The following is a 115,343-nucleotide window of genomic DNA, read 5'->3' as shown; positions in this document are numbered from 1 at the left end:
TGTGAACTTTTTTGATACAGCTGATGTGTACGGGGATGGTCATAGTGAGGAGCTTCTTGCGCAAGCGACGAAGGGGAAAGAAGATGAAGTCTATATTGCTACAAAATTTTGTAGAGCAGGGGATATCTTTTCTCCTGATACGTATTCCGCTGAGCAAGTGCGTTCATATTGCGAAAATAGCCTGAGGCGTTTAAAAAGGGAGCGCTTAGATTTATACCAGATTCATTGCCCGCCTCTTGACATACTTAAGAGTGGACAAGTGTTTACTGTACTTGATCAGCTTCAAGCTGAAGGGAAGATAAGAAATTATGGTGTGAGTGTTGAAACAATAGAGGAAGGTCTAGTATGTTTAGAAAATCCGAATGTGAAGGCATTACAGGTTATCTTTAATCTTCTTAGACAAAAGCCCCTTGAGACATTATTGCCAAAAGCAAAGGAACAAGGGGTGGGAATTATTGCAAGAGTTCCTTTAGCAAGTGGACTCTTAACAGGAAAATTCACAAGTGCGCACACGTTTGAAACAGATGACCACCGAAATTTTAATCGCGATGGAGATTCATTTAATGTTGGCGAAACGTTTGGCGGGATTGAATTCGAGAAGGGGGTCGAACTGGCTCAAAAGCTATCTTGGATTAAAGATGGTCGTAAGCATCTTTCGAGTGCTGCGCTTCGCTGGATACTAGATCAAGAAGAGGTAACAACTGTTATACCTGGATTTAAAACTGTTGAGCAAGTAGAAAAAAATGTAGAGGCTGTACATGAGCCTAAATTCACAGCCGAAGAATTGAAAAACTTGGCTGCGTTTTATAAGTCAGAAGTCGAGCAGCATATTAGGGGTCCTTACTAAGTAACGATAATAGGTTGAGTATAACAAAGAAAAAGGATCAAATTCGATTCTAGCCTGAAAATGGGTGCATGTTACAAAAACAGCCGAATGATTATCGGTTGTTTTTGTGTATCACAGCACAGAAAAAGAGCCGTTAGATACGGCTCAAATTAAGCGTTAGACCATTCGTTGCGCGAAAAATTACTTTAGAAGTTGTTTGATGACAAGATCAGCCAACAAATCTCTTGATGCTTTGATAAATAAAGATAATACAACGTTATGTTGTTTAGTCGTTAGTCCTCTAGTGACACTTTAATCGTATATGACATCTTTTCCTTCTTCTTTTAATTGTCTCAAAGAGGCAAGCATATGGTTTATTTCTTCATCGGAATGTCGTATCCATGAACCTAATTCCGCTATTACTTTTAATGGAGATTTCGATCGATAAGAGCGTGTTGGATTTCCGGGAAATCTTTTATCAGTTAAGTTAGGATCATTTTCAAAGTTCCCTAATGGTTCAACAATATAAATTCTTTCTTTGGAGTCGGATTTTGCTAATTCCGCTCCCCATTTGGCAGCATCTAAGGTCGCAGTAAAGTAGATATGGTTAGAGGTTTTATCCTGATAATTGGATACGTTATATTCTGCAAAAAATTCGTTATGATTCATAATGATTCCCGCCTTTTCGCTTGTTAGATATGTATTCTCTTCTCAGTGTATATCATAATTATAATTTTAGGAATAATTTTAACTGTATTCTTATTCCGATTTTTGTTTTCTGTAAATGTTATGCTATTTTTGGACAGTTTGAGAGTAAAAGCAGCAACAAATTGTTCGTTGGAGCGGGTAGTTTGAAGGTTAAAAAGACGTAGTCTGTTCTGCTAGTGCGAAGAACACTCAGAAGGAAGGGATACTTTTATTTTTGAACTAAAAAAATCTATTGAAATAAGGGGTCGAGTGAATCAGTTGATTGAATTAAAATAAAAGAATAGGTACTATGTACTTGATAGCAAAGCTATTGCGAATGTATAAAAATGATTAATGATGGTGTAAGAGCCCCCTTTAATGAAAAGAAAGAGAGTGATGTATAAAGGGGGAAAGATAATCATGACTTACTTATTATGGAGGAGAATATGGATCATTTCAAAGATTACTTAGCAAGTGTCGATCATCCTGAGCATCGTAATCGAACAGAAGAAATGTTGACGTGGATAGCTGTTGAGTTTCCTGAGCTAGTACCACACATTAAGTGGAACACGCCGATGTTTTCAAATCAAGACACTTTTATAATTGGTGTTTCTACTGCAAAACACCATTTAAGCGTCTCACCAGAAGAAGCAGGTATATCACGTTTTGCTGATGAAATTGCTCAGGCCGGTTACAGTGCAACTAAGGGATTGTTTAGAATTCCTTGGAATAAACCTGTAGATTACAAGTTATTAGAGAGAATGATTTGGTTTAATATTGAGGATAAAAAAGGGTATACGAAATTTTGGCGGTAAAAAGAAATTATTTGTTCAGCAACATACTTTAAAAATGAAGGTATATGAAAAAGAAGCGGTGGACAATAGTGGTTCACCGCTTTTTGTTGTTAATTAAACGATTGATTAAACCGTGTGTAACACAATATTTTCTTCTTGAAAGAAGGTTTTATACGACTCATCTAAAGGGGCAGATGTGATAATGTGGTCCACTCGAGACAAAGGGGCATACGTAAGCATAGTTGACTGACCGAATTTTGAAGCATCGGCTAGTAGAAAAAGCTCATTTTCTTTCTGAACAATGCTCTTTTTTACTTCATATTCGTGAAGATCGGCATTGGTTAATCCTTTAGAAATGCTAGCTCCAGTACAAGCCATAAACGCTTTATCTACATTATACTTATTAAGTGAAAAGCTGCTTATGTTGACGAATGAACGTGTTTTTGCTTGGTAATGATTCCCTAATACAAACAGTTCAATATTTTCTTTGTCCGACACAGCATTGATAACGTCTAAATTATTCGTCAAAACCGTAATAAACTTATCTTCAGGGAAATGATCGAACATCCATTTTGTTGTGGTACCTGAGTCAATATAAACAAAATCTTGATCTTCTATAAAAGATGCTGCATGTAGAGCGATCCGAACTTTTTCATCATTGTAGACGTGGTGACGATTTTCAAACGGAATTAACTGTTTTTCCGTTGCAGTAACTCCTCCGTATACTTTTTCAATCACCCCTTTTTCGGTTAAACGGTTAAGATCCCGTCGAACAGTATTTTTGGATACATCGAAGCGCTCACATAAATCATCAATGGAGACGGTTCCGTTTGCAAGAATGTAGTTTTCCATTTCTTGAATCCTAACTAGCTTCATTCTATTACTCCCAACGTCAAAAATTCTTATCTCATACTATACCATTATACTCAAAATATAATCAACATATATATATATTTAATCGTGATTAAAGAAAATATTCCGATAAATCGTTGACATATATCCAAGATGTTATTAATATATAACCAATAAGTAACCAATAGTTTTATTTTTATTGTAAGCGATTACTAGTAATGTTAATTGATGGAGGGATTGTGGTGGTCGAAACAGCGAGTAAAGTTCGTACATTAAAAAACTACATAAATGGAAAGTGGGTCGTCAGTAAGACTTCAGAGTATGAGGAAGTGGTCAATCCAGCGACGAAAGACGTTCTCTGTCGAGTGCCGCTTTCAACAAAGCAAGAACTTCATTATGCAGCCGAGATTGCAAAGGAAGCTTTCCACGTTTGGTCAACTGTTGCAGTCCCACGTCGTGCACGTATACTTTTTAGTTTTCAACAGCTATTGCAACAACATAAAGAAGAATTAGCCCAACTGATTACAATGGAAAATGGCAAGAATTTAACGGAAGCCCGTGGTGAAGTACAGCGGGGGATTGAGAACGTTGAATTTGCTGCTAGTGCTCCTTCCCTTATGATGGGTGATGCGTTGCCTGCTATTGCTACAAACGTAGAGGCAAGTAATTACCGCTATCCAATTGGTGTTGTTGGCGGTATTACACCGTTTAACTTTCCGATGATGGTGCCTTGCTGGATGTTTCCGATGGCTATCGCACTTGGGAATACATTTATTCTTAAGCCGTCAGAGCGTACACCTTTGCTTGTCGAAAAATTTGCAGACTTGCTAAAAGAAGCTGGACTCCCTGATGGTGTGTTTAATATTGTCTATGGTGCCCACGACGTAGTAAACGGTATTTTAGATCATCCAGAAATTAAAGCGGTTTCTTTTGTTGGTTCTAAACCAGTTGGTGAATATGTATTTAAGCGTGGTAGCGAAAATTTAAAGCGTGTCCAAGCGCTTACTGGTGCAAATAACCATACAGTTGTCTTACGAGATGCCGATTTAGATACGGCGGTTAATGATATTGTCGGTGCTGCCTTCGGCTCTGCTGGAGAACGTTGTATGGCATGTGCGGTTGTAACAGTAGAAGATGCTATTGCGGATGCGTTTATCGCAAAGCTTACGGAAAAAGCGGAGAGCTTAAAAATGGGAAAGGGTATTGACGACGGGGTATTCTTAGGGCCAGTTATTCGTGAAGACAATAAAAAACGTACGTTTTCATATATAGAGTCCGGTATAGAAGAAGGCGCAACGCTTTTATTAGACGGTAGAGAACGTGCAAGTGATGATGGTTACTTTGTTGGGCCAACAATCTTTGACAACGTTACAACGGAAATGAAGATTTGGAAAGATGAAATCTTTGCACCTGTACTATCAATCGTCCGTGTAAAGCATTTGAAAGAAGCAATTGCTACGGCAAACCAATCAGAATTTGCGAATGGCGCTTGTATTTTCACGAAAGACGCGCAAGCAATTCGCTACTTTCGCGAAAACATTGATGCAGGTATGTTAGGGGTTAATCTTGGTGTACCAGCACCTATGGCATTCTTCCCATTCTCTGGCTGGAAGTCTTCTTTCTTCGGCACACTTCATGCAAATGGAAAAGATAGTGTCGATTTCTATACACGTAAAAAAGTGGTGACAGCTCGCTTAGTAGATCCAGTATTTGAAGATTAATTTAGATGCACAGGAGGATTATATGCCTAAGTTATTACGCAAACCGGAAAAGAAGCCATTATCTAAAGGTGTGACGTTGATACATGAAGTGAAAGACGGTCGAACGCCTCTTGAATACGTTGGATTTTCCGTCATTGACCTCACAGAAGGCGCACTGTATGAAGAAACATTAACAAACCAAGAGTGCTGTGCCGTCATTGTGACAGGGAAAGCATCTGTCACGGCAGGAGAGGATACATTTTCATCCATTGGGACTAGAAAAAGTGTATTTGAAAAAGTTCCGACAGATAGTGTGTATATAACAAAAGAGACAACTTTTCGTATTCAAGCTGATACGAATGCTAGAGTAGCGCTTTGTTATGCACCTGGGATGACAAAACGTCCTAACCGCTTACTTCCCGCTAAAGATATCCAACCAGAGCATCGTGGCATAAAAATGAATCAGCGGTCTGTCCATAATATTTTACCAGATTCACTGGATGTGGCTGATTCTTTACTAGTTGTAGAAGTGTATACGGAGAGCGGGAATTTCTCTAGTTACCCACCTCATAAGCACGATCAAGATAATTTGCCGCACGAATCATTTTTGGAAGAGACGTATTACCATGAACAAGATCCGCCACAAGGGTTTGTTTTTCAACGTGTTTACACAGATGACCGTAGCTTAGATGAAACGATGACTGTTGAAAATGAAGATGTTGTTTTAGTGCCAGCTGGTTATCATCCAGTTGGCGTGCCTGATGGCTATACATCATACTATTTAAATGTAATGGCAGGTCCAAAGCGGACTTGGAAATTTTATAATGATCCAGCTCATGAGTGGATCTTAGATCGTGAGGATTCGTAAAATGACAGTTACGTTTGCAAAAGATAAACGGTTTGATTTAGTTGCGATTGGGCGCGCGTGTATCGATTTAAATGCAACGGAATACAATCGTCCGATGGAAGAAACGATGACATTTTCTAAATATGTAGGTGGATCACCAGCAAACGTTGCGATTGGTTCATCAAAATTAGGCTTAAAAACAGGATTTATTGGTAAATTGGCTGATGATCAGCATGGCAGATTTATTCGCTCATATATGGATGGCGTTGGCGTAGATACGTCAGAAATGATAACGGATACAGAAGGTCATAAGACAGGTTTAACATTTACAGAGATTAAGAGTCCTGAAGAGTGCAGTATTTTAATGTATCGCACAGAGGTAGCAGATTTATTCTTGCGTCCGGAAGAAGTATCAGAGGCATATATTGCCGAAGCAAAAATGTTGTTAGTTTCAGGGACGGCACTTGCCCAAAGCCCTTCTCGTGAAGCGGTATTTCAAGCAGTGGGTTATGCAAAAAAGAACAACGTGACGATCGTATTTGAATTAGATTATCGACCATATACATGGCAATCAGCAGAAGAGACGTCTGTTTATTATAAGTGGGCAGCAGAACAAGCGAATCTTGTCATTGGAACACGTGATGAATATGACATTCTTGAAAATCAAGAAAATGGTGATGATGAACAAACAGCAAAAGCGTTACTTGCACATCGAGCTGAACTTGTTGTCATTAAGCATGGTGTGGACGGTTCTATTGCATTCGAAGAAGATGGGACCATTACCCGGGCTAAAGCCTATCCATCTAACGTTTTGAAAACGTTCGGTGCAGGCGATTCGTATGCATCTGCTTTTCTATATGCACTTGTAAACGGAAAATCAACGCAGGAAGCGTTACAGTTCGGCGGTGCTTCAGCGGCAATTGTGGTCAGTAAGCATAGCTCATCAGAAGCAATGCCGACGGTTGGAGAAATCGAAGATCTCTTAAAGCAACACGAACAGCGTGTTTAAAAGGAGGCTGTGAGATCATGGCAGAAACAATTCGTTTGACAACAGGTCAAGCCCTTGTGAAATTTTTAAACAACCAGTTTATTTCAGTAGATGGAAAAGAGGAGCACTTTGTTGAAGGGATGTTCAACATCTTTGGTCATGGCAATGTGCTCGGAATTGGTCAAGCACTTGAACAAGATGCTGGTCATCTTAAAGTCATTCAAGGAAAAAACGAACAAGGGATGGCACATGCAGCCATCGCGTATTCAAAACAAATGCTTAGAAAGAAGATTTATGCTGTTACCACTTCTGTTGGTCCAGGAGCGGCTAACTTAGTGCCTGCCGCTGGAACAGCTTTAGCGAATAACATCCCAGTCCTACTTCTTCCAGCTGATACGTTTGCCACGCGACAGCCTGATCCGGTTTTACAACAGTTCGAACAAGAATATAGTGCAGCAATTACTACAAATGATGCATTAAAACCAGTATCCCGTTACTGGGATCGTGTGGTTCGACCAGAACAATTGATGAGTAGCTTGCTTCGAGCATTTGAAGTGATGACTGACCCGGCGAAAGCAGGTCCTGTAACGATTTGTATCGCTCAAGATGTCGAGGGGGAAGCGTACGATTACCCAATGTCTTTTTTTGAAAAAAGAGTCCATTATGTGGATCGAAGTGAACCTACTAGTCGTGAAATAGATCAGGCCATTCAAGCAATACGCAAAAGTAAAAAACCTCTTATTATTGTTGGTGGTGGGGCAAAATACTCCGAAGCTCGAGATGAATTAGTCACTTTTTCTGAGACATATCGTGTTCCTATGGTTGAAACACAAGCCGGTAAATCAACCGTTGAAAGCCATCATCCGCTTAATTTAGGGGGGGTTGGTGTGACAGGTACAAAAGCAGCGAACCTTGCAGCAAAAGAGGCTGATTTAGTCATTGGAGTAGGAACACGCTACACAGATTTTACATCTTCCTCCAAAACGGCATTCTCTTTTGACAAAGCTTCCTTTGTAAATATCAATGCTAGCCGGATGCACGCGTATAAGATGGACGCTGTGCAGGTTGTAGCAGATGCGAGGGTAACGTTATCTATTCTTTTTGAGAAATTAAAGGGCTATAGAAGTAATCATGGTTCTATTGATTCGTGGAAAAAAGAGTGGATTCAGGAAAGAGAACGGTTGTCTTCTATTTCATTTGATCGTAATCGGTTTAAACCTGAAATCGAGGGACAGTTTTCGCAACAAGTATTAAATGAGTATGCAGATACATTAAACACCGAATTCCCACAAACAACTGCTTTAATAGCACTTAATAAAGCGATAGCTAAAGATGCAGTAATCGTTTGTGCAGCTGGATCTCTCCCAGGAGATCTACAACGTTTATGGGATACAGAAACACCAAATACATACCACCTAGAGTATGGCTACTCTTGTATGGGCTACGAAATTGCAGGTGGTTTCGGTGCGAAGCTAGCTGAACCTGAAAAAGAAGTCTATTCTCTTGTAGGAGATGGCAGTTTTCTTATGATGCACTCCGAGCTGGTCACAGCCATTCAGTATGGGTATAAATTGAATGTTGTCTTATTTGATAACGCTGGATTCGGTTGTATAAGTAATTTACAAATGGATCATGGAAGCGGTAGTCATGGTTGTGAATTTCGCACACATACAGGCGACATTATGAACATTGATTACGCCAAAATTGCAGAAGCATATGGTGCAAAAGTCTACCGGGTATCGTCAGTGGAACAACTTCAAAAAGCAGTGAAGGATGCAATGTGTCAAGAGGTTTCCACGCTTATTGAAATTAAAGTTCTCCCGAAAACAATGACAGATGGGTACGAGAGCTGGTGGAATGTTGGTGTTGCAGAAACATCAAACGTAACGTCGGTTCAGCGGGCACATCAGCAACACCAAACGAAATTAAATACAGCAAAGCTCTATTAAGGGGAGATTATTCTGACCAGTAAGCAGATTAGATGGGGCATTGCGCCTATTGGCTGGCGTAATGACGATTTGCCAGAAATAGGGGCAGGTAACACACTTGCCCATCTTCTTAGTGATGTAGTTGTCGCAAAGTTCGAAGGAACAGAAGTTGGAGGGTTTTTTCCTGAAGCTTCTATTTTAAATAAGGAAATACAACTTCGGCAGTTAAGAATTGTAGGTCAATGGTTTTCAAGCTATCTCATTCGTGATGGTGTAAGTGCAACTGCAGCTTTGTTTCACGAGCATTGTGCGTATCTAAAGGAAGTGAATGCTGAAGTCGCTGTAGTATCGGAACAAACGTACAGTGTACAAAATGAAGAGCAAAACGTCTTTGCATTAAACCGTAAACCAACCCTAACAGATGAAGAATGGGAAATCGTGTGTCAAGGGTTAGACAGATTAGGTGGAATTGCTAAATCCTATGGTTTGAAACTTGCTTATCATTCTCATATGGGGACGGTTGTACAGACGAAAGAAGAAGTGAAGCGGTTGATGGAGGGGACGAATCTGAATCTTGTTGGGTTACTATACGATACGGGTCATACGTTTATCGCTGACGGTGAGTACCTATCAGTGTTAGATACATACTGTCATCGAATAAACCACGTTCATTTTAAAGATGTTCGCAAAGATGTACTGACAACATGTGAACAAGATGGTTTAACGTTCAGACAGTCATTTTTAAGAGGAATGTTTACGGTTCCGGGAGATGGTTGCATTGATTTTGAACCTGTGTTTTTACGTTTAGTAAAGAAGGGATATCAAGGCTGGATCGTTGTTGAAGCGGAGCAAGACCCAGAAATTGCTCATCCATTGGAATACGCTTTAAAAGCAAGAGAGTACATTGATAGTAAATTATTAAAGAAGAGTATCGGAACAGTCGATAGTTAAAGACCAAAGGTGGGGATACGAATGACGTTAAAAATAGGCGTTATTGGGACGGGCGCAATCGGTAGAGACCATATTCGTCGCGTAACAAAGAGTCTAGCTGGTGCAGAAATTATTGCGGTAACAGATGTTAACCAACAAGCGGCAGAAGCCGTCATTAAAGAATTTAAATTAAATGCCACGTTGTATAAAGATGATGTGGACTTAATTCAGGATTCAAGAATTGAAGCTGTCTTTATTACAAGCTGGGGTCAAGCTCACGAGAGCAGTGTGTTAAAAGCAATTGAAGCAAAGAAGTTTGTTTTTTGTGAAAAGCCGTTAGCAACAACTGCAGAAGGGTGTATGCGAATTGTGGAAGCGGAAATGGCTTATGGGAATCCACTTGTTCAAGTAGGTTTTATGCGTCGTTATGATAGCGGTTACAAAAAGTTGAAAGAAGCGATTGATCAAAACACAATTGGAGAACCTTTACTGATGCATTGTGCTCACAGAAACGCTAATGTGGCTGAGCGTTACTCCACTGATATGGCAATTCACGATACATTGATTCATGAAATTGATGTGTTGCGCTGGTTAATAAATGACGACTATGTTTCAGCTCAAGTATTTTATCCTAGAAAAACGAAGCATGCATTGCCACACCTGAAGGATCCACAAATGGTAATGTTACAAACCGAGAGTGGTGTCATGATTAACGTTGAAATTTTTGTGAACTGTACGTACGGATACGATATTCAATGTGAAATTGTTGGTGAAGAAGGACTTCTCCGCCTACCTGATGAAGCGCACGTTCAAGTAAGAAAGGGTGGTCAAATTGGAAAAGAAATAGGAATGGATTGGCAGGAGCGTTTTGCTCACGCTTATGATGTTGAAGTGCAAGATTTTATCGATAACGTTCTTGATAAGGGTACCGTTTCTGGTCCTACAGCATGGGATGGGTACATTGCGGCAGTGACTGCAGATGCATGTGTGAAAGCACAAATTTCGGGTGTGAAAGAGACTATTGAACTTGCTCAATGCCCTGATTTTTATAAAAAAGAGAAGCCAGCAGCTAAAGTCGTGTACTAGAGAGGGGTGGGTAACATGGCGTTTGCTTTCATGAAAGAGCTACTCGTAGAAGCAAAGAAAAATCGCTATGCAATCGGTCAATTTAATATAAATGGATTGCAATGGACTAAAGCAATTCTTCTTGCTGCTGAGGAAGAACAATCACCTGTTATCGCAGCAGCATCAGAGAGAATGATTGATTACTTAGGTGGATATCGTACAGTCGTTTCTTTTGTCGACTCCTTAATCAATGAATTGAATATAAACGTTCCTGTTGTTTTGCATCTTGATCATGGTAGAAATGTTCAATCGTGCTTTCAAGCCATTGACGCTGGATTTAGTTCGGTCATGATTGATGGATCGCACCTATCGATTGAAGAGAATATTGCGATGACAAAAGAAGTTTCAGATTATGCTGTAAAGTTTGGTGTTAGTGTTGAAGCAGAAGTTGGGACGGTTGGTGGAACGGAAGATGGTGTGATTGGTGGCGTATCATATGCGAATGTCGATGAATGTGAGCGTTTAGTTACAGAGGCGAATATTGATGCATTAGCAGCAGCATTAGGCTCGGTTCATGGTCGTTATCATGGAGAACCTAAGCTAGGGTTTAAGGAAATGGAACAAATCTCAAAGGTGACGGATATTCCACTTGTGCTTCATGGTGCTTCAGGCATTCCAAGTCATGATTTAGAGCGAGCCATTCAGTTAGGGCATGCCAAGGTGAATATTAATACAGAATGTATGATTGCTTGGTCTGATCAACTAAGGAAACAGTTGATTAAGCAACCGGATGCGTTTGAGCCTGCAACTTTATTAACCCCGGCCATTCATGCTGTTCAAGAAGCAGTACAGCAAAAGCTGAAGGAGTTCGGCTCAACTCACAAAGCCAATCTGGTTAGGCCGAAGTTTTAGAAAGGATGTTTGAAATGAAAAAGCGCATAAATATAGCAGTACTAGGACTCGGTCGTCTCGGTTATTCCCATACGAAAAATCTTTTAACCGAAGTACATGGGGCAAATTTATATATGGTGGTGGACCCACTACCAGGCAGGGCGAAGGAAGTAGCGGGTGAATTCGGAATTGAGTTTCACTCTACCAACATTGAGGATGCTCTTACTCACCCAGTAGTAGATGCTGTTGTCATCGTAACGCCAACGAGCACTCATGCTGAAATTATAAAAAAAGCTGCTTATTATCAAAAACATATATTTGTTGAAAAACCATTAACGTTAAATCTAGAAGAATCGGAAAAAGTCTCAGTGGCAGTGAAAAAAGCTGGTATTATCTGTCAGGTTGGCTTTATGCGTCGATTTGATCCGGGTTACGTTGATGCCAAACGTCGAATTGATAACGGCGAAATTGGGCGACCGCTCTATTTTAAAGCGTTTACAAGGGATCCGGGATCACCTCCACCGGAATTTATAAAGAGTAGTGGAGGTATTTTCGTTGATTGTTCCATTCATGATTATGACATTGCTCGTTACTTGTTTAATACAGAGATTACCTCGGTTGCCGCTCATGGAAACGTATTAAAATATGAATTTATGAAAGAATTCAATGATCTCGATCATGGGTTGACTTACGTTGAGTTTGCAAATGGTGCCATTGGCGACATGGAAGTGTCTAGGAATTCTCCTTATGGCTATGATATTCGTGCTGAAGTCATTGGGACAGAAGGTGCTTTGTTTATAGGCGACTTGAGAGAACAGCAGGTAACCGTATTGAACCAAGATGGAAGTAATTTTAAGGTGTTTCCTGATTTCCAAACAAGATTCCGTGTGGCATACATTGAAGAACTGAAGCATTTTATCCACTGTATACAGACTGGTGAAAAGCCGATTGTGGATGATAAAGATGCTACTCAAGATTTGCGAGTGGCTTTAGCAGCAACACACGCTTATCAAACAGGAAAAAAAGTTATTGTAGAAGAGTTTGCACCGGAAAAAACGCACCTATAAAAAGGAAGCGTATACATGCGCGCTCACCCTATTAGGTTGAAAAAGGGGGAAAATAATTTTGAACGCTTTTGCGATAGCCACGTTTCTTTTTATTGTTGTGGCGATATGGATTTTTGCTTATCGAAAAAGTAGGACGATTAATAATTCGAGCTCAGAAGGGTACTTCTTAGGTGGTCGTAGCTTAACTGGTATTGTAATCGCTGGTACTGTAATTGGTACGAATCTCTCAACAGAACAGATTGTTGGTCAGAACGGACAAAGCTATGTTGCTGGAATGGAGGTAATGGCTTGGGAAGTAACATCGGCAATTGCGATTGTCGCCCTGGCATTAATTTTTCTTCCAAAATATTTAAAGCATGGTGTAGATACAGTTACGGACTTTATAGAGGTACGCTTTGACAAAACCACAAAGAAGATTGCATCTGCCTTATTCATATTTACATACGTTGTATCTTTCTTACCAGTCGTTCTTTATTCGGGCTCCTTAGTGTTTAACCAAATCTTCTCAGTTGATGAAATGCTTGGAGTCGAACCACTTGTTGCGATTGCATTCATTGCTGGTGGAATAGGGGTTGTTGGTCTTGCATACTTAATGTTAGGTGGATTAAGGTTAGCTGCATTTAGTGACACTATCTACGGAATTGGCTTACTTATAGCTGGTTTATCTGTACCAATTTTTGGTTTAATGATGTTAGGGAATGGAAATATGTTGTCAGGTTTTGAGACGATACGTCAAAATACGCCTGAAATGCTTAATGCGATTGGAGCAGTTGATTCTGCTTATGTACCATGGCCAACGTTATTTTTAGGGATGTTTTTTAATAACTTATTTTTTTGGTGTACAAACCAAATGATTGTGCAAAAAGTCTTGGCAGGAAGAGATCTTCGAGAGGGGCAAAAAGGTGCATTATATGTAGGTTTTTTCAAGATTTTCGGCGCTCTTTTTCTTGTTTTTCCAGGCATCATTGCGTTAAATATGTTCGGGGACGGCATCTCGAATTCTGATAATGCTTACCCAATGTTGGTATCTGCTGTTTTACCTGAATGGATGTTTGGTGTGTTTGCTGCCGTCATCTTTGGAGCCATTTTAAGTTCATTTATTGGCGCACTAAACGCTGCTTCGACACTACTCACACTTGACTTTTATAAGCCCATAGGAAAAGAGAAAACAGATAAGCAAATTACCCGTGTTGGCAAGATCTTCACAATCGGTGTCGGTTTAACGGCAATCATTATTGCTCCACTCATTTCATTTGCACCTGCTGGTTTATATCATGTGGTCCAACAATTCAACGGTTTGTATAGCATGCCACTTCTTGTTATCGTGCTATTAGGATTTTATTCAAAATATGCTACGCCTTTCGCGGCTAAATTTACATTTATCTTTCATGTCATTGTTTATGGAGCATCGCAGTTATTCTTAGATGTCCATTACTTATACGTTTTTAGTGTTATGTTCTTTGTTGACTTGTTTATTTTATGGGGTGTTAGCCGATTGCAAAAAACCACAACGCCGTTTGTATTCGAGACAGGCAAGCAAAAAGTGGATCTCACCCCTTGGAAGCATCGGTACTGGGTTAGTGCAGTTGTTGTCATCACTGTTCTTGGTACATACCTAATCTTTTCACCTTGGGGAATTGCACAATAGCGTTAAACCAGTAGTCTGATAGACTGCTGGTTTTTTTACGTAATAGATTGATAGCGGTTAAGGAGATCAATATAGTGTTTTAGCGCATGCAAATCTATAGTGAGTCCAATGTACGTTCATTAATGGACCAACGAATAAACAAACGATCTTATATTCCGATCACATTAGGTTTTGCTATTACAGATTTACTGTTCTACCTCATTTTATGAATGGTATTGATTTAATGACGTTACTCTTCATTTATTTTTTCGTGCGTTAATCTAAATGAAAGGCCCAATCAAAAACGGCTTTAAGACATAAAATACTTAGAAAGAATGGGTTTATGGGGATACAGCGGGAGGATACGACTAATTAAAGGCCTTAAGAAGTTACATTCTAAAGTAAAAACCGTTCTTAAATTTGAAAGAAGGAAAGGGGAAATCTTAATGAATAACCATTTTGAGCGGTTCTTTTATTGTACCCCTTCCAAGATCTCTCACATCTCTTTTTAAACCGGTTTATAAGTGAAAATCGTTATGTATAAATTTATTATGTTGGAAAAACTTCAATCCATTCGAATGCCCTTGCTCGTTAGTTATACAAACAGATTACCATTGCTAACAACCGTATCATTGAATTGTAGAAAGTTTATTTAGTAAGCAACATTTATCTTGTATTGTCACTGTATTTTCATATGATGATATAAAAATTAAAAATGAATGGAGGTAATAAAAACGCAATGGAAAAGGATGAGCAGCTATTTACCTTACTATTTGAATTTGAAGAAAAGCTTCAAAGAAATTTAGAATCGAGAGAAATTGATTTACTTCGTGATCTCGTGGTTAATAGTAAGTCTCCTCTCTAGCTCATCTTTTAATAGTTGAATGAAGTCGTTGTTTAAGTTATCTAGAATAGACTTTTCAATTAAATCGTTTAACAAAGTATCGCTAATATCTGTAATTTTCAATTAATTCACCACCTCTATAATTAACATTTTTCATTACCCTTTATAAATGGTATGTAAACCTATTTAGGATAAAAAGTTTATAAATTTTAAATTCGTACGTATTCAAATTAAACGTGCATGAATTATGGGTTCGGCTGTGAAAGCTTCTTGCTGAGTAACAGTTTTACAAAAAATGTTATGGTTTCTTAAGCACAATGTTTGCAGTATCCAACGATTGTGCTTTTTTGTTCATTTTTAAAGAGGATTTAGTTTAACAAAAGCTAAAGAATCAGGACTTAAGTTTTAATTATATATTCTGTGCGTTTTAGGAACTGCTCAAGTTCAACCGGTCAGGGCTAGTCGGACAAGTAGGACCCGTTATCCCTAAACAAGACAATGCTTAGTTTTTTGATTTAACATCGTATTTTATTTGTTGAAAAAGCTTGTCATTTAGTAATCTTTCTAACGGCAGGATTCGTAAAACATGGGTAGATTTATTCTAAACGGATCGCAATTGCCTCTTATTGGTCTCAATCACCCCTTGGTCATCAGCAAAGCTTCCTGTGGCCTCTTTTTTCCTGTTTTCTACATACAGGGTATCGCGTATAATTGGTGGTTGGAATGGAGAGAGAACATGAAGCCAACTATACCATTGGGTTTATTTGAACTAAAAGAAGAGATGAAGCAACGGAAGCATCAGCGAATGACGATCAAAATGCGCTCGTTTATGAAGCGGATTGGTCAAAAAAGACGTACGGAGCTAATGGTTGCTACTGTGAACAAGCATTTGAAGCGTTTGAAGGTACGTGCGTATTCGTCTACAGGCACACAGTGGCATCGTCTGAAAATGGAAGAATGGGTGACTTTTTCTTTTCAAGAGGTGGAGCATTCTCCTCATCTCATACAGGTGAGGACCAGTGATCTTCCTTTTCAACTCTATGTTCATCAAGAAGAAGCCCTACGGCGGTTAGATGAGACCCCTATGCCGTTCTCGGGTATCTTGTCTATACCAACAGGCGGCGGAAAGACAGTCGTTGCTGTGCATTGGCTTCTGAAAGAAGGAGTCAATAAAGGGCGTAAAGTGCTGTGGTTGACACACCGTCATGATTTACTTGACCAAGCTTTTTCTGCAATTCGCACCCTTGCAACAAATGATTTAGTGAAGAAGGGAAAAGCCATTTCGTGCCGACTTATATCGAGTGACGAAACCCATGAGTCGGTAAAGGCTATCCAGTCAACCGATCAAATTGTTATTGGTACGAATCAAAGTATTGTAGGACAATTATCCTTGCTGCAAGAAAATTGGTTAAAGGCTAATGAGGACATATTGATTGTTGTTGATGAAGCTCATCATGCAGTGTCTGAAACGTACGAGCACATTTTAACGACAGTATCAAAAAAATCAAATTCTACTATTTTAGGTTTAACTGCCACCCCTTTTCGGACCTTAGAAGAAGAGAGAGGATTGTTAAAGAAACGGTTTTCAGATGATATTGTCTATAAGCTAGATGTGGCAACGTTAATTGCAAGAGGTATTTTAGCAGAACCGTTTTTTAAAGAGCTCAAAACCGGTGTGAAAAAACTGCCGACTTTATCGGTAGCGGATATTCAGCACATTCATACAGCTGATCGTTTGCCTCCAAAGGTGGAGCACTATTTGACGATTCACCAAGCGCGCAATGCGCTTATTGTAAAAGAGTATCGTTCTCATAAACACGTGTATGGTAAGACGCTTGTGTTCGCGATGAATCGTAAGCATGCCATTTTATTGACAAGACAGTTTATAGAGGCGGGCATCTCAGCTGATTATTTTATTTCAGGAGAAGAGAAGAAAGAAGAAGTGCTAAAACGGTTTAAAGACAATGAACTGGATGTATTAATAAACGTGAATATGTTAACCGAAGGAACGGACTTACCGGATGTTCAAACTGTATTTCTAGCTCGGCCCACATCGTCCGCTATTTTAATGACACAAATGATTGGAAGGGCGATGCGAGGTGTTGAAGCAGGAGGAACGGCATCAGCACAGATCGTGCATTTTCATGATGAATGGCCAGAGACGATTTCTTGGATTACGCCAAATGAACTCTATCAAGATGAGGCAGCCGAAATGAAGCAACGGTTTGTTGAGAATCAAAGAGTGCCATTGACGATTTCAATTGTTGATAAATGGTATAAGAGTTTACCTAAAGAAGAAGCAGAAGCCCATCGTTTTGTTGAAACGATCCCTGTTGGTGTGTATTCATTTATAGACCCTTCCCAACGCCAGTCAATTGACATTCTTGTCTATGAACATTTGGTTACTGCTTATGAATCGTGGCTTGCCAACATGGTAGTAGTAGAAAAACACGAAGTGGCTGCCATGCTAAATAGAACAGCCAAGTCTTATTTTCGAGAAAAACGACATACATTTGGTTTTCATGAACAAGATCTCGCAGCGCTGTACCACTATTTTAGTCAGACGAAAACTAAACCAACGCTACGCTGGTTGAAAGACCGGGATAAAGTGGATATCACAAGACTGGCGGAAGAGATTACGCAAAGAAGGCTTTACGGTGAAAAGAAAAAACACTTCATTGATACTCATTGGAATGAAGAGCAATCGTTTATCGCGGTTTATTTTGGTTTTAATAAGCTTGAATTTCGTAAGCGTTTAGAGCTTGAACTTATTCGATTAGAAGAGCCTGAGTTATTTAGCCGAGTCGAATGAGTCAGTGTAAGTATGTTCTAGCCTTCTATTACAAAAATACCAAGAGAGCAACGGAGGCTCTCTTTTTTGCGTGGACAACAATAAGTGAGGTAATTGATTTTTCTAAAAATAGGTTTAGAATGACAAGTACTGGTAAATAGAGTAGCAAGAAGGAACGATTGGTTCTTTGGAAAGAGGTGACACGAAACGATGTAGCAAGGACTTGGGATGGCAAAAAATGAACACTATAGGAGGGATTACGTGGCAAATAATCGCGGTGTTGTATACATGGGTAAAAAAGGTGTACAAGTACAAGATATTGAGTATCCAGAATTGGTGTTAAAAGATGGCCCGGGAGTTCCTAAAGCGAATGTCGGTCGGAAATGTGAGCATGGTGTGATTCTAAAAGTCATCGTTACGAATATTTGTGGTAGCGACCAGCATATGGTACGTGGGCGGACTACAGCTCCAGAGGGTCTCGTATTAGGTCATGAAATTACTGGTGAAGTGATCGAAGTTGGTAGAGATGTTGAGTTTATTGAGAAAGGGGATATTGTTTCAGTCCCGTTCAATATTGCGTGTGGTCGCTGTGTAATGTGTCAGGAGCGAAAAACGCATATTTGTTTAAACGTTAATCCAGAACGTCCAGGTTCGGCCTATGGCTATGTTGATATGGGCGGATGGGTTGGAGGTCAATCAGAATACGTCATGGTTCCCTATGCTGATTTTCAATTACTTACGTTTCCAAACAAAGAGAAAGCGATGGAAAAAATCCTTGATTTGACCATGTTAACAGATATTTTTCCAACTGGATTCCATGGGGCTTATACAGCTGGTGTTAGTATTGGATCAACCGTTTATGTAGCAGGTGCAGGGCCGGTAGGTTTAGCGGCGGCACATTCCGCTCAACTTCTAGGTGCGTCAAGTGTCATTGTCGGTGATCTTAACGAAGAGAGATTGGCACAAGCACGTAGCTTTGGTTGTGAAACAGTTGACCTTTCTAAGCATGATCGACTCGGGGAACAAATAGAAGCGATTTTAGGTGTGCCAGAGGTGGATGCAGCAGTAGATGCTGTAGGATTTGAAGCATCGGGTCATGGAGAGCATGGAGGTGAACAGCCGGCAGCGGTACTCAATGCAATCATGGATGTGACTCAAGCTGGTGGGAAACTAGGGATCCCGGGGCTTTATGTTACTGAAGATCCAGGGGCAACAGATGAAGATGCAAAGACAGGCTCGTTAAAAGTGCGGTTTGGACAAGGTTGGGCAAAGGCACATACGTTTGTGACTGGGCAGACACCGGCCATGCAATATAACCGACAATTAATGAAGCTTATATTATCTGGCAAAGCTTCTATTGCAAAAGCTGTTAATGCCACCGTTATTTCTCTAGATGAAGCACCGGGTGGCTATGCTGATTTTGATGGTGGTGCAGCGAAAAAATTTGTCATCGACCCGCATGGTACGCTTAACTAAAAGATTAAGGCTACAGCACCTGTCTTTTGTTTGTTGCTTTAGAATGAAATCCGAGTAGGGAGATCTTCCTTGCTTGGTTTTTTTTTGGCATAATAAGAAGACGTAAAGGATAAAGGAGCGTTTTTAAATGAATCAACATGAGGCAAAACAGATAATAGAGCAGTTGCGTAGTGGCGAGATAAAAGAAGTGGTTGTTACAAAAGAGCAATTTACTAGTTTTCGTGAGGCGTTAATGGAGCAAGAGGATAAAAAAGATTTTCGTGGAAATGCACAGCATCGCGGCGCTGTCATTTATACGTATCAACCTGGTTGGACGGCTTAAGAAATGATTCCGAACAAGGATTCAGTAAAGGGAAGTGATTCTCTTTCCGCTGTTATCGTGTCAATGGTTAAGGGGGATCATATTTCAATTGAAGTCGTTCATCATGACGGCGCGGTATTAGGTACATTATTTCTTTCCGATGTGCGCAACGCCATTCAATCAGGTCGTGAAGACGATACAGCTGCATCTCTTCTCGACCACCGTCCAGAATTAGTCGCACCCCATCAGTTTGAATCGTTACTTAAAAGTGAGATGTTTGCCATCTTAATGAATTCTCTCTATGACGGTGTCTATGTAACTGATGGGAAGGGCGTAACGTTAAAAGTAAACAAAGCATACGAACGAATAACAGGTATTCCGGCGCAAGCCATTATCGGCATGCATATGCGGGATATGGAGAAAGCCGGCTATATTTCCCGTTCCATCTCTCTTGAAGTGATCAAGCAAAAGAAAGTAGTAACTCGTATGCAGCGTTTAGCAAGTGGTCGAAACGCTATGGTGTCTGGTACGCCGTCTTTTAACGTTCATGGGGAGATTGAATATGTCGTTAGCGTAGTTCGTGACATGACGGACCTTTTGAACATACAGGCTGAATTAGAAGGCTTAAAGGAACAGCAAGCTGAGCTTGAGCGCTTTGTTGGAAAAGTGGACGGAACACCGATTGTTGCTGAAGATGAAAAGACCGTTGCGTTTTTAGCTACGGCGAAACGTGTCGCGCAAACGACAGCGACTGTCTGCCTCCTTGGTGAAAGTGGTGTCGGAAAAACAAAAGCAGCCGCTTATATTCATGAACATTCGCAACGCAAAGACAAGCCCTTTGTCGTTGTAAATTGTGGAGCTATTAGTGAAACCCTTATTGAAGCTGAATTATTCGGTTATGGACCTGGTGCTTTTACAGGAGCTCTAGCAAAAGGGAAAAAAGGTCTAATTGAAGCTGCCCATGGTGGGACGCTTTTTCTAGACGAGGTAGGGGAGTTACCACAAGGAACACAAGTAAAGCTGTTGAAAGTGCTGGATGAGCATCGATTTACACCAGTTGGTTCAACGACGGAAAAACGGGTAGACGTCCGTCTACTATCGGCAACCCACCAGAATCTTGCTAGTCTAGTGAAAGAAGGGATTATGCGTGAAGATTTCTATTATCGAATAGCGGTCGTACCTCTTGTCATTGAGCCGTTACGTGAACGACCGAAAGAAATTGATCGTTTGGCCCGCTTCTTTTTACAAGAATTAAACAGTCGCTATGGAAGAAAGGTTGTATTAGAGTCAGATGCCTTCAAAGCGTTACAAAAAAGACAATGGCCGGGAAATATTCGTGAATTAAAGAATGTCATCGATTTTGTTGTCGCTACGAGCCCTACTCCTGTCATTCGTGCAAGTGATTTACCACAACCATTTATTCAAAATGAGAAACAGATGCCGGCGCTTACGCTAAAGGAAGCCGTTGTTCAACTGGAGCAAGCGATGATTACGAAAGCATTGGCTGACCATAGAACGACTCGAAAAGCAGCTGAAGCATTAGGGATAAGCCAAGCGGCGCTAGTAACAAAGCGAAAAAACTATTCATTTGATTAAATTTATAATCGTTTGATTCATATTGTAATCAACATCCCTGTGTAAACCCCTTCATGCACTAAATGATACGTTGGCACGATTTTTGCTTCTATCTATAAAAAGATAGGGGGAAGAACTATGAATCAGCAACAATTTAAAAGCGCTTACAAAATTTGGACAGGGTCAGGTTCTACCAAGCAAGTGAAACATGAAGTTGAGCGATTAAAGATGAAGAAGCCGTTAATCGTTAGTGATCGTATTATTGCAGATGCAGGCTTGTTAGAAGAAGTCTGTGACCATTTGGATACGGTGTCGTATGGTACATTTTTAGAGGTACAACCAGAACCAGCTTTTGCTGTTATTGAAGCATGTAAACGTGTGTTTCTGGAAGGCGATCACGATGGTTTTATTGCAATTGGTGGAGGGAGCGCTATTGATACGGCTAAAGCGGCATCTGTCTATGCAACATATGATGGTGACCTAAGTGATTTTGTTGGAACCGATCTCGTTCCGAAGAAAGGTGCACCACTTATCGCTATTCCTACAACAGCAGGTACAGGCTCAGAGGTCACGAATATTGCGATTTTATCGGACAAAGAAGCACAATTGAAAAAGGGGATTGCGAGTGATTTCTTACTGCCAGATGTAGCCATTGTGTCACCTGAGATGACCCGTACTGCACCACAGCATGTCACAGCGGCAAGTGGCATTGATGCCATGGTTCATGGAATTGAAGCTTACTTATCTGTCAATGCCTCACCACTTACAGATGCGCTCGCCCTTCAATCGATTACCATGATCGCTCGGAGTTTACCGAAAGCATATACAAATGCTCATTTTTTAGAGGCGAGAGAAGAAATGGCAACAGCAAGCTTAATGGCTGGAATGGCGTTCGGAAATGCCGGTGTAGGAGCGGTGCACGCACTAGCCTATCCGTTAGGAGGCCGTTTTAATATGGCGCATGGTGTGAGTAATGCGTTGCTATTACCGTTTGTAATGGAAATGAACAAACCAGCTTGTTTAGAGCGTCTGGGTGATATTGCAACAGCATTAGGCGAGAAAACGACAGGGTTAAGTCTAAATGAAGCTGCGGATCGTGCCATTCTTGCGATGACCCGGTTATGCGCGCAGGTGAATATCCCTGCTAGCTTGAAAGCATTTGATATTGAGAGAAGTGATTTAGAAGCAATGGCAGACGATGCGTCGAAAATTGATCGCCTCTTAAAGAATAACCCACGTCAATTAACGAAAAAGGAAATCTATGAAATTTATCAAGCGGCATATGAAGGACGGATAGCGCGATGAAATGGAGACAACGGCAGTTTGGTCAGGAAACACCGTATCAGCCATTAGGTCCGTTTAAGCTAAGAGTACCTTTCTACCACTACCGTTTTGAATGGCCAGATTATGTGCAGGGACTGCTGATGTGTGCAGTGGATTTGGCCGCCATTCCGTTACTAATGGAACTGCTTGGTATGCCATTTGAAGCAGCCCTTGCTATCGTCATTTTGAATGGACTGTTTTATTTAACCCATCATTTACTTGGCGATCCGGTTGTGCCAGGTTGGATTACACCAGCTATTCCACTTATTATGATTTACGTTTCATCGTTTCCAGAAGATGAACGAGTGCATGCATTAATTGCGTTTCAATTAACGTTAGGGCTCATTTCCATTTTCTTTGGAGCGACAGGGTTAGCAAGTAAGGTGGTTCGTTTTGTCCCTAGTGCAATTAAATCAGGTGTTATTTTAGGAGCAGGAATTATTGCGGTGATGACGATCTTTGAAGTTGGAGGACGTTTTGAATCGTTTCCATGGACCATTTCCATTGCAATCGGGATAGGCTTTTATCTAATGTTTTCAAAGCATTTTCAACGTCTGAAAACACGTGGGGGTGTTTACGGTTTAGTAGGGAAACTAGGAATTTTGCCTATCATTCTTTTAGCCGTTGTGGTAGCACCATTATTCGGTGAGGCTCCTTGGCCATCAATTGAGTGGGGGTTCTCGAAGCCTGACTTTATTACCCTTTGGAATGAATACACGTTGTTTGGCGTTGGCTTTCCTCCGCTTATGATGTTTTTAACCAGTTTGCCTACTGTATTTGCTGCGTATCTCGTTTTATTTGGCGATATTCTCCAAGCGAAAGCCATTATCAAAGAGGCAGATGAAGTGCGCGAAGATGAAAAAGTAGAGTACAATCCAAACCGTGCTCACCTTATATTTGGTGGGAGAAATAGTTTTATGAGCATTATTGGTCCTGATGTAACGATGGCAGGACCAACGTGGGCGGCAATGCAGGTTGTTATTACAGAGCGATTTAAAGAAGGAAAGAAATCAATGCATTCTATCTTTGGTGGAATGGGTTCATTCCGGTTAGGGACGAATACAGGCCTATTATTATTACCAATTGTAAGCTTAGTTGAGCCCATTCTTGGAGTAGCAATGGCGTTAACTTTATTAATTCAGGGGTACGTAAGCGTTCGAATTGGGATTTTAGAAGCGAAAAGCCAGCGCGATTTAGGTATTGCTGGCGTGATAGCAGCCATTTTAGCAGTAAAAGGTGCGGCTTGGGCCTTTGCTGCAGGTGTGATCTTATGTTTACTGATTTACGGAAAGCAGTTCTTTAATGGAGAGAATGATGAAACCTTTGTAAAAGATCAAAAAGAAAAAAGGAGTGCGTAACATGAATCGTGCTTTATTTATTAACAATGGAGACGTTTGGACGAATCAAACCATTGAAGTAGAAAATCCAGCCACAAAAGAAATCATTGGTACAATTGCTAAAGCAGGTCGGGAAGAAGCAAAGCAAGCCGTAGACGCGGCAGCTTCTGCACTAAAAGCTTGGAAAAGTAAAACTGCTGCTGAGCGAAGCGAATATTTACTGAAATGGCACGAATTAATAAAACGAGATGAAAAGATTCTCGGCGAAGGGATGACCATTGAGCAAGGGAAGCCTTTAACAGAAGCCGTGGGTGAAATTCGGTACGCCAATAGTTTTCTTTCATGGTATGCGGAAGAAGGAAAGCGTATATATGGAGAAACGGTACCTGCAAGCGCACCAAATAAACGAATACTCGTTCAGAAACAGGCTATTGGTGTAATTGCAGCAATCACTCCATGGAATTTTCCTGCGGCGATGCTCACTCGTAAGTTAGGGCCGGCATTAGCAGCTGGCTGTACCGCTGTCGTCAAGCCTTCAGAATTGACGCCGTTTACTGCTTATCGCCTTGCCGATCTTGCTTTAGAAGCAGGGGTTCCAAAAGGTGTGATTAATGTCATTACAGGAGATGCGGCGGCGATAGGTGAAGTGTGGATGAACGATGATCGGGTTCGTAAAGTGTCGTTTACCGGTTCAACGGCAGTCGGGAAATTATTAATGAGACAGGCTGCGGATACAGTAAAAAAGTTATCCCTTGAGCTTGGAGGACATGCGCCATTTATTGTCACCCAACATGCTGATATTGAAAAAGCAGTAGATGGATTAATGGGTTCCAAATATCGAAACGGTGGCCAAACGTGTGTATGCGCAAATCGCGTGTACGTACATGAATCCATTAAAGACCTATTTTCAGAGTCATTTATTCAGGCAGTCAAACAGTTGAAGACAGGTAACGGCTTAGCAGACCATTCCATCATCGGTCCCCTTGTCAATCAAAGCGCGGTAGATAAGGTTCAGAATCATCTAAGAGATGCGCAAGAAAAAGGCGCAACCCTTATCTATGGACAGGAACCGGAAGAGACAAATGGTTATTATCAAACGCCAGTTGTCGTTATGGATGCAACTGACGATATGCTCTGTATGAATGAAGAAACGTTTGGCCCGCTTGCGCCAATTACGACGTACCAATCCGTTGATGAAGTTATTCAAAGGGCAAACGCTACCCCTTTTGGTTTAGCCGCATACGTCTACTCAACGAATTTAAGCGAAGCCTTTACTATTTCAGAAGCATTGGAATATGGAATTATCGGCTTAAACGACGGGTTACCATCTGTTGCGCAAGCGCCTTTTGGTGGTGTAAAAGAAAGTGGCCTTGGTCGGGAAGGTGGTCATTGGGGGATTGAAGAGTATCTCGAAGTAAAATATATTTCTATGGAGTTGTAACGATAGCATTTATAATCATGATTCAACATGATAGAAAAGGAATGTCGCTAGGAAGGTTTTCCTGGCGTCTTTTTTTAGGTTAATCACTTGTATTTCTTACACCGTACGTAACCTAACAAAGTGAACGGAGGAAGGAATTGATTCTTTTCTTATAGAATTTAGTGAAAAGGGAACCTGTGTCCAACAGCTGATTTGGATAGAGTAGTGGAATTGTAAGAAAATGAATGATCGTATCTTTCTTGAAATGAAGGAGTTTAAAAATGGAGAAATGGGATTTAGTTGACAGAAATCGAACGAAATTAGAGAAACAAATTATGCGTGGAGATCCAATGGAAGCCGATGAATTTCATTTAGTTGTACACGTATGTATTTTCAATTCAAAAGGAGACATGCTTATTCAACAGCGGCAACCTTTCAAATATGGATGGCCAAACTTATGGGATATCACATGTGGTGGCAGTGCAGTTGCCGGTGATACTAGTCAGCAGGCTGCTTCGAGAGAGTTATTTGAGGAGTTAGGTATTTCATATGATTTTAAGACTATTCGTCCGCACATTACAATTAATTTTGACCGTGGCTTTGACGATTATTATCTCATTGAACAGGACATTGATTTAACGAAATTGGTGTTACAGAGTGAAGAGGTGAAAGCGGCGAAATGGGCTTCAAAGGAGGAGATTTTAACCCTTATTCAGCAAGGCGAGTTTGTGCCTTATTATAAGGGACTCCTGTCGTTTCTTTTTGAAGGCCGACATCATTATGGCTCCATTCGTTTATAAAAAAGGGGGTCTTACTATAAATAACAGTATGTACTTAACTCATTATGCCAACGTCATTGTAAATGTTGGGGTGTCTGTTGAGAAGGGAGACTTGATCAAAATCAATTTCTCCTCAGAACACCTGCCGTTAGTACGAGAATTGACAAAAGAAGCCTACAAGAATGGTGCCCACTATGTCTCCCTTGATTTACAGGACCCGGAAATTGAAAGGAATCGAGTGAACTATTTGGCAGAGGATTTCCTTGATGAATTTCCTAACACAGAAGTGCAAAATCAACTCAATTATGCAAAGTCCGGTTATTCTATGATTACGATAAAGGCGCCAACGTTTTCGAATCAGAGAGATGAGTCAATTGAAAGAGCTTCAATACTAACGAAAACAAAATCCATGGCTATGAGACCTTGCCAAACGTATGGTATGGAAAATCATAATAAATGGTACAGAAAGAAGTTCTCCTGATGGAAAACGGAGAATGGCGCATTTGAGAAGTTTCGTTAAAACATTTCGAAGAGTGGGGGACAGAGTGTGGATATAAGTACAAATAGAGTAACCATTCGTACGTTTCAAGACGATGATTGGGAAGCGGTTTATCGTTACACCTCTGATGCTGCTACGATGTATTACATGCCTGGAGGTGTACTTTCTAAAGACGAAACAAAACAATTGATTCTAAATAATAGTGGTGACCATGCAAAGAATTTTCCAGTACTCTTAAAGAAAGATCAGACCCTAATTGGTCATGTCGTGTTCCATGATTATTTTGGTTCTCATACCTTCGAAATAGGATGGGTGTTTCATCCGAACTATCGAAACAAAGGTTATGCATCCGAAGCGGCATATGCCCTTCTGAAATATGGGTTTGAAAACGTGGGTTTACATAGAGTTATAGCTACTTGTCAACCTGAAAACGTGCCGTCCTGGAGAGTGATGGAAAAAGTAGGTATGAGAAGAGAAGGTTATTTTAAGAAATGCATCCCGCATGAAAGTGGATGGTGGGATGAATATTACTATGCCATTTTAAAAGAAGAATTTGGTCGGTGCTCACATTCCTAAAAAAGAATAAGATAGTAGAGTTCAAGGAACGAAAGAAACCAATTAAAAATTACAGTAGACAGCTACCTTACGTCACACTCTATTCTTTGAGATAGGAGGTGTGAAAGAATGAAAAATCCATTTGTATTCGGTCGATTAAAAGAAGAAGATCCTAGACGTGAAGCGTTGGAAGCTACTATTAAAACAGTTTTTGATGAATTGGAAGAGGTGACTGCTGATGTGAATGTGACAATTGAACGATTGTAGAGGAAGTTTACCTGCGTAAGGTGGTTAGACAGTTCTGGCATTTTTGTAGTTTTCGTCGCTAAAAAAACAAGAATTTGTATCTAACTGATACAAATTCTTGTTTTGATGTGATTGATTGTTCATTTAAAGCCTTTTAACAGATGCAGTTCCCATAATACTCTAACAAACGAGGTTGAACCATTCGTGATCATATACACTTTAGTTGTTTAGTTTATTTGTCACCATCGGTTTCCGGGCTTTTTTGTTTTAAAAGCTGAAAGAAGTGAAATAAAACGTCTCTCGATTAGGAAGCTTAAATTGATCTATCTACCCTCGTTGCACAGCACGGGACTCGGCTGATGAATGTGTTACTGATGACGAGCCGTTCGTTCTATACCATCAATGATTACTTTATAGAGTTGTGGCGGCAGGTCATGTCCCATGCCATTAACCAACAGTAGCTCAGCTCCGGGGATGGCAGAAGCCGTGTCCTTGCCACACGCCGGGTCGATTAAGGGATCATCCATTCCGTGAATGACGAGCACCGGTACTTTTATGGTCGCAAGACGCGGACGACGGTCACCAGCAATAGCCATAGCAGCAATTTGTCGACCGACACTGCCTGGATCGTAGTTACGCTGGACTTCCGCCAGAATAGAGTCACGATATGCATTCTTTTCAAACGGATAGCCGGTGCCGGCGATGCGTTTGGCAAAAGAGAGCTTGTGCGCCAAAAATCCTACTTCATCCTCAAATGGATTCGGCGCTGGTTTAGTCATCATCGCCATGATTTCTGGGGAAGTTTGAGGAAGAGCGGGATTACCGGTACTGGACATAATGGAAGTAAGTGATAAAACTCGTTCAGGGTACTCACTGGCGACAATTTGAGCGATCATCCCGCCCATGGATCTGCCAACGAAATGGGCTCGGTCAATGGATAGGCCGTCGAGCAGTCCAATGGCATCTTTGGCCATGTCATTGAGAGTGTAAGGGATGTTTGGTCGCTCCCCCGACATGAGAGAAGTCGCCAAGGTGGTAAAGTCCAGTGCTGGATAATGGCTAAAGTGCGTTGAACAGCCTACGTCACGATTATCAAAACGAATAACGCGGAAGCCGCGCTCTGTTAGCATCTGACAGAACGAATCCGTCCAACGAATCATTTGGACTCCAAGACCGGAAATTAAGATAATAGCTTCGTCGTTTTCGTTACCGAAACTGTCATAAGCCAATTCGATAGTGTTTAGTTTTAGAACGTTCATTCTTATATCTCCTTATTTTTATTTGGTTCAGGGAATGCATTAGCAGCTAGTCTTTTAATGTAGTGAACGATGTCAGGTGCCCAATCATCAATGAAGTGATAAAAACAGTCTGAATTTCCAGCATATAGCTCTCGCAAAGCTTCTTCGTATTGATGAGAGTTACCTGCCATAGCTGTCATAAAATGATATGTTGCTTCTTGTGCCTCTCGTATCTTGCTCTGTTCTCCTCCAGCGCGACGAGCTTCATCAACGAGTTTCCGTAATGTTACTGACGCTCCTCCAGGTTGGTTCTTTAACCATTCCCAATGCCGCGGCAATAACGTAACCTCACGGGATACAACTCCTAGCTTCGGTCGACCTACTTGCCGGGTAGGTTGATGATTCACTTCCTTATCGGGCAAGTCACTAAACCGTTCTTCTAATCGTTTGTGTACGCTATCAATCTCTCCACGAAAATCAATATCTATCTGCTTTCCGGTGTTGTCGTCAAATATAAGCAACCGCGAAACGTCTATGTCATCTAGAGAATCTTTTACTGTAACAGCAACGTGATGTAATGAGCCACTGGCGAAAAGATTCATATCCAAAAATGCCGTGCAGTAAACAGACGTTAGGTCTTTCTTCATGCTCTACCTCCTCTATTGAATGTCAACACTAATAATACCCGGGTAAAATAAGAAAGTCAATATTACCCGGGTGAAATCTATTTAACTGTTGTTTATAGGGAATAAAACGGTATAAGAGGAGGGTTATCAATCTGATAGTTTTTAATAAACTACTGTTTTTGTTAGATGCAATGACTTACATTTTCGATTGAGTTAAGCAACGGGTTTTGTTGAAGACAAGACTACTGTACAAGCTAGATGATGGTAAAAATACAAGTTTAAAGACGATTGAATCTGATCATCATTTATTTGTACCCATCGAAAAGGATGTTTTACTACTTGAGGGATGGGGTTACGTCATTGGTTCTCGTGAATTGTCGTATAAGGATGATCTATTAGAAATAACCATACTTTGTTATCGTGAATCGAAGAAAAGAATGAAGTAGACATCTGATTTAGAAAGCGTTCAATTCGAACGCCTTTTTTTATCTAAATAAAAGTTGCCTATAGGTCTTAAAACAAGTAGCCCAATAACAGCTAAATAGAACCAATCCCCTTCTTTATTAAAGACAAATCGTACAATAAGTAGACAAACCAAAAGGACGATTACAGCTGAATGGAATAGTACCTTACTCATAGTATGTTCTCCTAAATGATCATTATTTTTCCTTTCATTATAATACCTTTTTCATAAGAGAGAGAGTCATTGATAAATGAAACTCCTCTGCTAATCCTGTATAATGTGGAAAAAAGGGGAGGGTCTTTATGGTAGTAAAGGAAGCAACATTAGAAGATTTAGAAGGAATTGCGCAATTATTTAATGAGTATAGAAAATTTTATCATCAAGAAGATCACTTGGACGGGGCCCGAGAGTACGTGCATGCTCGATTAGATAAAGGTGATTCGGTCCTTTTTATGGTGAAGGAGGATAACGCTTACTTAGGATTCACCCAGCTTTATCCGACATTTTCATCTATTTCAATGGCGAAAGCGTGGATTTTAAATGATTTATATGTACATAAGAATGCAAGAGGAAAAGGTGTAGCAGAAGCTCTTCTTGAAGAGGCAAAAGCCTATGCATTAGAAACAGGTGCAGTGAGTATCGCGCTTAGCACGGCACCTGACAATTTCCCTGCACAACGGTTGTATGAAAAACATGGCTATAAACGGGATGAGCAGTTTTATCATTATGAGTTAGGACTAGTGTGAGGGGGAGAACATGGCAGACCTTATTATCCTGTTTGGGCCTCAAGCTGTTGGGAAAATGACGGTTGGCGAAGCATTAGCAGAGAAAACGGGCATGAAGTTGTTTCACAATCACATGACAATTGATGCCGTTGCTCCTGTTTTTGGTTTTACAGATGAAACGTGGCGAATCGTGAATCAATTTCGGAGGGAAATCTTTCAAGCCGCTGCTAAAAGCGATCTGAAGGGTGTAATCTTCACCTATGTATGGGCGTTTGATTTGCAGAAAGATTGGGATTATGTTGCAGGCATCTCTGCTATCTTTGAGGAGCAGGGAGGGCGTGTGTACTTTGTTGAGCTGGAAGCATCGTTAGAGGAGCGCTTAGTACGAAATAAAAGTGAACACCGTCTTGAAAAGAAACCAACAAAGCGAGACATCGTCTTTTCGGAGAATGAACTAAAAGAAACAGCCGAAAGCCATCGCTTAAACTCAAAAGAGGGCGAGTTAAACAAAAAGCAGTACGTACGGATTAATAATACATCATTATATCCAAATGAAGTGGCTCAACACATACAAGATGTCTTTCATTTTCACTAAAAAGGAGAACGTATTATGGCATTTACAGACATTATAACCACTCAAAATGAATTTGAGGCTTTTTGTGAAGAAGTTGGAAAGCCAAGCGAGATGGCAGCAAATAAAGTGATTTCCTATTTAGATGAACAATGTGTAGCGTTTATCCAAGCCTCTCCATTTCTAACGATGGCATCCTCTAATAAAAAGGGTGAATGCGATGTGACACCTAGAGGAGATGAAAGGGGCTTTGTTCATGTGATCGATGCGCATCATTTGTTCATTCCTGAAAGGCCTGGAAATAAGCGCATGGATTCTGCTCACAATATAATTGAAAACCCTCATGTTGGTTTAATTTTCTTCATTCCTGGATTAGGAGAAACGTTGCGTGTGAATGGGGAAGCTTTCATTTGCCGTGACCCGAGCCTGCTTAAAGCATGCGTGGCAAAAGGAAAAACACCACACTTTGGTGTGCTCGTTCGTGTGAACGAGTGCTATGTTCATTGTGCAAAAGCGTTTCTTCGTTCCGGTCTATGGAAGCCTGAGACGTGGGCTGAGAAAGGGGAGCGTCCTTCACCTGCAAGGATGTTACAGGCTCATGTGAGCGTCGGTCAAAAATCGGAGCAGGACATTGAACGATCGTTAGAAGAAAGCTACACAAAACGTCTTTATTAATGGGTGAATAGAAATGAGGGAATACAATGATTCGCCAAGCAGTTGGAGCCATCATTCATCAAGGCGATTCTTACATTGTCGTGTGTAAGTCGTGGCAGCATACGATAAATGGGGAAGTGAAGATTGACGATGAGTGGGATATCGTAAAAGGTGGGGTTGAAAAAAGCGATCCATCGTTGGAAGCGGCTATTTTGCGAGAGCTTTATGAAGAGACAGGGTCAACTGCTTTTACGATCTGTAACAAGTTTGATGCCCAGCTACACTTTTCATTTCCTCCTGAGATGCAAGAAAAAATTGGCTACAGTGCGCAAGAAACAACGATTTTTCAAGTTGAGTTTACAGGGAATGTAGACCACCTTAAGCCGGTAGATGGGGAAATTAGTGGGATCCAGCTCGTTCATAAAAGTGAATTTTTAACGTGCCTTAGTCATGAAGAAATGAGGCAATATGTAAAAGAAAACATCGCTAATCTCGTTTAAGAAAATAGCGTTTTCTGATGAAAATAAAGAGTAAAATGAAAGCAACAGTGAGACTTCCATATAATAAGACGTTAAGAACAGCATCAACCCAGTATGATCAAGTTTGCTTAAAAACAACGGTTCTTACGATAGTGGTACAAAATAATGGGGAACACCCGTTATTTTTAATGAGGGAATGTGAATGAGCACTCATATTAATGCTTGTCCACTTTCTATTTGCTAAAGCTGGTTCATTAGCTATCACATGTTAGGTAAATCGAATGGTGTTAAAACCCCATTAATGTAAAAACTGCTTGGCTAATGGACCCTTGCTAGTTCTTTTTCATCGTACCACGCAGTTCTCTTAAGAGAAGTCTCCTCAATCCCCGCTACGCCATCGTTATTTTGACATTAAAAAGGGTGTCACTTTCCGTCTCCTTCTTATATCGTTAAGGCGACTCGAAACCCTCGCGCACTATAATAGGATGATGCACCATTATGGTAGACAAAGACATGTCCGAAGCGATAATCACAAAATAGCGCTCCGCCTCGCTTTCTTATATCCGCTGGTGTTTGAACCCAACTCGACGTTTTAGCATCAAATTCACCAAGCTCTTGTAGAGCACGGTATTGGGCTTCTGTAAGTAAAGAAGTGCCCATTGCCTTCACCGTGTCAATAACATTGAGGGCTGGTTTGTTTGCCTTTCTAGCATCGAGGGCGGCTTGATCGTAACAGGCGCTTCTTCTTCCTGTAGGGCTTTCTTTTGAACAGTCAACAAAAGTGTAGAGGTCTTGCTTGGCGTCATAAAAAACAACGTCCGGTTCTCCACCGGTCATCTCCATTTCATTTAGTGACCAAAGCGCTTCAGGATGATTCTTTAATCTCTCTTTAACCGTTGTCCATTCAATCGATGGATGACGTTGTTGATTCGCTTTAAAGCGATTTTCTAGTGTACTTAGTAATGCTTGACCATCTTTATCAGAAAGAAAATGGTTTTCCATGTAGGTCACCTCATTTTGGGAAGTCCTTTTTTTATTAGTATAGTAAACTTTAATCCCTTTTAAAAGCTCAAGGAGTACATGGAATCATTTGTGTTTTTGTATTTATGTACGGTATGCTTGATGAAGCGAGGTGATCGTATGAAGAGCGTTTATAACGGTGTAATCGTAATGGGGTTGGCTATTGCCATTTTTTTCTCGTATCAATGGTGGCAAAGCACTCAATCTGTCCAGCCAATGGCAAGTGAGAGTTTACTGGAGGAGGCTCATAGTACCTCACTTAATCATAGAAGTGCCGTTCAAGAAGTTGAAGGCGAACGTCGGGCTTCATCATCAGAACCACAATCCAATGATCAACTCACATACTATTCGACTGGTGAAAACATTGGCCAGTTATCCATTCCTGAGCTAAATAAAACCTATGATACGTTCTGGGGCACAGACGATGCCACGCTCCATCAAGGAGTTGGCATGTATGTTAGTGAATGGACAACAACACCTGATGAAAAAGGACATACGGTGTTAAGTGGCCATCGGGACACCGTGTTTTCTGAATTGGGTGAATTGGTTATAGGGGATCAACTAATAGTGGAATTTGACGGGATTCAATATGTTTATGAAATTAATGACACGTGGATTACAGATGCAGAGGATCGAACAGTGATTGTGAAAAAAGACGAAGCCACGTTAACGGTTACAACCTGTTATCCATTCCAATACTTAGGTGCAGCGCCGGACCGCTATATTATTCAGTCCCACTTGGTTGCAACCTATGAGATGTAGCACGCCGCAGACGTTTTTCTAAACAAAAAAGCTAAAGCAGCTCCAGCATACTTTAGCTTTTAGGTAACGAAAACCCTTTTCCAATAATTTCAGATGCGCTTAAGAAGACAACAAACGAATTGGAATCATGGGTTTGAATGAGTTCTTTTAAATAAACGGCTTCAGATTGGTCAACTACACTAAATAATAATGATTTTCTTGCTTTGGAGTAGCCGCCTTCAGACCAGACTTTTGTTACACCGCGGTCGATTTCATTATAAATGAGATCTGTCACTACTTGATCATGCTCCGTGATAATAAGAACAAGCTTTGAATTGGTCGAACGTAAAAGCACGAAGTCAATAACCTTGCTTCCAATAAACAATGCGACCATTGCATAAAGAGCGAGTTCTAAATTAAAGACAATCATTGCAGCAACGACGATGATCCCATCAATAATGAGTTGAGCAAATCCGCTGGAAATATTAAAATACTTCCGCATAATTTGACTAATAATAGTTGTTCCACCGGTTGATCCATTTCCTTTAAAAACAAGGCCAAGCCCTACGCCGAAAAGAATGCCTCCATAAACAGAGGCTAGAAATGGATCAGTAACAGAAAATGTCTTAAAGGATGTAAGCCATATAAAGACAGGTAATATGAAGGTACCGACAAGTGTTTTTGCACTAAAGCTTTTACCGAGTATCAAGTAACCGACAAAGAAAAGAGGTACATTAATAATCAGCTGCACCACCGCAGGTGTAAAGCCATATAAGTCGTTTAAAATAATGCTAATACCACTTACTCCTCCAGCGGCCAAACTGGCTGGAAGCATAAAAAGATTAAATGCTAAGGCAACAATAAATGTACCGAGAATAATTAACGAATAGGATCGCAGTTCCGAAACTTGTTTCATAAAAACAAACCTCAATTCTATTTACTCATAAATAATGAGTGCATTCACCAATTTCTAAATATATAGGAATGAAGGAGATCATTCAATATCCTTTTTAGATTTCGTACGTTTTGTTACGATTATCCGTCAATTTACTGCAAAATTGATAAGAAATGTGGTTTTCAACTGTTGCAACCTATCATTTTTATAATGAGTGTGGTTCAATGATAGTAAAAAAATGATACAGATGAAGGAGCAGATAATTTTGGTACGCATTCACATTGTCGCACCTTATTCTGCGATGGTTTCCGTTTTGAGCGAGTGTATTCCGCTTTTTCCATCTGCTGACATTACGTATTCTGTTGGAGATTTACAAAGAGGGCTAGAGATTGCGTTGGAGAAACAAGAAGATGGAATTGATCTTATTATTAGTCGAGGAGGCACAGCCAAGCTAATTAAAAAAGCAGTGTCTATTCCGGTTATTGATATTCAACTTTCTGGATATGATTTAACAAGATCGTTAACGCTGGCAAGTAAATTAAATGAAAAAACAGCTGTTGTAGGCTTTCAGAACATTACAGCAGGAGCGGCGGCAATTATTAAACTGTTGCATTTGCCAATCAATGTCTATACAATTCATTCAGCAAATGAAGTTACTTCGCTCTTACTTAAACTGAAGCAGGCAGGTTATAGCCATATATTAGGGGATGTCATTACTATTAATACATCTCATGAGGTTGGATTGAAAGGGATGTTGCTTCAATCAGGAAGAGAATCAGTAGCTCGAGCGATTGAAGAAGCAATTTACTTAATACAAACCTTGAAGAAGCAAACAATTATTAATCATGTAATGAAATCGTTGCTTATTGAGGAACATCGCAACATTGTTATGTTTGATGAAGACGAGACTTTGTTGTACAAGCATTTTCAAGATTTTCGTGACCCACTAGAAGAATCGGAATGGTCACTGTTACACAAAAGTCTTGCTATTAATGAATCCATTAAAGAGTTTTATACAAAAGACCAAGGACGTCTTCAAGTAAGAGGGATGTTACTAGATAAACGGTATAAAGTGTATGTGTTAAGTCGCTTGCATCCTGTTTTAAACTTAAAAGGTGTAACAGAAAAAACGATTATGAAAAAGGAACCTGTTGCAATGTCATCAATTCCATCTGCCAATCGGTTTAGGCTATTACAGCATCTATTTAAGAAAAATGAAGCGGTTGTCATTTCAGGTGAACGAGGTACAGGGAAAACGTTCCTCACGAGACAGCTTCATATACTTGAAAATAGAGAAGAGCCATACGTGGAAATTGATGCCGATGTGTTTTCTTTACACGATTTAGAGCACTTGCTTACAAAGAAACCAAGAACCATCGTGTTAAATCAATTTTCGATTGATGAACATCAGGATCTTTTGTCTGCATGTTTACAGAAAAGAAAAGCTACTTCCTTTCGTTTGATAATGCACACTTCTGTGAGATGGGATGAGGAACAGCTTGAAACATGGGGGTTAAAACATGTCCATCTGCCGATTTTAACTGATCGGAAAGAGGATATTGGGGATTTAGCAACGTTTTTCTTAGCAGATTTCCATCAAATTTATGGAACAAGGCCAGTTGGTATCTCTGAAGAGGCTATCTCTTATTTGGAACATCTGTCTTACAAGCATCACATCAGAACATTACGAGAAGTGATTAAGAATGCAACGATGGATGAAAAAGAGTACCTATTAAGTAAAGAAGTGATTAAATCGGTCGTTGAAACAACCGAGCAAAAACAAACGTTTCCAATAAATGGAACGTTAAAAGAAATGGAAAAAGCGATTATTGCTCAAGTACTACAGGAAGAAAACCAAAATCAAACCCAAGCAGCAAAGCGATTAGGTATCAACCGAGCAACGCTGTGGAGAAAGCTTAAAGATTAAATTCTTTAGGCTTTTTTTTATTCATATAACTGTTGCATTATTAAACGCTTTTTATTTTATGGAATTAATTTTACAAAAATGTGTTGCAATATTGTTCAATATCTTTTATGATGCAAGTAACTTATAAGTGAAAGCGTTTTTAAATAGAGGAGGAGTAACGATATGAAGATTAAAGCTTTTTTGGACCGAGTCCCAGGAGGCATGATGGTTGTCCCGCTATTACTAGCTGCGACAATTAATACATTCTTTCCAAATGCATTAAGAATTGGTGGTTTTACAGAAGCTCTATTCGTTAATAGTTCAGGCGCACTAATTGCTTTGTTTTTATTAATTGCTGGAACACAGATTACATTTAAAACAGCAGGAACATCGGTGAAAAAAGGATTAACACTTCTCTCGTTTAAATGGGGAATTGGAGCAGGTGTCGGCTTACTCGCACTAATCTTAGCGGATTCAAATGGCTTGTTCTTAGGATTAGCGCCAATTGCGATCATCGCAGCAATGACGAATTCAAATGGTGGTTTATATATTGCTCTAGCTGGACAGTACGGAAAAGAAGATGATAAAGCAGCTTATCCATTTTTAGCTTTAAGTGACGGTCCATTCTTAACAATGGTAGCGTTAGCAATCTTCGGAACAATGGGCTTTGCTCAAGGGATGTTTTCTCCACTTGACTTTGTAGCTGTATTGCTCCCGCTTTTAATTGGTATTGCAATCGGTAATATCGATAAAGACATGGGTGAATTTCTTTACAAAGGCAGCGACAAACTCGTTCCATTCTTTGCTTTTTCACTAGGAATGGGGATTAACTTCACAGCGATTATTCAAGGTGGTATTAGTGGAATCTTACTAGGTGTACTAACCGTCTTGCTTACTGGTGGAATTGGTTACTTTATCTTCAAATGGATTGGGTGGAACCCGATTGTTGGAACAGCAGAAGGCTCAACAGCTGGAAACGCAGTAGGTACACCAATGGCAATCGCCACAGCAAACGCATCATTCATGCCGATGGCGGAAATTGCAACGGTACAAGTAGCGGCAAGTGTTGTAACAACCGCGATATTATTACCTGTCTTTATAGGAATACTAGCGCGGCGACTAGAGAAAAAAACCGGTAAGCCTATAAATGAGATAAATGCAACGATGTAGTGGATGATTAAAGGAGAGGAATTATGAATTTAGCAATTATCGCAGACGACTTAACAGGTGCTAATGATAGTGGTGTCCAATTAGCGAAATATGGATTGAAAACATCTGTTTTCTTTAAAGAAGATAAGCGCTATCTTGGTGATAACGATGCCGTTGTTTTTGATACAGATAGTCGTGCCATTCGTGCTGATAAAGCCGAAGACATGGTATCAAGTGTAACAAGGTTTTTACTCAAACAAGGTGTCACCAATATTTATAAAAAGATAGATTCGACTATGCGCGGAAATATTGGGGCGGAGCTGTTAGGTTTTCAAGGAGAGTATCGACAGGACTTTATCTTTATTGCACCAGGTTATCCGACGAATGGTCGAACGGTCATAGAGGGATATCATTATTTAAATGGGCGCAAACTAGGGGAAACGGAAATTGCGAATGATCCGGTTACGCCTGTAGTAGAATCCCATCTCCCAACATTAATAGGTGATCAACTTGATACAAAAGTAGGGCTTGTGACAGTATCCGAATTACGAGATACAAGTTTATTTCATGACAAACTTAATCAGTTAAAGGAAGATCAAATTGTTTATGTTGTTATTGATTCGGAAATAGATGAAGACTTAAAGCTTCTTTTAAAAGAGATGAAGCGCACGCCATTCAAAATAGGTCTTGTTGGTTCTGCTGGCTTAGCCAACCATCTTCCTGAACATTATGGTTTGGAAAAGACGGAAAATACGTTTGAAATTCCAAATCGGAAGAAATCTGTATTGACGGTTGTTGGAAGTGTAAATGTGCAGTCACGAAAGCAGTTAAAGCAACTACTGAACAACAAATCGGTAGAAGCGATTGAAGTGGCTTCCCATAAAGCTGTTTCAGACGATGAAACGAGAAGAGCTGAAGTAGAAAGAGTCTATTGTACAGCAAAAAAACTTGCTTTTGAGGGACATGATGTTGTTCTATATTCTGCTGGTGAAAAGAATGACATTGAGCACGCACGCCGGGTAGGTAATTTGAATGGCTATACGTATTCAGAAACAAGCAGCGAAATTGTTCATATGATGGGCGAAATTTCTGCAAGGCTGTTAAGAGCCAAGCTCTTCCAAGGTGTCGTTATGACTGGCGGAGACACAGCGAAGAAAATTTGTGAACATTGGCGTGTAACAGGATTCCAATTGTACGATGAACTTGAAGTAGGGGTACCAATTTCAACTTTCATTGGTGTAAAAGGACTTTTTGCAATAACAAAAGCAGGTGGATTTGGTCAAGAGGATGTCTTGATTCATTCCATCGAAAAGTTAAAGGGTGAGAAAAAATGAGTAAGACGAAACCAATCGTTGGGATTACAATGGGGGATGCAGCTGGGATTGGACCAGAAATCATTGTAAAGGCATTAAGCCATTCCACTGTTTACGAAGAATGCCGTCCGCTCGTTATCGGTGATGCTAAAATCATTGAGAAAGCAGTACGTATCACGGAAGCTTCGGTTAAGGTCAATGTTGTGAGTGAACCAGCACAGGCGCAGTTTAGCCACGGCACGATTGATATGATTGATTTAGATCTGTTGCCAGGAGACACGGCTTTTGGAGAAGTAGCAGCCGTTGTAGGAGATGCAGCTTATCAATATTTAGCGAAAGCCGTATCATTAGCTCAAGCGCATGAAATTAATTCAATTTGTACAGCGCCATTAAATAAAGAGGCTCTTCATAAAGGAGGTCATCTTTATCCAGGTCACACGGAAATTCTCGCAACATTAACAGATACAGAAGACTATTCCATGATGTTGACAACACCTAATCTGCGTGTAATTCACTTAACGACGCATGTTGGCTTAATTAAAGCCATTGAAAGTATTACACCAGAACGAACGTATAAAGTTGTGAAACTTGCACATGAAACATTGAAAAATGCCGGTATTGAGAGTCCGAGAGTAGCGGTATGTGGCATCAATCCTCACGCAGGTGAAAACGGATTGTTTGGTTACGGAGAAGAGGAAGAGAAATTGCTTCCGGGTATCCAACAAGCACAAAAAGAGGGTATTCATGTAGAAGGTCCTTACCCAGCAGACACGCTTTTCTTTAGAGCGGGACGCGGTGACTTTGATATTGTTGTAGCGTGTTATCATGATCAAGGACATGCGCCGATTAAAGTAATGGGAATTGAAGAAGGTGTCAACATTACAGTTGGCTTAAAAGGTGGTATCATTCGTACTTCAGTTGACCACGGAACTGCCTTTGATATTGCTGGCAAAAACATAGCTGATGAAAAAAGCATGATTGTTGCCATCCAATCTGCTAGTGAGCTAGCGCCTATTTGGGAAGAACAGAATTAATGAAAAAAACCTCCATCATTTTGGAGGTTTTTTTCGTAGATGTTAAGCAAACAATATGATTGTAATGGCAGATACCGTAATTAACACAATGGTGATTCGTTTAACGATTGTCGCATTTACTTTTTCAAATAACCGCAATCCCAAGTTGGTGCCAAGGATAACCGCTACTAGACCAATAAGAAAGTATGTAAAGAAAGACGGATAAAAATCTCCATTTACTGCATGAATGGATATCGAAAAGAGGCTTGCTACGGTTGTGACAGCTTGAACACTAACGATATAGGAAAACTTCTTTTGGGGATAAAAAAGTAAAAAATAAAGCACGATAAATGGCCCACCTAATCCAAAGACTCCACCAATTAATCCGGCTGTAAAGCCGAGTCCAATTTGTGATACGTTTTTTCTTCTTGGTGAAAGCTCGACAATTGTATCCATTTTCTTGGCACTTAGTAGTTGATAAATGACAATAAGTAATAACACGACACCAAGCCATATTTTTAAGAAGTCCATATCACCATATGCCGACAGAATGAAGAAGGCGACAAAGCGACCTACGAGGACTACGACGAGAAAGCCGAGAATCTCTTTCCATACCAAATGCTTGTAGTACTTACATGTAACCGTGAGCCCAGAAATAATAAGAAGTGAAATAACGAGTAAAGTCGTTTCCTTAACCGTTAGAAAGAAAGGGAGAATAGCGGTAATAACAAGCCCTAATCCGAGTCCAGTTGCACCCTGTATAAACGCCCCAATAAAAACTGCAAAAAAGATAATAAGAAGTAACATGGTTCCATCACTCATTCCAACATAAGGTGTCTTGATAAAGTAGCTCTTCTCGCATTATAACAAATCTTATTTGTGAAAAGGTAAGCACTGCCGCAAATTGAGTCATGGACATGTTGCTACTAACAAGCAAGTGTCTAAAAGAATAGAGCATGAAAAAAGAGCGACCTCCCAATTTAATGAGGTGTCGCTCTTTGTGTTAATTTCTAATCATATAGTCAAACGCGCCGAGGGAAGCTGTAGCACCTGAGCCCATAGAAATAATAATTTGGTTGTACGCACTGTCTGTACAATCTCCTGCGGCAAACAGTCCAGGTACATTGGTAGAACCGTGCTTATCAACAACAATTTCGCCCATGCGATTACGTTCAACGGTTTCGTCTAACCATTCTGTGTTTGGTACGAGACCAATTTGAACGAAAACCCCTTGCAAGGCAACATGATGAATTTCTCCCGTTTCACGATCTTTGTATGAGATGCCATTTACGTGAGAATCACCTGTAATTTCCGTTGTTTGAGCATTTGGAATGATGGTTACGTTTGGTAGGCTGTGTGCACGATCTTGGAGAACACGATCAGCTTTAAGTTCGGCTGCAAACTCAAGAACTGTAACGTGATTCACAATTCCTGCAAGATCAATGGCCGCTTCAATTCCAGAGTTTCCACCACCAATAACAGCAACGTCCTTACCTTCAAATAACGGGCCATCACAGTGTGGGCAGTAAGCCACACCTTTGTTTTTAAATTCTTGTTCACCAGGAACATTGACATTTCGCCAACGAGCACCTGTTGACAAGATCACTGTCTTGGCTTTAAGAACAGCATCATTCTCAAGGGTCACTTCAAACAAGTCTTTCTTTTCTAAGCGCTTTGCCGCTTGAAGATTCATAACGTCTACATTATACGTTTTTACATGTTCTTCTAAACTAGCCGCAAGCTTAGGACCATCTGTTGACGGTACACTAATAAAATTTTCAATGCTTAGTGTGTCAAGAACTTGTCCACCAAAGCGTTCTGCTACGATACCAGTACGTATTCCTTTACGAGCCGCATAAATAGCTGCGCTGGAACCAGCTGGACCGCCACCGACTACTAGAACATCAAATGGGTCTTTGCTCGTTAGCTCATCTGCGTCAACGGTAACACCCATTTTTGCGATCATTTCTTCGATAGTCATACGACCGCTACCGAATGGTTGACCGTTCATGAAAACAGTAGGAACAGCCATAATTTCTTTTTCTTCCACTTCTTGCTTGAAGGCAGCACCGTCAATCATCGTGTGAGTGATGTTTGGATTTACGACACTCATCATATTCAGCGCTTGAACAACGTCTGGACAGTTGTGACAAGATAAGCTGATATAGGATTCAAAATGGTGCTCGCCTTCAATGCCTTTCACTTGTTCAATAATAGCTTGGTCGACCTTAGGTGGTCGTCCACTCACCTGAAGCAACGCCAAAACAAGCGATGTAAACTCATGACCTAAAGGAACACCGGCGAATACAACGCCGGTGTCCTCTCCAACACGATTTACACTAAAGCTTGGCGTTCTTGGCAGAGCTGCTTTTTCAAGCGTAATTTTCGTAGACATGGCTGACAGTTCGTCGAGTAATTCAACCATTTCTCTTGAAACGTCATCGTCGCCAGCATGTACTTTAATAACAATGTCATTTTCCAGTAACGCCATGTACTGGTTTAATTGTGTTTTAATCTCTGCTGCAAGAGCCATCTTTATAACACTCCTTAGATTTTACCTACTAGATCAAGGCTTGGTGTAAGTGTTTCAGTGCCTTCTTCCCATTTAGCAGGGCATACTTCACCTGGGTTGTTACGTACATATTGTGCTGCTTTGATTTTGTTTACAAGCGTGCTTGCATCACGACCGATACCATCAGCGTTGATTTCTACTGCTTGAATAACACCTTCTGGATCTAAAATAAATGTTCCGCGATCAGCTAAGCCAGAAGCTTCGTTTAATACTTGGAAGTCACGAGAAATTGCTTGTGACGGATCTCCAATCATTGTGTACGTAATTTTACCAATTTTTTCAGAGCTATCGTGCCAGCCTTTGTGTACGAAGTGCGTGTCTGTAGAAACAGAGTAAACTTCTGCACCTAGAGATTTAAGCTCTTCATATTGATTTTGAAGATCCTCTAATTCTGTTGGGCATACGAAGCTGAAATCAGCAGGGTAGAAGCATACAACACTCCACTGACCTTTCATTGATTCGTCTGTAACCTCAACGAATTCACCATTTCTATATGCTTGTGCTGAGAATGGTTGTACTTGTTTACCGATAAGTGACATGAACAATTCCTCCTAATGTTAAATCTAAGCATGTGCGCTTAAATTGTATTAATTCTAATTATGTACTAATTATCGAATAAAGATCTTCGTTTGTCAATGCCTTTCTCGAAAGTTTGACAAACGACACAGAATGTTTCTATTTAGCAATATGAAAGGGGTAGTTGACTGAATTTTTTATTAATAAAATAAATTCCTTCTATGACAGCGTGGTAAGCGTTTACTTTTTAAATGAGAAAAAGCTTATGTAAATGAGAGGAAGTAATAGAAAGAAATCACTGTTTTTTAAATTTAAAACCTTGTTTGTTCTCGTTCGTGACGAAGTTGCACCATCTTTTAAAATGGTTGACTGCCTTAGGAGAAGAGAAATCAGAAGAATGTTTTTTTCAAATGTGTATCGATTTTCTCAATAGGCTTAAATAAGGTAAAACGAATGGAATATAAAAAATGAGGCTAGGACAAAAGTAGATAGACAGAGCAAAATGACGAACATTCCTGAAAATAGGAACGTTCGTCGTTTGTTTTATATGAACATTAGCGGAAGGATTCTCCTGTAGCGGTGCTACTCAGCATATTTTAGACTATTCGTCTTTTCAAATACGACTTTTCGTTATGTCCTAGCCTCGTTTTTAATGGAGGTTGCTTTAAACTTACACATTAAATATGTTGCTTTCGATTTGCTTTAGCTTGATGACGATTAAATGGAAGTGGATTTGGATGATTTATGACTCTTTGTAAGCCTCCTCGAAAAAGGGTATCCTTCCATTTATCAGGTTGAAAAGGAAGAAAAGGATACAAATAAGGTGTACCGATGGAATGAAGTTTAGCCATTAGGATCAATAGAACCGTCGTTCCTAAAAACAGTCCGGCAAATCCAAAAAAGTGAGCAAGAATGATGAACGATAAGCGCATAAAGAAAATGGGTGAAAGCAGCCCTCTATGGAGAACTGGAAAACTTGATATGTAGCAAATTCCGATAATGACGATGGTGACCGGATGAAATAAATTAACATCAGTTGCCACATCACTAATTAACATCGTCCCGATAAATGTAACGGCAAAGATAACATTACCCGGCAATCGATAGGAACCATCCATGATAACTTGCATGAGTAAAATGACGAATAGCAATTCAATCGTAAAAGGAGCAAGAGTATCATGGGTCTTAATTAATTGTTCATGTAAATCTCTTGGAATGAGATCTAAATGAAACCGTTCAATAGCCACAATAATAGCTGGAGTAAACGTAGCAATAAAAAAGTACGAATAACGTAATGGTCTTGACCCAAATTTGCCAAAGTCTGATAAATAGTCATCTTGATTTTGGAAAAAATGATAAAAAATACTTGGTGCAAGTAAAGCAAGAGGGGAACCTTCTACTAAAATAACAACTCGACCGGCAGCTAGAGCCATTGCGCACGCATCAGGCCGGTCTATCGACATCGTCCGCGGAAATAATAAACCATCGCCTTCTAACGCATCTGTAGCGAGTTGATTGAGAATGGCCTGACTAACATTGATATTGTTTAATCGTGCTTTAACTTCTTCAACGATAGCTGGGTTTGATACACCATGAACTGATAGGATGGAGATTTCTTTTTTTGCTTCAGAACCAATAGAAAGGGTTTCTATGACAAGATTAGGGCTTCGATAATAATTTCTTAACAAATTTAGATTCACTGAAATGTCTTCTGTCAAACCGGAAGCTGGACCTTCGTAAACGCTGCTGCTGAGCGGAACGTCTACACTTCTAACACGCCAATTTGAACAGTTAAATAAATAGCCTTCCTCTTTATTGAACATAAGAAGGGCTCTTCCGTTAACGAGACCATCTACACATTCTTCAACGGCATAAGCAACCGATGGTTCTCCATCTTTAAAGATACTTCCTAATTGATCATATGTAACCGACTGCTTAACGAGCTGTTGAATCGGAGCTAGTAAAAAAGAGTGAATTTTTTGCTCATCCACTGTATTAGGAAGATAGAGGAGCTCAGCATGAATATCTAATCCGATGGTTACAGACAGTGATCGGATCGCATCCTTAGTGTGAAAACGTTGTTGAATAAGGTGCACATTTTGTTTTAAGTGAGCCGTTAATGTCCTCATGCGAATTCGCCCTTTTTGACTAAGATACATGTAGTTTGCATCAAGTTAGTTGATTTATACAGTTCACCGACATAAGGCAAAATCGATGCACCATTTATAGGCAAATGCGTAGAATGTATCAATGTTAATAGGGAGGTTTTAAGTATGCAAGATCATCGCTTCATTTCGTCTTTCTTCCCACCTGGTGGTGGAGGTGGATCGATTGGCCCCTTTCCTGGGCAAGGTGGTCCAGGATATCCCCCGGGACCTCCAGGGAGTGGATCATTCCCTGGGTTTCCAACGCCAGGAGGTGGTTCTTCTCAAGGACCTCAACCTGGTCAAGGTGGAGGAGAGCCGCCGGGGCCGCCTCCAGGAAATCCACCTCAGCTTCAATCGGTTAGCACATTTGCTGTAGATCCAGGTGCAATTAGAGGATGTTTGTTCCGGTACACGTATTTGCGCTTAAATAATGGCGAACAATTTTGGTTTTATCCAACCTTTGTAGGAAGACAATCAGTCGCTGGTTACCGGTGGTTTATTTTCAGGTGGGTTTACTTTGGAATCGATACACGACGAATTAGTGCTTTTCAATGTGTGTAAAAAGGAAAGAAAGAAGAGAAATCATTTTCTCTTCTTTTTATTTTGAAAATAGGAGGGATTGAGACAAAGGAGGAGGATATGGAAGAAAATCTCTCTTAGCTTACTCTTAACGTCGATCACTCCTTTTATTGATACATAATCTCTACTAATCCTGTTTGCGAAAATGTGACCAGCATCCTATCATTAAAAAGGATTGAAAATGTTGATCATTTACAATTTGTGGTTTTGATTAAAGAGAAGCGGGTAAAAGAAAGACGAACACCGCTGTGAAAAAAATAGAGGAGGCGCATATGGCACAGACACCAGTATTAACCCTCGAAAAACCGACTGTTGAAGATGGAGCTTCGATGTGGCAATTAGCGGAAACATCAACGCTTGATTCCAACTCAGTGTATAAGTATATCATGATGTGTGAATATTTTGACGAAACGTGTATTGTAGCCCGTGAAAACGATGAAGTAGTTGGCTTTATTACTGGTTTTATTCCGCCTAAACAAGCAGACACCCTCTTTATTTGGCAAGTTGGTGTTGCTGAATCACAACGAGGCAAAGGGCTTGCTTTAGATTTATTAGAACGACTAATCGAACGAGACGCTTGTAAAAATGTAAGATATGTTGAGGCAACTGTAACGCCTTCAAACAAAGCATCTCAATCTCTTTTTAAAAAGCTAGCACGTAGTCAAGGAACTGAATGTAATGTGTTTGATTGTTTTGGTGAGGAGCTATTCCCGGATGATCAACATGAAGAAGAGAAAACGTTTCGCATTGGACCAATTAAGGGTTAAGAATACAAGGAGGAAAACCGTGAATAAAACAGACATGAAGATTTTTGAAGAAAAAGAATCTGAAGTAAGAAGCTATTGCAGAAGTTTCCCAGCTGTATTTACAAAAGCCAAAGGATCAACCATGTGGGATGAAGAGGGAAATGAGTATATTGATTTTTTTGCAGGCGCTGGTGCATTAAACTATGGTCATAATGATGAAAAAATGAAACAGGCCCTCGTTGACTATATCATGAGTGACGGAATTACCCATTCACTAGATATGGCAACATCACCGAAAGCAAGCTTTTTAACGGCCTTTAATAAAATCATATTAGAACCTAGAGGGTTAAACTATAAAGTAATGTTTCCTGGACCAACAGGGACAAATACTGTGGAAGCAGCTCTTAAGTTGGCTCGTAAAGTAACAGGACGAACAGATATTATTAGCTTCACAAATGGATTTCACGGAATGACAATTGGTTCACTCTCGGTGACTGGTAATGCGTTTAAGCGTAAAGGTGCTGGAATACCATTGACTAATGTTGTAACGATGCCGTATGACAATTTTCTAACGGATGAATTAGATACACTTGATTATCTCGAGCAATTTTTGACTGAAGGTGGATCAGGAGTTGACATACCTGCAGCAGTAATTCTTGAAACGGTACAAGGCGAAGGTGGTATTAATGCCGCACGTACGGAATGGTTACAGCGATTAGAACGTTTATGTAAGGAACACGAGATACTCATGATTATTGATGATGTGCAAGCTGGTATTGGTCGAACAGGGACATTTTTTAGCTTTGAAGAAGCCGGATTGACACCTGATATTGTATGTCTGTCCAAATCAATTGGTGGGTATGGTCTTCCTTTTGCTTTAACATTGTTTAAACCGGAATTAGATATTTGGGAGCCGGGTGAGCATAACGGGACTTTTAGAGGAAACAATCATGCCTTTATCACAGCAACAGTATCTTTAGATTATTGGAAAACATCAGACTTTCAAGATTCAATTCAGAGAAAAGCTGAACTCGTGCATCATTTCTTAACAACCATTGTGGAAAAGTATCCGGAATTAAAAGGTACTGTAAAAGGTAGAGGTCTTATGAAAGGAATTCGTTGTGAAGACTGTTCATTGGCCGGATCGATTGCTGCAGAAGCGTTTAAAAGAGGCTTAATCATGGAAACAGCAGGGTTTGACGATGAAGTGTTCAAACTGTTTCCGGCAGTGACAATTCCTGAAGAGACGTTAAAAGCAGGATTAGAGATTATTGAAGAGAGTGTGCGAGCAGCTTTAGGGATTAAAGAACCTATTTTAAATTAACAGCTAGGAGGTCCTACAAATGAAAGTAATCAAACTTGAAGATGTTTTAAATACAGAGCGAGACGTAGACGGTGGAAACTGGCGCAGTCAACGGCTCGTCGTAGAGAAAGATGGCGTGGGCTATTCTGTGCATGATACACAAATTCGTGCTGGCACGGAAACACACTTATGGTATAAGCATCACCTTGAATCAGTTTATATTATAGAAGGTGAAGGCGAAGTTGAAACCGTTAAAGATGGTAAGGTATGGCCAGTAAAGCAATTCGAATGCTATGTGTTAGATGAACATGACGAACATTACTTACGAGCAAAGACAGATATGAGAATGGTTTGTGTATTTAATCCACCAACTACAGGCGAAGAAATACACGATGAAGACGGGGCTTATCAATTACCAGAGCATATGAAGAAGTAAATGAAACGAGGAATTTTCCTCGTTTCTTTTTTCTTTTTTCTATTTCAATGTCCACATCGTTTATCGTTATGGTCCACGTGTCTGTTTCATCGTGGTAAGTACAGAAGTGAATAACTGGAAATGCAACTGGGTCCGATTCAGGTTGACGGTTCTGTTTATTATAATAGAGGAGTGCTTGCTGAATGGCTTCTTTTTCAGAATAGGTGGCACCATCCGGCTTTGGTGGAGAGACGACTTTAGATGAAACAGCGGTAGCAGAAGCTGGGTAACTTTCTTTTACGTCCGTATATTCAACGGATACGCGATCGCCAATTTCAGCTGAACGTATGAGGTTAGTAAATGTAATTAAATCATTTTCAGTACTGATAAGCCGGTTTTCGATTACATAACCAGTAAAACAGGCAGGGGAATAGTCCGTTAATGAAGAATGCTCGCAATGATCCATGGGAACTCCATTGCTACCGATTTCGATTAAATGTTCTTCCTCTCCATAAATTTGAATGGTTATTTCCCAAACATCTGCTTCTTTTACATAGTGTGTGTATGTAACAAACGGATAAGTGATCATTGCATCACTTGATGGAAACGCTCTTGCTAATTCAAGCGCTTGCTGAATGGCTTCTTTTTCAGAATAGGTGGCGCCATCTGGCTTTGGTGAAGAGACGACTGTCGCTTGTGAGCCATCTGCTTGAGAGGGAAATGAGTCTAAAACGTCGCGATAATGGATTCGTACGCGATCACCAACCTCATGGGCGACAGGAATGTTCGAAAACATCGTCAACCCTCCTTCATTAGAAACGAGTGAACCATTATCGGTTCTGTCGATAACAAATCCAGTAAAGGGTTCATCGTTAACAGAGGTAAGCGTATCGCCACCGGTATCGGCTGGAATAGTACAACCAGTTATGCACAAGCATAAACTAAATAGAAATAGAAATCGTTGCACCTTTTGCCTCCTTTTTCTCTTATGTGAACAAATGGTTGCACACACAACAGAAATGAATATTCTAAATACTAGTGTAAAGTATAATTCCAATGCGTGAAAGCGATGTTGCAGACGTTAGTCATTTGTAAAGCTTTACTTAAAAGTGAACACATAGTGTGAAAGTGAAAGTATCAAACGGTATAATAGGAGTGAGAGGTTTTTGTTAGAAAGGAATGATTCCCTTTGACAGCTATTTACGGACATAGAGGGGCGATGGGTGTTTTTCCAGAAAATACATTGCCAAGTTTTGAAGAAGCGTTATCAAATGGTGTAGACGGTATTGAATTAGATGTTCAGCTGACAAAAGATCATCATTTCGTCGTCATGCATGACCCGACTGTAGACAGAACTACGAATGGAACTGGTCATGTAAAGGATAAGACCGTTAAGGAATTAAAAGAACTCAGTGCAGGTATACCCTTTACTCATTTAGACAATTATTGTGAAGCAGATTGGAAAGGCATAACCGTTCCAACTCTTGCAGAGGCGCTAGAATTAATGGCTCCCTATCAAGTAGAAGTGAACATTGAGTTAAAGCCGAATTTGTCAGAAACAGAGGGAATTGAGAAATTATTGCTTGATAGCGTGAGGCCGTTCCAACATGCATTAACACTTAATTATTCGTCGTTCCATTTGCCTCTTATTCAACGTCTCCGTCAATTGGATAAGAATATTGAAGTGGCGTGGCTTGTAAAGCATGAGATCCCTTATCCAGCTGACTATTTAGCAACCAATCGCATTAACTTATACCACTTGTCTAAGAAATTGGCATTAAAAGAGCGTTCTACTTTTGATGAGGAAGGGTTAGTGCAACAGTCACGTATTTGGACAGTAAATGAGCCTGAAGAAGTGAAAGGGTTGCTTAAAAAAAAGGTGAAAGCCATTATGACAGATTTTCCAGAGATGGCGTTACGAATCAGAGAGCAGCAGGGCAATATCTAGCTGTTTTCTTTCTTATGATTAGGAGTTAGACTTTTTGACTATGTCTATAAGCTATTGAAACAGGTTTCATAAAACGCTATGCTTTTCTGTGTGAGAAAAAGGGATTGTCGTAAGGGGAGTATAAGTGAAAGCGATCAAGTGGGTAGTAAGCAAACGGAAGACATACAAAAAACGTCAGCAGTTGAAGAGAAGGACGAGAAATTTAATCAAGAACAATCGAATTAAGAGAACCATCTGAACACCAAGGTCATCTAACGTAGAGCAAACTCGGTTTGCGATGGAAACTGTAGATGGCGATAAGTTTTATAATCGTTTCATGCCTTCTGACTTACAGTTCTATGACGTTTGTTTAGCATGTAACGTCGATTCAGACGCAATCACTGTAAATAATAGAAAAAGATTCGTGCATCAGCACGAATCTTTTTCTTATTTATAGTGGTCAAACCAATAGGCTAAATACTTATAGTCGCCCCATTTGTCATAGAAGCTCTCAAGCTCGCTTTTAGAGGGGGCGATTCCGTTAAAATACGTTCCTATCACGTGCTTTTTGTACTCAGAATCAACAGGTACACCGTCATAACGACCGACGATCATAGCGAGTGTATTCATGGCATAAGGGCCGATTCCTTTTATCTCTTGAAAGTGAGTGAGAGCGGATGGTTGCAAATAGCGGGCGGGATTGTTTACTGCTTTATGAGCAGCATCCAGAATATAGTGACTTCGATAACCTGTACGTACGTGCTCCATTAAAAAAGCTTCTCCTGCTGAAAGAATGGTTTGAGGTGTTGGAAAAGAATAAAATTCTCGGCCAAATCCATGCACTTTCTCTCCTAAATGATAAGTAAGTTTTTCTGCCATTTGGATTGTTTGGTTCCAGCGAGTGTTTGTTGTTAAAAGTACTTTCACGATGTCTTCAAATAGAGTAGGCGAGCGTAGCAATCGACCTTTTCCTTTCATAGGTAAATCGGTTAGCTCATTATGCGTTTGACATAATGTATAAAAAGGCTCAAACCGTTCATTCACTCGGAACATCCATGAAACATAATGGAGTATGTCGTCTTGGTCGGTTTCAGTTAATTCTACTTCTGTTACAATTTGTAAACAAGAAGCCTCCATATAGATGCAACCAACGATTGTATCATTGTTTCTTGTAGGAAAGGTACGATAAAACCGTGCTTTCTTTGAATCCCATACATTCGGAGCTAGCATCCACCATCCGTGGGAAGTAATCGCATCATTAAAGTTAAAGGGTTCTGCTAAAGGAATGGAGAATGTAAACACGATTATCGAACTCCTAATTCAGTAGGCCAAGTTCCTTGTTGTTTTCGGATGGTTACAATTTGGCCGATGTGATAGGCATTGTGTAGAGTGAGAAGTGTTAAATATTCAGTAACAGCTTCGCTAAAATCTTCTAATTCGGATTTCTGAACAGCTTCCCGCCATTCTGAAAGCAATTGGTCAATATGGTTCCTTGTTTCAGCCCAGGACGTGGTTTCTCTTTCAAATGTATGAGCAATGGAGTCAACAGGTTCAAATGTCGTATGACTGTTTTTGAAGCGTTCTAAATAACGGAAGTTATAAAAAATGAGATGGTTTACAATTCCCCAAATGCTGTTTGATTCATCATTAGGTGTCCACTTGGCTTCATGTTCAGATACATTTTCTAACGCATGGGTCAACGGGACAAACCAACTTTTTTGATTATGAATGACACCTAATTGCAAGAGAATTAACTCTTTTACACTCATACAAATAACCTCCTCTTGAGTGGATGTTAAAGCGTTTCCAAAAGTTTTTTGCTATTATAGCATGGATAGAAAGATATTGAACAGGATGAAAGGTTCGATTCGAGCTTGAAAAAGATGTAAACGATGAAGAAGGAGGAATGCAATTTGGATTTACATTTAAAAGGAAAAGTGGTCATTGTACTCGCTGCCAGTAAAGGTCTAGGAAGAGGGATTGCGCGCCAGTTTGCAGAAGAAGGAGCGAAAGTGGTGTTGTCGAGTAGACGACAGAACGAACTGATTCAAGTAGTAGATGATATAAAAAAAGAAACAAATAATGCTCATATCGTGCCTCATGTATGCGATATAACAAAAGCAGAAGACATTCAAGAGCTAGTCAATTTTACCATTAAAAAGTGGGGGAGAATTGATGTATTAATTAACAATTCAGGTGGACCTCCTCCAGGAGGCATTGATCAATTTACTGATGAAGAGTGGCAACGTGCATACGAGTTGAATCTATTAAGCTATGTTCGATCGATTCGTGCAGTAGTGCCGCAAATGCGCATTCAAGGAGGGGGACATATAGCCAATGTAGCGTCCTCTTCGATTAAACAAACCCTCGATGGATTGTTGCTCTCGAATACGTTCCGAGCAGGGGTTGCAGGACTGTCAAAAAGCTTGGCACAAGAGTTAGGGAAAGATGGCATTCTTATTAATACTATCGGTCCTGGGCGTATAGCAACAGACCGTTTGCTTGAACTAGATGAAACGAAAGCTGCCAAAGGAAATCTATCTCTTGATGAAGTAAAGAAAAAGGAAGAACAAGCTATTCCTCTCGGTCGCTATGGAACGCCACAAGAATTTGCTAATCATGTTGTTTTCCTATGTTCAGGTGCGAATACGTATGTAACAGGTCAAGCGTTTGTCATTGATGGAGGACTAGTTAAAGCACTATAGTCAGCACGCCAATAGGTTATAACGTAACGGTAGATGGTGCTGGTCAAATGATAATAGGAATTGAATACTTTTATCGAGATTGACCCTTAAGCCTGCTTTGCTTAAGGGTCTTTTAAGAGCATCAATGATTTTGTTTGAGAAAATTGTAGACAGATTCTGGTAAAGGGATACCATGCATTAAACGTTCTCTCTCATTTATCTTCTCAAGTTCACCAGGAACATATATGCGTTCTTCTGCTGTAACAGCGGGAACTTGACGTAATTCTCTAATCATGCCATCCAAACGAGTAGTAAAAGCGTCTACTGCGATAAATTTACTAGGATCAATTGCCATGAAGAAATGCCCTAATTCTCTATTTTTGTGATAGTCATCATACATTTTAGAAACATGAGGGCCAAAAGCAGCTCCAGTAAGAAGCGCAGAGAAGATTTCAACAACCATTGCCAGTCCGTACCCTTTTGGTCCACCAAATGGTGTTAAAGAAACGACCTCTTCTGGTATCGTCGTTGACTGTCCTGTATCATTAACACCCCACCCATGCGGAATAGAGTGCTGTTTTTCCTTTGCATCTAAAATCTTTCCAAGTGCAACTGTACTTGTGGCAAAGTCAAGAATGACAGGGTCTTCTTCGTTGGTAGGAAACCCAAATGCAAGTGGGTTTGTCCCAAAATAAGGCTCAGCCCCTCCGTATGGGACGACTATGGCATCTGTATGGGACATGGCAATGCCAATAAGCTTTTCTTCTGCTGCTTGTTGAACAAAAAAGGATAAAGCCCCACAATGACTACTATTCTTCACTGCAACACTGCCGATACCGTGCTGTTTGGCTTGGTGGATGGCTCGACTCATCCCTTCCTTTGCAATCGAGTGACCAAATCCATGATGGCCATCCATTATGCCAGTTGATGGGGATGTTTCGTTATAGTCAGGCGTAGCATCAGCTCGAATGCCACCTTTAATAAGGCGGTTTATATAGTGTTCTACTCGCATAACACCGTGGGAATCAACCCCTCTTAAATTGGCGTGAACGAGAATGGTGGAAATGTCTTGAGCGACAGGCTCTGGGACGTGATAATGGGTGAACACATCTTTTGTTAGAGATAAAAGGTGATCTGCTGGTACGGTAATCATATGGCATCCTCCTAATTGAAAGCGTTTAAATAAATGGTAGCATACTTGTATGGTAGTGTGGTAGTATCTGATTGAGGAGGTGAAGAAACGAATGCTGAATCGTACAGATTTTAAAATGTCGACAAGAGATTTCGTTTATGAAACGATTCGGGAGTCCATTATGACGTTGGATTTGCCCCCAGGTTCTGCTATTTCTGAAAAAGAAATTGCGGAGGAACTAGAAGTGAGCCGAACTCCTGTTAGAGAAGCTTTTTTACGATTAACCGAAGACGAACTGCTAATAGTATTGCCACAAAGAGGCTCATTTGTAACCTTAATAGATTTAGATCATGTGGAAGAGGCTCGTTTTCTTAGAGAACAAGCAGAAGTCGGAATCATAAGGCTTGCATGTGACAGCTTTAACGAGTATTGCTTGCAGCAGTTAGAAATAAACGTTGAGAAACAGAAACAGGCAAAAATGATTGAGGATGAGAAGACGTTATTCGTTCTCGACAAAGAATTTCACCGCTTATTAGCTGAAGGAACAAAGAAAGTAAGAGTGTGGAGAGTTATTCAGAAAATGGATACCCATTCAAATCGATTAAGAAAGCTTAGTATGGAATTGAAATTAAACTGGGATCAACTTGTTGAGCACCACGGTGAGATGGTGAGCGCGATTAAAGCGAAAGATTGTCAACGAGCGGAAGCATTAATTCGTACCCATTTAGGATTGTTGCAATACGATCAACAGGCGCTAAAACTAGAGCATCCAGAGTACTTTAGTAAGTAATAGAGGGGTTAAAAAGGAGAGGGTGAACTTGTTGAAAAAACTTTTACCAGCAAGCTTAGTGGCGACCCTCCTTTTAAGCGGTTGCCTAAGTGAAGAGGCAATCACAGAAGGAGAAAATGAACCTACATATTGGAAAATGACGCATATATCCGATTCTAGCCACCTATGGCATCGTACTGCTGTTGAGTTTTCTCGTCTTGTAGAAGACAAAACAGATGGTCAGGTAATGATTGATATTTTCCCAAATAGTCAATTAGGAAGTGAAATTGATAATATCAATTCAATTCGCTACGGGGCTACCGATTTAACAATAACAGGAGAAACGCTAGAAGTATGGACACCCAACGCAGTGATGTTAGCTGTACCGTATGCTTTCGAGAGCGAGGCCCATATGCGCAAAGTCATTGAAGGGGATCTTGGAAAAATTATTGAACGCGATATAGAACGTGATATTGGGTTGACACCGTTGTTCTATATGGAACGATCGCCACGAAATGTGACAGCCAATTACCCGATATCTACACCTGAAGATTTAAAGGGTTTTAGCATGCGTGTACCGAATGTGCCATTGTTCTTAGACGCATGGTCTGAAGCAGGGGCTGAGCCCCAAGTCATTAGCTTAAATGAAGTGTTTACTGGATTACAGCAAGGTGTGATTGATGGACAAGAGAACCCGAACGATTTAATTGAAAGCAATGGGTTCTATGAAGTGCAGCAATACCTTAATCTGACAGAACATGTTCGATCTTGGATTTATGTTGTAGTAGGGACCGAACAAATGAGAGCGTTACCGGATCAGCAGCAAGAGGCAGTGAGAGAAGCTGCTGCAGAAGCAGAACAATATGCACAAGAACTTCAAGAGGCAGAAACGGAAGAGGTGTTGAAACGTTTAGTGGAGAGTGGCATTCAAGTGAACGAGGATGTTGATCGCGATGCCTTTCGTGATGCGATGTTACCTGCATTGGAACACTATTTACAGGAAGAGCAGTATGAATTATACCTTAATATACTTGACGAAGCAGAGGAGGTAGACGATTCGGAATGAAGATGATGAAGAAAGTAGATACTCTTCTAGCGTATGTGTCGATCGCTTTGTTTTTATCATTATTGTTGATTGTTGTCATTCAGATAGTCAGTCGGTACTTTCCAATTGATTTTATTTGGACGGAAGAACTATCCCGCTATCTATTTGTCTATTCAATGGTAACCGCCGCGCCACTTGCACTACGGAAACAAGAGTTTATTCGGATCGACATGCTCATCCTTGCATTACCTGAAAAAGTACAAAAGATCTATGAAGGAATGATTGCATTGGTCATCCTAGTTTTCTCGATTGTTTTGTTTATATATGGTATTCATCTGACGCAACTAGGCGCAGATTTTTATGCACCTACTTTAGGGATACCTATGACCTATGCCTATTCAGCTGTACCATTACTTGGACTTTTATTAATGATTTATTCGGTCGTATACGTAATAGATCGTTACCAAGCAACGGTGGATGAGAAAGGAGATGACTAGCAAAAATGGCCATATTAGTAGTCGTGCTATTTCTTTTATTTATTGCGTTTGGAATACCAATTGCTTTTAGTTTAGGCTTAGCTTCTCTTATTTATTTACTTGTTGCAGGTGTTCCATTAACGGTTATTCCACAGACGATGTTTGCTGGTATGAATTCGTTCGTCATGCTCGCAATCCCTGCCTTCATATTAGCTGGGAATTTGATGAACGCAGGTGGAATTACAAATCGAATTATTGATTTTGCTAATGCGATTGTTGGGCATATACGAGGTGGCTTGGCGTTAACCAATGTTGCATCTTCTTTAGGGTTTGCGGGTATTTCCGGTACCGCTTTATCGGATACAGCAAGCATTGGTTCTGTTATGATACCTGCTATGAAAAAGCAAGGGTATGGAGCCGGTTTTTCTGCGGCGGTTACGTCCATTTCGTCAACGGTTGGTCCGATGTTACCTCCTTCATTACCAATGATTATTATTGGTACATTAGCAAGTGTTTCAATTGGTGATTTGTTTTTAGCAGGAGCCATTCCAGGGATACTACTCGCAATCGGATTTTTAATTGTTACATATATCATCTCAGTAAAAAGACAGTATCCAAAAGGGGAGAAGCAGCCCCTCTCATTTGTCGGAAAAAGTTTTTTAGGTGCGTTCTGGGCATTGTTAATGGTTGTTATCATTATGTGGGGTATTTTAGGCGGTTACTTTACACCAACAGAAGCAGCGGTTGTTTGTGTACTTTACGCATTTGTGATTGGGAAGTTTGTTTATAAAGAGCTTCAAATGAAAGAGTTACCTCAACTACTTGGGAATACATTAAGTTCGACAGCCTCTATACTGCTGTTAGTTGGTTTTGCCAATACATTTGGGTGGATTTTAGTTAGCGAAGGCGTACCGTTATTAATTGCAGACGGCATTTTATCTATTACAGAAAATCCAATTCTTGTTATTTTACTTATCATCCTATTATTGCTTATTTTAGGAATGTTTATGGAGACCATTGCTGCACTGGTTATACTATTCCCAGTATTATTACCTGTTGCAACGAGCGTAGGTATGGATCCTGTTCACTTCGGTGTTGTTATGGTACTTGCGCTTATGATTGGGTTATCTACACCGCCAGTAGGTGTCTGTTTATTCGTTGCTTCTTCCTTTGCAAAAGTGCCGATTACGAAAACAGTAAAAGAATTACTACCATATTTTGCAGTAGCGGTCGTTGTGTTAATTATCGTCGCGTACGTACCGTCGCTTTCGTTGTTTTTACCAAGTTTATTTGAATAAAAAGGATGTGAGACATACATGCGAGCAATACAAGTTCAAGAACCTGGGAAGTTATCTATTGTTGAAATAGAAAAGCCAAAAATTTCTTCACCTTACGATGTGTTGGTACAGGTACAATGCGTAGGAATATGTGGTTCCGATGTCCATATTTATCATGGAAGTAACCCATTCACAGTCTATCCGCGTGTCATTGGTCATGAAGTGTCAGGTGTAGTCGCCGAAATGGGAGAGGGGGTAGAATCTCTTCAAGTAGGTGATCGTGTCTCGTTAGAACCAATTGAATTCTGCGGTACGTGCTACGCTTGTCGGAAAGGCCAGCAGAATGTATGTGAATCTCTTCAAGTATTCGGTGTCCATAAAGATGGCGGTATGAGTGAATTTGTAAAAGCCCATGAACAAAAATGGCATAAAGTAAACAAATCGATTTCAGCAGAAGCTGCGGCGTTGATTGAACCATTAACCATTGGTGCTCAGGCAACGTTTAGAGGGGGCATTCAACCAGGTGACACCGTCTTTATTATGGGGGCTGGTCCAACTGGAATTGCGTGTCTGTTAATGGCGAAGGTAGCAGGCGCTTACGTAATGATTTCAGACTTCAATACAGTAAGGCTGGAGTACGCAACCTCGATTGGAGCAGACGCCGTTTTTCAGCCGGATAAAGAGGACATTGAAGAAGCCATCTATAAAGAAACAAAGGGGGAGCTTGCCAACGTCGTCATTGACGCTGTTGGAACAGCAGGAACGTTTGAGCAAGCGGTTCGACTGGCGTCAGTCGCTGGAACCGTTGTGACGTTAGGATTTAATGAAACACCTTCGCAAATCCCATCTTTATTATTAACAAAGAAAGAGCTGAAGGTTGTAGGTTCACGACTGCAAACAAATCAATTCCAAGGTGTTGTAAAGAAAGTAAATAAGGGAATGATTTCTCCAGATGAATTAATCTCGCATCGTTTTCACTATGAAAAGGTGGATGAGGCGTTTAAAAAACTAGAAGAGCACCCTGAAGAGGTAAGAAAAATTGTGCTTACATTTTAATGAGTAAAGGAGTGGCCAACATATGAAAATGACGTTTAGATGGTACGGACAAGAGGATGATTCTGTTACCCTCGATCAGATTAAGCAGATCCCAGGCGTTGAGGGGCTTGTTTGGGCGCTACATCATCGTCTCGCTGGTGAAGTATGGACGGAAGAAGAAGTGCTACAAGTGAAGGAGCAAGCCGATGAGTATGGCTTTCACCTAGAAGTAGTCGAAAGCATCAATGTTCATGAAGACATTAAATTAGGACTACCGTCTAGAGATCGTTATATCGAAAATTACAAAACAAGTTTGCGTAACGTAGCAAAAGTAGGGGCAAAAGTGGTGTGTTTCAACTTTATGCCGGTGTTTGACTGGACGCGTACCGATTTGTTTAAACCATTAGAGGATGGCTCAACAGCACTCTTTTATGAAAAAGCAAAAGTAGACAATATGGACCCCTACGAATTGATTCAAGAAGTAACGAAGTCGGCTTATACAATGCCTGGTTGGGAACCAGAGCGGTTAAAAACCATTGAGCAGTCGTTTAAAGCTTATGAAGAAGTAGATGAAGAGCAGCTTTGGAAAAATCTCGCTTATTTTCTCGGAGAAGTATTGCCGGTAGCGGAAGAGGAAGGCATAAAAATGGCCATACATCCAGATGATCCGCCTTGGTCTGTGTTCCACTTGCCGCGTATTATTAAGAATGAAGAGGCAATTGAGCGTTACTTAGGGATTTCAAATAGTCCTTCTCATTGTTTAACCCTTTGCAGCGGGTCATTAGGTGCAAACCCAGCTAACGATGTTCCGAATATCATTAGACGGTTTCACGATCGAATTGCGTTTGCACATATTCGAAATGTACGAATCTATGAAAATGGAGATTTTATTGAAACCTCTCACCGAACGCAAGACGGTTCTGTACCGATAGATGATGTTGTGAAAGCTTATCATGAGAATGGCTTTACTGGCTATGCGCGGCCTGATCATGGACGGCATTTATGGGGCGAGGAATGCAGACCTGGTTACGGTTTATATGATCGCGCTCTAGGCATTATGCATTTATGGGGCTTATGGGATGCTTACGAACTCATTAAACGAAAGGAAGAGAGTGAAAATGCTACCACTACATGAAGGATTAAAAGGTAAAACCGCTGTTATTACAGGTGGAAGCGGGGTTTTATGTCAAGAGATGGCTAAAGAATTGTCGCGTCAAGGAATGAACGTTGCTATCTTAAATCGGACAGTTGAAAACGGTCAAAAGGTTGTTGATGAGATTAAAGAGAACGGTGGAACGGCGATCGCTGTTTCATGTGATGTATTGAATGAAGAAAGTGTCTTGCAAGCATACGATCACGTGAAAGAAGTTTTCGGTGAGTGCGATCTATTAATTAACGGAGCAGGTGGAAATCACCCTGACGCCATTACTGATAAAGAACACTTTCATGAAGGAGATCTTACCGATTCAACCATAACATCCTTTTTTGACTTAGAAATAGCTGGTTTCGATCATGTCTTTCGTTTGAATTTGCTCGGTACATTAATTCCGACACAAGTATTTGCAAAAACGATGACAACAAGAGGCGGTACGGTTATTAATGTGTCTTCTATGGCAGCAGCGACACCAATGACAAAGGTGCCAGCTTATAGTGCAGCAAAGTCTGGAATTGACAATTTAACGAAATGGCTATCCGTACACTTTGCCGAAGCAGGCATACGTATAAACGCAATTGCACCTGGGTTCTTTTTAACTGAGCAAAACCGTCACTTATTACGCACGGAAGAAGGAGAATGGACGAGTCGAGCGGAAAAAATTATTGCCCATACGCCGCAGAATCGGTTTGGGCAGCCAGAAGACTTATTAGGGACTTTACTGTGGTTAGCAGATGATGACACATCCCGCTTTGTTACAGGTATTACGGTTCCAGTAGACGGCGGATTTATGGCATATTCAGGCGTATAAAAGGAGGCGGTCGTAATGAGTAAATTCGTGACATTTGGAGAAACAATGGTGTTATTTGAAGCTGCTACTCAAGGACGATTACGATATGTACCGTCATTTCTAAAGAAGATTGGTGGCGCCGAATCAAATGTAGCCATTGCATTAACAAAGCTTGGTCATAGTGCTACGTGGTTTGGTAAAGTTAGCGATGATGAAATGGGGCACTATGTGGTCCGAGAAGTAAAGGCAGAAGGTGTGGACACAGAGTGTGTGACCTATACAACAGACGCGCCAACCGCTCTATACATTAAGGAGCACCGAAGGGAAGAAGAGCTTGCTGTTTATTATTACCGTCATGATTCCGCTGGCAGCACATTGACAAAGGAAGACCTAGCGTATGAAAAAATTGCCGATGCATCGATTCTACATGTAACAGGCATTACGCCATTATTAAGTGATAGCTGCTATGAAGCAGTTCTAGCAGGTATACAGTGTGCAAAAGAACATGGAACGTTCGTTTCGTTTGATCCTAATCTTCGTTTTGCTCTTATTCATAAGCTAGGAGAAGAGGTAGCACGTCAGCGATTAGTCACAATAGCAGCACAAGCAGATCTCATTCTACCTGGTTTAGATGAAGCAAAGTGGTTATTCGGTGACATGGAAGAGCAGGATTATCTCACAAAGGGTATTGAATTAGGGGCGAGAAAAGTCGTCATTAAAAATGGTGGTGACTATAGTCTCTTTAAAGACGAACAGGGTACAGGGAAAGTGAACAGCTTCCGTGTTAAACAAGTAGTCGATCCAGTTGGTGCCGGAGACGGATTTGCTGCCGGAGTTCTAGCTGGTTTGCTAGAAAACAAGTCACTTGAGGAATCTGTTCGTATGGGTGCCGCTGTTGGGGCTCTAGTCATTGGAGTAAAAGGTGACATTGAAGGGCTACCAACAAGAAAGGAAGTTGACGCTTTCTTATGTGATGATAACAAAGTGTATGGAGGCGTTTCTCGATGAATGATGGATTATCAACGGTACTTGAATCAGGTGTATGTGCAGTGTTGCGTAAATTACCTCCAGAAAAGATAGAATCGATTGCAGATGCCCTTGTTGCCGGTGGCGTTAAAGGGCTTGAGGTAACCCTTGATTCCGAGCTAGCGCTAGAAACCATCAGCGCGTTAAGCAAGCGTTATGACGAAGATGTTGTTGTTGGTGCTGGAACGGTCCTACATGCAGATGATGCGATAGCGGCGATTGATGCCGGAGCGCGATTTATTTTTGCGCCGATTCTGTCACAGGAAACCATTGAAGCAGTTAAAAGCAGAGACATTCCAGTCATCCCAGGAATCTTTACACCAACAGAAGCGTTTCAAGCCGTTCAATTAGGTGCCGACTTAGTAAAGGTTTTCCCTGCTGAATGTGTTGGACCTCAGTTTATTAAATCTGTAAGTGGGCCGCTCCCTCAAGTGAAGATGATGCCGACTGGTGGCGTGAACTTAGAGACAATTCCTGACTTTATTAAAGCTGGAGCAGTAGCAGTTGGAGCAGGTAGCTCTTTACTATCAAAAGAAATAATTGAAAATAATGATTGGGAGCAGCTTACCGAGACAGCTCGTGCATATGTAGAGAAAGTAAAAGAAAGTCGATAGTTGTTTAAAGAACTACCAGCAACGTAAACACGTAGCTGGTAGTTTTTTTCTGGACAAGTTGCAAATTAGCATGGGCTTTGTACTTGACTTAAAGTAGACTCGAAGGAGTAGGATACGTTTAATCAAAGAAAAAGGGGGAATCGGAGAAATAGTAAAAACTTGAAATCGAAAGGTGTATGCGCAAAACGATAGGAGGATTAAAGAATGAACGTAAAGGCGAGAGCGGTTAATGGGCCATCAGACACATTTAAACATACCGAGATTTCACGCAGAGGTCTTGATAAGCATGATGTATTAATTGATATTAAATATGCTGGAATTTGTCACTCCGATATTCATACGGCGCGAGGGGAGTGGGGTGAAGTTCAGTATCCGCTAGTACCTGGACACGAAATAGCTGGGGTTGTGGCTGAGGTTGGCGATGAGGTAAGTTTATTCAAAGTAGGAGACCGTGTTGGTGTTGGCTGTATGATTTATTCGTGTGGGAAGTGCACAAGCTGTCGGGAAGGAGAAGAGCAATATTGTGAGGAAGGAAATGTTCCAACTTATGCAGGATATGATCAGTATGGAGACTACACACAAGGTGGGTATTCCACACATATCGTTGTAACGGAAGGCTTCGTTGTTCGCATTCCTGATAACATTCCTTTCGATGCAGCGGCACCGTTGCTATGTGCTGGTATTACAACCTATTCACCATTAAAGAGGTGGCGAGCCGGAAAAGGTAAAAAGGTAGCGGTAATTGGCTTAGGTGGTCTTGGGCATTTAGGAGTAAAGATTGCACATGCAATGGGTGCTGAAGTAACGGTTCTATCACAAACGTTAAAAAAGAAAGAAGACGGACTAGCGTTTGGGGCAAAAGAGTATTATGCAACAAATGATGAGGAAACATTAACGAAGCTAGCAGGTTCGTTTGATTTTATTCTGAATACAGTCAGTGCCAAGCTGGATATGAGTGCTTATTTAAACTTATTAGCATTAAATGGTATTCTCGTCAATGTGGGTGCACCGAGTGAGCCGTTAGATGTCAATGTGTTTTCTCTTATCAGCAAAAGACGATCATTTGCCGGTTCAATGATTGGTGGTATTCGCGAAACGCAAGAGATGCTAGACTTCTGTTCGGAGCACTCAATTCTTCCAGAAATAGAAGTCATTTCAGCAGACAAAATTGATGATGCATACGAACGGGTATTACATTCCGATGTCCGCTATCGCTTCGTTATCGATACGAGCACAATCTAGCAACATACAGAAGAGACGAAAGGCAATGCAACTGCCTTGCGTCTCTTTTTTACCCGTTAAGAATGAACGCCTGTTTCTGTTTTCGAATGTCTTCTAAATCAGAGTGTAGCTCGTTTTCTATATCACATAATTGAGATAAAGTGGTTTCAACTTCTGCTAATAGAGTAGCGGCCTGTTCGTAAGACTCTTTAATCTTTCCATGGACCATCCAATCAACAATGAATCCATCAAAGAAGTAGTCTGCAAAGGTAAGAAATCCTGTAATTTCAATTTGGAAAGAAGTAAATTGATTGACGTCTTTTAATTCTTCTTCAAATTGCCTTAAATGACGTTGAACTTGATGAATAAGTGCTTTCGCATCATCGATATGGCTATGTTTCATAGCCGTGGTTAAAAAACCTCCACCAAAAAGGTCAAATGTAGACCAGTCGTTTGCTTTATTAAGAGAAAATAAGGTATTTTCTAGTGCTTGTTTTGCTTTTTTTCCTACCTCTATTGCTTCTTTTATTTCATTCATATAGAGCGTAGTTGTTGAAGATGCTTCCACTAAAGTGAGTAAAGCAGAATTTTTCTCTCTTAATAGTACGTCTTTCTTTAAATCTAGTAATCGTTGAAAATCTGCTTTAGGATTTCCCAATCCGTGCAGGTGAGCGCCAATTTCTTCAATTTCATGATGTAAATCCGTCATGGTTTCTTCAGCCTCCTCGTATTTCAGTTGAGCTTTTAATACGAGTGCTGTAGCTTCATCCATTTTTTCGGCTTTTCTTCCTGTTACGGTATGGAGAAGACTTGAAAAGGATAGGCCGCTCAATCGGTCAACGTCTTGTTGTTTATCTTGCAAGATCGTTTTTAACTGTTTTGATTTCTGTTTTTGTTCGTCCAGGTCGGGTCTAATTCGCTCTAAATGTGCTTGCCATTTTTCATATTGACGGATGCGTTCTTTTACATCTGTAAATTCTTTTTCATAATCCAATGTTGAACACCCCCTTTTCTATATAACGTTCAAAAGAAGAAAAGGTTTCGCTTTTAACATAAATGTTGCAGGAATCGAATAACTTGTTATAATGTTATAATAATATGAAAAATTCGAAAGGTGGATGGGTCCACCAGTCGCACAGCTTATTCTAACACTATTTCTTATCCGTACATTCTATTTTTAAAAGATTAAAATTGAAGGAAATGTAAACGTTTTAGCGAACGTTTATGTATAAACAAACGTGTCAAGGAGGGGGAGGGTAAAGCATGAAGGTTGGTTTAAGTTCATACAGTTTAGTCCAAGCACTAAGAGACGGTAGATTGACAATTCTAGAGGCAATTGATTGGGTAAAAGAACAAGGTGGTTCACATATGGAGCTCGTTCCGTACGGGTATACAGTAGTAGATAACTATGATTTAGCCAATCAAATTAAAGAGAGGGCCGCACAGGTTGGAATCGAACTATCGGCTTATTGCATGCCAGCTAATTTCATCCAACCGACCGAAACGGCTTTTAATGAAGAAGTAGAACGAATTAAAGCACATGTTGACGTTGTTCATCATATGGGTATTACACTCTTGAGACATGATGTGACGGCTTTTTCATTAGAGCCAGAAGAAATGTCTATTCATTATTTTGACGATCATTTTGAGGAAATGGTACTAGGAAGTCAATTGATTGCTGACTATGCTAAGAGCCTTGGCATGACAACAACGATTGAGAATCATGGTTTTAACGTGCAATCAAGTGATCGTGTTCAGCGAGTGTTACGAGCAGTAAATCGAGACAATTTTAAAACGACGCTCGATATAGGGAATTTTTTATGCGCCGATGAAGATCCATTAGTTGGAGTACGAAAAAATCTCCCAGACGCTGCTACGGTTCATTTTAAAGATTTCTATATTCGTCCTTACTATGAAAATCCTGGTGAAGGAGCTTGGTTTAGAACATCAAATGGCAACTATTTACGCGGGGCCATTCTTGGTCACGGTGAACTGCCTGTACGCGAAATCATTCGACAATTAAAAGTGGCGAAGTACGATGGTTATCTTGTAGTGGAGTTTGAAGGAATGGAAGATTGTTTCCTAGGATCACGCATTAGTATGAATAATTTAAGCCGACTTTGGGATGAAGTAACAGTAGACGGATGGAAGTCGATAGAAGGGGCGAGAGCATAATGATGAAAGTAGTTGTTATCGGATTAGGTTCAATATCTGAAATGCATATAAAATCATACATACAGAATGAGCAAGTGGAGTTGTATGGTTTATGTGATCAAAATGAAAGTCGTGCCCAAGAAAAAGCGACTCATTATCGTGTGAAGCATGTATTTACAGATCCTGAAGAAGTGTTTAATCATCCAGAAGTGGACGGCGTAAGCATTTGTACGTGGAATCGAACTCATGCGGATTTAGCAATACGGGCCTTGCGAGCAGGTAAGCATGTACTCGTTGAAAAGCCAATTTCAATAACTGTACAAGAAGCAGAAAAGGTTCAAGAAGCTGTAAAAGAAACCGGAAAAACGTTACAAGTCGGTTATGTGAGGCGATTTGGAACGAATGCGCAAGTGCTTAAAACCTTTATTGATGACGGCAAGCTTGGCGATATTTATTATGCGAAAGCTTCATTGCTAAGAAGGCTTGGTAATCCTGGTGGCTGGTTTGCTGATAAAGAACGTTCTGGAGGTGGACCAATTATTGATTTAGGGGTTCATATTATTGATAGTTGTTGGTACTTAATGGGACGCCCAAAAGTAAAATCCATAACAGGACATGTTTATGATCAGCTAGGTAATCGAAGTAATGTAAAAAATCTATCGTTTTATAAAACAGCGGATTATGATGCGTCCCTAAATACAGTTGAAGACTTAGCCAATGCATTAATTACGTTTGAGAATGGTAGCTCATTAATGGTGGATGTATCGTATTCATTGCACACAAAAAAGGATCAGCTTGGTATGCAAATCTTTGGAACAAAAGGTGGAGCAGAGCTTGAGCCGGAGCTTTTGCTTGTCATGGAAGAAAACGACACGATTTTAAATGTCGAGCCACAAATTGATCACCGCAGCTTTGATTTTGACAATGCCTTTCAAAAGCAAATTGATGCTTTCGTAGAAGCTTGCATAACTGGGGGACCGTCTCCTGCACCAGTAGAGGATGGTTTAGAGATTATGAAAATACTAGAAGGCATCTATCAAGCCTCAGCACAAAAGAAGCCTGTCGAACTATAATGCAAAGAAAACCTAGTTGCTTCACAGAAGCAACTAGGTTTTTATTAAGTGAGTTGAAAGGCTTACAGCGTCCCAGTATGGCTTCGATAGAGTCCCTTAATGGTAATTGATTGTCCTTTGGTATGAGTGATTGAAATGAACTGTACTCCTTTTCGTACGTCAGAATCAAAACGCCATAATGGAATGACTGTGTATTCTTCAAGGGTATACGTTATAAAGCTCGATTCATCTTCGTCCCCGTGCAAATGGATGGTAACAGGATCAGATTGTGAAAAATGGCTGACATGAACGATTAAATAGTTGGCACTGGTCAGATCTTCTTTTTCCTGCAATCGTAATGTTTGTTGTACGTCATTCGTTTGTTCAATGGTGATAGGTAGTGGTTTTGAAGGAATCCCTTCTTTAGAGGCAAAGCCATTCGTTTGCTGCAATAACCGTTGATGATCATGTACAAAATGATCATAAAGGGGCTTTTTAGCTAATCGATCCATATGGAAGATTCCCATCGTTTGGTAGAATTGATTATGGTTCACGTACCAGTCAAAAGCAGTCCAGTAGTCGATTGTGGCAACATATCCGTTGGGATTGTGCTCACCACCTGGCGTAACCGTTGCCTTTTCTAATAAAGCGAGCTGAACATCTTGATAGATTTCCACTTGTTTTTCAATATAACTTCGATCCGCATTGCTCCAGATCCCATATTCCGTATTCATAATAGGCTTATCGGGCCACGCTTGGTGTGCCTGCTCAATGAAATGCTTTGTTCCTTCATAAGGTGTACTTCCGTGAAAAATACCAAAATACATCGTCCATCCCGCTACATCTAGAGGCTCCATAGTAGGATCATGAAATCCAGGCTGATCTGCTGCTGAGCTTTGTGTCAACAATCTTCCATCAGGGTAATTGGTTTTCGTTTCATGAACCAATGCTTCATTATATTGTTTTCGAAGCGTAACATCTTTTGATTCGTTTTGAGTACTCCACATGGCAATAGAAGGACGGTTATAGCTGGAAAAGATCATTTCTCTCCACATCTGATAGGAAATGCCCCTTCTTTCTTGCGCTTCGTAATGGGCGGTTTCAAATTGCCATAAAGGAATTTCCGCCATACTTGGTAAACCAAATCGATCCAAAGCAATAAAGGTTTCAATGTGGTTTGGGTAGTGAGCGGTCCGAACTAAATTAACGTGTAAAGAAGAAAGAATCGTTACATCGTCCACAATTCGTTCCCATGAGGCTGTTCGCCCGTATTCTGGCCACTCTTCATGTCGAGCCACACCAGCAAAAAAAACAGATTGGTCATTTAACTTGATACGAGGCCCATCGGTTGCCAGTGTACGAAAGCCAAACTGAGTGTAAAACGAATCAATGAGAGCATCATCGTGGTAAAGCTGAAGACCTAACACATATAAATGGGGTTCACGAATGCTCCAAAGCTGTGGGTGTGGGATTGTGGCCATCTCTTTTATTTTTTTGCTTTCCCCGGAAGCAAGGGTGACTGTTGTCCCTTGGGCAGTTGGCACATGTACTTCCTCTTCGCATATACTTTTTGCTTTTGGACTCTTCAACCAGTTAGGTGATTGAAAATCTGTTGTGAAAAACCGTGGTTTTATGAATGCTGTTACCGATTCACTTGAGCGATTTTCTAGTACATAGTCCATTTGCAGTTTCCCTTGCAAAGTAAGAGGAACCACATCAACCCTTGAAATGTATAAACTTGGAACAACCTCTAAATAAAGATCTTGAATAATGCCGGTGTAATTGAAAAAATCGTTGTTTACAGCTGGAACGGTATCAAGTCTTGTTGTCCATGGTGGATTATCAATGCGCACAGCAATGAGATTTTCTCCTGGTTTTAATAAGGCAGACACATCAAATGCAAATGGCGTGAATCCACCTTCATGATAGCCAACGTATGATTCATTGATCCAAAAATCACTAATATACGAAACACCTAAACATTTTAAGGTAACGACTTGTTCTGCATAAGCCTCTGGCCAGTGAATGGTTTTACGATACCACACGCCATCTTCATAGGTCTCTGCAGCATGTACCTCCTCTTTGCCGGTTAAATGATTTTCAGGTGCTGGCAAAGTTTTCGCTTCCCATGATTCATCATTGTACGAACATGAAGTAAATCCGTCTTGTTCGGTTTTCGCAATCCAGTCTTTGGTGCGAGCATGCATGGACCAGTTATGATCCGCACGAAAACGCAGTTTTTTCCATTCACCAGCAAGTGAGAACGTTACCCGATCTTGAGGATCGAAAGACGGATAAACCATATTCGATTGATAAGGAATTTGATCTTTAAATGAAAGCGTACTTGTTACAGTGCCTTCTATGTACTGTTGATTCATCGTGAAACACTCCTTCGTTGTGAAAAAAGCGGGCAGGATAGCCCGCTTTTAAGGTTATAAACCGAGTTTCTCTCGATTCTCATTCATTTTTTCATTACGAATGGCTTCGACAGCAGCGAAATTATTTGTTTCGAGAAATGTTTCATACTCATCAATGAGGCGGTCGAACTCACGATCGTCTTTTGCCCGAATCATACTTGCTAAAGTAGTCGCCCAAGTAGAATCAATATTCACTAACGAGCGTGCCTCAGCAGTTCCTTGGTCTGGATTGATGTTTTCAATAAGAAATTGTGGCTTAAGCTTTCCTTTTGTCCATTTCTGAATTTGATCAACTGCGACAGACGCTTCGTTCTCACCATGCTCTAGCGCGAATCCATCATGTCCGAAAAACCAAAACTCACCTAAGCGATAGGACTTTTTGTATTCTTCGGGATTGTCATTTCTCATTTGCAACACATCCTCATGCAACACCGCTTTTCCATTCTCATTAAAGTCAAACGTTTCGCCTTCAACACCAAATGTTGTTAAGTATTGTCCTTCATCACTTAAAAGGTACGTAAATAACTGAATCGCTTTTTGGGGGTCCGACACTTTGTTTGTAATATAGGTTACTGTCCAACCTGAAAGACCAGCTTGATTTAAAGTTGGTTCATTCCCATTTGAATTCTTCGGGCCATCAACCGCTATATATCTTTGGTCAGGATCTCGAGCTACATTGGTTTGCAAGGAGCCGGATAATTGAGCAATGCCGCTTGCGAAAACAGAGCCGTATTGACCACGCTCCACTTTTTCTTCAAAAATAGTATTGTCATCAGAGAAATTATCATCGCTAATTAAACCGAGTTGATAGGCTTCGTTAAATGTGCGAATCCATTCTAGGTAGCTATCGTCTAAGTTTCGGTTATACCAATCACTGTTTTCATCTGCAATGGGAACACCGAGATGATTTTGAAACGTGTCACCGATTGAGCCGACATCACCATCGGAACCGAATCCTCTGAAAGCAAAAGGAACAACATCAGGAAATGCTTCTTTCATTTGCTGTAAGCTGTTTATAAACTGTTCCGGTGTGGACAAGTCTGGTTCTCCTAGCGCCTCATAAATATCTTCTCGAATAATGAACGCATCTGATCCAGGAATAATGTCTGCTTGATAATCGTCAATTGTATTAGAGTAACTCGGATAACCATACGTAAATCCGTCTTCAAGTTGATACCAATCAAGAGTTTGCTCTTGTGCTACTTGATGGAAATAAGGGTCATATTGATCAGCAAGCTCTCTTAGTGGTAATGCCCATGTGGGAGCACGTAATGCCGCTTGTGACTGACCATCAAAAATGGTAATCAAGTCAGGCAAGTCGCCACCAGAAAAGAGTGTATTTAAGTTTGAGTCATCACCAGTTACAAAGGTAATATCGAGATTCAAATCTTCCTTCAGCTTTTTTGTGATGACATCCTCTCCGAAACCACGATCAAACCATTCAGCATTCACATACCACGTTAATGCAACATTTTCTTCATCATCGACTTGCCAGGCTGGTGTATTCGGATCAATCTTGTAACGAGCCTCTTCTAAGTCTTCGATTGACACTTCCGCACCTGAGCTACTACAACCAGCGATCATAACGACACCAACGATTGACATGAATCCTAGTACCTTTTTTTTCAACAAAAACGCCTCCTTTAGTAATGAAACATGACTATTCTTTTACTGCTCCAATCATCATTCCAGATATTAAAAACCGTTGTAAAAACGGATAAACCAACACAATTGGGACGGTAGCGACAACAATTGTTGCAAGTTGAATGGTCTGGGAGGATGTCGGGATAATGACTGATCCGACAACATTTTGCATATTAGCTGCTTGTTGCTGGACAATAATTTCGTATAGCTTCATTTGAATCGGATACAGCGCTTCATTCGTAATGTACAATCGAGCGGTCATAAAGTCATTCCATTGGTAAACACCATTAAAAAGAGCAATAACAGCTAGCACTGGTGTTGATAGCGGTAAGATGATTTGCAAGAAAATGCGCCACACACCCGCACCATCGATTCGCGCTGATTCCTCTAATGAAGTCGGAATCTCTCTGAAAAAGTTCATAAGGATCAGCATATTGTAAAAACTAAAAAGCGCAGGAATAATGTAGACTAAAAAGTTGTCAAGTAACCCCAACGAACGCATAAGTAAATAGATTGGAATCATGCCGCCACTGAAAAACATCGTCCCTACACCAAGAGCAATAAAGATCTTTCGTCCAATGAGGTCTTGTTTACTCATAGCATAGGCGACCATCGCTGTAAAAAAGACTGAGGTGGTCACACCGATAACGGTTTTTAGTACAGAGATAAGGAAAGCGTTCCAAATGCTTGGGTCATTAAAGACAACCCGATAAGCATCTAGAGAAAACTGCTCTGGCCATAAACGAATCCCTGGCGTTGCGACGGAGGCAGAGCTGCTAAAAGAGCCAACAATAACATCCCAAATTGGGAAGATAATAATTGTTGTAAAGACGATCATAAAAAGAACGTTCAGTGTATTAAACAGACGGTTCTCTTTAATTCCGGCTGGTTTGTTACGGTTAGTCGGTACGTTAGATTTAGGTTGTAAAACAGCCATAGCGCATGCCTCCTTTTAAAAAATAGAACGGTTGTTAAGCTTTTTCGTGATCTTATGTGTAATGATAACGAGGATGAGAGAGATAATGGAAATCGCTAAACCAACTGCTGTGGCATAAGAGAAATCACCTTGTACAAGACCAATCTTGTAGACATAGGAATCAATCACCTCTGCACGAGAAGCATTTAACGGATTAATTAACACAAGTGTTTGATCTAAGTTGGAGCCAAGCAAGCCACCAACAGCTAAAACGAACATAAGCGCGATAATAAAGGACATCAGTGGAAGGGTAATGTGCCGAATTTGCTGGAGCTTTGTGGCGCCGTCAATTTTTGCAGCTTCATAATAGGTTGGATCAATGCTTGCCATTGTAGCAAGGTAAATGATCGTCCCCCAGCCAACGCTTTTCCATACATCGGACAAAACAGCAATCATCCAGTAGCTTTGGGCTTCAACAAGAAAGTTCCGCGGTTCATCAAGGATGCCAATGGTCATTAAAAAACTGTTTAACAGACCTGTTGTAGAAAGCCAGCTTGTTAACATACCTCCAACAACGATCCATGATAAAAAATGAGGGAGATACGAGATTGTCTGAACCGATCGCTTAAATAAGCCAGCTTTTAATTCAAAGATTAATATGGCCAAAAGAATAGGTGCCGTAAATCCAATAAGCAGCTTAAGAAAGCTGATGGCTAACGTATTACGAACAGCACTCCAAAAAAACGGATCACTGAAGGCAATTTTAAAATTGTTTAAGCCTACCCATGGTGCAGAAGAGATCGTGTCTGTAACCGAGAAGCTTTTAAACGCGACGACAATTCCATAGATGGGAATGTACGTAAAAATAATCATAAAAATAACACCAGGTATAACCATAAGTTGGAGCGGTAGTTGCTGTTTGTATCGTTTGAAAAAATTAGGTTTCGCTTTCAATGTAAGTCAGTCCTCCCCCTCTTTATAAAAGCGCTTTCAACATAATGTTAACGTTATCATTTTGAACAAAAATCTGCTTTCAAGAATGAATGGCTTGAAATACAGAGTTATTCACACGTAGAACAGGGCTAAGCATTTTTTGTGTAAGTGCTACATCAGGTGAATCAATACGTTGCAAAAGGATAGTGGCAAGTTCTTTCCCGACTTCGTATACAGGCTGATGGATCGTTGTAATTTTTGGATCTGTTAAAAGCTCATAGCCTAATCCGTCAAAGCCTGCGATAGACAAATCATGGGGTACGTTTTTCTTTAATAAGCGTGCGGCTCGAATGGCTCCAAGAGCTAGCTCATCGCTCATACAAAATAAAGCAGTCATGTGAGTACGCTCAAACAACTCAATGGTTTTTAGATAACCGATATCTTCTTTGTTTTCAGCAAACTCTATTTTATCTGAAGAAAACGAAATACCATTGTCAAGTAATGCTTGCTTATAGCCGTTAATTCGATCAGATACGAATTGTCTGTTTTCGTTAATAACGATTAAACCAATGTCTTTATGACCGAGCTTAATTAAATACGTAACCATTTCGTATGCGCCTTGGTAGTTATCGACATCCACCCAATCATAAGTAGGTAATGAATGTCCAAATAAGACAGTTGGCACATCGAACTTTTCGTCTAGCAGTGCTTCTTGATCGGCTGTTACACTCATTGCAATGATCCCATCACACTTGTATGGATAATCCCATTCTCGTCGAACTAAAAAAGAATAATGTTGCTTGCTTAATTCGTCACTAACGCCGGCTAAAAAGTTCATTGCAAAAGGATTGGTCAATTGTATGTCCTGTGAAATAAAGATATGTATGACTCGGGTTTTCTTTGTAACAAGCGCTTTAGCTGCTTGATTTCCTTGATAGTGTAGTTCTCCTATTACTTTTAGAACTTTTTCTCTCGTTTTTTCTTTTACAAGTTCTGGTGTGTTAATCACTCTTGATACAGTGATTGTGGAGACACCTGCTGCCTTTGCGACTTCTTTCATGTTTGCCATTCCTTCACCAATCCTGACTCAAAATGATAACGTTAACATTTTGAATTATATAGACAGTGCGAAGAAGCGTCAACTCTTTTTTAGAAAAGAAAGATAAAAAGGACTGATTAAAGGAAAACAGCGCTTCATCACGAAAAGTAACTGTATAGAGTACGGTTAGGAAGACTACAGGTTGTTGTAAAGGAGGGGAAGATGATGAATTCGAATCGAATGGTTATACGACACGCACGGCAGCTCGTAACAAACGAAGCGAGTCGTCCGTTAAAGGGACGTGAAATGGAAGAGAATCTGAAAGTCATAGAAGATGGTGGCATATGGATTGAAAATGGGTTAATTAAAAAAATAGGAACGGATAAAGAGGTGTGGAAAGCGGTATGTGACCATGGACAAACGAAGCTTGTCACACTTATTGATGCAAGTCAGCATCTTGTTACACCTGGTCTTGTTGATCCCCATACTCATTTAGTGTTTGCAGGTAGTCGTGAAGATGAATTTGAAATGCGTTTAAAAGGTGCGGCTTACATGGACATTATGAATGCCGGTGGAGGCATTCATCGTACAACGTCAGCAACAGCAGCAGCGTCTGAAGAGGAATTGATGGCTGTTGCCAAAGAGAGACTGGATCTCTTCTTGCGTCATGGTGTGACGACTATTGAAGCAAAGAGTGGGTATGGACTGTCATTAGAAAATGAACGCAAGCAACTGGTAGTAGCAAGACGTTTGAATGCCATTCACCCTGTCACAATTGTTTCAACCTTTATGGGTGCACATGCTGTTCCAAAAGAATACAAAACGAATCGTGAGACGTTTGTAGACATGGTTGTAGAGAACATGATTCCTGCCATAGCGAGGGAAGGGTTGGCCCGGTTCAATGATGTTTTTTGTGAAGAGGGCGTGTTTACACCTGAACAATCTAAGCGCATTTTAGAAGCTGGAAAAGCACACGGTCTCATTCCGAAAATTCATGCTGATGAAATCGTTTCGTATGGAGGAGCAGAACTAGCAGCAGACGTTGGTGCCATCTCTGCAGATCATTTGTTAAAGGTGTCTGATAAAGGAATCGAAAAAATGGCGGCTAAAGGTGTTATTGGTGTATTGCTCCCAGCAACTGCATTTTTTTTAATGGAAAAGCCAGCAAATGCCCGAAAAATGATTGAAGGCAATGTTGCTGTGGCCTTATCAACAGATCGAAATCCAGGATCAAGCCCAACTGAGTCAATGCCATTTGTCATGAACTTAGCTTGCTTAACCATGGGGATGACACCGAAAGAAGTTCTTACTGCAGCAACAATAAATGCTGCTAGTGCTATCGGGGAAGAACAGGTGGTTGGAAGCTTGGAACCAGGAAAAAAAGCTGATCTTGTCTTTTGGAATGCACCAAATTATACGTATTTACACTATCATGTTGGCGTCAATATGGTAGACAAAGTATTTAAAGACGGCAAGCTTGTTGTGACAAACGGAGTAGTCATTTAACTCGTTAAGGAGGCTAATTTGATGGAAAAACAAACCGGACAGCGCACAGTACGTGCACCAAGGGGAAACCAGTTGCATTGCAAAGGGTGGGCCCAAGAGGCCGCCATGCGAATGTTGCTTAACAATCTTGATCCAGAAGTTGCTGAGGACCCTGACCATTTAATTGTTTATGGTGGAATTGGTAAGGCGGCTCGGGATTGGAGAAGTTTTGACCAGCTTATTGCTTCATTAAAAGAGCTAGATAATGATGAAACCCTCCTCGTTCAGTCTGGCAAACCAGTTGGGCTGTTCCGCACGCACGAGGCTGCTCCAAGAGTGTTGATTGCTAACTCTAATCTAGTTCCATCGTGGGCAACTTGGAATCATTTTTATGAACTTGAGGATAAGGGGTTAATGATGTACGGTCAAATGACGGCTGGAAGCTGGATTTACATTGGCGCTCAGGGTATTTTGCAAGGGACTTATTTAAGTTTTGTTGAAGCAGGAAAAAAAGCGTTCGGCACACCTGATTTAACAGGTCGTTTTATTGTTACTGGCGGGATGGGTGGAATGAGCGGTGCCCAACCATTAGCAGGAAAGATGGCAAACGCAGTCATTCTTGTTGTTGAAGTTGATCGGTCTCGAATTGAACGGAAAATGAAAGAAGGCTACTGTGATGTTCTTGTGGAGTCATTAGACGAAGCATTAAAGCTTGTTGAAAAGTTCACTACAAAAGGTGAGCCCGCTTCAATTGGCCTGGTAGGAAATTGTGCTGATGTGCTACCCGCACTTGTTGAAAAGGGCGTAATCCCAGATTTTGTTACCGATCAAACAAGCGCCCACGATCCTTTAAACGGTTATGTTCCAAATGGGCTAACCCTTGCTGAAGCGAATCAATTAAGAGTAACCGATCCTAAAACATACGAGAAGCGTTCGATTGAGGCGATGGGCATACATGTGCAAGCCATGCTTGATTTACAAGCAGCAGGAGCAGAAACATTTGATTACGGTAACAACATCCGTGCCTATGCAAAACAAGCAGGCGTGAGCAATGCCTTCGATATACCTGGATTTGTACCAGCGTATATTCGACCTTTGTTTTGTGAGGGAAAAGGTCCTTTTAGATGGGCAGCCCTTTCTGGAAATCCGCAGGATATTTACAAGTTGGATCGTCTTGCTAAAGAGATGTTTCCTGAAGATGAGGGGTTAGTAAACTGGATTACAATGGCTCAAAAATTGGTGAAGTGGCAAGGGCTACCGGCGCGAATTTGCTGGCTTGGCTATGGTGATCGTGACCGTTTTGCTCTAAGAGCTAATGAAATGGTTGCGAATGGTGAACTTGAAGCACCGATCGTTTTTGGCCGTGACCATCTTGATTGTGGCTCTGTAGCATCGCCAAATCGTGAAACAGAAGGAATGAAAGATGGCAGTGATGCTGTTGCAGACTGGCCCATTTTAAATGCGTTAATTAATACGGCAGGAGGAGCTAGCTGGGTGAGTGTTCATCATGGCGGGGGTGTTGGTATGGGCTACTCTGTTCATGCTGGGCAAGTTTTAGTCGCTGATGGAAGTCAATTAGCGAAGGAGCGGATAAAGCGCGTGTTACTTTCAGATCCTGGTATGGGAATCGTTCGACACGTAGATGCAGGTTATGATCGGGCTATGGATGTAGCAAATGAAAAAGGTGTTCATATTCCGCTTAAGAAAGGTGATTAAAATGAATGTAAAAACAGTAACAATAAATGCGGACAGGCTAGCCGCTTCAATTCATGAATTGGGTCAATTCGGCCTGAATGAAGGAGGCGGATTAGACCGTACAACGTTTACAGAGCCAGAGCTGAAGGCGAGAGACTGGTTAAAAGAACAATTGAGCAAACTTAATGTGGACGTGTATACCGATGAAGCGGCAAACATTTGGGGAAAACGTGTCGGGAAAAAGAGGAAAAGCATCGTCTGCGGTTCTCATATCGATACGGTTCCGAATGGAGGCAAATTTGACGGGGCCCTCGGTGTATTAATTGGATTAGAAATGTTACGCACATTAGAGGAAAATGGCATTGAAACCGAACACGATGTGGAGCTGGTATCCTTTAGTGCCGAGGAGCCGAATCCATTTGGTCTATCGACTTTTGGGAGCCGGGCCATTTCTGGGAAATTAACAGCACAACAAATAAAAGATGTAAAAAATGCAGAAGGTATTAGAGTGACCGATGCGCTAGCAAAGGCTGGTGGCATCCCTGAACAATTGGATCACTGTGTGAGAAAAGAAGATGAACTGCTTGCTTATCTTGAAGTCCATATTGAACAAGGAAAGCGTTTAGTAGATGCTCACGTACCTCTTGGAGTTGTAACAGGAATTACCGGAATTTACCGGGAAGAGCTAACGATAAAGGGAGTTCCGAATCATGCAGGCACAACTGTAATGACGGACCGTTCGGATGCCCTTGTAGCAGCAGCAGAACTGATCGTAACAGTAAAGAATGTCTGTACCGATTTCCCAAAAGCAGAACTGGTCGGAACCGTTGGACAAGTACACGTTTTGCCGAATGCTACCAACATTATTCCCGGAGAAGTGGTACTAGCAGTAGAAATTCGAGGAGAGAAAACCGAGGATGTCAACAAAGTTCAACAGGAGCTTCAAGAAAAAAAGTCTTATGTTGAAACAACTTATGGTGTTCACATCGAGACAAAAGTAATGTTGAACCAAGCTCCGGTCGAAATGAGTGAATACATCATGAAAACAATGGAACGACAAGCGGACATAGCAGGGTTTTCTACGATGCGCTTAGGAAGTATGGCGGGTCATGATGCAGCTCATATGGCATCTCTTACACCTTCTGGCATGATCTTTGTTCCTAGTGTAGATGGGAAAAGTCACTGTCCTGAAGAGGAAAGTAGTATGAATGATATTGAAAAAGCTGCAAATGTTTGTTTGCATTCGCTTTTGGAGATTGACCAAGAAGGTGGGAGTGTCTGATGATACTATATTGTGCAGATTCAGTCTATACCAATGGCGGGTTTCAAAAAAACTACGCCGTGCTTGTTAAGGATGATGTCATTCAAGATATGGGTCCTACTGACAAACTAACTAAAACCTATCACGGTGCTGCAACAATCGACTGGGGAGAAAAAGCCATTGTACCAGGGACAGTAAATGCCCACAATCATTCATTCCAAAGCTTGTTAAGAGGAATAGCAGTAGACCGGCCATTTCTAGAATGGCGTGACCAAGCGCTTTATAAGTATACGCCACTTTTAGATGAAGAAGCGATTTATACAGGTGCACTGTTTGCATTTGGAGAAATGGTTAAGTATGGTGTCACAACAGTGAGTGATTTCTTTTATGTGCATAACAATGGAGTAAAAACAGACGAAGCCGTCATTCAAGCGGCAGTTGACGTGGGTATTCGTCTCGTATTTGCTCGAACGATGTATGATTGGAAAGGAGCACCGTCAAGTTATCAAGAGTCTGTAACGGATGCTACGAAGCGTACGAGAGAACTAGCAATTAAATATCATGGTCACCCTATGGTCGACGTACATCCAGCTCCCCATAGTCCCCATGCAGCTTCTCCAGAAATGATTCAAGCAGGTTACAGACTAGCCAAAGAATTGCAAACGCCTTTTCATATACATGTTTCCGAGGAAATGTTTGAAGTAGAAGAAACGTTAGAAAAATACAACAAAAGACCGATTCATTATTTAGATTCATTGGGAGTCGTAGACGAGAGTATGCTAGCCATCCACCTCGTTTGGCTCGATCAATCGGAAATCGATTTACTCGGAAATCGAAAGGCTGGTCTTGCTTATTGTCCATCAAGCAATATGTTTCTTTCAGATGGCATTACAAGCATACCTGAACTTGTGCGTTCTGGTGTTCGGGTTAGTCTTGGGAGTGATGGTGCGTGTAGTAATAATCGAATTAGCGTATTTGAAGAGATGCGTATGTGCTCATTGTTACAAAAAGTAAGTACTCTTGATGGGACATGTATGACAGCAAATCAAGTTTTTCAGATGGGGACAAAAAATGGTGCAGATTTATTGCAAATCGATACAGGGGAGCTTGCGATTGGCAAAAAAGCGGATTTCCTTGCAGTAGACACAAGCGACCTTTCTCTTTTGCCAAAGCATGAACTCTTCGCTAATCTTGTTTACGCAATGCAGCCAACAGCCATAACAGATGTTATTGTAGCAGGTAAATCTGTAGTACAAAACAGAACCGTTCAAACCGTTTCTGAGCAAATGATTGTGAAAAAGGTTGATCATCTGTTTGAAAAATGGGGCATATAACTTCCATTTATTCTTCTGTGAGTGTTTGGCTTTCCCGACGAAACCATGTTCTTTTTGATGATTTCTTTTTAATGTAGCCACCTTGAAAATTTCGAGTTTCGAAGGAGACAACAAAGGCATTTGGGTCGCATTCATTTACGATTGCCATAAACTCATGCTCGCGATCACGACGAGCAGTGCAATCCAGTCTTACCCGTATGGATTCGATTCCTTCAACTGTTGTAAGCGCAACGCTGAAATCGGCGTCACGAAGACGTTCGATTAATGGTTTATGGTGGAAAGACGTGTTTACCTGAAGGGATACATAACCAATTGCCAGCTTCTCCTCAACAATGGAGCCGAGGTACATGCCTAATCCAAAACCAAGTGAATATGCGACCATATTAAAGTAGTTTGATAAATCGCTAAAAACAATGGATAAAGAAATGACGTGTACGCCTCCTTCTACTGTCGCAAACAAAGCAGAACGTTCTTTTTCCCCTTTAACCATCATGAGCGTTCGCAATACAACAAGAGGCACATACAGCAATTGTGCGCCTAAAATTAAAATAGGTTGCCAGAGCATTTGTTTCACCTCTTTTAATCAAGCAACTTCACTTTTAAAGTAGTGTGCATTTAATACGTTAAAAGTATGCATAAAAGTAGGTTAAATCGACAATTAACGATTAATTATTTCCAGGGGAATAACTGAAATAGTGAGAAAGATGTCAGGATAGGGAGGGTGTGAAATAGAAGAAGACGAATCTCAATGGGAACGAGATTCGTCTTTTTTAATTCCTTCTGAAGTTGCTAACTTTCCTTAGAGTACGTCTCTAAAGAGCTCTTTTTTAACATTTTGTCGCATTTCATAAATGTTCGTTACAATTACTTTTGCAACAGCATACGTTGGAATGGCAATAATCATTCCGAGAAAGCCAGCAATATTTCCTGCTGCAAGGACGAGCGTAATAACGGTAATAGGATGTACGCTGAGCTTCTTTCCCATAATGTTTGGCGTAATCAGGTTACTTTCTGCCTGTTGAACAACTAAAGTAATAACAGAAACCCAAATCGCCAAGATAGGATCTTGAATAAGCGCAATAATGAATGCTGGGAAAAACGCGAGCCATGGGCCTAAGAAAGGAATCATATTTAAGAGAAAAGCTAATAAAGCCAAAAGCAAAGCATAATCCAGCCCAACGAAGGAGTAGGCTATAAAAAGCAAAATAGCTAACATTAATGCAGCCAATACTTGTCCTTGGACATAGCTCTTTAAAGCGAAATCAATTTCGTGTAGTAATTTTGCCATCCATTGTTTGGTTTCGCCCTTAAAGTACTGGACAATGGCAGGTGCAAAACGATGATAGTCCTTCATCATGAAGAAGAAGAAGAACGGTACAAGTATTAAAGCCAGAATCGTCGTAATGGCACCACTCAAAAAGGAAATAATATAGCTTGAACTTACGACAATAATGTTCTCAAGTGAATCAAGTAGAGACCCTATCGATTGTTCTAAATCAAACGCAGCTGTCCCGCTATTTGTTATATACGGCATAACAAATTCTTCGAGTTGTTGGAAAATCATAGGTACATTGCGAATTAATTTATTTGCTTCATCAATGAGCGGGTCTAAAATAAATAGTGCGCCAACCACAAAGAGTGTAGCAATAAGGGCTAAAATACTCAAAGCAGAAGCCCATTGAGGAATTTTTTTCATCAAGAACCGGTGAAGGGGTTCTGTGATATAGAATAATAGCCCCGCAAGTAAAACTGGTATTAAAATCGTTGTTACAACAATTAAAATCGGTTCAAACAGCCACTGGATTTCGACAACATTCTTGATAATTAGAATGAGTAAAAGAATCCCAACACCTAGTTGAAACCACAATTTGTTTAGCATAAAATCGTACACTCCTGGCATCTTAGTATGGTTCTCTATCATTATAGCGCAAGTATACACCGTGACGTTACGTCACATGCAAGGTTTCGTTAGAAAGAAAGAGAAAAAAGGATACCAAGAAGAGCGCGAGAAGAAATTTGTTGTTAAGAATAGAAAGAAAAAAGCGCGATAGATAGGGAAATATTCACGAGCCCCTTGCTATTAGCGCTTTTGTCTATTTTTTTTAGTATTATGCGTCATTTAGAATTCTTCGTACTCATTCGGATTTTGGTTGTCAATTCGTCCGTTCTCACGGGTAAGACGATTAATCGCATCCATCGTAGGATTGTCTAACTCAAAATCAAATAGTGCTAAATTATCCTGCTGCCTAGAAACATTTGAAGATCGGACAAGAGGAAGATTCTCTAATTGAATTTGCCAGCGTAAGATAATTTGCGCTTTTGATTTTCCATATGATTCAGCAATGTCGTCAAACAGCTGATCATGAAAAACACTGTCTGAACGAAGACGGCCAAGTGGGCTCCAGCTCTGTGTAACGATTCCTAATTTCTTGTCATAGGCACGCTGTTCTTCTTGAGAGAAGTATGGATGTAATTCAACTTGGTTTATGCTAGGTGTAACACCTGTTTCGTTAATAATTTGGTCGAGATGCTCAGGAAGAAAGTTGCTTACGCCAATAGAGCGAACAAGACCCCAGCGTTTAGCATCTATTAATGCCTGCCATGCTTCAACAAATAGGCCCTGCTTTGGATTTGGCCAATGAACAAGATATAAGTCAAAATAGTCAAGTCCTGTCCGAAGCAGTGATTCTTGAATGGTTTCAACAGCTTTGTTATACGCATGGTGCCTTCCTGGTAGTTTTGAAGTGATACGCAGTTGCTCTCTCGGTGTGGAACTCCGTCGAACGGCTTCACCGACAGCTCCTTCATTTTCGTAATTAAACGCTGAGTCGATTAAGCGATAGCCAATCTCAATAGCGCTTTGAATCGAATGAACACAAGCATGGCCTTTCAACTGTGCAGTACCGTAGCCAATAGTTGGGACTTGTAAGCCGTCGTTTAACGTGCGAATTGGAATTGAATCTACCATTCTATCACTCCTATAGTGTATTATTACTAGTCTAGCATGTGAAAGGTTGACGGTCTAATAAGAAGATTCAGATTTCAATGCAGGACGGATTGTTCTGATAGAGTGTCAATGTGCAGTAGCATGAATGGATTCAAACAGCTAGGGAATGAAAAGGTGTACAAGCAAAAAAAGAGAGGTGTGCCATTTTTGGCAACCTCTCTTTTGCGGCTTATCAATCTTGAATGCTAAGAGAAACCGTTTCACCCTCAACATCAAAGGACTTCATATCGTCTTCTTGACCGAATGAAAGCTTCTCAATTAGAACATGATTTTTCATAAAGGTTTCAAAGCGTTGTAAAATGTCTTCCACATTTGCTGATGCATGAATCGTTAAATGAACACGCTTTTCAACTGGTAGGTCAAGCTCTTTACGGTAAACTTGAACCGCACGGATGACTTCGCGAACAAACCCTTCTTCTTTAAGCTCTGTTGTGACATTCGTGTCAAGAACGACTAAGTAGTCATCGCCTTCAGCGAATTCAAAGCCTTGTAATGGATTCTTTTCAACGAGAACATCTTCTTTTTCAATTTCTACGACTTGATCATTCTCTAAGGTTAACACCATTTTGCCAGCATCAAGGAATTGTTGGGTTTGTGTATCCCCAAATTGAGCAATCATTTTCTGTACAAGACCAACTGATTTCCCTAATTTCGGTCCTGCAACAGGAAAATTTAATTTTACTTGCTGGGACACATATTGGTCTTGATTCGCATCAAGTAAAATGGTCTTTACATTTGTTTCTTCTGCAATAATGCCTTTATATGCTTCCAAATGAGCGGATTGCTTCACTGGTACAACTGCTAATTGAGCTAGCGGTTGCTTCGTTTTTAAGCTTGTTTGATTACGAATCGAACGAGTCAATTCAACGACTTGGCGAACCGCATTCATTTCTTCTTCAAGTGAAGAGTTTATTTGAGTGGAATCGGCTACTGGATAATCGGTTAAATGGACACTTTCTCCAGCTAAGTCACTGTAAACCTCGTCAGACAAAAATGGCGCAAATGGAGCCATTAATTGTGTTGTTTTCGTAATAACTTCGTACAACGTGTGGTAAGCTGCACGTTTGTCTTCATCCATACCACTCGCCCAGAAACGCGCACGAGAACGACGGATGTACCAGTTACTAATTTCGTCTAAAAACGATGCAATGGTTCTTGCGCCTTTCGTGACATCGTATGCGTCTAAGCTTTTCGTCACTTCTGCAATAACGGTGTTTAGGCGTGATAGAATCCATTCATCAAGCTTCGTTTGCTTGCCTGTCTCGACTGTTCTTGGATCAAAGCGATCAATGTCCGCGTACATTTTATAGAAAGAATGTACATTCGCTAGCGTGTCTAACACTTTTGACTTCGTCTGACTAACGGTCTTCTTAGAGAAGCGCTTATTATTCCAAGGTGCACTGTCGGCAAGTAATGCCCAGCGTAAGCTGTCTGCTCCGAATTCTTCAATGAGCTCAACTGGATTTAAGGCATTTCCTTTACTCTTAGACATTTTCTGTCCGTTCTCATCTAAAATATGCCCAAGCGAAAGTACGCGCTTATAAGGCGCTTTGCCTGTAAATAAAGTGGATACTGCAAGTAAGCTGTAGAACCAACCACGTGTTTGGTCGACTCCCTCAATGACAACGTCAGCAGGAAATTGCTTGTTCATCAATGCTTCATTTTCGAATGGATAGTGGTATTGTGCAAATGGCATAGAGCCACTATCAAACCATACATCAATCACTTCACTTGTCCGATGCATCGTTCCACCACATTCGCATGTAAATGTAATGCCATCAACATAGGGTTTATGAAGCTCAATATCTTCGCCTAACTCTTGATCTGCACGTTCACGTAGTTCGGCGATAGAAGCAGGCGCTTCCTGTTTATCACAGGAGTCACATTCCCACACATTTAATGGTGTGCCCCAGAATCGATTACGCCCAATGTTCCAGTCAACCACATTCTCAAGGAATTTACCAAATCGACCTTCGCGCATATGACTTGGGTGCCAATCCACTCCTTCGTTATTGGCAATGAGCTGATCTTTCATTTTCGTTGTTTCAATAAACCAACCTTCCATTGCGTAATAGAGAAGGGGGCTGTCACAACGCCAACAATGTGGATAGCTATGCTCATAGCGCTCTTTTGAGAATAAACGTCCGTTATGGGCTAACATTTTAACGATATCAACGTCACAATCTTTTACGAAACGACCAGCAAGTGGACCGATTTCTTCTGTATAACGGCCTTTTGAATCTACGACATTTACGAAATCAAGGCCACTTTCCCGGATAGCCTGATAGTCATCGTCACCGTGGGCAGGTGCCATATGAACAAGACCAGTACCGCTTGAATCGGTAACGAAAGAGGCACCGATTACTTCATGACCTCTATTTAAAGAAAGATAATTAAACGGAGGATCGTATTTCGTGCCAACAAGTTCCGATCCTTTTAACGTACCGACAACGTTCGGCGATTCACCAAGTAGTTTTTCAGCTAAAGCTTCTGCAACAACGTAGACTTCGTCATCTTTTTCCACTTTTACATAAGTCATATCTGGATTAACAGCAATCGCTACGTTGGAAGGTAATGTCCAAGGAGTTGTTGTCCAGCCAAGAAGGTATTCATTCTTCGTTCCTTCAATTAAGAACTTTGCTGTTGCTGATAAATCGGTAACATCCTTATATCCTTGAGCAACTTCGTGTGAGCTTAAAGAGGTTTCACAGTTTGGACAGTAAGGTACAACACGGTGACCTTTGTAAAGCATGTCGTTCCGATGAATGGTTGAAAGAATGTTCCACACTGACTCAATGTAAGGATTCTGTAAGGTGACATATGGGTCGTCCATATCTACCCAATAGCCAAGCGCTTCCGTGAATTGGCGCCATTCTCGCTCGTACGTAAAGACACTCTCTTTACATTTTTCAATGAATGCTTCAACACCGTATGCTTTAATTTCGTCTTTTCCTTTTAAATCGAGCTGTTTCTGTACTTCTAATTCTACAGGTAAACCATGGGTATCCCAGCCAGCTTTACGAAGAACTTGATACCCAGACATTGTTTTATACCGGGCAACAAAGTCTTTCATTGTACGTCCTAATGCATGACCCGCGTGAGGCATTCCGTTTGCAGTCGGAGGGCCTTCGTAGAAAACATACGTTTCTTTTCCTTCACGCTTTTCAATTGACTGTTTAAATGTGTTGTCCTTTTCCCAACGCTCGCGTACCCGTTGTTCACGGACATGTGCCGTTTCGCTCATTTGCGTCATCACCTTCTTTATAAAATTAAAAAAACCTCCATCCAGGTCGCAGGATCGAGGTGTTATTCACTCAATAGTAGACATAAAAAAAACCATACAGAAGTAGTGGTTTACATGCTTGTCATCATCACTACGTACCAACATACGCGCCCTTCATATCGGTAGGGAGCCGGCAAAGCTTAAAAGGATCGGTTCAGCTTTGCTTCTCGGAGAAGATTTTCAGAAAGGTCTTAACGTTGACTTTCAGCATTTATGTCAACTCTCTGTAGATAAGAATTCAATCTTACTCGGTCTCGTCATCGAATCAATTATTTGAATTATTCCTAGTATAAAGAGCGGGACGAGGAATGTCAAATAGACATCGGTGCAGTAAAAACAGGATTTGTTTCGTGTATGAAGAAATAGTCTTCAAAATTGGAAGTTCCCCTTAGCCTTATTGATTAAGTAGAAATTTTGATAAATAGTTGGTTTTTACTAAGCACCTTTCTTTTTCCTTTCTTGAACTACTTTTGACTAGAAGAAATGTCGTTAGACTGTTATAATTTTTATTGATAAACGATAAAATCTTGTTATACAATGATAAAAAAGTACCGAGGTGTTCTATGCAACGTGGGAGAGTTTTATTTTTAAAGGGCATTACAATTAGCCTTGGTGTTCTAGTATTAATTAGTTGTATTTGGGTGTTACCGCCTTTATCACACTATATTGCCATTGATAATCCTAGTTTCGCCTATCTTCGAATTCCGGTTTTAGCAGGTGTCTATATGACGGTGGTGCCGTTTTTGTTTGCGCTCCAACAAGCGTTTCAATTACTAAGCTTAATAGAAAATGATTATGTGTTTACAGATTGGGCCATTAAAACGCTGGGAAATATTAAGTTTTGTGCAGTCGCGATTATTATCTTGTACGGTGTTGGGTTAATTAGTTTATTTTTATTAAATGCCATACATATAGGCTTTGTCATGATTGTCTTGACGATTATGCTCATAACTGTAGTCATTATTTTCTTTGCGTCTGTATTACAAGAGCTACTACGCTCAGCGGTTCGCCTAAAATCAGAAAACGACTTGACGATTTGAGGTGTAAGCGATGGCAATAATTATTCGATTAGATGTTATGTTAGCAAAGCGGAAAATGAGTATGACCGAACTATCTGAACGTGTTGGTGTGACAATGGCGAATCTATCAATCTTGAAAAACGGAAAAGCAAAAGCAGTACGGTTCTCGACACTAGAGGCCATATGTGAAGTACTTGATTGTCAACCTGGTGACATACTGGAATATGAGAAGGGGGAGAGCCTATGACCATTATGATTCTGATTGGAGCGATTTTTCTTCTTATATTCCTTCTCTTCTTAAAACCGTTTCTTCAAATGTTGGAAGGGCATGTTCTTGTAGATCGATTAAAAACAAAAAAAGGGTTCCAGTCTCCTTTAAAGGCGGGCATTTTGACGTTTGGACTGAATATTGTCTTGGTGTCCATTACAGTATTGTGTTTATATGTACCAGCATTAATAGGGATGGATATGAGTCCTTTGTTTGCAATGGTTTTTGGAACGATTATGAGTGTTCTTGCTTGGGGAATACTGAATCGTGGATACCAAGGGAATCGCCCGATTATGATGGGGTTTATCGGGAGTAGCTTTTATCTATTGGCTTTCATTACGGCGCTTATCGTATGGTTTCTTCCTAGTAGTCGAACAGGAGAAGAATTGTTTCATTGGGAAATTGGCCTTATCATGATTGGCGTCATCAGCTTCATAGCGTGGGTGATGAATCTAACTGTCATTAGTTATCGTGGGAAGGAAGAGGGCGGTTAAACCGTCCTCTTCTTTTACCATTGTATGGTTAAGTTAGGCCAGATCTTTTGCCAATTCTTTTTCTTCATACGCTGATGGTAGCGATCTAGATTGTGAAGGTAGGCAGGTGTTGGACGAACAAGAAGGTTGACCGCATCATTGACACCAAATGGGGCAATGAGTTCTAGCTTGTTTTGATTAAGGCGAACACCCAGGGCTGTAGCCGTTTCTGGAAACCGTGATAACGCTTCTCGCGTAGAGTCATAAGGTGGGTCTTGATTGACGGCGTGCATACGTGCTTGATTTTTTACAGACCAAGGTTGACCAGGGAAAAGACGATGCAATTTGTGTTCATATTCTTTTTCTTTATCTTTTTCTAAACAAGTAGCATCGTAGTAGACCACATCAATATCTGGAAGTTCTGTTCGCTGAAAACCATGCAAAGTATCCCAAATCTTCCCGCGTACGAACCCTGCACAAATACACCAATCCTTTAGTTGAAGTTCTTCAGCAACCGCTAGCGCGTCCATCATCCACTCATCTTCTTGTATAAGAGTGAGAACATCTTCTTTTGTGTGAATCATTATCCAACTCCTTCTGAAAAACGCTCTCCCCTATTCATTTCTGAATTAAAGCTGTACAATCGTACGGCCTTTAACACTCCCTTTTACAACATTCGTTAATACATCATTTAATTGGGTTAAGGTAATTTCGTTTACTGTCTCTTCTAGAAAGGAAGGCTTTAAGTCTGTCGCTAATCGATACCAAGCATGTGCTCGTTCTTTCATTGGACAGGTTACAGAATCAATTCCTAGCCAATTGATACCTCGTCCGATAAAGGGTAAAACCGTCGTTTCAACTTCAACGCCACCGGTTAATCCGCTAGATGCAATCGAGCCGCCTCTTTTTAATGTAGTAAGTAGATAGGAAGTGGTTTTTCCCCCTACTGCATCAATAGCACCTGCCCATTCACCTTGACGAATGGATAGCTTTTCGCTTTCTTCCAGTTCTTCTCGGGTAACAATTTCAGAAGCGCCTAGCTGCTTTAACCAATCGTGAGCTTCTACTTTATTTGTACCTGCGACAACGTGATAACCACGCTTTGCTAACAGTTCTACAGAAAGACTACCAACACCGCCAGTCGCACCTGGAACAACAACTTTTCCTCCAGCAGGTTCTAAGCCATTTTGTTCTAATTTTATAATAGAAAGAGCAGCTGTTAAACCAGCGGTTCCTAAAATCATAGATTCTTTTAACGTTAATCCTTCTGGGAGTGGAATAACCCATTCGGCTGGAATTCGCGCATACTCCGCATAGCCTCCGTGATGAGAGGTTCCAATTTTATAACTTGTAGCTATGACTTTCTGACCTTCTGAAAATCGGTTGTCTTTTGAATGGACAACCGTTCCTGCTAAATCAATACCAGGAATGAGTGGGGAAGTTTCAGCAAGGTTGCCTTGTTTTACAACCATCGCATCTTTATAATTTACACTTGAATAAGCGACTTTAATAAGCACATTGCCTTCTACTAATTCTTCTAAATCCCACTGTTCTACCTGTCCTTCAAGTAGCGTTTCCTTTCGGAGGACAAATGCGTTAAATGTCATAAAAATTCACTTCCTTCCTTACTGTATTCTAATGGTAGAAGTTTAAGATGGAGGAAGTCAATCATCTTGCTTGTACCAGATCTACACGATACGATAGAAAGGAATGGAGGCGGAACAAGTGAAGCAAAATAAATACGATGAACCCGATTTCTACGAAGCATACAAACAGATGCCTCGTTCTGTCCAAGGACTTAAAGGAGCAGGTGAATGGCATGTATTAAAATCACTCGTACCAGACCTTGTCGATAAAAAAGTGTTGGATTTAGGGTGTGGCTTTGGCTGGCACTCACGTTACTTTTACGATCAAGGAGCGAAGCAAGTTATAGGGATCGATCTTTCAGAAAAAATGATTCAAACTGCACGCGAGATGACCAATCAAAAGGGCGTCGAATTTAAATTGGGAGCTATTGAAGACATGGCATTTGAAGCGGGTTCATTTGACATGATCTTTAGTTCACTTGCGCTCCATTATGTGAATAGCTATCAAGACGTGGTAAACAACGTAAAACAATTACTCGCGGAAGAAGGAGAATTTCTTTTCTCTGTAGAGCATCCCATATTTACAGCACGAGCGGAACAAGATTGGATGTATGACTCAAAAGGAAACATTGATCACTGGCCGATTGATCATTATCAAGAAGAATCCCTTCGCCAAACATCATTCTTAACAGATCATGTTGTTAAATACCATCGTACGCTTACGACTTATTTAAATACGTTACTAGAAGCTGGATTCTCAATTGAAAGAGTAGAAGAGCCAAAACCAGATCCAGACCTCTTGGCACAAAATCCTGAGTATAAAGAAGAATTACGGAGACCTATGTTTCTCATTATAAAGGCGAAAGTACGCTGAAAATAATGGTGTGTTATGTTGAAGGGTCAATTATCCGTTTTAAGTTTTAACCATAGAAAAACACTGTAAACATGGGAATAAATCATGCTTACAGTGTTTCTTTGTTATTTAAGATACCGCTTTAAGTCCTGTAACTCCGACTACAATAATGACTAAGCTGACAATGCGTATTTTACTTTTAGATTCACCAAAGAAAATCATGTTAATGAGAACAGCAGCAGCAGTTCCGATACCGATCCACACTGCGTACGCTACACTTACTTGTAAAGAAAGAAATGACAAATACAAAAAGAAAAATGCAAGTCCAAAGCCACCAAAGAAAAGAACCGCATGTTTCAATGATTTCCGTTTGCTAAACGATTTTAAACCGATAACCCCAGTAATTTCAAAACATGCCGCTAAAAAAACGAAAAACCATCCCATTATGTGGTAACCTCCTCTTGTTTTGCACCATCATCTGATCGTTTTAATAAAATAACGCCAAAAACGAGCATCCCCATAAAGAACCCTTTTGCTAAACTGAAGGAACCTCCAAAAAGATAAATATCCATAAGTGCTGTTCCAACTGTACCAGCAGCAGCAAAAATGGCGTAAACGGTTCCTGTAGGTAAGCTTTCACATGCTTTTGCTAAAAAGTAAAAATCAATTACAATAATGACGATGATCATACTCCAATGCCACCAAGTGGTAGCAATGTTAAACCCAAGTACCCAAAACAACTCAAATAAACATGTGAGAATAACGAAAATCCATCCCTTGTTCATCTATATAACTCCTATCTAGTTTATGAATGACATTCAGTCATTTTTAATTTGAAAGAAAAGCAAGTGAATTAATCACTCGCACCTAGAGCGTTTGTTAGAAAAATAATGAGCTCTTGTTTGTGTTCATTTACGTAACCACTATCTTCTTGATTATAGAGAAACAGTTGCTCGGCGGTGGACTCGATTGTCCCTATCATAATACGAGCCGTTGCATCTGAGCGTAAAGAGTTTCTTATTTCGCTTGTTTGCTTTGCTTGCTCCAAACGATCTGCAAGCCAATCGTATAATGGCGTATAGATGGTTTCCCATTGCTGTAAATGTTCTGACTGGGTCAAACCTGAGTAAATAAGAACAGCAAGGTTTTTATGATGCTCAGTAGTATGAAAAACAGTATCAACCAGTTCATGTAACTGTTTTTTAAATGAGCTTGCTGTTACATTTTTGTTCAGTTCCACCATAAGATGATCAACAAAAACAGCAGCGATATCAGGCATAACCGATAGTTTAGAAGGAAAATACAAGTAGTACGTACCTTGGGCAATGTTTGCACGTTTCACAATATCGGATATGGTTGTTTTTTCGACACCTTTTTCACTAAACGCTTCAATGGCAGCGGTAATAATCCGTTCACGCTTATCCAATGTAAACACATCCTTAAAAATGACTGACTGTCATTCATATAATAGCGTAATGAGTAGTAGAAGTCAATCCTGTTACATCCTCTTATGTAGTCCCATCATATAATCTTTTACAATAACCTACCTGATTACCCCTGTAAATAGTGAGCACATTAGAATAGGGTTTCTAGTTGTTTGTTTAGCCTTTATTTCACAAAAGTGTATAAAGACGTAGTTCAAAGGTTTTGCTTTTTGTGTGAAAAGGTATAAGCTTATAGAGAAGTTGAGGAGGAAATTGAATGTATAAAGTCTCACTAGAAGATACGAAACACGCCATTATTGCTGTTAAATGGGAATCCAATTTAACACCAGAGGGCGTACATCAAGCGAATGATGAGATTAGTAAGATTTTAAGATCGCATCAGTTTAGTCGGTTTCATTTAATCGTGAATATGAAGGACGTAATTGTATTCAAGCCAGAAACACAGAAGGAAGTAGTTGCTCACCAAGAATGGTTAATACAGAAAGGCATGGATCAAGCGGCAGTAGTGGTGCAAAGTAATGTAGCTAAACTTCAATTAAGACGAACGGCCAAAGAATCAAGTCATAAATCGGAAACCCACTTTACTGAAATAGATGAAGCGCTCACTTTTTTAAAACAGAAGAATTATAGTAAAAACCAAAACGAGGCTGGGACATAACGAAAAGTAGTAGTTGAAAAGACGAATAGTCTAAAATATGCTGAGTAGCACCGCTACAGGAGAATCCTTCGCTTTCCGGGGACACGGCCTCAGCCTCCTCCGTGGAAAACCACCACTCCAGAGTCTCTAGACACGTGCTGATCCCCCAGGAGTCTTCGGATTCTCCTTCCGCTAATGTTCATATAAAACAAATGACGAACGTTCCTATTTTCAGGAATGTTCGTCATTTTTGTCTGTCGATCTACTTTTGTCCCAGCCTCGTCTTTTTAATTTTAGTAAATTATTTAAATCTCATCATGTCCAATGTAAAAGAGCATATAGTTGTATAAAGCTTGGCTAACAAATCGGAAACCCTATGAAATAATATCGAAAATATCTAGCTATAAAGGCTTTTAACCTATGGAAAGAGAAAATACATCTCATTGTTTATGCAGAAATAAATAAGTGATTAGGTAGGGATACTATGGAGCAACTTCTACTCGAATTATTGGAATGGTTTAAGGATCTTTCATATCTAGGTGTTTTCATCGCATTGTGTATAGAATTTATTCCAGCTGAGCTTGTGTTACCTCTCGCGGGTTTCTGGGTTTCAGAAGGAGAGATGCGGTTTTGGGGTGTCGTCATTGCAGGATCTTTAGGGGGAGTGGTAGGGCCACTTACACTTTATTCAATTGGTCGATTCGGTGGTAGACCATTGCTTGAAACGTATGGAAAATATGTCTTCATGAATAAGGATAACTTACAAAAAGCCGATCAATTTTTTCAATCCCACGGCGCTTTTGTTGCCTTTAGTGCTCGCTTTTTACCTGGTGTACGTACACTTATCTCGGTACCGTGTGGCATGGCAAAGATGAATCCTTGGATTTTTTCATTATATACGTTTCTAGCAATGGCACCGATTTCATTCTTCTATGTTTACTTTGGTGTAGAATTAGGAGAGAACTGGACGGAAGTAAAAGGGTTGCTACAGCAATACTTAGTACCATTTGGTATTGGTTTAGTCATAGTGTTCTTGATCTACCTGTTAGTGACACATAGAAAAAGAAATGTATGAAAATAGCAAACTCCGTAAATACTAGTAGTAAAAGCTATATCGGAGGCACATCTATGCTTATTGATAGCGGTAAATATCAACACATTACAGATACGTACTTACAGGAGCAACAGCGACACTATATACAGGACGAACTCTATTACGCTTACCCAGTAAAACAAGAGAGTGAATGGATTTTGAATCTTGAAGTTCACTTTGAAAAAGCGAGAGAAGTCTCGGCGGATGATGGTTCAAGTAATTTCTACCTGTGCGCCTTTCCCCTTAATGAGTCAAAGGAGGCAAGAGAAGCGCGAAAAGCAGAGCTTCTGGCTGTTATTAGTATGCGAGAGTCTGTCTTAAAGAGCGGTGGTCTACTGGGGTTCATGTGTTCAACGTTTCCAATGTGGAAGCGAATCGGCATGGAATCAAAAGAAAAGAGTCGGAAAGAGCGTATTGGTTAATTAGCCGATACGTTTTTTTCGTTTCTGCACGCTGAGAAATAAAACACCTATTCTAGTGCTAATCCGTTATAATAAAATGCGTGTTTTATTCAATCTAGTATGATCAGAAAGGAGAAAACAATGCTACCTAATAGAATCATGGAAGCGTTTGAATTGGATATTCAAAGGCTAGAAGAAGTTGAAGACTCAAAAAGCTCAACCGTTGTTCGCTGCGAATTGACGAACAGTGAGACAGTGTTTGTGAAAATTCCCTATTCAAAAATTAAGTTTGAACGAGAACGAGAAGCGTACGACATCTTAAAGAACAATGTACGCACGCCAAGCTTACTTGCGACGTGGGAAGGAGATGATACGTATTCAGGTGCATTACTGTTATCTAAATTAGATGGCATTTCCTTAGCTCAACAGAAGGCATCACCTAATATAGCGTATGAAGTTGGCATTTTGCAAGGGAATATGCATAACGTAGCCCCATCAGATAAGACGGTACTCAAAGGAATTGATAATGAGTTTTCTAATTGGACAGGATTTGTTGAACGTCAGTTTTATAGTTTTGCAGAAGATGTAAAAGAAGTTATGGAAGCGTCTCTCTATAAGAAAGCTATAGTACACTTTGAAAAGCTAAAGGAGCTATTACCTGCACCAGACGGACCAAGCTTCGTCCATATGGATTTTCGTGCGGCGAATATTCTTGTGGATGATAAAGGCATTGCTGGCGTACTTGATTTTGAAAGCGTCCGCTTTGGATCGACGGAAATTGATTTTACTAAGTTGTATCGTGACTACTTGAGTAAAGATAGTGCGCTATTTGATGCATTTCAAGAAGGGTATAAAACGGTACGACCAATGATCAATTTGGAGCTCGTTCTATCCTTTTATCAATTTGTCGATGCATTTAATAGTATCGGTTGGAGCAAGCGTCGTGGTCTAGAAGAACATTTCGACTTTTACAAAGAAAATGCTGAAAGAGTAAAAGATTTTGTCTTGTAGAGTAATGGAATGTTCCTTTATCAACTGAAGAGGAATCTCGTGGATCGACATAATGAAAATAAGTTAAACGTGCGTCGAATTCCTTTTGTTCGGCTCTTTTTCATCTTCATTAAACGTTTGATTAATTGATCTGCAGGCAACATCTAATAAAAAATGACCATCAGTCCAATGGGCTTATGGTCATTTTTTCATACTAATGATTTATGTTTAATAGTGCGGAACGGCATGAAGCAATTCATCTAATGCTTGTTCAATAGTAGAATAAATTTTAGTTGTAGAAAAGTCTATACCGAGCTGGACAGATGTTTGAGCAATTTCTGGTCGTACACCAGATAAGGACGCTTTGGTACCAACTAATTTTAAACCGTCAATGAGTGAGAAGAGTTGATTGGCAACCATTGTATCGACAACGGGAACACCAGATAAATCGATTAAAAGCGAATGAATATCTGTTGAGACACATTCTTCCAATGTTTGTGTAAAGATGACTTGCGCACGATGTGTATCAATTTCACCTACTAAAGGCAACAACGCGATCGTTCGTCTGAGTTTAATGACTGGAGAACTTAATTCTGTAATCATTTCTTGTTGTGCTCGTAACTGCTGGTCAGCGTATTCCATATTGTTACGACTAAAGGCAATGACAATTTCTTTAAATCCTGTTACAAGAATATCTATCCATTGATCATACTGATCAAAGGATACCTGTTCATTTGTCTCTTCAATGTAGTCTTTAATCAACTGTATGTACTGATCTTGGACATTTAAAAACTCTTCAATGATCTCGGGAATCGGTGTTGCTAAATGAGCTTGGTCTTTAGCAATAGACAGAATCCATTGTTCAAATGCTTTTGTATGCTCAGCGTTATAATCTTCACGAAACAGTTCACAAAACAATTCATGAAACGCATAATTTTGTTTCTTTAACCGCTCAATTTTAACGGGGTCATTTGAGCCGTAAACGCCATCTTTTGTTTTGTCGAGATCTGCATACCATTGTTCGGTTAAATTCCATGTGTTTTCCTTTAAAAATTCGTATAATGACATAGTGCACCTCCTTTTTTATATTATGAGATCAACCTTGTTCACTTGTCCAATTTAAGTATCTTTTAGGGATGAAATGAAGGTTTTTGTGTAACCGCTTTATAAAATTATTTTCAAAAAACACTTGCAAAACGAAAATAAAATCTGCTACACTACGTTCAACAACAAATTTTATAATTTTTCTTATTAAGAGGAGCGGAGGGACTGGCCCAATGACGCTTCAGCAACCCCACTTAGGTGGAAGGTGCTAATTCCTGCAGGAGATGAAGATCCTGGATGATAAGAGCGAGCTTGAATGATGATACTTATTCGCCCCTCTTTCATTAACGAAAGAGGGGCTTTTTGATTTTAAAAATGAATAGCAGACATATACACAGTACGTATTTGCATAAAACTTAGTAATTACATCGAATTAGGAGGATTAGACATGATTGAATTTAAAAACGTGTCCAAAACGTTCTCGTCAAATGGTCAAGACGTTCACGCCTTACAAAATATACAATTCACAATAGAAAAAGGAGATATATTCGGGGTTATCGGCTTTAGTGGGGCTGGAAAAAGTACATTAATACGGACAGTGAATTTAATTGAGCGGCCAACGGCTGGAGAGATCATTGTAAACAATGAAAATCTCGTAAGCTTACAGCCTCGAGAGTTACAACGTGCGAAGCGAAATATTGGAATGATCTTTCAACATTTTAATTTACTACAATCTAAAACAGTATTTGAAAATGTTGCGACACCACTTCGACTAGTGAAAACGAAGAAATCCGAGGTCAAAGAACGTGTGAATGAATTGTTGCAGTACGTTGGATTAGAAGAGTTTGCTTCTCGTTATCCAGACCAACTATCTGGTGGACAGAAGCAACGTGTTGGCATTGCTCGTGCTCTTGCCACTAATCCTGCTGTACTTTTATGTGACGAAGCAACGTCTGCTCTTGACCCAGAGACAACAAGCTCAATCTTGCAATTGTTAAAACGTATTAATCAGGAGTACAACATTACGATTCTAATGATTACCCATGAATTAGGCGTTGTACGAGAGATATGTAACAAAGTGGCAGTTATGGAAAGTGGTCACATCGTTGAGCAGGGGAAGGTGGAGGATGTGTTGGCGCGGCCGGAACATGAAACAACGAAAAAGTTCGTACGCTCGATCATTCCTGATGATCTACCAGAGAAAGTGAAGCAATATCTTGGACAGAAAGGAAGCGATGAACGCATTTACAAAATAGATGTGACAGATGAAACAGAGCAATTGTCTGTATTTAATGACTTGGTTCATCAAGGATTACATGTATCACTTCTATACGCATCTATGCATGAAGTGAGAGAAACCTCTTTTGGTGCTCTGTATTTAAGTTTAAAAGGAAATGTAGCTGCTCAAGAAACAGCGCGAAGCTATCTTGAGAAATATGATGCTCAGGTGAAGGAGGTAACGAAAGATGCTGGATTGGTTGCCTGAAGCCATACGCCCAGAAATTACAAGTGATATTCTCACACAAGCCCTATTCGAAACCATCTATATGGTAGCTTGGTCTTTACTCTTTTCCGCTTTACTAGGTGTTGTATTAGGTGTCATTCTTGTTGTTACAAGACCTGGACATATTATGGAAAACCGATTGATTTACAATTTAATTAATCCTGTTATCAATGTTTTAAGGTCGATACCGTTTATTATTTTACTCGTTGCGATTATACCGATTACTCGTTTTTTCGTTGGCACAGCATATGGAACGACAGCGGCAATTGTTCCGCTTGTCTTTTATGCAGGGCCTTACATTGCCCGTCTAATTGAGAACTCTTTATTAGAGATCGAACCAGGTATTATAGAAGCGGCAGACTCAATGGGTGCTTCTAAATGGCAAATCATCTTTAAGTTTCTCGTACCTGAAGCAATGGGTTCACTTATTCTTAGTATGACGACAGCAACAATTGGTCTTCTAGGTGCAACAGCTATGGCAGGAGCAATTGGCGCCGGGGGCATTGGTGAAGTAGCGATTTCTTACGGATACAATCGATTTGATGATGGAACGATGTTTATTACAGTACTTTTATTAATTATCATGGTGCAAGGCTTACAAACCATTGGGAATATTGCTTCAAAGAAAGTTAGACGACGATAGATAGAAAAAAGGGAGAGAACATACAATGAAAAAATTTCACCAAGCACTACTATTCGCTGGAGCTGTAGCGTTTACGTTAACAGCATGTGGGAACGATGCAAATTCTTTAGCTGATGCAGGAGAATCATACAGCCCAGAAAATCCTGTTCATGTCAAAGTGGGCATTACAGGCACTGATTCACCTGAGTGGGACCATATATCTGAAGTGGCAGCAGAGGAAGGCATTGAATTAGAAATTGTTCGTTTTAGTGACTATACGCAACCGAACCAAGCATTGGCAGACGGGTCAATTGATATTAATGCCTTTCAAACCGTTTCATTCTTCGATAATTTCAAAGAAGAACATAACTTAGACCTTACGGCAATTGGATCGACTGTCCTTGCACCAATGGGATTGTATTCCGATAAATACGAAAGTGTTGAGGATATTCCAGATGGAGCAGATATTACCATTGATAAAGAAGTAACCAATCAGGCGCGTAATTTAATGTTGCTAGCAGAGGCAGGCTTAATTGAGTTAGAGGACGATTTTGGTGTGACAAGCGGGTTAAACGAAATTAAAGCGAACCCGAAAAACTTAAATTTAACGGAAATTGCCCCGGCTACAGCACCTCGTATTATGCAGGATGTGGACGCAGCGGTTATTAACAATGGCTTTGCAGTTGATGCAGGTTTAAGTCCTACCGATGATGCTATTTATAGAGAAGATGAAACGGCAACACCGTATATTAATATCATAGCAGCGCAAACCGAAGATCAAGATAACCCTGTATTATTACGTCTAGTTGAATTGTATCAATCTGAAGAAATTGAACAGTTGATTATTGAAGAGCACAAAGGAGCACGAATTCCAACGTTTATTTCACTAGAAGAATTGAACAGCTATCCAAAATAACACTGAGGAGAGATGACGATGACAACCATTGAATCCGTTCAACAATCCATACAAGAGCATTTTGTAGAAAATCGTTTACGCTATATTAAAACGAGCCACGCCATTCATGACAATCCAGAAATCGGGAATGAAGAAGTATTTGCTTCATTAACATTAACAACGTTATTAAAAGAAGCTGGCTTTACGATTCAAGAGGATATTGCTGGCCACCCTACAGGATTTGTAGCAGAAAAGCGAGTAGGAGAAGGGCCGACCATTGCCTTTCTTGCTGAATATGATGCGCTACCAGGCTTAGGTCATGCGTGTGGACACAATATTATCGGTACAACAAGTGTGGCTGCAGGAATTGCACTAGCTGAACAGTTGGATCAGATTGGTGGTCGTGTTGTTGTCCTTGGTACGCCAGCGGAAGAAGGCGGAACGAATGGAAGTGCAAAAGGGAGCTTTGTACGTGAAGGCTATCTAGAGGGAATTGATGCAGCGTTGATCATTCACCCCGCTAACGAAACAAGACCTTCGGGCTCCTCCCTCGCTGTAGATCCTGTCGATTATGTCTTTCGCGGTGTATCTGCTCATGCCTCTGGTTCTCCAGAAAAAGGTGTCAATGCACTAGACGCCGTGATTCAGCTATTTAACGGTATTAACGCACTGCGTCAACATTTGACTGACGATGTTCGCATCCATGGCATTATTCCAGATGGAGGAGATGCACCGAATATTGTTCCTGATTATGCACGAGCGCGATTTTACATTCGAGCAGATTCAAGACCAAAAGCGAATGTTGTACGTGCAAAAGTAGATGCCATTGCGCAAGGAGCGGCGCTTGCAACAGGAGCAGAAGTAGAAATCGTTGAATTTCAAAACAAAGTCGATAACCTTATACCAAATGATACGCTAAACAATGTGTTCAACGAAACGTTTGCAACTCTAGGGGAAACCATTATACCAGGCGAAAGAGAAGGGCTGGGCTCAACAGATACGGGGAATATTAGTCAAGTTGTGCCAACCATTCATCCGTATATAAAAATCGGACCAAGTGAACTAGTTGCCCATACAGTATCATTTCGAGAAGCTGCTGCATCGCAAAAAGGCGACGAAGCTTTGTTAACAGGTGCAAAAGGGCTGGCACTGATCGGCTATCGTTTACTAAAAGAACCTGCCATTATTGAAGAAGCAAAGAAAGAATTAGAAAGTCGAAAAAGCCTAGCAGAGAGATGATAAGTGAAGGTGGCCTATTTCCAAAAGTGGAAAGGGCCATCTTTTTATTTGCTATTCTTACTAGCTAAATGGACGGAATAAGGAATTGATTGTGTGAAAAGAATAAGCTACACTACTGTAAGAATTAACTGGACAGATGAATCAATGGAAAGGGGTGAAGGATGCCAGGTGAATGTAGTAGACTCTCAGATTAGAATTGAACGAAAAGGAGCTACTAAAAAATGAAGACCATTTATTCTGAAAGGCTCTCTTTGCAAGAAGTCTCGCAAAAAGATGCTGAATCTTTGTTTCACATTTGGTCAAACCCCGAAATTACGAAATTTATGAACATCCCAGCCATGACAAATGTAAATCAGGCAATGGAGATGATCCAACTACTTGAATCGCTAAGTCGAGAGAAGAAAGGAAATCGTTTCACCATTTCTTTAACTGAAACGAATACCGTTATTGGCTCTTGTGGATTTAATTACCTTGATTATGAAAACGATCGTGGTGAAATAGGCTATGAGCTTGATAAGGAGTACTGGGGTCAAGGCTATATGACGGAAGCGTTGAAGACTCTTATACAGGTGGGCTTTTCTCAATTCGATTTAAACCGAATTGAAGCAAAAGTGGAGCCGCAAAACGTTGCTTCTCAATACGTGTTAAAGAAAATTGGATGCAAAGAGGAAGGGCTCCTCCGTAAATATGAGAAAGCAAAAGGAACGTACATCGACTTAATGATGTTTAGTATCTTAAAAGAGGATCTATAAAAAAACGAGGCTGAGACAAAAGTAGATAGACAGACCAAAATGACGAACATTCCTAAAAATAGGAACGTTCGTCGTTTGTTTTATATGAAAATGAGCGGAAGGATTCTCCTGTAGCGGTGCTACTCAGCATAGTTTAGACTATTCGTCTTTTCAAATACTACTTTTCGTTATGTCCCAGCCTCGTTTTTTAGTATGTTTATGCGGAACCTTTAATGAGAAGCTTGCCTTCATATTGTTTCCATTCAAAGGGCTTGTCTTGTCCAGATAAACGCAGTTCTAACATGTGAACTAAATCTTTAACCATCTCTTGAGTCCGGTTTGTAATCGTTGTAATAGCTGGTGATGTGACATCACTTATGGAATGATTATCAAATCCTATTATGGATAGATCAGTTGGCACAGAAATACCGCATTCATGAGCAGCTTTTAAATACCCAGCTGCAACAAAGTCGCTACCAGAAAAGACTGCATCAATTGCATCTGTCTTGCAAAGCTCTTTTCCAAGGGTGTAGCCATCATCTATCGTTGCAATCTTGTCGAAAACGAAGGATTCATTCCAAGTGAGTTGATGTTCTTGATGTGCAAGTTTATATCCGGTAAGTCTCTCCTGTTGTGAAGGAGAAGCGAGAAAATCGGAGCAGAAAACAATGCGCCGCCGCCCTTTTTTTATAAGGTACTCTACACTTTTAAAAGCGGCTTTTTGTTCATTCAAGCAAAAAACATCTATTTTTCTACTTTGATACGCCTCGTTACAAATGATGAGAATGCCATTCGTGCTCATTTCGTCTAGTTCTACTTGATTTAAAGATGAAGACGTTACGATAAGAGCATCTAATTCTTTTCTTTTCCATTTTTCAAACACGTCGATTTCTTGATGTCTATCGCCAAAGGTTTGAAACAATACCGGTTTATAGCCGCAATTGTGAATTTCTTCCGAGAGAACGCCAGCAAGTTCTGCAAAGTAAGGGTGTGATAAGTAGGGGACGATAATCCCAATCGACCCTGTGCGTTTTAAGCGGAAATGACTGGATATCTGATTCGGTGTGAAGTGAAGCTGTTTCATTACTTCTTCCACACGCTTGCGTTTCTCATCTGATACATAGGGATGGTTATTTAAAACACGAGACACGGTGCTTCGTGAAACACCACTTAATCTTGCAACATCTCGAATTGTATACATGGTAACCTCCTGAATAAAAGGTAAAAAAAATCGACCTTGACCTGGGACCGGTCTCATCTATTATAGTGTCTCTATCATCTTGAGGAGGAACATTTCATGCATACGATTCAATTTCCACCACCATTCCCATTCCCAAAACAGACACGTTCACTTGTGTTTTGTGATTTTGATGAAACCTATTTTGCACATGAATCTACAGCTGAGCAAAGAAAAGACATACAGCAATTAGAAGACTTCTTGTATAAGGTTTCCCAACAATACGGCTTTCAAATTGGTTGGATTACTGGAAGTGATACATGTCAGCTACTGTCTAAAGTAAAACAAGCGGGCATGCGTTTCTCTCCCCATTTCATCTGCTCAAATTTAGGAACAGAGGTGTTTCATGTTCTAATGGATGGAAAGATTGAACCAAATCAATGTTGGAAGAAAAGACTTCCGAACCATTATGAGTTCCAAAGAACGACTGATGAAGTCGTGTCTGAACTAAAGACTATGTATCAAATTGATTTGGTCTCTCAAAGCCAATATGGACAGTCTGTTTATAAGAAAAACTATTACTATTTTATTCGTTCCAGTGTGTTAACAGCTTATCATATAAATGTCATGAAACAAGTTGCCGCTACACATGGGGTAGGATTAAATATCAATCGATGCAACCCGAAAGCCGGAGACCCAGAATATGCATATGATGTTGATTTTGTGCCGAAGGAAGCAAATGGAAAAGATGCTGTAGCTGCTTTTATGTGTCACTGGTTTAAGGTCCATGTTGATGACACTCTAGCTTTTGGCGATAGTGGCAATGACATTAAGTTATTAAAATTTGTGAAACATGGGTACCTTGTCGGCAATGCGACGAGTGAAGCCCGAAGTAAGCATGAACAGATGACAAAAGGTTCTTATACGAAAGGGATCTTAGAAATGTTGAAAAAGCATTATACGCAGGTAACGGAGTAGCCAACTTATTTTTGCTTTAAGAAAGTATGTTCTTGATCGAATGTGCTGTAAGACCAATTTATTGGAACTTCTGACAAGATTACGTGAGTCAATGTAGTAGCTACAGAGTTAAAGTCTGCAATGAATGCCTCAATTTTTTCGAGTGTAGTCGTACTGTATTTCAGTGAGAAGCAAGCACTTCCGGTAATTCGGTAACAATAAGAAATGCCAGGGTAGGTAGCGATTTTTTCTTGAAAGATACCGTACTTCCCGTTTTTTATCGTAATGTCCATTAAACATTGAACAGGTAGCCCAAGTGCTTTTTCATTAATTCGAAGTGTGTAGCCCTCAATGATAGAGGACTCTTCCATTTTTTTAATTCTCTCGGATACGGAAGGAGGAGATAAATTCACTTTCTTTGATAATTCTCGTATGGATTGTCGTGAATCTTTCTTAAGTTCATCAAGAATGTTTAGATCAATCTCATCTATTTTCATTTGAATACCTCTTTCTTAAATTACAATTCAAACGCTTCATTATTATAGGGGAAATCATATCATGTGTCGTTTGTTTTGACTAGATTACCTTTTATAATAAAAGGGAGGAGGAGTAATAAATGAGTTATATTCAGCCATCACAAGTAGGAGAAACCCCATTTCAATCTATTTTAGGTCATTGCCCGAAAGTGGGAACGAAATGGAATGAGCTTGCTGACGAACTAACAAATGAAGCGACGCTTTCGGCTGTATTAAAAGAAGAAGTAAGAAGAGTACTCGCATACGGAAACAAGTGTCGGTATTGTATGGCAAAAGGTGCGCCGACTAAAAATGGAAAAGAAGAGGATATTCAGCTAGCTACGGCCTTTGCCGAGCTATTTCTAACTGATCGCTCTTCTATTAGGGAAGCTCATTTTACTATTCTTAGGTCTGTATTTAGCGAAGAGCAAATTGTAGAGCTATGTGCTTTTATTTGTTTTACAACAGCTTCTCAGTTATTTGGGGCAATGGTCGACTTATAAGATTAAGTAAGAATTTCCTAAAAGATACTCAGTAAAAGAAGTTCCTTTCGTAAAAGAATAGCCCAATAAAGCCTTATCATAGAAAGGAGCATCCTTTATAATAAAGATAAGATAAAGGGGGTCTCTATGAATTTACAAGAAGCGTATCGATGTTTAGACCTTTCCGAGAATGCAACGGATGAAGAGATTGAGAAGCAATACATGCGGTGGATTCGCAAACAAAAGGCAGACCCATCGATCTCACTGGACGACAAAACGGAAGCGTATACACGAATTCGTAATCATCGCGACTATGGACCGACTCATGAAAACGATACAATGAAAGAGAAAGTGAGTCATTTTTTCTATTATTATAAAATTCATACAGTCGCAGCTGTTATTGGATTAGGTGTTCTCTTTACAGTGGGATCAACGATTTATTCCCATTATCAGGAGCGGAAAGAGCTTGCGACGTTACCAGATGCGAATGTAGAGATTATGTTTTATGGTTCGTTCCTACATCCGGGATTGAATGAAGAAGCAGAGGAAGTGGTTGAGGAATCGGTATTGGCGCTGATGCCTGAATGGAATAGGGTAGATGCGACGTTAACCTATCACTCTGTTGATACTGAGAACTTATTGGATGTAGGGGCTCAGCAGAGAAGTACCGTTCTCTTGGCAACGGAACGACCTGATTTGTATATTTTTGATGAGGCATCTTTTCAAACATTTGTTGGAAGTGGGATGTTTGAACCGTTAGACGAAATTGATGATCAAGTGAATGAAGACGTTTACGCTTCCTCCCATGTTTATGGAGTAGAGGAGGGTGAAGTAGAAGAACGATTAGTTGGTTTGAAGCTGGATTACCACTCTCTATACGATACAATTGATATAAACGAGGATGTAACTCAAATTGCTGCAATCAGAAAAGACGCAGCAAATAAAGAGAATGCTCTTCAACTATTATTAACGTTACAATGATTGTCATAACGAGGAGGTTACAGTATGAATCTAACAGGTATCCACCACGTTAGTCTTGTTGTCAAAGACATTGAAAGAGCAAAAGCGTTCTACAGTGACACTCTGAGGCTCCAACAAATAAAACGACCGCCATTTACGTTTGTAGGAGCTTGGTATGCACTCGGTCAACAGCAACTTCATTTAATTGAAGACAAGCAGTTAGAATTGAGGGAAGAAGAAGCGTCTATTCACACAAGAAGGAGACATATTGCCTTTCGTGTCTCTGATTTTGATGAAACCGTACGCCACTTACACGATCAAGGTGTAGCGTATATTGAAAAGCGGTTCAGCACAAGTGGGTTTCATCAAGTTTTTGTAAATGATCCAGACGGGAACACCATTGAATGTATGAGCGAATTCAAACCAGATTAGCACATCTTTTTTGAGCTATGAAAATAAAGAGAAGTCATAAAAGCGACTTCTCTTTATTCATAACGTGTGGCTATTCGTGTATTTCTGCTCGCTTCCCTCTAGTGCCAAAGTCAATGATGGAAAGATCGACTTCATAATGAATGTCTGCTTGTTCAAAAATGGTATCCCAATCGCTGTGCTTTTTTTCCCAAAAGTCATAGTGTTGAATCTTAACATATTGCTGAAAGTTAACTGGGTCGGTTTTGAACTCGTGCTGTAAGTCATCAATCATCGTTTTTATATCCGATGTCAGTTGTGCTTCTAACTCTTTTTCTAGTTTTTTTAAGTACTGAGCATCATAAGCGTCTTCATTTGGGTCCCAGTTTTCAGCTAGACGTCCGTCGCTACTCACTTTAATGTCAATCTGCAAATGATCATGTAGTAACGACGTTTCTATTGAGTCCAAATGTACGTCTAGTATCTCGTAAACCGTTCGATTACCATTAACCATTTTTGTAAGAACCCCACCTTCTATATCCCCGGTAAGCCAATTTAACAAGCTCACTTGATAAGGTGACACATACGCCCCCATTTCTTCTCCATTTTTTACAATATAGCCCCCATCGATTATTATATTATCGTCTTTCACACGGACGTTTGGTAATACGATGGATTGATGACGACTGGCTGAGTCGGCGAGTAAGCCTAGTGTTACAGGTGCTGGAATTTCTGTGGTACGGTCTTTATTTTCACTTAAATCGTTAATCGTTTTGGAAGTTGGCGATGCATTATTTCCTTTAGGATAGGAAAAGAGGGTGCCCAAGGATTCAGTTGTTAGAACCACTTTAACGCCTCTCTTTGTCCGTTCATCTCTAATTTTTTGGTTAATTAACTTCTCCACTCCCCATTTCTTTACGGCATCCGTATCTAAAACAAGAATCATTTGATGATCACTCATAATACCTTGATCAATTAATTCTAAGTGTCGAATGGCATCGAGGACGGAATTACCTGTTGAATACTTATTGCGATAAGAAATACTAGAAGAGATGTTTTCATCGCTTAGAGGGAGATACAGTTGAGTTAACAAACCAATAGTATCGTCTTGATCTTCCTGTACTTCAATGCCTACGCCCATGACGAACGACAAGCTTTCAATATTTGAGCTGTCCCAACATGCAGTTAATTGTAGTAACGATAGAATAAAGACGCATTGAAACCACTTCTTCATAGGCGAGCCTTCTTTCTCAAAGAAACCAAAGCATAACAAGCAATCGGAAGAACAAAAAAGAATGAAACAAACGCAAATTGTTGATATTCGGATACTTTTGTAATGTCATCGATTGTTTGTGGCCATAAAGCGAGACCAATCATAGTGATAGTTGCTGGTGGAATGAGCCAGTTCCTCGAAATCGGAAAGACCTTTTTCAAAAGAAAAACAGCACTATAAAGGGTAAACAAACTGGTTAGGAAAAACTGTAGAATCCATGTGGTGATAAGAAAAGAATCTGCTCTTTCGGTAAAGAGTAGGCTACTTTCTGATGCATGGGTCAGTGTAATAGTTGGCCAAGTCAACAGTTGAACTTCTACGGTTCCCACAGTAGCGACAACAATAATGTAAGTCAAAATATAGAGCAGTGTGGAAAACAATAACGCTCCTACGCCAGCTTTAATTGGTCGTGTCGTCTTTTGAATAGAAGCTAGTAGGATAAAGATCATTTCAATGCCTTGAAACGATTGAAGCCCATTTTTACTATTAAGCAAAATAGGGAGCATCCCCTTTGGTGCAACAGGCCGGATGTTTAAAATTGATGCATCTTTAAACCCTATCAATAAGACTAAAAAAAGAACGACGACGGTCAGTGGTAAAAAGAAACACGCCACTCGCACAATTGTCGGTAAGGAATAGTAGACAGCATACGCGCATAACAAAATAATGGTTACGATGGTTACGTAATGAGGAGTACTTTCTAAAAGGAAATAGCGAATCATTTCGCTCATCGCAACAGCTTGCCATCCACCAAGAAGAAGAAAATAACTAGCTAGTAGCAGACAGATCGCTTTGCTCAGAAAAGCACCAAATGCTTTCGTTGTGTACTCATCAATGGAATGCACGTTATGTTGTTTAAAGGCAAAACAAACGAAGGCATACTGAAGGGTTATGATAATCCCTCCACATAAGATAGAAAGCCAACCGTCTGCTGTTCCGATGTCAACCGTTAAGGTGCGGGGCAAGTTCATAACACCGACCCCTAATAGCACACATAATAAGGATGCGGTTAATTGGTAGGTTGTCATCGTGTGGTTTGTTTGGACTTGACCCATTTAAACACCCCTTTTATCCTTCAAGACTGTTGGAAGACGTACAATCAGGTCATAAATCCCATGTCTCTTTAATGAAAATTTAAAAGAGAAGTAATGAACACCATAGTTATGTAAGCTAGAGAGGTGTATCGTTACCGCAATAAAGTAAATAGCGACGCCATATAATCCTAATGTGGAAGCAAGCGTAATGGAGCAGATACTTAAAATCCTAAACGACATGCTTAAGCTGTAAAGAGGAACTGCAAAAGACGCGATGGCTGTAATGGCGATAACAATAACCATTATGGAGCTTACCAAATTTGCTTCAACCACAGCTTGTCCAATGACGACGCCGCCAACTAATCCAATGGTTTGTCCAAGTGGATTAGGCAAACGAATACTCGCTTCCCGAAGTAGCTCTATAAAGAGTGTCATTAGAATCACTTCTCCTACAGCTGGAAAGGGGATATTCATGCGTGAGTTCATAATAGTCATGGACAACTCGTTTGGAATTAACCCTTGATGAAACGAAACAAGGGCAATGTAAATCGGCGCAATAAACATTGTAATAAAAAGAGAGATGTACCGTAAGATTCGAATGATAGAGCTAATCATCCATCTTTCGTAATAATCGTCCGGGGCTTGCATTTGTTGTTCAAACGTTGTAGGCACCATAAAGACAAACGGTGATCCATTAACAAAAACAGCGACTCTACCCTCCTCAAAACCTGCTAAAATCCGATCAATTCGATCAGTGCTTTGAATTTGTGGGAAAGGGGAGTAAATAGGGGAATTATCTAAAAAACTTTCCATTTTCCCAGAGTCTTCGATATTCGGATGATTGATGGACTTGAGACGTTGTTCAACTTCAGTAATGGTTGAAGAAGGAGTCATCTCTTTGTTGTACATATAATAAACGGTTTTTGTTTTTTTATTATGCGTAATGTTGTGCTTAGCCGTAATTAAGTTTTCATCTTCCCCGAACTGTCTGATTAAAGAGATATTGGTGGAAGCATCTTCAAGAAATGATGCACGTGGTCCTCTAATCACTCTTTCAGTTGTTGATTCTTCCAAGCTTCTTTGTAAATGCTTGCTTAGTTGAAGACTATAAGCAAAAGGCACTCCCTCCATAAAAAACACACACTGACCTTTATAAAGAGAGGACACAGCTAAAGTCGGCTCTGTGAAAGTCGAATCAGCTAGACATAATAGAGGCGTTGTTGCTTCGAGTCTTAAATCTCTCTCATTTAAGATACGAACACTTAAACGATTCATGTAATCAAGTGAACGGTTAACCTTTTCATCATCAAATTCCCCAAGTAAATAAAAAACCCCAACTCGTTCCAACCCAGCAAGATAGACATTCTTTTGGTTAAGGTCAGATTGATCGCCTAGCGTTCGAAGAAACAGAGCAGTGTTCTGTTCAAAATCTGTTGAAAACATCGTATTCCCCCTTTGGGAAGTCGGTTTAGTATGTTTCCAAGTTTTGATCTTATACACGTACCAAAAAGGTTGAAATCCATGACATAAATGTAGAATCATTAGTCAGGGAAAGGCATGACTAAAAAGAAGTCCGTCTTAATTTGTCGGTTTTACGATTGCCTTTGTCGGTGTTTGTAGAACATAAAAACGGTATGCTCATCCTTAAGATAACGAAGGAGGGAATGTTTTGACCACGAAGCAGATACAATCACAGTCAAATCTTGTGATCGAAAAAATAGCCAAAATAACTGGACACGTTGTCGAAGATCTTGAAATGGATATGTACCTAGAAGCAGATTTGGGGTTAGACTCGATTAAAATGGTTACGTTAATGAATGAATTAATGACACTATTACCTGATGATCAGCTGATGACATTTGAGAAGAATCACCCTTTTGATACCTTACTTATGCTCGATACTGTAGAGGATATCGTTACCATTTTTCGAAATACTGAAGAAGCAGAATCTAGCTTCCAAGACGTAGGAATTGAACAAACCATTACCATTGCTAATGCCCAATACCCATTTTTTATTTCACAACAAGCCGTTTCGACTTTATCTATCTGTTCGAGCGTTACCATGAACGGCCAGTTGGATCTAGGTCGGCTTTGGTCTTCTTGGGCCGCTTTAATTAAGCGTTATCCGCCTCTTCAAGCAGTGTTTAAGATGAATAAACCAGGAAGTAGCTTTGAAAATATGGAGATGAGTACGGTCTCTAATTGTACCCCTCCTGAATTAATGATTGAAGATATTCAACAGTTAAGCGAAAAAGGGAAGGAACAATGGCTTCATCAATTGTATGAACGCTATTTAAATACATCCGTCGATTTGACCATATGGCCATTGCACGGATTGAAGGTCATACAAACAGGCAATCAGCAATTTACCATCGTGCTTCATATTGTACATGTCATCTCAGACGGCTTAAGTAATCAAATGTTTCTTAAGGAGCTATTGGAAATCTACGAGGAACATGATGCTGGTGTCTTTATTGAAAATGAAGACCAAGTCATCACGGTCAATCAGTATAATGAAGTTGTTCACAGCTTAAACAAGTGGAATGAGCAAATAGAAATCGATCAGTTAAAAACATTCCTAAAGAAGCAAGGAAGAGCAAAATACGTATTTAATCCACTTGAACAAGAGGAAAGTCGACTGTATGTTCAAGAACAAAGCCATATAAAGACAAACGTAATGAAAAGAAAACTAAACTTACCCGCTAGTCACCTCTTAATGAAACAATCGAAGCAACTGAACGCAACTTTATTTGAAGTTATTTTAGCGACTTATTTAAAAACGATCCAACAGTTATCATCTGAAAAAGGGAATGTGTCCATTAATATCCCTACAGGTGGAAAGACATACCCTCACATTGATGCTTCACATTTGTTCGGCACATTTGCCCAAAATATTGCGTTTACTTTTCAAGAAAATGCTATTAATGAACCGCTACATGTAACCGTACAACACATCCAACAAGAACTACTTTTTGCTTTAACGAACGGTATTGACCGAGCACAGGCTTTAACAGCCGCACAAATGGCTAAAGATGACATTCGTTTAATGAATGGTGAATTGACTGAACAGACAAAAGCCTTTGTTCGTTCAAGCTTGAAATCAAATTTATATTTATCTTACGTAGGAGAAACGAATTTTAAAGAAACCTATGGAGAATTATCCATTGAAGACTATGAGGCCTACACGTGCACAAATCCTGCTGCCATTGATCTTGTTGTTGAGAAATTCAATGGGGAATTAGTTTTTACAGCGAATTATGATAGTGGATTTTTTAGCTCAACTTATATAGAACAGCATATGGACCATTTCCTTGAGCAGTTGAAGTCAATCGGCAACATGAGTGTAAAGGAGGATTCATTTCAGACAGAGAATGTTCAGCCTCAATCATTATCATCGGAAAACGTGACGCTTGTTCTTGAAAAGCTAGAAGGAATTCTTAACCGAAAACTCCATCAAAGTGACTTACACCTAGATTTAGAATTTGACCTTGGCTTAGATTCTTTGGAACGTATCCGCCTCATTATGACATTGCAACAAACCTTTCAACAGATTGATCGGAAATTATTATTTCAAGCACGAACAATGGATCAAATTGTACAAGTGATAGATGGAAAGAGCAGCCATAAAAAAGACGATGCGGTTCCGTTCCATTTGTTTGTAGAACAGAGTCAAAAGACACCGGCAGCTATTGCAGTGGCTCATCATCAAAAGCTTTTTACTTATCAATACCTTAATGAAAGTTCAAATCAATTGGCTCACTATTTGTTTAACGAACGTTCCATTACAAAAGGTCATCGGGTAGGTGTGATGGTAGGACCTGGAATAAATATGAATTTAGCTATGTTGGCTGTGTTAAAGACAGGAGCAGCATATGTACCGATCGATCCTGCTTATCCTAAAGAGCGTATTGAACAAATCATCAGTCAGTCCGCTATTGAAGTAGTCATAACTGAAAAATCAGGAAACGGACATCTTTTTAACGAAGGAAAGAACGTTTGTGAAGTGGACATTGATGAAACGAACTGGACTACTTTTTCCAGAGAAGCATTGGATGTTCCCGTGAGTGGTGAGGATGTAATGGCAGTTATCTTTACATCTGGATCAACAGGAAAACCTAAAGGCGTTATGTTAAGTCATGAAGGGTTTATGAACCGAATTAAATGGCATCAATCTGTGTTCCAGCTTCAAAGTGGTGAGCGAGTCGCTCAGAAGACATCATGTTGTTTTGATGTGTCTGTTTGGGAGTTATTCTGGCCAATCATGTATGGGGGAACGATTTGTCCGGTTGAGCGGGATATTGTTAGGAACCCATGGGAATTTGCCGATTGGATAACGAAGGAACAGATTAACGTCTTGCATTTTGTACCATCCATGTTTTCAGAATTTATTAATGCAATCCAAAGTGAGGAATATGAATTTAAACAGTTACGATGGCTACTTTTTAGTGGAGAAGCCTTACCTCTACCTGTTATTCAGAAATGGCAAGGTGTGTACGGAGGAAAGATCGGATTAGCTAATTTGTATGGTCCCACCGAAGCATCTATTGACGTAACGTGCCATATTATTCCAACTTCTTATGATAAAGAGGAAAGAGCAATTCCAATAGGAGAGCCGATTGATGGCGTAGATGTGTATATTTTGGATGAACAACGACAACACGTAGCAACTGGTCGTATTGGTGAACTCTATATTGGTGGTATCCAGGTAGCGAAAGGTTATATTAATAATCCAGAACAGACAGACGAGCGATTTATTCCTAACCCATTTTCCACACGCTCAGGGGACATGCTTTATCGTACAGGTGATTTAGGTAGCTGGCGTGAGGATGGACAAATTGATTACCATGGACGAACGGATTCACAAATTAAAATAAGGGGTTACCGAGTCGAATTAGGCGAGATTGAAGCCCACCTGAATGCCTTACCGAATGTCATGGAATCAGCGGTTCTAGCAAATGAAACACAAACTGAGCATATTAAACTCATCGCATACGTAGTTGGAAATGAAAAAGAACATAGACAGATGATTAATTCTTTAAAAGAGACACTGCCAGATTACATGCTTCCACACCGGTTTATTTGGCGAGATCGTTTGCCTAAAAATACAAATGGAAAAATGGATCGAGGAAAACTAAAAACCGACCTTATTCACTTGCCGTTAATGCCTGCGCAAAAATGGCTTATCGACTATTTTGATTTTCCTTATGCTTGGACTGGTTACACACAGTTTGTGTACAAACGAGAACTCGACAGAGATGTTTTTAATCAAGCATTACGTCAGTTAACAAACCAAAATGAAGCTTTACGCACTGTTTTTAGTAAAGATAGTGGAGAATGGAAGCAACAAATTTTGAATGAACCTCTTGAGATAGGGTGCGATTTTCTTGATCTAACAGGCTTATCTGACGAGTCTGTTAAACCAATTATGAGTGAGAAAATCCAACAATCTATTAAGGAACTTTCCATTCAGCAATGGCCACTATGGAAAGTTGTGGTCATTAAGAATCAGTCAGAGCGTTATCATATGGCTTTTATTGGTCACCATATGATCTCAGACGTCATTACAAACCAACTATTGTTCAAAGAAATGTGGTTGCTCTATAGTCAATTGTTAACAGGAGCTGTTATCCCAGAAAAAGAAGCATCGTATCAAGACTTTCTTCAATTTTTGGACGAGATGAAGCGTGAACATAAGGAAGAGTACGAGCACTACTGGAAAGAAAAACTGATTCAAAGCCGTCAAAACGGATGTTTTTCTTTACCTCCGGATAAAGAGGGTACAAACGATGAAGGTTCGGCTCGAATCAAGCAATTTGTCGTATCGAAAGAACAAACTAAACAATTAATGGGGAAGGCAAAGAAAACGTACAAAACAAAAATGTATCCATTGTTGGTTGCTCCTCTCTATCAAATGTTAAAAGATGTTACAGGCGAAAGCGTGATTACGGTAAGTCATCGGGTGCATGGCAGAGATTTTGGGAATGGAAAGACTTTTATGAATACAGCTGGGAATTTTGCGGTTAACTTCCCGTTACCTTTGCAAATAGGGAAAGGCGACAGTTGGGAGAGACGTATTCAACTAGTGAAGGACGAATTAGAACAAGTTCCATTAACTGGTGTGAGCTACGATTTAATCGCTGAACAGTTACCTAAATCTACTTATCCTGATGTCCATTTAACTAGTATTCGAGCGAATTATTTAGGAAATCGTGATGTTGGTGCTTTATCCATATTTGAAATGGATCCTACCCAAATGGATCAACGATTTTCTTCTGCCACTCAAAACAGAACATGTATGTTAGAATTTTTCTTCTTTGTAGAATCAGGAGAATTAAAGCTTGAAATAGAGTATTCAAAGAATCTGTACGATGAGAACACGATTGAAACCTATGGGCGTGCTTATATGGATAGGTTGGAAGACTTAATGGATAGCTTAGATCAAAGCCCTACCAACCAAGGAAATACCATTCAATTAATGAGTAAGGAAATGGAAAATAAGGTTGTATTAATAACTGGTGGTGGCACTGGCATTGGAAAAGCAATTGCAGAACGCATGGCTGCTGCGGGGGCTCAAATTATTATTGCATCGAGAAATCAGCCTCAATTAAAGCGCACAGTAAACGATTTGAAAGTCTATGGTGGGAACCCAGCTTCTTATGAAGTGGATGTCACAAAAATGGCTCACGCAACCCAACTCATGAAAGAGATTGTAGAACGCTATGGGCAAATTGATGTGTTAGTAAACAACGCTGGTATCACGAAAATGGGATTGATGGAACAGATTCCACACGAGGATTGGCTGAATATTATTCAGGTTAACTTAATTGGTACCTATACGATGAGTGTTGCAGCTCTTCCGTATATGAAAGAGCAGGCATACGGCAAAATTATTAACCTTGGTTCTGATTCATCGCTCATTGGTTATCCTCTTATGACCGCATATGCAGCCTCTAAACATGGTGTGCTAGGTTTGACAAGGTCACTGGCAGAAGAGGTTAAAGCAAGTGGTATTCAAGTGAATGCAGTATGTCCAGCCTTTGTTGATACAGATATGACGCCAGCAGCAATGAGGAAAGATGCTATCCCTACCTCGCAAGTCGCAGAGGTCGTCCAATTCCTTTCTTCAGAGCGATCCAACGGAATTACAGGGGAAGAAATCAAAGTCTACGGTAAGCAAGATATGAACTGGTTTGGTTCCAAACAAATCCCTATGATTCAAGCTATGCTAAATCGTAAGGAGCCAATGCAAGGATGAGTTCAGATAAAAAGGAACTGAAATTAACGTTTATCTATGTTGTAGCGCTTCTAGTAGGAACAGCAATGGGGATGTTTATCCCCATTGCTACAACTCATATGACAACCCTTGAGCTAGACAGCCTTTGGATTGGAACCATCTCTTCTGCCTTCTTTATTGCTTTAGCTGTTGGATCTGTCTATATTGACCGGAAAATGAGGGGGAATGATTTTTCGGTTATGGTCGTGATGGGCTTGTTTATTACAGCTATTAGCGCTATTGCATTTCCGCATACAACAAGTCCGATACTGTGGTTGCTTTTAATGCTTGCTATGGGAACAGGCATTAGCTTTAATCTTGTAGGTATTCAAACAGCCATGCACGTTTTTTCAAAAGAAGTGGATCGTGCAAAAGTAAGTGGTTTATATTCACTTTTTTTCGCTCTAGGCTTTGCAGTTAGCTCCATTACTGGTCCGAAAGGCTATGTACTTTCACCAATGTTACCTTTTTATATTGGAGCAGCTGTATTGATTGTTTGTTGCTTTATTGTGAACCGGAAATTAAAAGGTCGCTTAATCATTGCGCGTTATCCAAAACATAAAACAATAAATAAAGTACCAGTTCCGTTGTATGGAGCATTTGTGTATGGTTTTGCAGAAACAACAGTCATCGCGCTATTCCCAATGTTCTTACTTATGAGAGGTGTGGGTGTTGC

The 115,343-nt window shown here is 40.3% G+C and carries 110 protein-coding genes and 1 riboswitch (2 of these 111 only partly in view); of the genes, 73 read left to right on the top strand and 37 right to left on the bottom strand.

Translation table 11 applies throughout. The features are described 5' to 3' along the window. Positions 1-847, top strand: partial view of an aldo/keto reductase gene (locus tag BK583_RS19065; RefSeq protein WP_055737072.1) — the 3' portion only. It extends 137 nt beyond the left edge of the window; the window shows 847 of its 984 coding nt (coding positions 138-984); its start codon lies off the left edge, out of view; it ends in the stop codon at positions 845-847. Between the two features lie 291 nt (positions 848-1,138). On the opposite strand, the gene arr is transcribed toward BK583_RS19065, so the two are convergent. Beyond that, on the bottom strand, positions 1,139-1,495 hold the full coding sequence (gene arr, locus BK583_RS19060; RefSeq protein WP_055737073.1) for an NAD(+)--rifampin ADP-ribosyltransferase: 357 nt from the start codon (positions 1,493-1,495) through the stop codon (positions 1,139-1,141). A 464-nt stretch (positions 1,496-1,959) separates the two neighbouring features. On the opposite strand from arr, the gene BK583_RS19055 reads away from it, so the two are divergent. Then, a complete protein-coding gene (locus BK583_RS19055) occupies positions 1,960-2,328 on the top strand; it encodes an iron chaperone (RefSeq protein WP_055737074.1) in 369 nt (122 codons plus the stop codon). Positions 2,329-2,433: 105 nt separating this feature from the next. On the opposite strand, the gene BK583_RS19050 is transcribed toward BK583_RS19055, so the two are convergent. Then, complete coding sequence (locus BK583_RS19050) at positions 2,434-3,183, bottom strand: DeoR/GlpR family DNA-binding transcription regulator (protein ID WP_038476219.1); 750 nt, start codon at positions 3,181-3,183, stop codon at positions 2,434-2,436. 218 nt (positions 3,184-3,401) lie between these two features. On the opposite strand from BK583_RS19050, the gene iolA reads away from it, so the two are divergent. Genes iolA through BK583_RS19005 form a run of 9 tightly spaced genes read left to right on the top strand, consistent with a single transcriptional unit; the run spans position 3,402 to position 14,223 of the window. Beyond that, complete coding sequence (gene iolA / locus BK583_RS19045; protein ID WP_245804425.1) at positions 3,402-4,880, top strand: methylmalonate-semialdehyde dehydrogenase; 1,479 nt, start codon at positions 3,402-3,404, stop codon at positions 4,878-4,880. Between the two features lie 22 nt (positions 4,881-4,902). Next, complete coding sequence (gene iolB, locus BK583_RS19040; RefSeq protein WP_055737076.1) at positions 4,903-5,727, top strand: 5-deoxy-glucuronate isomerase; 825 nt, start codon at positions 4,903-4,905, stop codon at positions 5,725-5,727. A 1-nt stretch (position 5,728) separates the two neighbouring features. Beyond that, positions 5,729-6,715 (top strand): 5-dehydro-2-deoxygluconokinase, encoded by a 987-nt coding sequence (gene iolC, locus BK583_RS19035; protein WP_055737077.1) that lies wholly within the window; start codon positions 5,729-5,731, stop codon positions 6,713-6,715. Positions 6,716-6,732: 17 nt separating this feature from the next. Further along, the gene (gene iolD, locus BK583_RS19030) at positions 6,733-8,643 is read left to right on the top strand and encodes a 3D-(3,5/4)-trihydroxycyclohexane-1,2-dione acylhydrolase (decyclizing) (protein WP_055737078.1); all 1,911 of its coding nucleotides are present in this window, start codon (positions 6,733-6,735) and stop codon (positions 8,641-8,643) included. A gap of 12 nt (positions 8,644-8,655) precedes the next feature. Then, positions 8,656-9,573 carry a myo-inosose-2 dehydratase gene (gene iolE / locus BK583_RS19025; RefSeq protein ID WP_055737079.1) on the top strand — a complete coding sequence of 306 codons (918 nt, stop codon included), beginning with the start codon at positions 8,656-8,658 and terminating at the stop codon, positions 9,571-9,573. Positions 9,574-9,594: 21 nt separating this feature from the next. Next, positions 9,595-10,638, top strand: a complete 1,044-nt coding sequence (iolG, locus tag BK583_RS19020) for a bifunctional inositol 2-dehydrogenase/D-chiro-inositol 1-dehydrogenase (RefSeq protein ID WP_055737080.1) — start codon at positions 9,595-9,597, stop codon at positions 10,636-10,638. Positions 10,639-10,653: 15 nt separating this feature from the next. Beyond that, on the top strand, positions 10,654-11,529 hold the full coding sequence (fba, locus tag BK583_RS19015; protein WP_055737081.1) for a class II fructose-1,6-bisphosphate aldolase: 876 nt from the start codon (positions 10,654-10,656) through the stop codon (positions 11,527-11,529). A gap of 14 nt (positions 11,530-11,543) precedes the next feature. Beyond that, the gene (locus BK583_RS19010; protein ID WP_055737082.1) at positions 11,544-12,575 is read left to right on the top strand and encodes a Gfo/Idh/MocA family oxidoreductase; all 1,032 of its coding nucleotides are present in this window, start codon (positions 11,544-11,546) and stop codon (positions 12,573-12,575) included. A gap of 58 nt (positions 12,576-12,633) precedes the next feature. Then, entirely contained in the window at positions 12,634-14,223 is a 1,590-nt protein-coding gene (locus BK583_RS19005; RefSeq protein WP_055737083.1) for a solute:sodium symporter family transporter, read from the top strand. 802 nt (positions 14,224-15,025) lie between these two features. Here the strand turns inward: BK583_RS19005 and sda are convergent. After that, positions 15,026-15,169: a sporulation histidine kinase inhibitor Sda gene (gene sda, locus BK583_RS19000; RefSeq protein ID WP_078440263.1), complete on the bottom strand. Its 144-nt coding sequence runs from the start codon at positions 15,167-15,169 to the stop codon at positions 15,026-15,028. A 613-nt stretch (positions 15,170-15,782) separates the two neighbouring features. On the opposite strand from sda, the gene BK583_RS18995 reads away from it, so the two are divergent. From BK583_RS18995 to BK583_RS20950, 11 genes are all read left to right on the top strand, one after another. Next, positions 15,783-17,858, top strand: coding sequence for a DEAD/DEAH box helicase (locus BK583_RS18995; protein WP_055737084.1), 2,076 nt, complete (start codon positions 15,783-15,785; stop codon positions 17,856-17,858). A 207-nt stretch (positions 17,859-18,065) separates the two neighbouring features. Then, positions 18,066-19,313 carry a formaldehyde dehydrogenase, glutathione-independent gene (fdhA, locus tag BK583_RS18990; RefSeq protein ID WP_055737085.1) on the top strand — a complete coding sequence of 416 codons (1,248 nt, stop codon included), beginning with the start codon at positions 18,066-18,068 and terminating at the stop codon, positions 19,311-19,313. 127 nt (positions 19,314-19,440) lie between these two features. After that, a complete protein-coding gene (ykzS, locus tag BK583_RS18985) occupies positions 19,441-19,635 on the top strand; it encodes a protein YkzS (RefSeq protein WP_038476255.1) in 195 nt (64 codons plus the stop codon). Between the two features lie 3 nt (positions 19,636-19,638). Then, complete coding sequence (locus BK583_RS18980) at positions 19,639-21,210, top strand: sigma-54 interaction domain-containing protein (protein ID WP_055737086.1); 1,572 nt, start codon at positions 19,639-19,641, stop codon at positions 21,208-21,210. A gap of 117 nt (positions 21,211-21,327) precedes the next feature. Next, positions 21,328-22,494: an iron-containing alcohol dehydrogenase gene (locus BK583_RS18975; protein WP_055737087.1), complete on the top strand. Its 1,167-nt coding sequence runs from the start codon at positions 21,328-21,330 to the stop codon at positions 22,492-22,494. Continuing rightward, positions 22,491-23,870: a hypothetical protein gene (locus tag BK583_RS18970; RefSeq protein ID WP_055737088.1), complete on the top strand. Its 1,380-nt coding sequence runs from the start codon at positions 22,491-22,493 to the stop codon at positions 23,868-23,870. The genes BK583_RS18975 and BK583_RS18970 overlap by 4 nt, the downstream gene beginning before the upstream one ends. Before the next feature lies 1 nt (position 23,871). Continuing rightward, positions 23,872-25,290 carry an NAD-dependent succinate-semialdehyde dehydrogenase gene (locus BK583_RS18965; protein ID WP_055737089.1) on the top strand — a complete coding sequence of 473 codons (1,419 nt, stop codon included), beginning with the start codon at positions 23,872-23,874 and terminating at the stop codon, positions 25,288-25,290. 260 nt (positions 25,291-25,550) lie between these two features. Continuing rightward, on the top strand, positions 25,551-26,069 hold the full coding sequence (locus BK583_RS18960) for an NUDIX hydrolase (protein ID WP_055737090.1): 519 nt from the start codon (positions 25,551-25,553) through the stop codon (positions 26,067-26,069). Beyond that, a complete protein-coding gene (locus BK583_RS18955) occupies positions 26,050-26,529 on the top strand; it encodes an aminopeptidase (RefSeq protein WP_055737091.1) in 480 nt (159 codons plus the stop codon). Before BK583_RS18960 ends, BK583_RS18955 begins: the two co-directional genes overlap by 20 nt. A gap of 66 nt (positions 26,530-26,595) precedes the next feature. After that, positions 26,596-27,123: a GNAT family N-acetyltransferase gene (locus BK583_RS18950; RefSeq protein ID WP_055737092.1), complete on the top strand. Its 528-nt coding sequence runs from the start codon at positions 26,596-26,598 to the stop codon at positions 27,121-27,123. Between the two features lie 108 nt (positions 27,124-27,231). Next, positions 27,232-27,369 (top strand): hypothetical protein, encoded by a 138-nt coding sequence (locus BK583_RS20950; protein WP_160319307.1) that lies wholly within the window; start codon positions 27,232-27,234, stop codon positions 27,367-27,369. A gap of 347 nt (positions 27,370-27,716) precedes the next feature. On the opposite strand, the gene BK583_RS18945 is transcribed toward BK583_RS20950, so the two are convergent. Together BK583_RS18945 and BK583_RS18940 are read right to left on the bottom strand one after the other, a co-directional pair. Further along, positions 27,717-28,607 carry an alpha/beta fold hydrolase gene (locus tag BK583_RS18945; RefSeq protein WP_055737093.1) on the bottom strand — a complete coding sequence of 297 codons (891 nt, stop codon included), beginning with the start codon at positions 28,605-28,607 and terminating at the stop codon, positions 27,717-27,719. Between the two features lie 2 nt (positions 28,608-28,609). After that, positions 28,610-29,233, bottom strand: a complete 624-nt coding sequence (locus BK583_RS18940) for a DUF2239 family protein (protein WP_055737094.1) — start codon at positions 29,231-29,233, stop codon at positions 28,610-28,612. A 209-nt stretch (positions 29,234-29,442) separates the two neighbouring features. On the opposite strand from BK583_RS18940, the gene BK583_RS20535 reads away from it, so the two are divergent. After that, complete coding sequence (locus tag BK583_RS20535) at positions 29,443-29,658, top strand: hypothetical protein (RefSeq protein ID WP_095149461.1); 216 nt, start codon at positions 29,443-29,445, stop codon at positions 29,656-29,658. A gap of 20 nt (positions 29,659-29,678) precedes the next feature. Here BK583_RS20535 and BK583_RS20945 read toward each other — a convergent pair whose 3' ends face one another. Then, positions 29,679-29,849, bottom strand: a complete 171-nt coding sequence (locus tag BK583_RS20945) for a hypothetical protein (protein WP_160319308.1) — start codon at positions 29,847-29,849, stop codon at positions 29,679-29,681. Positions 29,850-29,977: 128 nt separating this feature from the next. On the opposite strand from BK583_RS20945, the gene BK583_RS18935 reads away from it, so the two are divergent. The 4 genes from BK583_RS18935 to BK583_RS18920 are packed head-to-tail and all read left to right on the top strand — an operon-like array spanning position 29,978 to position 32,125. Further along, complete coding sequence (locus tag BK583_RS18935; RefSeq protein ID WP_055737095.1) at positions 29,978-30,421, top strand: GNAT family N-acetyltransferase; 444 nt, start codon at positions 29,978-29,980, stop codon at positions 30,419-30,421. Positions 30,422-30,431: 10 nt separating this feature from the next. After that, entirely contained in the window at positions 30,432-30,995 is a 564-nt protein-coding gene (locus tag BK583_RS18930; protein WP_055737096.1) for an AAA family ATPase, read from the top strand. A gap of 15 nt (positions 30,996-31,010) precedes the next feature. Then, the gene (locus BK583_RS18925) at positions 31,011-31,646 is read left to right on the top strand and encodes a pyridoxamine 5'-phosphate oxidase family protein (RefSeq protein ID WP_055737097.1); all 636 of its coding nucleotides are present in this window, start codon (positions 31,011-31,013) and stop codon (positions 31,644-31,646) included. Between the two features lie 26 nt (positions 31,647-31,672). Further along, positions 31,673-32,125 carry an NUDIX hydrolase gene (locus BK583_RS18920; RefSeq protein ID WP_055737098.1) on the top strand — a complete coding sequence of 151 codons (453 nt, stop codon included), beginning with the start codon at positions 31,673-31,675 and terminating at the stop codon, positions 32,123-32,125. A gap of 420 nt (positions 32,126-32,545) precedes the next feature. Here BK583_RS18920 and BK583_RS18915 read toward each other — a convergent pair whose 3' ends face one another. Beyond that, the gene (locus BK583_RS18915) at positions 32,546-33,115 is read right to left on the bottom strand and encodes a DUF4256 domain-containing protein (protein ID WP_038476291.1); all 570 of its coding nucleotides are present in this window, start codon (positions 33,113-33,115) and stop codon (positions 32,546-32,548) included. Positions 33,116-33,244: 129 nt separating this feature from the next. On the opposite strand from BK583_RS18915, the gene srtD reads away from it, so the two are divergent. Continuing rightward, the gene (srtD, locus tag BK583_RS18910; RefSeq protein ID WP_078440341.1) at positions 33,245-33,886 is read left to right on the top strand and encodes a class D sortase, LPxTATN-specific; all 642 of its coding nucleotides are present in this window, start codon (positions 33,245-33,247) and stop codon (positions 33,884-33,886) included. Between the two features lie 52 nt (positions 33,887-33,938). Here the strand turns inward: srtD and BK583_RS18905 are convergent, their stop codons facing one another. Then, entirely contained in the window at positions 33,939-34,781 is an 843-nt protein-coding gene (locus tag BK583_RS18905) for a YitT family protein (RefSeq protein WP_038476294.1), read from the bottom strand. Positions 34,782-35,025: 244 nt separating this feature from the next. Here BK583_RS18905 and BK583_RS18900 point away from each other — a divergent pair, with 244 nt between their 5' ends. The 4 genes from BK583_RS18900 (at position 35,026) to pdxA (ending at position 40,162) form a co-directional block, all read left to right on the top strand. Further along, on the top strand, positions 35,026-36,687 hold the full coding sequence (locus tag BK583_RS18900) for a sigma-54-dependent transcriptional regulator (protein ID WP_055737100.1): 1,662 nt from the start codon (positions 35,026-35,028) through the stop codon (positions 36,685-36,687). Between the two features lie 162 nt (positions 36,688-36,849). Continuing rightward, the gene (locus BK583_RS18895) at positions 36,850-37,836 is read left to right on the top strand and encodes a 2-keto-3-deoxygluconate permease (protein WP_038476302.1); all 987 of its coding nucleotides are present in this window, start codon (positions 36,850-36,852) and stop codon (positions 37,834-37,836) included. Between the two features lie 23 nt (positions 37,837-37,859). Further along, the gene (locus BK583_RS18890; RefSeq protein WP_055737101.1) at positions 37,860-39,149 is read left to right on the top strand and encodes a four-carbon acid sugar kinase family protein; all 1,290 of its coding nucleotides are present in this window, start codon (positions 37,860-37,862) and stop codon (positions 39,147-39,149) included. Then, positions 39,146-40,162, top strand: a complete 1,017-nt coding sequence (gene pdxA / locus BK583_RS18885; protein ID WP_055737102.1) for a 4-hydroxythreonine-4-phosphate dehydrogenase PdxA — start codon at positions 39,146-39,148, stop codon at positions 40,160-40,162. Before BK583_RS18890 ends, pdxA begins: the two co-directional genes overlap by 4 nt. Before the next feature lie 42 nt (positions 40,163-40,204). Here the strand turns inward: pdxA and BK583_RS18880 are convergent, their stop codons facing one another. From BK583_RS18880 to BK583_RS18865, 4 genes are all read right to left on the bottom strand, one after another. Then, positions 40,205-40,948 carry a sulfite exporter TauE/SafE family protein gene (locus BK583_RS18880; protein WP_038485081.1) on the bottom strand — a complete coding sequence of 248 codons (744 nt, stop codon included), beginning with the start codon at positions 40,946-40,948 and terminating at the stop codon, positions 40,205-40,207. 196 nt (positions 40,949-41,144) lie between these two features. After that, on the bottom strand, positions 41,145-42,674 hold the full coding sequence (ahpF, locus tag BK583_RS18875) for an alkyl hydroperoxide reductase subunit F (RefSeq protein ID WP_055737103.1): 1,530 nt from the start codon (positions 42,672-42,674) through the stop codon (positions 41,145-41,147). Positions 42,675-42,688: 14 nt separating this feature from the next. Continuing rightward, positions 42,689-43,252 (bottom strand): alkyl hydroperoxide reductase subunit C, encoded by a 564-nt coding sequence (gene ahpC / locus BK583_RS18870; protein WP_038476313.1) that lies wholly within the window; start codon positions 43,250-43,252, stop codon positions 42,689-42,691. Between the two features lie 654 nt (positions 43,253-43,906). Beyond that, positions 43,907-45,358, bottom strand: coding sequence for a spore germination protein (locus BK583_RS18865; RefSeq protein WP_055737104.1), 1,452 nt, complete (start codon positions 45,356-45,358; stop codon positions 43,907-43,909). A 144-nt stretch (positions 45,359-45,502) separates the two neighbouring features. Between BK583_RS18865 and BK583_RS18860 the strand changes: the two genes are divergently transcribed. The 4 genes from BK583_RS18860 to BK583_RS18845 all read left to right on the top strand — a co-directional run bounded on the left by BK583_RS18860 (position 45,503) and on the right by BK583_RS18845 (position 48,440). Further along, a complete protein-coding gene (locus tag BK583_RS18860) occupies positions 45,503-45,937 on the top strand; it encodes a hypothetical protein (protein ID WP_055737105.1) in 435 nt (144 codons plus the stop codon). Between the two features lie 290 nt (positions 45,938-46,227). Beyond that, positions 46,228-46,722 (top strand): diaminobutyrate acetyltransferase, encoded by a 495-nt coding sequence (gene ectA, locus BK583_RS18855; RefSeq protein WP_035392952.1) that lies wholly within the window; start codon positions 46,228-46,230, stop codon positions 46,720-46,722. A gap of 19 nt (positions 46,723-46,741) precedes the next feature. After that, complete coding sequence (gene ectB / locus BK583_RS18850; protein ID WP_055737106.1) at positions 46,742-48,025, top strand: diaminobutyrate--2-oxoglutarate transaminase; 1,284 nt, start codon at positions 46,742-46,744, stop codon at positions 48,023-48,025. A gap of 19 nt (positions 48,026-48,044) precedes the next feature. Further along, positions 48,045-48,440, top strand: coding sequence for an ectoine synthase (locus BK583_RS18845; RefSeq protein ID WP_038476327.1), 396 nt, complete (start codon positions 48,045-48,047; stop codon positions 48,438-48,440). Here the strand turns inward: BK583_RS18845 and BK583_RS18840 are convergent. Then, positions 48,376-49,386, bottom strand: a complete 1,011-nt coding sequence (locus BK583_RS18840; RefSeq protein WP_139366216.1) for a hypothetical protein — start codon at positions 49,384-49,386, stop codon at positions 48,376-48,378. The two genes, BK583_RS18845 and BK583_RS18840, sit on opposite strands and share 65 nt — an antisense overlap. Positions 49,387-49,608: 222 nt before the next feature. On the opposite strand from BK583_RS18840, the gene BK583_RS18835 reads away from it, so the two are divergent. Then, positions 49,609-50,367 (top strand): glycerophosphodiester phosphodiesterase family protein, encoded by a 759-nt coding sequence (locus tag BK583_RS18835; RefSeq protein WP_139366215.1) that lies wholly within the window; start codon positions 49,609-49,611, stop codon positions 50,365-50,367. A gap of 426 nt (positions 50,368-50,793) precedes the next feature. Here the strand turns inward: BK583_RS18835 and BK583_RS18830 are convergent, their stop codons facing one another. Next, positions 50,794-51,648 (bottom strand): DNA-3-methyladenine glycosylase family protein, encoded by an 855-nt coding sequence (locus BK583_RS18830; protein ID WP_055737109.1) that lies wholly within the window; start codon positions 51,646-51,648, stop codon positions 50,794-50,796. Positions 51,649-51,650: 2 nt separating this feature from the next. Beyond that, positions 51,651-52,115, bottom strand: a complete 465-nt coding sequence (locus BK583_RS18825; RefSeq protein ID WP_055737110.1) for a DinB family protein — start codon at positions 52,113-52,115, stop codon at positions 51,651-51,653. A 144-nt stretch (positions 52,116-52,259) separates the two neighbouring features. Here BK583_RS18825 and BK583_RS18820 point away from each other — a divergent pair, with 144 nt between their 5' ends. Next, complete coding sequence (locus tag BK583_RS18820) at positions 52,260-53,051, top strand: SDR family oxidoreductase (RefSeq protein ID WP_055737111.1); 792 nt, start codon at positions 52,260-52,262, stop codon at positions 53,049-53,051. Between the two features lie 121 nt (positions 53,052-53,172). Here BK583_RS18820 and BK583_RS18815 read toward each other — a convergent pair whose 3' ends face one another. Continuing rightward, on the bottom strand, positions 53,173-54,183 hold the full coding sequence (locus BK583_RS18815) for an Ldh family oxidoreductase (protein ID WP_038476345.1): 1,011 nt from the start codon (positions 54,181-54,183) through the stop codon (positions 53,173-53,175). Between the two features lie 91 nt (positions 54,184-54,274). On the opposite strand from BK583_RS18815, the gene BK583_RS18810 reads away from it, so the two are divergent. From BK583_RS18810 to BK583_RS18765, 10 genes are all read left to right on the top strand, one after another. Continuing rightward, complete coding sequence (locus BK583_RS18810; RefSeq protein WP_051667237.1) at positions 54,275-54,952, top strand: GntR family transcriptional regulator; 678 nt, start codon at positions 54,275-54,277, stop codon at positions 54,950-54,952. A 28-nt stretch (positions 54,953-54,980) separates the two neighbouring features. Continuing rightward, positions 54,981-55,997 carry a TRAP transporter substrate-binding protein gene (locus BK583_RS18805; protein ID WP_055737112.1) on the top strand — a complete coding sequence of 339 codons (1,017 nt, stop codon included), beginning with the start codon at positions 54,981-54,983 and terminating at the stop codon, positions 55,995-55,997. Beyond that, positions 55,994-56,473 (top strand): TRAP transporter small permease, encoded by a 480-nt coding sequence (locus BK583_RS18800; protein ID WP_038476351.1) that lies wholly within the window; start codon positions 55,994-55,996, stop codon positions 56,471-56,473. The genes BK583_RS18805 and BK583_RS18800 overlap by 4 nt, the downstream gene beginning before the upstream one ends. Positions 56,474-56,478: 5 nt before the next feature. Beyond that, the gene (locus tag BK583_RS18795) at positions 56,479-57,750 is read left to right on the top strand and encodes a TRAP transporter large permease (RefSeq protein ID WP_038476354.1); all 1,272 of its coding nucleotides are present in this window, start codon (positions 56,479-56,481) and stop codon (positions 57,748-57,750) included. Between the two features lie 18 nt (positions 57,751-57,768). Next, the gene (locus BK583_RS18790; protein ID WP_055737113.1) at positions 57,769-58,785 is read left to right on the top strand and encodes a zinc-binding alcohol dehydrogenase family protein; all 1,017 of its coding nucleotides are present in this window, start codon (positions 57,769-57,771) and stop codon (positions 58,783-58,785) included. 22 nt (positions 58,786-58,807) lie between these two features. After that, positions 58,808-59,899, top strand: coding sequence for a mannonate dehydratase (gene uxuA, locus BK583_RS18785; protein ID WP_055737114.1), 1,092 nt, complete (start codon positions 58,808-58,810; stop codon positions 59,897-59,899). Continuing rightward, on the top strand, positions 59,883-60,728 hold the full coding sequence (locus BK583_RS18780) for an SDR family oxidoreductase (protein WP_038476363.1): 846 nt from the start codon (positions 59,883-59,885) through the stop codon (positions 60,726-60,728). The genes uxuA and BK583_RS18780 overlap by 17 nt, the downstream gene beginning before the upstream one ends. 15 nt (positions 60,729-60,743) lie before the next feature. Beyond that, the gene (locus BK583_RS18775; RefSeq protein ID WP_055737115.1) at positions 60,744-61,715 is read left to right on the top strand and encodes a sugar kinase; all 972 of its coding nucleotides are present in this window, start codon (positions 60,744-60,746) and stop codon (positions 61,713-61,715) included. Continuing rightward, the gene (locus BK583_RS18770) at positions 61,712-62,347 is read left to right on the top strand and encodes a bifunctional 4-hydroxy-2-oxoglutarate aldolase/2-dehydro-3-deoxy-phosphogluconate aldolase (RefSeq protein WP_038476369.1); all 636 of its coding nucleotides are present in this window, start codon (positions 61,712-61,714) and stop codon (positions 62,345-62,347) included. The genes BK583_RS18775 and BK583_RS18770 overlap by 4 nt, the downstream gene beginning before the upstream one ends. Before the next feature lie 204 nt (positions 62,348-62,551). After that, positions 62,552-63,589: an NAD(P)-dependent alcohol dehydrogenase gene (locus BK583_RS18765; RefSeq protein ID WP_055737116.1), complete on the top strand. Its 1,038-nt coding sequence runs from the start codon at positions 62,552-62,554 to the stop codon at positions 63,587-63,589. A 49-nt stretch (positions 63,590-63,638) separates the two neighbouring features. On the opposite strand, the gene BK583_RS18760 is transcribed toward BK583_RS18765, so the two are convergent. After that, positions 63,639-64,562, bottom strand: coding sequence for a hypothetical protein (locus BK583_RS18760; protein ID WP_038476375.1), 924 nt, complete (start codon positions 64,560-64,562; stop codon positions 63,639-63,641). Positions 64,563-64,831: 269 nt separating this feature from the next. On the opposite strand from BK583_RS18760, the gene BK583_RS18755 reads away from it, so the two are divergent. Both BK583_RS18755 and BK583_RS18750 read left to right on the top strand, forming a co-directional pair. Then, the gene (locus BK583_RS18755) at positions 64,832-65,743 is read left to right on the top strand and encodes a sugar phosphate isomerase/epimerase family protein (RefSeq protein ID WP_055737117.1); all 912 of its coding nucleotides are present in this window, start codon (positions 64,832-64,834) and stop codon (positions 65,741-65,743) included. Positions 65,744-65,745: 2 nt separating this feature from the next. Then, a complete protein-coding gene (locus BK583_RS18750; protein WP_055737190.1) occupies positions 65,746-66,795 on the top strand; it encodes a Gfo/Idh/MocA family protein in 1,050 nt (349 codons plus the stop codon). A 62-nt stretch (positions 66,796-66,857) separates the two neighbouring features. Here BK583_RS18750 and BK583_RS18745 read toward each other — a convergent pair whose 3' ends face one another. The 5 genes from BK583_RS18745 to BK583_RS18725 form a co-directional block, all read right to left on the bottom strand. Continuing rightward, the gene (locus BK583_RS18745) at positions 66,858-69,152 is read right to left on the bottom strand and encodes a glycoside hydrolase family 2 protein (protein WP_055737118.1); all 2,295 of its coding nucleotides are present in this window, start codon (positions 69,150-69,152) and stop codon (positions 66,858-66,860) included. Between the two features lie 54 nt (positions 69,153-69,206). Beyond that, complete coding sequence (locus BK583_RS18740) at positions 69,207-70,820, bottom strand: type 2 periplasmic-binding domain-containing protein (RefSeq protein ID WP_236702449.1); 1,614 nt, start codon at positions 70,818-70,820, stop codon at positions 69,207-69,209. 31 nt (positions 70,821-70,851) lie between these two features. After that, a complete protein-coding gene (locus tag BK583_RS18735; protein ID WP_055737119.1) occupies positions 70,852-71,772 on the bottom strand; it encodes a carbohydrate ABC transporter permease in 921 nt (306 codons plus the stop codon). A 15-nt stretch (positions 71,773-71,787) separates the two neighbouring features. Continuing rightward, complete coding sequence (locus BK583_RS18730) at positions 71,788-72,705, bottom strand: ABC transporter permease (protein ID WP_236702450.1); 918 nt, start codon at positions 72,703-72,705, stop codon at positions 71,788-71,790. Positions 72,706-72,784: 79 nt separating this feature from the next. After that, positions 72,785-73,753 carry a LacI family DNA-binding transcriptional regulator gene (locus BK583_RS18725; RefSeq protein WP_055737120.1) on the bottom strand — a complete coding sequence of 323 codons (969 nt, stop codon included), beginning with the start codon at positions 73,751-73,753 and terminating at the stop codon, positions 72,785-72,787. A gap of 195 nt (positions 73,754-73,948) precedes the next feature. Between BK583_RS18725 and hutI the strand changes: the two genes are divergently transcribed. The 4 genes from hutI to BK583_RS18705 are packed head-to-tail and all read left to right on the top strand — an operon-like array spanning position 73,949 to position 79,498. Then, positions 73,949-75,229: an imidazolonepropionase gene (gene hutI / locus BK583_RS18720; protein WP_055737121.1), complete on the top strand. Its 1,281-nt coding sequence runs from the start codon at positions 73,949-73,951 to the stop codon at positions 75,227-75,229. A 21-nt stretch (positions 75,230-75,250) separates the two neighbouring features. After that, the gene (hutU, locus tag BK583_RS18715) at positions 75,251-76,924 is read left to right on the top strand and encodes a urocanate hydratase (RefSeq protein WP_055737122.1); all 1,674 of its coding nucleotides are present in this window, start codon (positions 75,251-75,253) and stop codon (positions 76,922-76,924) included. Between the two features lies 1 nt (position 76,925). Next, positions 76,926-78,185 carry a M20 family metallo-hydrolase gene (locus BK583_RS18710; protein WP_055737123.1) on the top strand — a complete coding sequence of 420 codons (1,260 nt, stop codon included), beginning with the start codon at positions 76,926-76,928 and terminating at the stop codon, positions 78,183-78,185. Beyond that, positions 78,182-79,498: an amidohydrolase family protein gene (locus tag BK583_RS18705; RefSeq protein ID WP_139366214.1), complete on the top strand. Its 1,317-nt coding sequence runs from the start codon at positions 78,182-78,184 to the stop codon at positions 79,496-79,498. The genes BK583_RS18710 and BK583_RS18705 overlap by 4 nt, the downstream gene beginning before the upstream one ends. A gap of 7 nt (positions 79,499-79,505) precedes the next feature. Here the strand turns inward: BK583_RS18705 and BK583_RS18700 are convergent, their stop codons facing one another. The 4 genes from BK583_RS18700 to ileS all read right to left on the bottom strand — a co-directional run bounded on the left by BK583_RS18700 (position 79,506) and on the right by ileS (position 85,749). Then, positions 79,506-80,063, bottom strand: coding sequence for a DUF2179 domain-containing protein (locus tag BK583_RS18700; protein WP_055737125.1), 558 nt, complete (start codon positions 80,061-80,063; stop codon positions 79,506-79,508). A gap of 234 nt (positions 80,064-80,297) precedes the next feature. Then, positions 80,298-81,377, bottom strand: coding sequence for an AI-2E family transporter (locus BK583_RS18695; protein ID WP_055737126.1), 1,080 nt, complete (start codon positions 81,375-81,377; stop codon positions 80,298-80,300). A gap of 240 nt (positions 81,378-81,617) precedes the next feature. Next, positions 81,618-82,466: an aldo/keto reductase gene (locus BK583_RS18690; RefSeq protein ID WP_055737127.1), complete on the bottom strand. Its 849-nt coding sequence runs from the start codon at positions 82,464-82,466 to the stop codon at positions 81,618-81,620. A 211-nt stretch (positions 82,467-82,677) separates the two neighbouring features. Then, on the bottom strand, positions 82,678-85,749 hold the full coding sequence (gene ileS, locus BK583_RS18685; RefSeq protein WP_055737128.1) for an isoleucine--tRNA ligase: 3,072 nt from the start codon (positions 85,747-85,749) through the stop codon (positions 82,678-82,680). Positions 85,750-86,351: 602 nt separating this feature from the next. Here ileS and BK583_RS18680 point away from each other — a divergent pair. From BK583_RS18680 to BK583_RS18670, 3 genes are read left to right on the top strand one after another with little or no spacing between them, the layout of a single operon-like run. Then, a complete protein-coding gene (locus tag BK583_RS18680) occupies positions 86,352-86,828 on the top strand; it encodes a DUF2975 domain-containing protein (protein WP_038476414.1) in 477 nt (158 codons plus the stop codon). Positions 86,829-86,838: 10 nt separating this feature from the next. Beyond that, on the top strand, positions 86,839-87,054 hold the full coding sequence (locus BK583_RS18675) for a helix-turn-helix domain-containing protein (protein WP_055737129.1): 216 nt from the start codon (positions 86,839-86,841) through the stop codon (positions 87,052-87,054). Beyond that, entirely contained in the window at positions 87,051-87,569 is a 519-nt protein-coding gene (locus BK583_RS18670; protein ID WP_055737130.1) for a hypothetical protein, read from the top strand. Before BK583_RS18675 ends, BK583_RS18670 begins: the two co-directional genes overlap by 4 nt. Before the next feature lie 14 nt (positions 87,570-87,583). Here the strand turns inward: BK583_RS18670 and BK583_RS18665 are convergent, their stop codons facing one another. Then, on the bottom strand, positions 87,584-88,135 hold the full coding sequence (locus BK583_RS18665; RefSeq protein WP_055737131.1) for a nucleotidyltransferase family protein: 552 nt from the start codon (positions 88,133-88,135) through the stop codon (positions 87,584-87,586). A gap of 42 nt (positions 88,136-88,177) precedes the next feature. After that, positions 88,178-89,155 (bottom strand): acrylyl-CoA reductase family protein, encoded by a 978-nt coding sequence (locus tag BK583_RS18660; protein ID WP_055737132.1) that lies wholly within the window; start codon positions 89,153-89,155, stop codon positions 88,178-88,180. A gap of 118 nt (positions 89,156-89,273) precedes the next feature. On the opposite strand from BK583_RS18660, the gene BK583_RS18655 reads away from it, so the two are divergent. After that, entirely contained in the window at positions 89,274-90,008 is a 735-nt protein-coding gene (locus BK583_RS18655) for a class I SAM-dependent methyltransferase (RefSeq protein WP_055737133.1), read from the top strand. A 108-nt stretch (positions 90,009-90,116) separates the two neighbouring features. On the opposite strand, the gene BK583_RS18650 is transcribed toward BK583_RS18655, so the two are convergent. The 3 genes from BK583_RS18650 to BK583_RS18640 form a co-directional block, all read right to left on the bottom strand. Next, positions 90,117-90,431, bottom strand: coding sequence for a DMT family transporter (locus BK583_RS18650; protein WP_055737134.1), 315 nt, complete (start codon positions 90,429-90,431; stop codon positions 90,117-90,119). Next, positions 90,431-90,772: a DMT family transporter gene (locus BK583_RS18645; RefSeq protein WP_055737135.1), complete on the bottom strand. Its 342-nt coding sequence runs from the start codon at positions 90,770-90,772 to the stop codon at positions 90,431-90,433. The genes BK583_RS18650 and BK583_RS18645 overlap by 1 nt, the downstream gene beginning before the upstream one ends. A gap of 68 nt (positions 90,773-90,840) precedes the next feature. Continuing rightward, the gene (locus tag BK583_RS18640) at positions 90,841-91,413 is read right to left on the bottom strand and encodes a TetR/AcrR family transcriptional regulator (RefSeq protein ID WP_055737136.1); all 573 of its coding nucleotides are present in this window, start codon (positions 91,411-91,413) and stop codon (positions 90,841-90,843) included. 275 nt (positions 91,414-91,688) lie between these two features. Here BK583_RS18640 and BK583_RS18635 point away from each other — a divergent pair, with 275 nt between their 5' ends. The 4 genes from BK583_RS18635 to BK583_RS18620 all read left to right on the top strand — a co-directional run bounded on the left by BK583_RS18635 (position 91,689) and on the right by BK583_RS18620 (position 94,574). Further along, positions 91,689-92,090 (top strand): STAS/SEC14 domain-containing protein, encoded by a 402-nt coding sequence (locus BK583_RS18635; RefSeq protein ID WP_055737137.1) that lies wholly within the window; start codon positions 91,689-91,691, stop codon positions 92,088-92,090. Positions 92,091-92,553: 463 nt separating this feature from the next. Further along, positions 92,554-93,144, top strand: a complete 591-nt coding sequence (locus BK583_RS18630; protein ID WP_055737138.1) for a DedA family protein — start codon at positions 92,554-92,556, stop codon at positions 93,142-93,144. Between the two features lie 53 nt (positions 93,145-93,197). Further along, positions 93,198-93,584, top strand: coding sequence for a hypothetical protein (locus BK583_RS18625; protein ID WP_055737139.1), 387 nt, complete (start codon positions 93,198-93,200; stop codon positions 93,582-93,584). A 120-nt stretch (positions 93,585-93,704) separates the two neighbouring features. Next, on the top strand, positions 93,705-94,574 hold the full coding sequence (locus tag BK583_RS18620; protein ID WP_055737140.1) for an aminoglycoside phosphotransferase family protein: 870 nt from the start codon (positions 93,705-93,707) through the stop codon (positions 94,572-94,574). Between the two features lie 207 nt (positions 94,575-94,781). Here BK583_RS18620 and BK583_RS18615 read toward each other — a convergent pair whose 3' ends face one another. Further along, a complete protein-coding gene (locus BK583_RS18615; RefSeq protein ID WP_038476453.1) occupies positions 94,782-95,621 on the bottom strand; it encodes an STAS domain-containing protein in 840 nt (279 codons plus the stop codon). Between the two features lie 177 nt (positions 95,622-95,798). Then, positions 95,799-95,904, top strand: a riboswitch (SAM riboswitch). A 141-nt stretch (positions 95,905-96,045) separates the two neighbouring features. Here BK583_RS18615 and BK583_RS18610 point away from each other — a divergent pair. The 5 genes from BK583_RS18610 (at position 96,046) to BK583_RS18590 (ending at position 100,609) form a co-directional block, all read left to right on the top strand. Continuing rightward, the gene (locus BK583_RS18610; protein ID WP_055737141.1) at positions 96,046-97,083 is read left to right on the top strand and encodes a methionine ABC transporter ATP-binding protein; all 1,038 of its coding nucleotides are present in this window, start codon (positions 96,046-96,048) and stop codon (positions 97,081-97,083) included. After that, a complete protein-coding gene (locus BK583_RS18605) occupies positions 97,064-97,744 on the top strand; it encodes a methionine ABC transporter permease (RefSeq protein ID WP_051667240.1) in 681 nt (226 codons plus the stop codon). Before BK583_RS18610 ends, BK583_RS18605 begins: the two co-directional genes overlap by 20 nt. A gap of 25 nt (positions 97,745-97,769) precedes the next feature. Further along, the gene (locus BK583_RS18600; RefSeq protein ID WP_055737142.1) at positions 97,770-98,639 is read left to right on the top strand and encodes a MetQ/NlpA family ABC transporter substrate-binding protein; all 870 of its coding nucleotides are present in this window, start codon (positions 97,770-97,772) and stop codon (positions 98,637-98,639) included. An 18-nt stretch (positions 98,640-98,657) separates the two neighbouring features. Continuing rightward, positions 98,658-99,857: a M20 family metallopeptidase gene (locus BK583_RS18595; RefSeq protein ID WP_078440259.1), complete on the top strand. Its 1,200-nt coding sequence runs from the start codon at positions 98,658-98,660 to the stop codon at positions 99,855-99,857. Positions 99,858-100,078: 221 nt separating this feature from the next. Then, a complete protein-coding gene (locus tag BK583_RS18590) occupies positions 100,079-100,609 on the top strand; it encodes a GNAT family N-acetyltransferase (RefSeq protein ID WP_055737144.1) in 531 nt (176 codons plus the stop codon). Positions 100,610-100,805: 196 nt separating this feature from the next. Here the strand turns inward: BK583_RS18590 and BK583_RS18585 are convergent, their stop codons facing one another. Next, positions 100,806-101,789 (bottom strand): LacI family DNA-binding transcriptional regulator, encoded by a 984-nt coding sequence (locus BK583_RS18585; protein ID WP_055737145.1) that lies wholly within the window; start codon positions 101,787-101,789, stop codon positions 100,806-100,808. Between the two features lie 96 nt (positions 101,790-101,885). Between BK583_RS18585 and BK583_RS18580 the strand changes: the two genes are divergently transcribed. Next, a complete protein-coding gene (locus tag BK583_RS18580) occupies positions 101,886-102,743 on the top strand; it encodes an HAD-IIB family hydrolase (protein WP_055737146.1) in 858 nt (285 codons plus the stop codon). A gap of 5 nt (positions 102,744-102,748) precedes the next feature. Here BK583_RS18580 and BK583_RS18575 read toward each other — a convergent pair whose 3' ends face one another. Beyond that, positions 102,749-103,219, bottom strand: coding sequence for an Lrp/AsnC family transcriptional regulator (locus BK583_RS18575; protein ID WP_055737147.1), 471 nt, complete (start codon positions 103,217-103,219; stop codon positions 102,749-102,751). Between the two features lie 119 nt (positions 103,220-103,338). Between BK583_RS18575 and BK583_RS18570 the strand changes: the two genes are divergently transcribed. The 3 genes from BK583_RS18570 (at position 103,339) to BK583_RS18560 (ending at position 105,111) form a co-directional block, all read left to right on the top strand. Beyond that, complete coding sequence (locus BK583_RS18570; RefSeq protein WP_055737148.1) at positions 103,339-103,740, top strand: carboxymuconolactone decarboxylase family protein; 402 nt, start codon at positions 103,339-103,341, stop codon at positions 103,738-103,740. Between the two features lie 126 nt (positions 103,741-103,866). Next, positions 103,867-104,700, top strand: a complete 834-nt coding sequence (locus BK583_RS18565) for a hypothetical protein (protein WP_055737149.1) — start codon at positions 103,867-103,869, stop codon at positions 104,698-104,700. 24 nt (positions 104,701-104,724) lie between these two features. Continuing rightward, entirely contained in the window at positions 104,725-105,111 is a 387-nt protein-coding gene (locus BK583_RS18560; RefSeq protein ID WP_038476480.1) for a VOC family protein, read from the top strand. 70 nt (positions 105,112-105,181) lie between these two features. On the opposite strand, the gene BK583_RS18555 is transcribed toward BK583_RS18560, so the two are convergent. From BK583_RS18555 to BK583_RS18545, 3 genes are read right to left on the bottom strand one after another with little or no spacing between them, the layout of a single operon-like run. Further along, a complete protein-coding gene (locus BK583_RS18555; RefSeq protein WP_055737150.1) occupies positions 105,182-106,321 on the bottom strand; it encodes a Ger(x)C family spore germination protein in 1,140 nt (379 codons plus the stop codon). Beyond that, on the bottom strand, positions 106,318-107,415 hold the full coding sequence (locus tag BK583_RS18550; RefSeq protein ID WP_055737151.1) for a GerAB/ArcD/ProY family transporter: 1,098 nt from the start codon (positions 107,413-107,415) through the stop codon (positions 106,318-106,320). Before BK583_RS18550 ends, BK583_RS18555 begins: the two co-directional genes overlap by 4 nt. Then, positions 107,416-108,837 (bottom strand): spore germination protein, encoded by a 1,422-nt coding sequence (locus BK583_RS18545; RefSeq protein ID WP_055737152.1) that lies wholly within the window; start codon positions 108,835-108,837, stop codon positions 107,416-107,418. A gap of 226 nt (positions 108,838-109,063) precedes the next feature. Between BK583_RS18545 and BK583_RS18540 the strand changes: the two genes are divergently transcribed. Both BK583_RS18540 and BK583_RS18535 read left to right on the top strand, forming a co-directional pair. Further along, entirely contained in the window at positions 109,064-114,649 is a 5,586-nt protein-coding gene (locus BK583_RS18540; RefSeq protein WP_055737153.1) for a non-ribosomal peptide synthetase, read from the top strand. Then, a protein-coding gene (locus BK583_RS18535) for an MFS transporter (protein WP_055737154.1) crosses the window boundary here: on the top strand, positions 114,646-115,343 show its 5' portion. It continues 472 nt past the right edge of the window; only the first 698 of its 1,170 coding nucleotides appear in the window; it begins with the start codon at positions 114,646-114,648; its stop codon lies beyond the right edge, outside the window. Before BK583_RS18540 ends, BK583_RS18535 begins: the two co-directional genes overlap by 4 nt.

Origin of the sequence: Shouchella oshimensis (assembly GCF_002019765.1) — a bacterium.
Taxonomy (GTDB): domain Bacteria; phylum Bacillota; class Bacilli; order Bacillales; family Bacillaceae_D; genus Shouchella; species Shouchella oshimensis.
The sequence above is the reverse complement of the archived record's forward strand: the minus strand, read 5'-3'. Positions and strand labels throughout refer to the sequence as shown.

Excerpts from the sequence above, each read along its gene's own strand:
- arr (WP_055737073.1), bottom strand. The coding sequence starts at position 1,495 with ATGAATCATAACGAATTTTTTGCAGAATATAACGTATCCAATTATCAG.
- BK583_RS19055 (WP_055737074.1), top strand. The coding sequence starts at position 1,960 with ATGGATCATTTCAAAGATTACTTAGCAAGTGTCGATCATCCTGAGCAT.
- BK583_RS19050 (WP_038476219.1), bottom strand. The coding sequence starts at position 3,183 with ATGAAGCTAGTTAGGATTCAAGAAATGGAAAACTACATTCTTGCAAAC.
- iolB (WP_055737076.1), top strand. The coding sequence starts at position 4,903 with ATGCCTAAGTTATTACGCAAACCGGAAAAGAAGCCATTATCTAAAGGT.
- iolC (WP_055737077.1), top strand. The coding sequence starts at position 5,729 with ATGACAGTTACGTTTGCAAAAGATAAACGGTTTGATTTAGTTGCGATT.
- iolD (WP_055737078.1), top strand. The coding sequence starts at position 6,733 with ATGGCAGAAACAATTCGTTTGACAACAGGTCAAGCCCTTGTGAAATTT.
- iolG (WP_055737080.1), top strand. The coding sequence starts at position 9,595 with ATGACGTTAAAAATAGGCGTTATTGGGACGGGCGCAATCGGTAGAGAC.
- fba (WP_055737081.1), top strand. The coding sequence starts at position 10,654 with ATGGCGTTTGCTTTCATGAAAGAGCTACTCGTAGAAGCAAAGAAAAAT.
- BK583_RS19010 (WP_055737082.1), top strand. The coding sequence starts at position 11,544 with ATGAAAAAGCGCATAAATATAGCAGTACTAGGACTCGGTCGTCTCGGT.
- BK583_RS18995 (WP_055737084.1), top strand. The coding sequence starts at position 15,783 with ATGAAGCCAACTATACCATTGGGTTTATTTGAACTAAAAGAAGAGATG.
- fdhA (WP_055737085.1), top strand. The coding sequence starts at position 18,066 with ATGGCAAAAAATGAACACTATAGGAGGGATTACGTGGCAAATAATCGC.
- ykzS (WP_038476255.1), top strand. The coding sequence starts at position 19,441 with ATGAATCAACATGAGGCAAAACAGATAATAGAGCAGTTGCGTAGTGGC.
- BK583_RS18980 (WP_055737086.1), top strand. The coding sequence starts at position 19,639 with ATGATTCCGAACAAGGATTCAGTAAAGGGAAGTGATTCTCTTTCCGCT.
- BK583_RS18975 (WP_055737087.1), top strand. The coding sequence starts at position 21,328 with ATGAATCAGCAACAATTTAAAAGCGCTTACAAAATTTGGACAGGGTCA.
- BK583_RS18970 (WP_055737088.1), top strand. The coding sequence starts at position 22,491 with ATGAAATGGAGACAACGGCAGTTTGGTCAGGAAACACCGTATCAGCCA.
- BK583_RS18965 (WP_055737089.1), top strand. The coding sequence starts at position 23,872 with ATGAATCGTGCTTTATTTATTAACAATGGAGACGTTTGGACGAATCAA.
- BK583_RS18960 (WP_055737090.1), top strand. The coding sequence starts at position 25,551 with ATGGAGAAATGGGATTTAGTTGACAGAAATCGAACGAAATTAGAGAAA.
- BK583_RS18955 (WP_055737091.1), top strand. The coding sequence starts at position 26,050 with ATGGCTCCATTCGTTTATAAAAAAGGGGGTCTTACTATAAATAACAGT.
- BK583_RS20950 (WP_160319307.1), top strand. The coding sequence starts at position 27,232 with ATGAAAAATCCATTTGTATTCGGTCGATTAAAAGAAGAAGATCCTAGA.
- BK583_RS18945 (WP_055737093.1), bottom strand. The coding sequence starts at position 28,607 with ATGAACGTTCTAAAACTAAACACTATCGAATTGGCTTATGACAGTTTC.
- BK583_RS18940 (WP_055737094.1), bottom strand. The coding sequence starts at position 29,233 with ATGAAGAAAGACCTAACGTCTGTTTACTGCACGGCATTTTTGGATATG.
- BK583_RS20945 (WP_160319308.1), bottom strand. The coding sequence starts at position 29,849 with ATGAGTAAGGTACTATTCCATTCAGCTGTAATCGTCCTTTTGGTTTGT.
- BK583_RS18935 (WP_055737095.1), top strand. The coding sequence starts at position 29,978 with ATGGTAGTAAAGGAAGCAACATTAGAAGATTTAGAAGGAATTGCGCAA.
- BK583_RS18930 (WP_055737096.1), top strand. The coding sequence starts at position 30,432 with ATGGCAGACCTTATTATCCTGTTTGGGCCTCAAGCTGTTGGGAAAATG.
- BK583_RS18925 (WP_055737097.1), top strand. The coding sequence starts at position 31,011 with ATGGCATTTACAGACATTATAACCACTCAAAATGAATTTGAGGCTTTT.
- BK583_RS18920 (WP_055737098.1), top strand. The coding sequence starts at position 31,673 with ATGATTCGCCAAGCAGTTGGAGCCATCATTCATCAAGGCGATTCTTAC.
- srtD (WP_078440341.1), top strand. The coding sequence starts at position 33,245 with ATGAAGAGCGTTTATAACGGTGTAATCGTAATGGGGTTGGCTATTGCC.
- BK583_RS18905 (WP_038476294.1), bottom strand. The coding sequence starts at position 34,781 with ATGAAACAAGTTTCGGAACTGCGATCCTATTCGTTAATTATTCTCGGT.
- BK583_RS18895 (WP_038476302.1), top strand. The coding sequence starts at position 36,850 with ATGAAGATTAAAGCTTTTTTGGACCGAGTCCCAGGAGGCATGATGGTT.
- BK583_RS18890 (WP_055737101.1), top strand. The coding sequence starts at position 37,860 with ATGAATTTAGCAATTATCGCAGACGACTTAACAGGTGCTAATGATAGT.
- pdxA (WP_055737102.1), top strand. The coding sequence starts at position 39,146 with ATGAGTAAGACGAAACCAATCGTTGGGATTACAATGGGGGATGCAGCT.
- BK583_RS18880 (WP_038485081.1), bottom strand. The coding sequence starts at position 40,948 with ATGTTACTTCTTATTATCTTTTTTGCAGTTTTTATTGGGGCGTTTATA.
- ahpF (WP_055737103.1), bottom strand. The coding sequence starts at position 42,674 with ATGGCTCTTGCAGCAGAGATTAAAACACAATTAAACCAGTACATGGCG.
- ahpC (WP_038476313.1), bottom strand. The coding sequence starts at position 43,252 with ATGTCACTTATCGGTAAACAAGTACAACCATTCTCAGCACAAGCATAT.
- BK583_RS18865 (WP_055737104.1), bottom strand. The coding sequence starts at position 45,358 with ATGAGGACATTAACGGCTCACTTAAAACAAAATGTGCACCTTATTCAA.
- BK583_RS18860 (WP_055737105.1), top strand. The coding sequence starts at position 45,503 with ATGCAAGATCATCGCTTCATTTCGTCTTTCTTCCCACCTGGTGGTGGA.
- ectA (WP_035392952.1), top strand. The coding sequence starts at position 46,228 with ATGGCACAGACACCAGTATTAACCCTCGAAAAACCGACTGTTGAAGAT.
- BK583_RS18845 (WP_038476327.1), top strand. The coding sequence starts at position 48,045 with ATGAAAGTAATCAAACTTGAAGATGTTTTAAATACAGAGCGAGACGTA.
- BK583_RS18825 (WP_055737110.1), bottom strand. The coding sequence starts at position 52,115 with ATGAGTGTAAAAGAGTTAATTCTCTTGCAATTAGGTGTCATTCATAAT.
- BK583_RS18815 (WP_038476345.1), bottom strand. The coding sequence starts at position 54,183 with ATGATTACCGTACCAGCAGATCACCTTTTATCTCTAACAAAAGATGTG.
- BK583_RS18810 (WP_051667237.1), top strand. The coding sequence starts at position 54,275 with ATGCTGAATCGTACAGATTTTAAAATGTCGACAAGAGATTTCGTTTAT.
- BK583_RS18800 (WP_038476351.1), top strand. The coding sequence starts at position 55,994 with ATGAAGATGATGAAGAAAGTAGATACTCTTCTAGCGTATGTGTCGATC.
- BK583_RS18795 (WP_038476354.1), top strand. The coding sequence starts at position 56,479 with ATGGCCATATTAGTAGTCGTGCTATTTCTTTTATTTATTGCGTTTGGA.
- BK583_RS18790 (WP_055737113.1), top strand. The coding sequence starts at position 57,769 with ATGCGAGCAATACAAGTTCAAGAACCTGGGAAGTTATCTATTGTTGAA.
- uxuA (WP_055737114.1), top strand. The coding sequence starts at position 58,808 with ATGAAAATGACGTTTAGATGGTACGGACAAGAGGATGATTCTGTTACC.
- BK583_RS18780 (WP_038476363.1), top strand. The coding sequence starts at position 59,883 with ATGCTACCACTACATGAAGGATTAAAAGGTAAAACCGCTGTTATTACA.
- BK583_RS18775 (WP_055737115.1), top strand. The coding sequence starts at position 60,744 with ATGAGTAAATTCGTGACATTTGGAGAAACAATGGTGTTATTTGAAGCT.
- BK583_RS18770 (WP_038476369.1), top strand. The coding sequence starts at position 61,712 with ATGAATGATGGATTATCAACGGTACTTGAATCAGGTGTATGTGCAGTG.
- BK583_RS18765 (WP_055737116.1), top strand. The coding sequence starts at position 62,552 with ATGAACGTAAAGGCGAGAGCGGTTAATGGGCCATCAGACACATTTAAA.
- BK583_RS18755 (WP_055737117.1), top strand. The coding sequence starts at position 64,832 with ATGAAGGTTGGTTTAAGTTCATACAGTTTAGTCCAAGCACTAAGAGAC.
- BK583_RS18750 (WP_055737190.1), top strand. The coding sequence starts at position 65,746 with ATGAAAGTAGTTGTTATCGGATTAGGTTCAATATCTGAAATGCATATA.
- BK583_RS18745 (WP_055737118.1), bottom strand. The coding sequence starts at position 69,152 with ATGAATCAACAGTACATAGAAGGCACTGTAACAAGTACGCTTTCATTT.
- BK583_RS18735 (WP_055737119.1), bottom strand. The coding sequence starts at position 71,772 with ATGGCTGTTTTACAACCTAAATCTAACGTACCGACTAACCGTAACAAA.
- BK583_RS18725 (WP_055737120.1), bottom strand. The coding sequence starts at position 73,753 with ATGGCAAACATGAAAGAAGTCGCAAAGGCAGCAGGTGTCTCCACAATC.
- hutI (WP_055737121.1), top strand. The coding sequence starts at position 73,949 with ATGAATTCGAATCGAATGGTTATACGACACGCACGGCAGCTCGTAACA.
- hutU (WP_055737122.1), top strand. The coding sequence starts at position 75,251 with ATGGAAAAACAAACCGGACAGCGCACAGTACGTGCACCAAGGGGAAAC.
- BK583_RS18710 (WP_055737123.1), top strand. The coding sequence starts at position 76,926 with ATGAATGTAAAAACAGTAACAATAAATGCGGACAGGCTAGCCGCTTCA.
- BK583_RS18700 (WP_055737125.1), bottom strand. The coding sequence starts at position 80,063 with ATGCTCTGGCAACCTATTTTAATTTTAGGCGCACAATTGCTGTATGTG.
- BK583_RS18695 (WP_055737126.1), bottom strand. The coding sequence starts at position 81,377 with ATGCTAAACAAATTGTGGTTTCAACTAGGTGTTGGGATTCTTTTACTC.
- BK583_RS18690 (WP_055737127.1), bottom strand. The coding sequence starts at position 82,466 with ATGGTAGATTCAATTCCAATTCGCACGTTAAACGACGGCTTACAAGTC.
- ileS (WP_055737128.1), bottom strand. The coding sequence starts at position 85,749 with ATGAGCGAAACGGCACATGTCCGTGAACAACGGGTACGCGAGCGTTGG.
- BK583_RS18680 (WP_038476414.1), top strand. The coding sequence starts at position 86,352 with ATGCAACGTGGGAGAGTTTTATTTTTAAAGGGCATTACAATTAGCCTT.
- BK583_RS18675 (WP_055737129.1), top strand. The coding sequence starts at position 86,839 with ATGGCAATAATTATTCGATTAGATGTTATGTTAGCAAAGCGGAAAATG.
- BK583_RS18670 (WP_055737130.1), top strand. The coding sequence starts at position 87,051 with ATGACCATTATGATTCTGATTGGAGCGATTTTTCTTCTTATATTCCTT.
- BK583_RS18660 (WP_055737132.1), bottom strand. The coding sequence starts at position 89,155 with ATGACATTTAACGCATTTGTCCTCCGAAAGGAAACGCTACTTGAAGGA.
- BK583_RS18650 (WP_055737134.1), bottom strand. The coding sequence starts at position 90,431 with ATGGGATGGTTTTTCGTTTTTTTAGCGGCATGTTTTGAAATTACTGGG.
- BK583_RS18645 (WP_055737135.1), bottom strand. The coding sequence starts at position 90,772 with ATGAACAAGGGATGGATTTTCGTTATTCTCACATGTTTATTTGAGTTG.
- BK583_RS18635 (WP_055737137.1), top strand. The coding sequence starts at position 91,689 with ATGTATAAAGTCTCACTAGAAGATACGAAACACGCCATTATTGCTGTT.
- BK583_RS18630 (WP_055737138.1), top strand. The coding sequence starts at position 92,554 with ATGGAGCAACTTCTACTCGAATTATTGGAATGGTTTAAGGATCTTTCA.
- BK583_RS18625 (WP_055737139.1), top strand. The coding sequence starts at position 93,198 with ATGCTTATTGATAGCGGTAAATATCAACACATTACAGATACGTACTTA.
- BK583_RS18620 (WP_055737140.1), top strand. The coding sequence starts at position 93,705 with ATGCTACCTAATAGAATCATGGAAGCGTTTGAATTGGATATTCAAAGG.
- BK583_RS18615 (WP_038476453.1), bottom strand. The coding sequence starts at position 95,621 with ATGTCATTATACGAATTTTTAAAGGAAAACACATGGAATTTAACCGAA.
- BK583_RS18610 (WP_055737141.1), top strand. The coding sequence starts at position 96,046 with ATGATTGAATTTAAAAACGTGTCCAAAACGTTCTCGTCAAATGGTCAA.
- BK583_RS18605 (WP_051667240.1), top strand. The coding sequence starts at position 97,064 with ATGCTGGATTGGTTGCCTGAAGCCATACGCCCAGAAATTACAAGTGAT.
- BK583_RS18600 (WP_055737142.1), top strand. The coding sequence starts at position 97,770 with ATGAAAAAATTTCACCAAGCACTACTATTCGCTGGAGCTGTAGCGTTT.
- BK583_RS18595 (WP_078440259.1), top strand. The coding sequence starts at position 98,658 with ATGACAACCATTGAATCCGTTCAACAATCCATACAAGAGCATTTTGTA.
- BK583_RS18590 (WP_055737144.1), top strand. The coding sequence starts at position 100,079 with ATGAAGACCATTTATTCTGAAAGGCTCTCTTTGCAAGAAGTCTCGCAA.
- BK583_RS18585 (WP_055737145.1), bottom strand. The coding sequence starts at position 101,789 with ATGTATACAATTCGAGATGTTGCAAGATTAAGTGGTGTTTCACGAAGC.
- BK583_RS18580 (WP_055737146.1), top strand. The coding sequence starts at position 101,886 with ATGCATACGATTCAATTTCCACCACCATTCCCATTCCCAAAACAGACA.
- BK583_RS18575 (WP_055737147.1), bottom strand. The coding sequence starts at position 103,219 with ATGAAAATAGATGAGATTGATCTAAACATTCTTGATGAACTTAAGAAA.
- BK583_RS18570 (WP_055737148.1), top strand. The coding sequence starts at position 103,339 with ATGAGTTATATTCAGCCATCACAAGTAGGAGAAACCCCATTTCAATCT.
- BK583_RS18565 (WP_055737149.1), top strand. The coding sequence starts at position 103,867 with ATGAATTTACAAGAAGCGTATCGATGTTTAGACCTTTCCGAGAATGCA.
- BK583_RS18560 (WP_038476480.1), top strand. The coding sequence starts at position 104,725 with ATGAATCTAACAGGTATCCACCACGTTAGTCTTGTTGTCAAAGACATT.
- BK583_RS18555 (WP_055737150.1), bottom strand. The coding sequence starts at position 106,321 with ATGAAGAAGTGGTTTCAATGCGTCTTTATTCTATCGTTACTACAATTA.
- BK583_RS18550 (WP_055737151.1), bottom strand. The coding sequence starts at position 107,415 with ATGGGTCAAGTCCAAACAAACCACACGATGACAACCTACCAATTAACC.
- BK583_RS18545 (WP_055737152.1), bottom strand. The coding sequence starts at position 108,837 with ATGTTTTCAACAGATTTTGAACAGAACACTGCTCTGTTTCTTCGAACG.